The organism is Pseudoalteromonas tunicata (assembly GCF_002310815.1).
Lineage (GTDB): Bacteria > Pseudomonadota > Gammaproteobacteria > Enterobacterales > Alteromonadaceae > Pseudoalteromonas > Pseudoalteromonas tunicata.
The window spans coordinates 386,030-501,372 of record NZ_CP011032.1 but is presented as its reverse complement, the minus strand read 5'-3'; the positions used below and the strand labels follow the sequence as shown (position 1 = coordinate 501,372).

Here is a 115,343-nt window from a genome sequence, read left to right as displayed (position 1 = left end):
TTTAGGTGCATCTGGCGGTAATGTTGGTATTGGTTTCTCAATTCCATCTAACATGATGAAAAATTTAGTTGATCAAATTATTGAGCACGGCGAAGTACGCCGCGGATCGCTGGGGATCGAAGGTCGAACTTTAGATGCAGGTATTGCCAAAGCGCAAGATATAGATTTAAAACAAGGCGCTTATGTCTTTAAAGTTGTTGATGATTCAGCAGCTGCAGAGGCTGGCATTCAAGCGGGTGATGTCATTGTAAGCATTGACAAAGCCGACGTTCACAGCTTCCCTGAACTACGCAGTAAAGTAGCAACCTTAGGTGAGGGTAAAACCGTTAAGCTTGGAATTTACCGCGATGGCAAAGTTAAAAGCGTAAAAGTAACTCTACGAGGTAATACTGTTGCGTCAGCTGCTGCAGACAAAATGCACCCACGTTTACAAGGTGCATTACTTGAAGCAACTAAAGATAACACCGGCATTGTGGTTAAAGAGATCCAAGATCGCTCACCCGCTGCGCGTGTTGGTCTTGAAGAAGGCGACATTATTATGCAAGTAAATCGCAAACGCGTTACGACTATCAATGAACTTGCTCGTGCAATCGATGATATAAACGGCAATATTGTGTTAGGTGTTAAACGCGGTGACAATTCAATTTTTGTCTTAATTCAGTAAATTAATTCTAAAATATCAGCTTAAAACAACAGCGGCACTTGCCGCTGTTGTTTTATCTATGCCATCATAACCAAACTTATCTATTAACAATTAATCAACCACAGTGCTAACAAAAATAAAATTTCTTTTAGTGCCTATCTTTGTCGGATTGGCTTTAGCATTTATTGTTTTGCTATTTATGCCAAGTTTGCGTCCATTACAATGGCAAAATGCAACTGTTTCTGATGCGATTACCAGTAGCCATTTAAGTTTTGCCAACGCTGTTAAACGTGCCTCGCCAGCTGTGGTAACCATATATTCAGAAACATTCACTAATCAGCCTCGCTATATGCGCGGTCAAAATAGTATTCAAGAATTAGGATCAGGCGTGATTATGTCTGATAAAGGATATATTTTAACTAATTACCATGTGATCAATAATGCCGATCAAGTGATGATCACTTTGACTGATGGCCGCCAATTTAATGATGTCCAACTAATTGGTTTTGATACAGTCACCGATTTAGCTTTATTAAAAATTGAAGCTCAACACCTCCCGGTTATTCCAATTGACGATAAATTTGTGCCTCAAGTAGGTGATGTTGTATTGGCGATTGGCAACCCACTTAATTTAGGTCAAACCATTACGCAAGGAATTATTAGCGCTACGGGTAAACAAAACTTACCGCAAAAAAGTTCACACAGTAATTTGCTGCAAATGGATGCCGCTATCAATGTTGGTAATTCTGGCGGCGCCTTAGTGAATTCAAATGGTATTTTAGTCGGTATAAACTCTGCACAATTTAAAGCACAGCGCAACATTGATATCCAAGGAATTTTCTTTGCAGTTCCGTATTTTTTAGCCAAAGAAGTGATGAATAAATTAATCAAACATGGCCAAGTTGTACGTGGTTATCTAGGTTTTAATGCCGACCCTGTTGATAACACAGGAAAACAGCTCACCAATCCACTCACTCCAATCTTTGGCATGCAGTTAAACTCTATCGACCCACTCGGCCCGGCTTGGCAAGCAGGCTTAAAAGAAGGTGATATTGTAGTAAAAATCGACAATAAAAAAATCGTTAATTTACAGCTTACTTTGGAGCAAATTGCCGATACTTTACCCGAAAGCATCATCATGTTTGAAGTTTATCGAGACGGGCAGCCACTGCAGATTAATGTTAAGGTTGGCAAACTTGAGCCTGTTTTATAAAACAAAATTAACCATGGTTGCTGCATGAATTTACAACATACAAAGCAATCTAGGTGATAAATAATGGCTAGATTTTCACTCTACTTGGCTAACAGCATGCTAATCATCCTAGTATTAGGTGCTTGGTTTAATCTTTTGCCCAAATTTATTGCCATACTGTATCTAGTTTTAAGCACAGTAACGTTTATTATTTATTGGTTCGATAAACGTCAGGCAAAAAAAGCAGAACAACGCATATCTGAACGTACTTTGCACATTTTTGCGCTTATCGGCGGCTGGCCAGGAGCCGCTTTAGCGCAACAGTTACTTCGTCATAAATCCCATAAGCGCCCATTTAGAATCATATTTTGGTTTACTTTAATGGCGAATCTAGCGCTATTCATCACTTTACTATCACCTGCTGGTAAAGCTTTACTTATCTGGCTTAACCAATTTAGCTAGCTTGTAATGATTGATTTTTTACCGACTGAGTGCGCATTTTGATCGTATTAATGAAGGTTTTTTTTTGAATATTCGAAACTTGTCCATAACGCTACTAATCTTGCAAAGGCGTCAGCAAGATTAGCGCTTAATTATAATTAAAAAGAAATATCAAACCCTAAGCCAATTAAAAGGGTACCAGCATTAAAGTCTGTTTCATCTATCTCAAATTTAACTGCAATATTATTGGTTAAGCTGTAGCTGATACCGACCCCATAAATAGCATCAGTACCATTATCTTTTGCAGGCACTTTCCTTTTAGGTAGCTCAGTTTCCCACCAAATATTATAAAACCCCTCTTCTTTCCATTTCAACGCACCTAACTTTGCATACAGTGCAAAATCATTAATTGGGTATTTATAAATACCCATGATAGCAATGCCTTTGGCATCAAACTCCTCGTTACCATCACCATCACTGTTAGTACCTAATTTAATGTAACTTGCCTCTACCGAGAAATTATCATCAAACAAATAAGCAACATTGATTTTATAAGATCCCTCATATTCAGCATCGTAATCTGACAGTATAGTGCTGGCACCGAATTGAAAGTCATTACTGTGAGCGTTAACACTAAAAAGAACCAGTATTGAGAAGATTATTGCACGCATATTATTGTATTTCCTTATAAAATAAAGCAGATAAGCTACATGATTTACCTATAAAAGGAAATATTTAATATTACGGTATCAACAGTCATGGCTTAACTTAAATACCGCGTAATAAACCTAATTCAAGCAGTTATCTTTAATTGAGTTAACTTGTAATAGACCAGATGGGGATATTGACTGCTTTATTTCGATTATTTTAACGCGCTAATTAGCCTAGCTATAACCTTTGATAAAACGAGTAACGCAATCTTGCAAATACGCAGCCGATGGGCGCTCATCCAATTTTGCTTGCCCTAAAGCATGGCGCATTTTCCAATCACCTTGGGCCATGCCAAGTAACTGTAAAGTCGCAAATTGTGGGTTATCAACAACTAATAATCCCTGCTCACTCATGCAACGAATACATTCTTCGACTTGCTGTAAAACCACTTTTGGCGCTGCATCAAAAAACAGTAAACCGAGCTCTGGATAATCCTCTTTATGTGCTACACAAGTGTCGTAAACTCTCAACGCTTCGGGTGAAAAAACTAACTCTATAAAGCTGCTAATCAACCTCAGTAAGTTTTCTTCAATACTTTGTTCAGCTTTAAATTGTTCTTTTCGCAAGCTTGAAGAAGAGCAATGGGCGGTAATCGTTTCAACAAATAAATTATTTTTATCTTTAAAATGGCTATACACCGTTTGTTTTGAAACACCCGCTTGTTTGGCAATTTGATCCATACTGGTATTTGGAAACCCTTGAATCATAAACAATTGTGTTGCCGCCGCAATAATCTGTAGTCGTTTTTGCTCAGAACGACTCAGTGTTGATAATGCCATACTTACCCCAAATCAAACTAGACAGTCTAGTTTGATTGTTTTATATTTAGCCAAAATTAGACTCTGAAGTCCAATATTACTTAAATATGATTACATAGTCAGTTTTAATCGCCAACCATTGTTTTGAAACTCAAAGTGCGCAAGGTAGCCAAATGAACAAATTAGTGATCTGTAGTTTCTGTGCCCTATTTTTTCCCCTGTTTAGCCAAGCCGACACCTTTTTACATGTTGCCGCTTATCCATTAAATGCTGAGCAAGGCTATTTTGAACAGCGCACATTAAGCGGCCAAGTCACAAAAGAATTTGATGCTCAACTGAGCTTTGAGTTTGCAGGCAAAGTAACTCAGTTTTATGCCGACCAGGGTGATTTAGTAACTAAAGGGCATGTCATCGCAGAGCAAGATACCCAATTATTAGCCATTGAATTAACCAAAATTGCCGCTACCAATAAAAAATTAAACGCCCAGCTACAACTCGCGCAACTTGAACAGCAGCGCCTAAAAAAATTAAGCAAACAAGACTACTCCGCTGTACAACAACTTGACCAAGTAAATACTCAAATAGCTGTACTTGATGCCGAGCAAGCTCTGCTCACAGCAAATCAAACCGAAATAAAATTAAGAATGGATAAAGCGCGCTTACTTGCCCCATTTGATGGGCGACTAGGGCAGCGCTTTATTTCTGCAGGTGAAAATGTGGCAGCAGGCACTGCGGTTGTGCGTTTACTGGAGCAACAACAAAGCCAAGTAAGTATTGGTATTCCAACAGCGTTACAAAGTGCAATTAAAGAAACCATGCAAATAACAATTGCAGGGCAAGAGTTTCAAGCCCACGCGCTCAGTAAAGGGGCAAATTTAGATAAGCAAACTCAAACCTTAACTATGCGCTTCGCTTTGCCTCTTAATGCCAAAGTCTATGCAGGCCAACTTGCAAAACTAAAAATTAACCAATATCAAGACAAAGCAGGATTCTGGGTACCCCTTGATGCCCTTGCTGATGGATTACGCGGCACGTGGCAAGTTTATAAAATTGTTGAAAATAATCTCAAGCCAGTCATTGTGCAGCTTATTTACAGTGATGGCCAATTTGCCTTCATCAATGGACCTCTCAATACTGGTGAACAGATTGTTGCCAACGGGACTCATAAAGTCTCAGCCAATATTGCAGTTAATGTTGTAGAACAACTAGCACCAAGGACACTGTAATGATCAGTTATTTATTTCACCACGGTCGCTTTCAAGCCTTAGTGGTTGCTTTACTCATTGTTAGTGGCTTAGCCGCAATTTCTGGTCTTCCTCGCAGTGAAGATCCTAGGATCACCAACCGGATCGCGATAGTAACAACTGCATTACCGGGCGCCAGTGCTGAACGTGTTGAAGTACAAGTCAGTGAAAAACTAGAGCAAAAACTAAAGTCACAAGCCGAAATAAAACATCTTTCGTCGGTTTCTCGCCCTGGCTTATCCGTACTCACTATAGAATTACAAGATGAAGTCACTAATGCACCACCAGTCTGGTCCAGAATGCGTGATTTACTGAGCGATGTGCAACCCGAATTACCCGCCAACGCCAGTACGCCATTACTTGATGATGAACGAGGCTACGCATATACCCGCATTGTCTCTTTGCACGGCAGCCATAACCAGACTGACGCCTCAACCTTAAATCGCTATGCAAAAGAGCTGCAAAATCAGCTACGTAATGTATCTGGTGTTGAATTAGTGCATTTATTTGGCGTAAATAAAGAAGAAATTCAAGTTGAAGTTGATATGCAAAAAGCAGCTCAAGCCCAACTTTCTATTTATGATATAGCGCAAGCGATTGAGGGAGCCGATGCTAAAGTTGCCGCAGGTACATTAATCAACAGCCACTCGCAAATTCAAATAGAGCTCACTGGTGCATTCGATTCTATTAATCGCATTGGTGCAATTGTAGTTAAAAACTCAGATCAAACGGGGCAATATCAACTGTCTGATATTGCCACCATTACCCGCACCATCAAAACTCCTTACCAAGAAATTGCATTAATTGATGGTAAACCAGGTGTTTATTTAGCCATACGCATGCTACCTAAATTGCGAATTGATACCTTCTCAGACCGTATCGACCTGAAAATAAAACAATTTGAGGAAGATTTACCAGAGCAAATCACCTTACAAACCATTTTTGATCAACGAGGCTACACCGACTTACGTTTGGGCGACTTAATGAATAATATCGCTGTTGGTTTTGTGCTGATTCTAGCAGTACTCTTGCTCACTTTAGGCTTTAAAGCCGCACTTATTGTCGGCACAGCACTACCTCTAACAGTGCTTTTTACTTTAGTTAGTATGCAAATGTACGGTTTGCCGATACATCAAATGTCAGTGACAGGTTTGGTTGTTGCACTTGGCATCATGGTGGATAACGCCATAGTGATCACCGATGCAGTGCAACGTTATCGCCAACAAGGCAAATCAGCCATTGCAGCTGTACAAGCTGCTGTAGCACATTTTTGGCTGCCACTACTTGGCTCAACATTAACCACTATTTTGGCATTCGCCCCTATTGTTTTAATGCCAGGCCCTGCGGGTGAATTTGTCGGCGGAATAGCGCTCAGTGTTATCTTTGCACTAATTGGCTCGTATTTGATATCTCATAGTTTAGTGGTCGTTTTTGCTGGGAGGTTTTTACACAGCAGTTCAAAGCAGGGCTTTTGGCACCAAGGGATCCGCTTACCTGCCTTAAGTAAACAATTTCAACTCAGCCTACAAAAAAGTCTTATTTATCCTAAAACAACACTGATTTTAGTGTTCATTTTACCCATTGCAGGCTTTATTGGCGCAGGAAAACTCACCGAGCAGTTTTTCCCGCCCTCAGATAGAGATATGTTTCAAATTGAAGTTCACTTTGCACCGCACTTAAGTATTGAGGCAAGCCAACAGCACATTCTGGCAATGGATCAGGCAATTCGAACGTTTGAAGGCATAGAAAAGCTCGATTGGATGATAGGCACCAACTTCCCAAGCTTTTATTACAATATGCTGCAGCGTAACCGCGGAGCTAATAATTATGCTCAAGCATTAGTTAAAGTACGCGATTTTGAACGGGCAAACCAGCTCATTACCGAATTACAAAACGAGTTAGATCAAGCATTTCCTGCGGCACAAACCTTAGTTCGAAAACTTGAACAGGGCCCTCCTTTTAATGCCCCGATTGAGCTTAGAATTTACGGGCCTAACCTGGATACTTTAGCCGAACTTGGCCAGCAATTAAGAACACTGTTAATTGCACATCCATCGATTACTCATACCCGGCCGACTTTAGTTTCAGGGTCACCCAAACTCTGGCTCGCAGCCGATGAAGCCGCACTAAACCATGCAGGATTAACACTCACCGCCGTGGCGACTCAGCTACAGGCGCAATTTCATGGTATTTTAGCGGGCAGTATTATCGATCAAACCGAAACTGTTGCTGTGCGAGTAAAAGTTGCCGATAAAAACAAAGAAAACAGTGACGATCTTTTTGCCAGCCAAATACAGGCGCAACAAGCATTATTGGTTGAAGCCTTTGCCAGTGGACAATTAAAACCCTCTCAAGGAATTATCTCTCGCCGCGATGGAGAACGACTCAATGCTATTGAAGCATATTTAATTACCGGTGTTTTACCACAAACTGTACTTAATGATATTTCCAAATCATTAGCCGATGCGAAATTTACTCTGCCTCATGGCTACCGCTTAGAGATAGGTGGCGAAGCACAAAAACGCAATGAAGCCGTTGGTAAATTATTAGCCCAAGTAGGTATTATATTAGTGCTGTTAATCACAGTATTAGTTTTATCATTTAACTCATTTACCACCACGGCATTAATATTAATCAATGCATTACAAGCGGTTATGCTGGGATTATTGAGTGTATTTATCGGTGGTTATCCATTTGGTTTTACCGTCATCATTGGCCTGTTAGGCTTAATGGGATTAGCCATAAATGCGGCCATCGTTATCTTATCTGAGCTCAATGCAATGCAAGCAAAGAGCGATAAAACGAAGATTACGGATGCGGTCATGACTTGCTCGCGCCATATAAGCTCTACCACAATTACCACTGTGGGTGGATTTTTACCCTTAATTTTAGCCGGTGGCGGATTTTGGCCTCCTTTTGCTGTCGCCATTGCAGGTGGCACAGTATTAACCACATTGCTCTCTTTTTACTTTGTGCCAGTTGCATACTTTTTACTGGCCAAACGCCAAAACAACCTCCGTTTAACATCAAGCAACAGCTAATAACCAATAATACAAAAAGGGCAAAGTACTTAAAATACTCTGCCCTTTTCATTTTTAGGCCGGTAAATCTAATAATAAATACTGTTTTTTTTAAACTTAACTTGAATAATTACTCTAATTGTTGTTTTCTACATAAGGTACAAAAAACAAACAAACACTAGGCTACAACAGGAATCATTATGACAACAACGATAACTAAATTAGCGGCATTGATTGCCCTTACCTGCAGTGCTGCAACCGCTTTAGCCATTGAAGCTGCACCTTTGACTGCAATGAACAATGACCCTACAACTGAGATTGCTCAGCAGCAATCTGTTTTTGCCGTCAAACGTAGCTTAGCGAAAAAAATTGCGCTTAATTACGCAACCTTTGCTCCGCAAATGAAACAACAGTTAAGCCAATACAATCTCACTATGGATGCCCAGCAACTTTCATCTTTAGCTATACCAAAATCACTAAATTTAGCCCAGGCAAACCACGTGATACAACAATTAAAGGGGTTGCCAAATAACACCGATAACTTGTTGCAATTACGTTTAGCCCACAGCGATATGCTGGTTGATTGGCAGCAAGGCAAAGCCCCTCTTTTTGCATTTGCGCCACAAGGAAATGATAAATACTGGACAGAGATCGAAGCCTTCGATCAGTTTGGTCAAATCCACATTCTTGCAGTCGATGAACTCCCGCAGCAGCCAACTTTTATTATTGAACTCGATGGTAAAAAAACCCATCAAGCAGGTTTGGCTGTAATGAAGCAAATATTGACGGCAAATCAACCACAGATCCAAGCACCAATGATGCAAACTCAAGATACCGCAGAGCCATTATCGACCAGTGTATTAAACAAAATCCGCTTAAATGATGACGAAGAGCCATGGATTTCAGGTGCGGCTGAAGTGTACGGTATTGTCACAGGCATCGACCCTAGCCGCGATAAGCCAATACTTGATGTGGTTGACTTACCTTATTTAGATCATGATAAAACAGACTACTACCCTAACCAAGTCTTGATCCACTGGCAGCGTTATCGCTGGCAGGCGGTTGATTTACTCTTAATGGAGCAAGATGACAATACCAACTATAAAACGTTAGCGTCAAAATTACTTGAAATAGCGGAGCAAATCATGCGCACTATCCCAGATCCTCAAGTGCAAGGTTATGCCATTATTCCAAAGCTCACTAACGAATTAATTAAAGCAATGCCTGATGGTTGGTTTACCAACGATGATGATTATTTAGATGTTTTTTATACTTTATTTGAAAACCAAAACTATCATGATCACCGCGGTGCCAGCAGCAATGCCACAATAACCCTCACTCCTTTAACCATTAATCCTCGCTAATACCAAGGTCAGAGCGAGTTATACCAACCCGCTTTGACCTTAACCTCAAATAAAACTAGCTTAATTTTTAACTTCGTCACTATAATTGTATTTTTAGCAACAACATATAAGTCACCATTTTGTTTGTACGCTTAAGTTATTTATTACTGTTGTTTTGCTGTACCAGCATTGCCAATGAAAACAATATAAAGCAGCATTACCAGTTTGCCTCTATCGAATATCTTTTTGAACAAGAAGTCGGTCGCGTTGTACTGCCACAAATTTACCTTCAGCTTGGAATTGATATCGACATCACTCCGTTGCCAGGAAATCGTGCTCAATATGTTGTAAACAGTGGATCATTTGATGGTGAAATCATGCGTATTTGGAGTTATGGTGATGAAAACTCAACTAGTTTAAGAGTACCTACACCCTACTACTACTTAGAAACAATGGCCTTTGTTCGCACAGATAGCGGGATCAAAATCACTCAAGCTGAAGATTTGAAACAGTTTCGCGTTGGTCGCGTTCGTGGCGTTAAGCACACCAATAATATCACTGTCGGGCTTAGCGATATTTATGATTTAAACAGCACTCAGTTAATGTTTGAACTGTTAATGCAAAAAAAGATTGATGTTGCACTGACCAATACACTCGATGGGCAAGTCATAATAAAACGTAATAAATTTGATCATATCGAACCGATGAAAAAGCCTTTAGCCAAACTGGCCCTTTACCATTATATTCATAAGAAAAATAAAGTGCTTATTCCTTTAGTTGATCAGCAAATTCGTGACTTAAGCGAAACAGATGAATTAAAAAGCTTGATCAATCAAGCTGAAAACTATGTAATCACTCAACACATGAGCGCATCACATAACTAACAAGGCCTTTAAATGAAGCCTCATATCCAAACCTTAATTCAGCTATTAACCCACAAAGACTTTAAAGCCCTACTGACACATTATCAGCAATGTAATGAACAAGATAAAATCGACATGCTGGCTTTTGTCTACCAGCAAAGTCAAAAATCCCTGAATGTATTTGAATTTTACCAACAAATTGCAACTAAATTTATCGAAGCCGCAGGCTTACCAGAAGCTTTAATTATGCAAATAAATAGTAGCGATGCGTTAAGCTTTTTTACACCAGCGCTACAACTGAACCAATATTTTACTCGCACCAATTACTTGCAGCGTAATGTGCTGCATTATTTATTAGCGGGTAAAAACCCACCTTTTAATTACTTACGTTCTATGTTGTTATTTGAATCAAATGAAGCTCTGAGCCATGCTTTAATTGCACGAGATTGCAAAGACCTTACTCCTGTTGAGGTATACCTGCGGGTTAACAATCAGTTTGAGACATTAGCACCTCATGAATTGAGTGCACTACTTGGGTTGATGGAAGCCGAACAAACACTACAAGCAATTAATCCCGCTAACCTAACCTATTCAATCAACCATGTTGTAAAAAACCTTCAGCAACAAGGTTTATCAGTTAACGAGCGAGTTCAACGCATCGGGTTAATGGCTGCTTATTACGGTAAAACAGCCAGCCAAATAGTGAGTTCGTTGCACTCATAACTGAGCTCACCTTAACTAACGTATAGCAATAAGCTGAAACTTATGGCGCAGAAGAAGCTCTGCCAGTACGACTTTTTCGCCACCAGCGCTTGAGCTGCAATTGCGAAGCATGGGCAGGATAAACCAATAATAATGTTACGCCTAAATACCAATGCACCGTCCCCATAGCAATAGCGTCTAACACCATAATTGGATAATAAAGCAGTAAACCCGTTATGCTCAATAATAGCCACAATATTAAATGCATCACACCATCAAGGTGACGACGCCAATAACGCCATTTTTTTGCGATATGATCGCCAAGCATATAACCGAGCCCAATCAGCGCTAGATATGCAGCAGCACCATGAAATTGGCGAAATGTACCATTAAAAGGGTGCGGAAACTCATCTTCACTCGGTGGTAAACACAAGTATAAACCGATGCCACTGATAATCAGCAATACGACTATTGCGCTCATCAACCAATATTGTTTTTTCACATTTAAACCTTTTATTTAATGCGTAAGTCATTAACTCTGGCCATCCGCTGGCGTTAAAAGCAACCCACCCCAAGGCGTCAAATCAACCACCTCCCCTTGTAGTGCAACCACTTTAGTCAGGGCATCAGCACGCCATGCTTTTTTCGCTAATACCGACCAACAGCCAGCGCTAATTATTTCACCGTTAGGGTCAACAATCGCCGCAGGGTGTGAGGTAGTTGCCAACCCACATGAGGTTGCAACCGCAGCATTGGCAATACGGCCTAAATACTGACGCTCATTGTGTTGATTTTGCTGAAAAACTGCAATTTGTAACTCACCAAATACACTTAAATCACCGCCCGCATTAATAGAGCCGGCCTTAATACCGTAAGATTTTAGCACTGCTTGCGCACAATCAACCGCATAACCTTTGGCGATGCCATCAACGCATAATTGATGACCTTGAGTAATTTTAACTCTATGATTATTTATCAAAAAAGGAGGTGTATTACACTTGGAAAAAATCTCATCTTCAAAATGTTGCGGTAACAAACCAATTGTTTGTAATGGCTTAGTGCAGCTAATATTAAACAAGCCCGAACTTGAGCGATAAAGCACCTGAGCTAATCTCAAAACACGATAAATGTCGCGATCGCAGGGCTGCCAAACACCAGAATGACGATTGAGCACCGACAGAGCACTATCAGGTTGATGAAAACTCATTAAAGTTTGAATGTTTTCAATTTTGCTAAACGCAGCTGCAAAAGCCTGATTTAAATGACTTTGCGAGAAATCACCTTGCTCAATAGCAACCTCAACAAAAGTGCCAAGCAAAGGCCGCATGCGTTTTTGTAACACTCTTTAACTCACTTTTATCGCTTGCAGTGCCACATCATGCAATGCTAATAAACGCTTCACACCATCGGTAATATTGCGACACGATAACGTCGCCCCACTAATGTTTGGGATGTCTTTATTGAGTTTAAACTTATCGCCTAATTGTTTACCCATAAAATGAATGCGCCAATCAGGATTACGCACTTGGCCACCATGAGTTTCACGATAAGACATGATTTCAAGCCCTATTACTTTACCCGCAGGACTAATGGCAACGGCGTAACTAATAAATTCATGTTTACCAATTACTTGATCAGTTAAAAACCAACCAGCAAATTCGCCGCCTTCTTTTACCATCCATACATCTGGTTCAGCCGATCGTTGTTTTACCCCAGCTTTATCTTTAATCGCATCAAGTTGATCATCATTTAAATGCACCGCTTGCACAATAAATTCATCTGCCGTTGCAAACATCACTTGCTGGGCTTGCGCTACAGTTAAATAATCTGCCGCAAAAACATTCATCGATAATGCAGCTGCTGGTAACCAGACTAGGTTGGGCAATTTGGTCATTTTCGCCTCAAATTAAAAGTAAAAATAACCGCTCCATTGTTTGAGCGGTACTTAGTATTAACAACACGCCCTAAAAATTGAAACCCACTTTAAAACGCACTTCTTGTTTAGTTTTTTCAATTAAGTGCAATGAAAAATCATCTTGTTGATCAAACTTTTCAGCGCCGCCTTCTAACTGTTTAAAGTAAGTTAACGTCGCCCACCATTTTTGGTCACCATAATGAATCGAAGGACCGGCAAATAAAGACCAACGCTCAAGGTTCACTTCTGTTTCGTGTTCTTCTTCATAGCTAGTTTCAAAACCGACAGACCAATTTTCAACAAAACGATAACTCACACCTGTCGCCGCTTTAAGTTCAATTTCCATTTCAGCTTCTGTTGGCCATTCAAATCCTTCAGGTAAGCCACTTAATTCATCACGGGTCGCCGATGTTGCTTCAAGGCCTAAATCCATCATCCATACCAATTGGCCTTCCATGAAGTATTTTTGCATCAATACATCACTTTCAAAACTAATGGTTTTTTTGTCTTGGCCTGAATGTGGATCAACCGTTAAATAATCCAGTGACCAACCGAGTGTTAAACCAAAATCATCAAGTGCAGGGCTTAAAATATTATATTTCGACTTTAATTCAATACCAGCAAACTTCATTGAAAATTCATTATCAAAAGGCATGTAGCCATCAATCACAATACCCGATGTATTTAGCGACATCCCTTTAATTGACGCTGCCACAGTAAACTTATCTGTTACGCCATATTCAAACTCAGTTTCGCTGTCTATCGCACGGTATTTTCCCGCCCCTTTATCATTACGCTGAGTTAATTTTTGATATAACTCCATTGCACCTTCAGGCAAGGTTTCAGATCCTTGTACATAACCCAATAAATTTTCACCCGCAAACGATGATGTGCTAATAAATAAACCTGTTGAGAGTAATGATAACGCTATTTTTTTCATATTCTTAAAATGGTAATGAGAAGTAGACGTATTTTCTTAATCACAACTATCATTGCCAACAAAATAAAAATAATCTAAAAAATTATTAAATTAAAAACAAGCTAACTCACTGATTTACAAAATAACTACATTTTTACATTTTTTTAAAACAGTTTAATAATCGCAACTAATTAAGTTCCACTGGCCATTTTAATTAAACAAATGTAACGTTTGCAGCAATCAAACTGACTGAAAATTTAAAGAAGAAGAGTTATGTCGTATCTGATTGCCAAACTAAATCAGTATGGAGGAATTGAAATTTCTGGGCGCGATCTACCCAGCGATGCCAGCATGTTTGCCAACCAGCTGAATCAATCACAAGCTTACTGGCAACAAAATGGCTGCAAGGTAATTTGGCTGACCATTTTTAATAACGACGCCCATTTATTACCCGAAGTCTACAAAGCTGGCTTTACCAACCACCACTGCGCTAACGATCACATTACATTGACCAAACGCTTGGAAGTAGGCGCTCTTATTCCCAATTATGCTAGTCACACAATTGGCGTAGGCGGTTTAGTCATAAACGATAAAAATCAACTCCTTACCATACGAGAGCGCGACCATATAATTAGCCACCCTCATAACTGGAAATTTCCAGGTGGCATGCTCGACCCCAAAGAGCACATAGCTCAAGGTGCGGTGCGTGAAGTATTCGAAGAAACCGGAATTAGTACTACCTTTGAGTCTGTTTTAGGTTTTCGCCACTATCACAAAGGCCAATTTAATACTTCAAACATCTACGTAGTATGTCGTTTAACACCGTTAAGTCACGACATTGTGATGCAAACCAGTGAAATTGCCGATGCCCGTTGGATGGATATAAATGAGTATTTGAACGATGAAAAAATAGGCGCATACAACAAAGCGATTTTAAACAGTGCCCTCACAGAAAAAGGATTCAATTCAGTACAGCTTGCAACACTGTCCGGTAATCCAGACGAAGTAGAGATTTTTATCGGTTAATATTTCGCTAATAACAAAAAAGCCACTGACGTTATTACATCAGTGGCTTTTTGCTGATAAGAATTATCAGTGTCGATTATTCATCATCGCCGAAGTCGATGTTTTTAAAACCCGGCTTTGCTAAAATTTCTAAATAAAACGAACCATGATTTTGGCTTACAATATCATCAATACATTTGTTGATTGCAGATAAGCGAATTTCTTCAGCCACTTCTTCTGTTTGACCAAAACGGCAATCAAAATCCCAAAAGTCAGCACCTTCAGGCAATTTTTTATTGCGCTCGCGTTTAATGTATTTTTTTGCTTCAAATTTAAATGAATCAACCAAACGCTCTAATTTAATTTTTGGATGAGACAATACAAAAGTCTTTTTCATGATGTTCCTAGCGGCAATAAATGGATTGAAGGTCGTTTCGACCCGATCAGATAACACATTATACCTGTAACTAAATTAATTAACGTCATAATTGCTCGTAAAATCATAAGATATCTGTCATTTTCAGCTAAATTATTCATTCATATCAGTTAATTTATCAATTAGAGACTGCTATAACTGCTCTTGATAAAAGTAGGCAAAGATCTGAATTTTTTATAGTACGCAAAGCCGTCATCTATAAAAAAGCATGCTTAACAACCCACCACCACAATACAGCTATCTACTTAATTAACCTCAGTTCTAGATTAGAGATTTACCAACGTATTGAATTAAAATTAAATATTTAAGTTATTCATCTTTACCTAGAGATTTTTAAAGCTAACAAGGCGGAGTCTATTGCAAGCTAACCCAACAAACACTGTTAGCCTTGAAAATAGCAACCCCAGAGTGACTTATTATCTAGGATTGAGGTTAATTATAATGCTTGTGAGCGCTGCACTTTGTCTGTGGCCAAATAGCTCGCAAAACGTCGTACATGGGGAATAATTAAAGCATTTAAAATAATGGCGCAAAACCACGCAACTGGAAATCCCTGCGCCCAAACCATTACCCATTGTTTAGTAAAGCCAAATTGAAACAAGGTCATTAAGCCCGACATTAAAAATGCCATCACAAAAGTACATAATACAATCGTTAAGATCAGCTCTTTTTTACTCATTTTAGTTACCCCATTTGCTTGCGATGCTTTATTATAAAAGCCCATTTATGAATAAAAAACCGAGAAAAAAGGGATGAACAATACCATTTATGGGATGATTGATGACTTGTACTTGTTGTGTGTGGTCATTGATCTAGGTTCGATTACGGCAGCATCAACACAATTGGCCGTGCCGACTTCGACTGTCTCACGGCGCATTTGCGAGCTCGAAGCAAAACTCAATGCACGGCTTTTAACCAAGCAAGGGCGCAATGTTATCGCCACTGACTTTGGTTTAACGCTATATCAAGATTTTCAGGGTTTATTTAATCATTTAAGTGATGATTTATTAACGAAAAAAGCCTTGCATGATGATGTGCAAGGCCGAGTTAAATTAGTAGTCCCTGCTTTATTTTATCGGCGTATTATTCGAGAGCCCTTACTGCATTTTTTAACCCGTTACCCTAAAGTGGAGCTTGAGTTAGTACTGTCGGAAGAGCGTATTCAGCCGACTCTCGATACCGATTTAATCATTACATTTAACCAAAATATCGACCCTAATCTCATTGCCCGCCCATTAATTGCTGCGCAATATGCTACTTTTGCCAGCCCGAGTTTTATTAATGAAAATCCTGATATCAATGACATAAAACAACTAGCAAAGTGCAAGTGGATTGCCACCTCGCGCGATAAAATTGAGTTTTACCAACAGCATAAAAAAGTGGCAGAACTAACCAATCTTAACCTCACAGTGGTCAACAGCATTGAAGCCGTGATTGATTTTGTCAGTTCAGGCTTAGGAGTGGCGTCTTTACCACTGCATTTAACTAAAAATAATCCGCAATTAGTACGCATTATGCCCCACTATCATCAGCCCGAAAAAAGCGGTTATTTAGTGTATAAAGAGCGAAAGTATCAATCTAAAGCCACCCGTATTTTAATTGAGTTACTGATTGCAGAAGGCTCTAAACTCGACGTTTCTATTACCTAATACAGAGTTTTAAGAGCGATTCCGTTTATGCTATACCTCAGTCCGCCCATCACATAATTAAACTAGCCTATTGATAAATTTGATTTTTTAATCAATGATGCATTCATTTACCTAACAAGGACTGCTTGAATGTATCGAATATTTTTACTCAGCTTATTACTGCTTAGCCAATGGGTGCTGGCCAATACTGGCTACCAAACGCCAAATAAAATGATGGCGGATTTGGTCGATGCGCCTCAACGTCCGGGTTTTAGCATCTCGCCAAATAAACAATGGGTTGCTGTATTAAACCGCCCAGGGCTTGCCAGCATCGAAGAACTCGCCCAGCCAGAAGCCAAATTAGCTGGCTTGCGTATTAATCCGAATATCTTTTCGACCAGCCGTGCTACAGGCTACAACGGCATTGAGCTACGCTCACTAATCAACGACACGACCATTACCATCAAAAATTTACCTAAGGGTAAAATTCTTGATGTGCAGTTTGCCCCTAACAATGCACACATTGCGTTTATTGTTGAAACCAATAACGGCTTAACACTGTGGCGCTTTGATTTAAAAAGCCAAAAGTTACATCAAGTGAGCAAAAACACCATAAATGCCGCATTAGGTGGGGCTAAATATCGCTGGAAAGAGGATTCATCGGGCTTTTACACCCGTTTAACCGTGGCACCCGCAAGCGATATTCCAAAACAAACAACCAGCAATATTGAGCCAATTATTCAAACCTCTGATGGTAAAAAAGCAGCGGTTCGTACCTATTCAAATTTATTAACGTCACCCCATGATGAAGCGGTATTTAGCTTTTTAACGACTTCCCAATTGGCAGAAATAAGCCTCAAAGGAAAAATTAAGAAACTAGGTCAGCCGGGTATTATTAATCAGTACCGTCCATCGCCCGATGGCCAGTATTTATTAGTGTCGCAATATAAAAAGCCGTTTTCGTATTTAGTGCCTGCTAGTCGTTTTCCACTGCTAAGCCAAATTTGGGATAAAGCAGGTAAAAATGTGATTACTGTGGCCGATTTACCTTCAGGCGAAAGCATGCCAAAAGGATTTGATTCGGTACGTGAAGGCCGCCGCAGCATTGAATGGCGCGACGACCACCCAGCGACACTTGCATGGGCGCAAGCGCTTGATGGCGGCGATATGAGCCAACAACATGATTTTCATGACTCTGTTTATACTTGGGCTGCACCATTTAAAAACGAACCAAATTTACTGATGAAGATTGAGCGCCGCTTTAGTGGTATTCAATGGGGTAACGGCCAATTTGCCATTATTAGTGATTGGCGCTTTAGCGATCGCCAAGTGCGCTCATGGAAATTCACACCTGATAACCCAAGCGAAAAAACCGTGTTATTTGAACAACGTTCTTACAATGATAATTACAAAGATCCGGGTAATTTTGTGTATGAGCGCAATCAATATAACCAAAATGTGATTAAAGTAGTTGATAACAGTAAAGTATTGCTAACAGGCATTGGCGCGTCACCGCAAGGTAATATTCCATTTATGGATAGCTTTGATTTTGCAACGGGCGAAATACAACGCTTGTGGCAATCAGCTGCACCGTATTACGAGCGCATTTTAGTCACGCTAAATAATGAAGCGACAAAAGTGCTTACCTTGCGTGAATCAACCAACGAACAACCTAACTTTTTTATTCGTGATTTAGCCAATAATTCCGTTAACCAATTTACCTTTTTTCCACATCCTGCCCCACAATTTAATGGCGTGAAAAAAGAGCAAATTAGCTATACCCGTAAAGATGGCGTAGAGCTTACAGGTACTTTATATTTACCGCCAAATTACGATGCCAGCCAAGGCCGTTTGCCGGTATTAATGTGGGCCTATCCGCAAGAATTTAAAGATAAAAAAGTAGCCAGCCAAGTCACAGACTCACCGTATGAATTTGTTAATGTCAGCTATTGGGGTCCAATGCCGCATTTAGCGCAAGGTTTTGCGGTATTTGACGACCCTAAAATGCCAATTATTGGCACTGGCAATGAACTTCCAAACGACAGCTTTCGAGAGCAGTTAGTCGACAGTGCAGCTGCTGCGGTAAAAGTATTGGTTGATAAAGGCATTGCCGACCCTGATCGCATTGCTATTGCAGGCCACTCATACGGCGCATTTATGGTGGCGAATTTATTAGCACATTCTGATTTATTTAAAGCCGGTATTGCACGAAGCGGGGCTTATAATCGCACGTTAACGCCATTTGGTTTTCAAGGTGAAGAACGAAGTTTTTGGGAAGGGCAACAAGTGTATGGCGATATGTCACCATTTTTTCATGCTGAAAAAATTGATGAGCCAATGTTGATGATCCACGGTAAAGAAGATCCCAACTCAGGCACATTTCCAATGCAGTCTGAGCGCATGTTTGCCGCAATGAAAGGCTTAGGTGGCAATGCACGTTTGGTGATGTTACCACATGAACAACATGGTTATCGCGCACGTGAATCATTGCTTCATGTATTGTGGGAACAAGAGCAATGGCTTGAAAAATATGTAAAAAACGCTAAACCAGCAGCAAAATAGTTACTCTATCGTAGCGACCATTGCAAATGTAATGGTCGCAATCACCTTCTCATCCTTGTGCTCAAAACGTTAAAATTCGCATTAAATTGATCGCACCTGCAAACACTCATCGTATTACAACCATAAATCTCAACAACTGATAGCAATATGACCCACTTTAACCAAGCCGAAACTTCAAGGATCATCGAAATGGCCTGGGAAGATCGCACCCCATTTGAAGCAATTGAACAACTCTACGGCTTAACTGAACCCGAGCTGGTACGCTTTATGCGCAGCAATATAGCCAAAGGATCGTTTAAAACCTGGCGTGAGCGCCACAGCGGTCGCAAAACCAAGCACCTGAAGTTGCGCTCACCCGATATTATGCGTAGCCATTGTAAAACCCAGTACAAACAGCGCTAATTATCAACCATAAAAAAGCCTGCAATTGCAGGCTTAATTCAAAGAGTTACGCTAAAACTTAACGCTTAAAAGTGAAAGCTTATAACAAGCCTCGGCGTTTTAATAACGCATCGGTACTTGGCTGCTTACCAGTAAATTTAATATAGTTTTGCATTAAATCTTGGCTATTACCTTTAGATAAAATCGCTTCACGGTATTTATCGCCATTTTCACGATTTAAACCACCTTGGGTTGCCATGAACGAAAATGAATCAGCAGCAAATACTTCGGTCCATAAATAAGCGTAATAACCCGCCGAATAACCACCACCAAAGCTGTGGCTGAAATACGTGCTTTTATAACGGGCTGCAATTGGCGCATAATCTAAACCATGCTTTGCCAACGCTTGTTTTTCAAATGCTGCGCCATCAGTAATCTCTGTATCGGCAGAAATTGAATGCCATTCCATATCAAGCAGTGCTGCGGCTAAATATTCTGTTGTACCAAAACCTTGGTTAAACGCTTGAGATTTTAATACTTTAGCTAATAACTCAGCAGGGATAGCCTCACCCGTTTGATAATGCTTAGCATAATTGGCGATAATGTGTGGATCGATACTCCAATCTTCATTTGCTTGTGATGGAAACTCAACAAAATCGCGCGCTGTGGCCGTACCCGCAAGGCTTGGATAAGTCACGTTTGAAAATAAGCCATGAATGGCATGACCAAACTCATGAAATAACGTACTTACTTCATCAAAAGTCATTAAGGTTGGTTGACCTTCTGAAGGCTTAGGAATATTTAACGCATTATAAACAACCGGTTTAGTGCCTTTTAATTCTGATTGACTGACAAGTTCATCCATCCAAGCACCACCTTGTTTACCTTCTCGAGCATACGGGTCAAGGTAAAATAATCCTACTGGGCTGCCGTCTTGGTTGAATATTTCAAATGCCGATACATCTTTATGCCACACAGGTAAGTCATCACGGCGCTTAAAACTAATACCGAATAGTTTATTCATCGCATAGAATAAACCATCGTTTAATACCGTATTATATTCAAAATATGGCTTCACTAAGCTTGGGTCTAAATCGAAACGCGCTTGGCGTACTTTTTCAGCATAAAAAGCCCAATCCCACGCTTCAAGAGTAAAGTCTTTGCTATCTTTAATAATTTCAGCTTGAATTGCTTGTGCTTCAATTTTTGCCTTAGCTAATGCCTTTGGTGCTAAGTCATCTAAAATGCCATATACCGCTTCTGGGGTTTTTGCCATTTGGTCGGTCAAGGTGTACGCAGCCCAATTTGGGTAACCTAATAACTGAGCTTTTTGCGCACGCAATTTAGCAATTTGCAGGTTAAGTGGTCCATTGGTATCAACTGCACGATAAGCAGACGCTTGCCAAATTTTTTGTCTTAACTCACGGTTTTCAAGGCTCGCTAATAAAGGTTGGGTCGTGGTATTGACCAAGGTGATCATATACCCTTCTTTGCCTGCACCTTGCGCAGCAGCGGCTAATGATGCGATATCATCATCTGATAAACCCGCCAGTTGCGCTTTGTCTTGCACTACAATGACATCTTCTTTAAATGACTTAAGAATGTTTTGCGAAAAGCTACTTTCTAATTTCGCAAGCTCACCATTTAATGTACGCATCTTAGCTTTATCCGCTTCAGATAACGTCGCACCTGCACGTTCAAATTGGCTAAAATACACCTCAGTTAAACGTAACGCCTCACCACTTAACGCCGCTTTATTTTTATAAACCGTTTCAATGCGAGCAAATAAAGCCGCATCAAGAAACATATTATCTGAATGAGCTGTCAGTTTAGGTACGATTTCTTCTTCGATTTTGATGAAATTATCATCCGAAATCAGCCCAGACAAATTGTTAAAAGCACGTCTAACACGGTCCAGAAGTTCACCTGATTTTTCAAGCGCAACAATGGTATTTTCATATGTTGCTGGTGCAGAGTTTTGCGTTATTAAGCTAATTTCGGCCTGTTGCTCAGCCATACCTTGAGTAAAAGCAGGGATAAAATCACTGGCTTTAATTTTATCAAATTGTGGCGCTTGGAATTGTAAAGTACTTGGCTGTAGCAATATATTGTCGCTCATGTTTGCTTGGCTACTTTGTGTTGTTGAAGATAAGGCTGAAGCAGTGGCCGAAGTTGAATCTGTCGGTTCTTTTGAACAACCGCTCAGCAGCAAGGCTGCCGTCACTGCTGTGGTGATTAAAGATTTACGCATTAATGTGTTCCTGGGCATTCGCCATGTTATCGTTTTATGAAGGATTAAAAGTCAGCTTACCGTTTTGCACTCAAATGCAAAAAATACCAACGGCATCACCAAACTTTAGCCCATTACCATAACAAGACCCATGCCCGCAAACAATGGTTAAATCTCTATTTTCGTCACTATTACGCCGCGCCACCGCATGCTACGCCTGAGCTCCAGGCGAATTGAAAATTGTAGCCACCGAGCCAGCCGGTGACGTCGATGACTTCACCAATAAAAAATAAACCGGGAGCTTTTTTGGCCTCGAAGGTTTTTGAGCTAAGTTCGTCGGTATCGACTCCACCTAAAGTCACTTCAGCTGTGCGGTAACCTTCGGTGCCATTTGGTTTAATTTGCCACTGATGAATATAGGCCGCAAGGGCGTCAATTTCACCGTGGGTCAGTTGGTTCAGTGCTTTATCGGGAATATCGTTGTGTTTGATCATGATGTCGATTAAGCGTTTTGGTAATAATAACCCTAAGGTATTTTTGAGTGATTTTAAGCCTTGCTGCTCACGTAAAGTATGAATGTGCGCGGCTAAATCTAGCTCTGGCAATAGGTTTATGGTAACGGCTTGCCCTGCTCGCCAAAATGATGATATTTGTAAAATTGCGGGGCCTGATAAACCACGATGGGTAAAGAGGATATTTTCACGAAACTGCGTGCCATCTTCACTGCTAACTAAACAATCTACACTCACTCCCGATAAACCATCAAAGCGTTCTTTATCATGGTCATGCAATGTAAAAGGTACGAGCGCAGCACAGGTTGGCAGTACATTTAAGCCAAATTGTTCCGCAATTTTATAGCCAATCGGACTTGCGCCTAGTTTTGGCATCGTTAACCCACCCGACGCCACCACTAATGATTGGCATTGATAGCGGCCATCTGAGGTTATAACCTGATAACCCGCATCCGTTTTACTAACACTCACCACTTCGCTGCGTAGGATCACTTGCACACCTGCCCATTCGCATTCGGTCATTAAAATATCAACAATATCTTGGGCGCTGTTATCACAAAATAGCTGACCAAGGGTTTTATGGTGATAAGCTAAACCATGGCGGTCGACTAGCTCAATAAAATCGTGCTGGGTATAGCGGCTTAAGGCCGATTTCACAAAATGTGGATTTTGGCAAAGGTAGTTTTCGGGGGTGGCATTTTCGTTGGTAAAATTACAACGACCACCACCGCTGATGAGGATTTTACGGCCAGGCTTTTTGCCCATATCAAGCACAGCGACTGAACGACCACGATACCCAGCGGTAGCCGCAGCCATTAGCCCTGCGGCGCCTGCACCAATAATCACTACATCAAACTCTTGCATACCAATACCTTTTCAACTGTGCGCCCAAGGGTGCTTTTTACGCTAATTTAATCAAGCTGGGCCGATAAAAAAAGGATGCATAGCATCCTTTTCTCTGAGGGGGCGATTTTACTCTATTACGCGCTCGGATCCATAATAGAACTTGAGCCCGTTTTAGCCAGTTGGGCTAAGTCTTTGTCTATCCAGAATAATGCTTTTCCGTCTTCACCAACTAATTCGATTTTATCGATAATGCCTTTGAACAGTTTTTCTTCTTCGTGTTGCTCGGCTACATACCACTGCAAAAAGTTGAACGTTGAATAATCGTGCGTAGTAAATGCGGTATGAGTAAGCTCGTTGATTTCACGTGTAATTAAACATTCGTGCTCGTAGGTAGCTTTAAAAATGTCGCCAAGTGATGCAAATTGGTGTGGTGGGGCCGAAATAGTGCCTAAAATTGGCAACGCCCCGGTTTCGCTCACGTAGGTAAATAAACGATTCATATGAGTCATTTCTTCACGGGCGTGTTTACGCAGTAACTCAGCTGCACCTTCAAAACCTTTATCTTCGCACCATGCGCTCATTTGCAGGTATAAATTTGATGAATAAAATTCTAGGTTAATTTGCTCGTTTAGTTTTTCGACCATAGCGGCAGCTAGCATGAGGTTCTCCTTTGTTTTAAGAGGCCGCATTGTTGGTGATTTGGCAAAAAAAATCAAGTTAACAGATTGCTCTATTAACTTGATTTATAATATTTTTTAGCTGATTTTGTTTGATTGTAATTCGTATTAACAACCAAACTCTTATTCAGCTAATACAGTTATTTAAATCTGGGCTAGAATGTGCTCAGCTTTCGATACTTCAAATTCTTTGCCCTCTTCAACCGCTAAATAACTCACTACGCCATCGTCAACGATCATGGCATAACGCAGGGCGCGAGTACCGCCAAAAGCACCTGTTTCTTGTGCTAAACCAAGTGCTTGGCTAAAACTTGCATCACCATCAGCCAGCATAATTAACTGCTCAGCATTTTGGCTTTGGCCCCACGCTTTCATTACAAACGCATCGTTAACTGATAAACAAATAATGCTATCAACACCTTTGGCTTTTAACTCATCGGCTAGAACTACATACCCAGGCAAATGTGCTGCAGAACACGTTGGCGTAAATGCGCCTGGTAATGCAAACATCACTACTTTTTTACCCGCAAATAAGTCAGCAGTGGTTGGGTTGCTCATACCATCGGCTGTTAAGACATTAAATACATGAGTCGGTAAAGATTGGCCTACTGTAATCATTTGAGTTCCTTATATTAATTTGTTAAGTACAACCCTTTACTTGTAACCTATCAATCCATTAAATGCTAGTTTAATCCAAGGCTTTGACGGACATTTTGCATTTGTTGCTGCAAACTATGCTGCACATGGCTCACTAATTCGTTCGCTTGGGTTACTTGGTTTTTCATTTGACCCATCGCATTTGAAAAATTCTCAAGTAAATGATGCTGATTAGCCGCAACTTGGCTGGCATCTTTGGCCACTTGGCTGGCCGACTGGGCATTTTGTGCCACTTGTTCTGAATTGAGTTTAAGTTGTTCAGCATTGCTAGTTTGGCTTTGAGAATCTTGTGCTAAGGCGTTAATTTGGGTTGATACTTGTTTGGAGCTATTGGTCAGTAAATCGAGTTGAGTTTTAATATCGCCCAACGATAACTGCGTTTGCTGCGCAAGTTTTCGCACTTCGTCAGCGACCACCGAAAAGCCTCGACCATGCTCACCGGCTCGGGCAGATTCGATTGCAGCATTAAGCGCTAACAAATTAGTTTGCTCTGCAATTGATTGAATAACATCAACCACATTGTGCACATCTGACACGCCTTTTAGCAGCTCATCTAGGCTATTCATTCCTTGCTGAACCTTGCTGTGGGTTGAAGAGCTGGCCGCAAGCATCGATTGGGCATAACCCAAACTGTGATCCATCGCACTAAAGGTATTTTGAGCGTTATCTTCTACTTGTGCATTTACCTGATTAAGTTGCTCTGCCATCTGCTTGATATCAATCAGTAAACCTTCGTTACGCTCTACTTGATCAAACGTATGGTGCGAGTGACCGCTGATATTATTGAGGTTTTCACTCATATCTTGCATAAATTCGTTAATTAGCCCGAGCATTTGCTCTCGTTCGGTCATTTGCACGCGTTGCTGTTCAATCAGTTGATTAAAATAGGCCGTGATTTCGCCCGTTTCGGTATCTGCTCGGCTATTTTCAAGCGCTTTGAGTTCATTGGTTTCAAGTAAGTTTTTAAAAGCATTACGTAAATTGCGCAGCGGATTAAGCACTTGCTGGCGCTGAGTAAAATACACTGCAATGGCTAAAATAAATAACCCACTAATATTGGCCGTAAAAATCATTAATACTTGGCTTTGAGTGGCCTGTTGCTCACTCAGTAAATCTTGCTCTGCTTCAAGCACCGTATTGGCTAACGCAGCAATTTCGGTTCGCAGTGCAGCAATGCCTGCAACGCGCTCTTTGGCCTGCTCAATTGTGCTACTAAAATCACGTAAAAAGCGATTTGGCCAGCTGCTTAATTCTGCTTTTATTTCATCTGATAATTCTTCTTTGTCATCATCAACAAACAACTCATCTTCATCCGATTCTGCATACAAGCCAAAGGTCGGTAGCTGATCAATGGTTTTGGCTAAGGTTTGTAATGCACGGGTGGTATTTTTAACGTTGTTTTCGCCCTCAGTTGAATACGATTGGCTCAAAGCCTGACTATAAAGTGCCAAGTTGAGGGTTTGCGCGGCGTAATCAGCCGCTAATAGTGAGTATTTTTTGGCAAGTTCGTGTTTATCTTCGGTCGCTTTTTGTGCGTAATTAGTGAGTGAGGTAGCACTGCCAGACATCTGTCTGATTGCGTTGTCAATTAGAGCGTTTTCATTGCCTGATAGCTTGCCAAGTGCACGATATTTAGTCTCAATTCCTTGTAATAAGGTTTCAAATTGCGCCAGCAGTTTTTGCTGCAGATCATGGGGCAAATGTGCCAATTGCTGGTTTTCAATTTGAGCAATAAGCTCTTGGGCTTTAGTGAGTGCTTGGCTATCACCTGATGCAAGGTAGTCTTCAATTTGACGTGAAAGCGTAACAACTAATGCTTGTTTAACCGTGTTGTAAGAATGGGTTTGGTCACTTAGAGCAATTTGCACTTTTGCAGCCCAAAACAAAGTAGCAGCCAAAGTTATACTCGCACCCAGCAAGAGTACGGCTAATAATCGAGTAAAAGATGAAACACGCATTAACAAAAGCTCCTGTTGGCTAGCTAAACGCGCCGACAGTACCTCTTTTATGTGACATTTTTATTTAAGAATTATGACAAGCCAATTAGTCGTGATGCGAGTTAAAATAAGCATTTGTATTTTAAAATAAAAAACGAACTTGTTATTTATTCATTCCGGCTTTTACATAAACATCAAAACGGTTTTTTTTCGTTGCGATGACCATAGATGGTTTTTGCAAATTAAGGTCTGGTGCATAATCTGGGCGTTTTACCACTACACGCTTATTAGCAAGCGCTAAGGCATCGGGTAGTAAAGCATCGGCATCCAGATCTTGGCCCACTAAATCTTGAAATACCCGCATTTCTTTTTTCACTAAGGCTGATTTATCGCGATGTGGATACATAGGATCTAGATAAACCACATCAATCGCATGACCTGAACTGGGTAAAAGTTGATGGCTACTACCAAACTCCATTTGCATATTTTCTTGCATCCAAGTGCCTATTTCAGCATCTTGATAAGCGCGTTGTAAACCATCAAATAGTAACGCAGCGACAACAGGATGGCGCTCGTGCAAAATCACTTTACAGCCTAATGCGGCAAGCACAAACGCATCACGACCAAGCCCAGCTGTACCATCGAGCACTGTTGGTATTGCGCCTTTATTCAGCCCAACCGCTTTTGCAATTGCTTGACCTTTACCGCCACCAAATTTACGCCGATGTGCTGCGGCACCTGTGACAAAATCGACTCGAATGGCGCCAAGCTTCTTTTCGTCGGTTTTAAATAACGACAAGCCACTTTCATCGTAATAAAGTTGAAATAGATTGCCAGGATTTGACCAAGCAGCAAGATTAAACTGCTGTTCGATGCGGGCTAAATAAGGACGAACTTCTGAAAATGGGCTTTGAATTATCAAGACGAATACTCTCACTAATGAACCGCGCCATTATACGCAAAGCAGTGCAGGCAAAGCGATTTAAAACTGAGCCGTTAAGCTAAAATAACCTCATTTCTAGATAGTAAATTTATTTTAGGCAACTATTTTCAGCTTTAACAGCGTTGGATTAACGTGTAATAGTCCGGCTTTTGAAAAGACAATCTACCTGATTAGGGTAGAAAATTTCAGACTAGAGCTCTGAATGATCTAAATATTTAATTTTGATTCAATATGTTGCTAAATCGCAATTCAGAACTCAAGTTAAAATAATTCAATATCGATTTGTGAGGTGACTTCGTTAATGGTTTCTTCTTGATGCAGTTGAGAGAATCGCTCCAACATTTGCGTACGCTGCATCATAATATGTTCCATATAAACAATCACATCATTAAAAGAGCTACGCATCTGTTGCGTTAGCTGTAAATGTTGTTGCAACTCTTTTACCGTATGCTCAACCGAGTTTAAAACAAACTCTTCTTGCTCGTCTTCTAAATCAAGGGTAGGAATAACATTAATAAAATTATTGTATAGGCTTTCAACCATTTCGACTGAGGTTTGACCATGAGCGTAAATATCTTCAATCTGGTTGCGCAATGTTGTATCAACTAAATTAAAAGTATCCGTAATTTCATTGGCTTGATCAAAAATCATTTCGTTGATTTCCATCGACATCACTTTGGCATTTGTTGCCTCAAGTAAATGCGGAAATAAATCTTTAAAACGGCCGTAGGTAGCTGCATCGGCAAGTGGCATGTTCTTAATTAATAAAGAGACTTTAGGGTAATTAATTATGGTGCGGGCACCAAAATCAATAAAGCGTTCACCATCACGGCATTTATTTAATAGCTCTTCTTCAAGTGGGCATACAGCATCATGATTACTAAAAAATTCAGTACCTTCTTTATACCAAAATACCAGTACAACATTTAATTCAAGCGGAGCAAAAAACTCAAAAAAATAATCACCTAACCGTGCTAAGCTGTGAGCATTATAGGTTTGGCCCACATAACGCATTACCCGCCCCATATCACTAAAGTCGGTCAAAGCCATTTCAGCAGTCGATTCTGCATGCGCAATATGCTCTTTGAGCGATATTGAACGTTGACGGTATTGATAAAGTACCTCGATACGCGCTAGTAGCTCATCTTTCTCAAATGGCTTAACAATATAATCATCTGCGCCTGAGTTATAACCACGGATCCTGTCACTGAGCGCCCCACGTCCTGAAATAAACATCACTGGTATATCATTGGTTGATGAGTCGCGTTTGAGCATTTGGCATACTTCGTACCCAGTCATGCCCGGCATTTCAACATCGAGTAAAATAATATCTGGGCTTTTTTTAATGGCGGCACGGATCCCTTGTTCACCATTTTCAGCTACGGTCACTTCGCAATAATCATGTAAAGTTTGTTGAATTAACGAACGAATGAATTTGTCGTCATCTATGGCTAAAACCAGTTTTGACATTTGGCTGCTTCCTTTTGCAATGATTACTGGGCGAAGATGAGGTTTAAAAAGCATAGTACGCAGGTCGGGTTTTGAAAATTTTTTTTCAATAAATCAGCAGCTAAAATAAAAAAAGCACCCGAAGGTGCTTTCACAAAATAAAACAAACTAAGCCAAGTTAGGCACCAATTCCACTGTGGCGGAGCAAAGCATCAATTTGCGGTGCTCGTCCTCTAAATGCAGTAAATAACTCCATTGGTTCTAACGAACCACCCATTTCAAGAATATTGTTCATAAATGAGCGCCCTGTTTGGGTATTAAATACGCCCTCTTCTTCAAAACGAGAAAACGCATCTGCCGAAAGCACTTCTGCCCATTTGTATGAGTAATAACCAGCGCTATAACCACCAGCAAAAATATGGCTAAAACCATGCTGAAAACGATTAAAATGCGGCGCTTTAATTACAGCAACACGCTCTCTGACGGCATCGATGGTTGCTTGGATATGCTCTTTGGCATCCACTTTAAAATCAGCATGAATATGAAAATCAAATAGTGAAAATTCAATTTGACGCACCATCATCATCGCAGATTGATAATTTTTAGCAGCTAGCAGTTTATCGAGTAATTCTTTTGGTAAAGGCTCATGCGTTTCGTAGTGGCCTGAAATAAACGCCAATGCTTCTTCTTCATAACACCAGTTTTCAAGGAACTGACTTGGCAGCTCAACCGCATCCCATGCTACGCCATTTATACCCGATACCGCACCGGCTTCAATTTTGGTCAGCATATGATGTAAACCATGGCCAAATTCATGGAATAACGTCGTTACTTCGTTGTGGGTAAATAACGCAGGTTTATTGCCAACAGCTTTATTAAAGTTACACACCAAATAGGCAACGGGTAATTGTAGCTCACCATTTTGGCGCACTTTGCGGCCAATACAGTCATCCATCCATGCTCCGCCACGCTTATTATCACGGGCATAAAGGTCTAAATAGAATGAGCCTCGTTTATTGTTGTACTCATCGATAATGTCGAAAAAACGCACATCAGGATGCCAAGTATCAATACCATTTACTTCAACCACTGTGATGCCAAATAAGCGCTTAACCGTTTCAAACAAGCCACTTAATACGCGGTTTGCCGGAAAATAAGGGCGCAGCACTTCATCTGAAATCGCATATTTTTGCTGTTTTAATTTTTCGCTGTAATAACCAATATCCCAAGCTTCGAGCTTATCAACACCATGGGTTTGTTTTGCAAACTCAACCACTTCAGCGAGCTCTTGTTGTGCTTGTGGTTTTGAGCGTGCCGCCAAGTCATTTAAAAAATCAAAAACTTGCGCTGTATTTTCGGCCATTTTGGTTGCTAAAGAATGCTCCGCATAGTTTTCAAAATCAAGTAATTGAGCTAATTCATGACGCAGTGCCAGTTGCTCATTCATAATGGCACTGTTATCGAATTCACCGGCATTTGGGCCTTGCTCTGAAGCGCGAGTGGCAAAGGCGACATAGGTTTCATGACGAAGTTCTTGACTGTCGGCATAGGTCATTACAGGTAAATACGAGGGGAAATCTAAGGTAAACAACCAACCTTCTAAGTTTTTGCTTTGCGCTGTTTGTGCCGCTAATGCTTTGGCTGATTCAGGCAAACCACTTAATTGCGCTTCATCGGTAATGTGTTTTTGCCACGCTTGAGTTGCATCCATCACATTGTTGCCATATTTAGCTGCAAGCTCTGATAAACGAGCACTAATTTCACCATAACGCTGTTGTTTTTCTGGCGATAACGAAATGCCCGATAATTTAAAATCACGTAGCGCGTTGGTAATTACTTTTTGCTGCGCTACCGACAAAGAGGCAAACTCTGGCGAATCAAAAATAGCTTGATAGCCTTGATACAAACCTTGATGTTGACCAACAAAGGTTGAATATTCAGAAATTAACGGTAAACACACATCGTACTGTTCACGAAGTTCAGGGCTATTGACCACCGAATGCATGTGCGACACTGGCGACCAAAGACGAGAGAGTTCATCATCGACTTCTTCAAGTGGTGCTATAAAGTTTTGCCATGTTGGCGTTGGGTGAGTCAGCACTTCATCAATAGTTTTACGGCACTTTTCAATGCCTTGCTTGAGCGCAGGGACAATATGTTCTGGCTTGATTTGAGAAAATGGTGGTAAACCTTCAAGGTTAATCAATGGATTAGTCATAATGTGTCTCTTGCGTTAATTGCATATAAAAACAGAAATTGGGGCAAACTCAGCAATTACAAGCCTAAAACGGCTGCTCAAGCGCAAAACATAAATAGGCCATGAGTGGCACAGCTAAGTTAAAACGCTCAGCCACCAACTCAGGCAAATGTTCACTACACACTTGCTGCTTAGTTAACGGGCTGATTGCGATAAAATCTTTTCGTTTCAGTTCAGCTAATAATGGGTGCTCTTTTTCAAACCCTCTCGGAGGGCGCTGCAGACTCTCGCCCGACATAGCAAACACGTCACTAAAGGATGAGTTAAAAATCGCTTTTTTATAACTATTTGGGTTTTCATCGATGCAATGGCGAATTTTGTTTAGCGGCTTTGAGTCAGGGCGCCAAATCCCAGCACCAACAAAACACTCCCGATTAGAAAGATGGAAATAAAATCCCGGCGCATGCACATCTTTACCCAAAAAATGGCGAAACTGAATACCGATATTCATTTTGTATGGACTTTTATCTTTACTAAAACGCGCATCGCGCTGAATACGCATTAAACTGCCACCCACTTTTTTATCGGAGGCAACAAAATGACTCGATATAGCAGAAATTGGTGCTTGCATCTGACGAATAAAGGCTAAAGCGGGCTCTCGCACCGTATCTTCATACCGGGCTTTATGCTGATTAAACCAATCGCGCTGATTGTTTTGTTCAAGCTCGGCCAAAAATGTGAATGTTTTTTCACTAAACATAGGTCAACCTTATTTATTCTTGCTTTTATTTACTTAATGTTATGCTATTGGGCATTACATTCAAAACGGTTAAGGAAACAAAATGGCTCAACATTTTGATTATATTGCAATTGGCGGCGGTAGTGGTGGTATTGCATCTGCAAACCGAGCGGCCATGCGTGGTGCTAAAGTGGCACTAATTGAAGCTAAACACATGGGTGGAACTTGCGTCAACGTCGGTTGTGTACCAAAAAAAGTCATGTGGCATGGTGCTCAAGTTGCTGAAGCAATAAAACTATACGCCCCTGATTACGGTTTTGACGTAGAAATTAAAAACTTTAATTGGTCTAAATTACTTGAAAGCCGCGAGGCCTACATCGGCCGTATTCATCAAGGATACGACAAATACTTAGCGAGCAACGGTGTAACTGTTATTAAAGGCTTTGCTAAATTTGTTGACGAAAAAACCATTGAAGTAAACGGTGAACACTACACTGCGGATCACTTTTTAATTGCAGTAGGTGGCCGCCCAAGCATTCCAAATATTCCAGGCGCTGAGCATGGCATTGATTCAAATGGCTTTTTTGAATTAAAAACCCAACCGAAACGCGTTGCCGTAGTCGGTGCTGGCTATATTGCCGTTGAACTTGCAGGGGTATTAAATGGTTTAGGTACTCAAACGCAACTATTTGTGCGCCAACACGCGCCACTTCGTAGTTTCGACCCTTTAATTGTCGATACGTTAAAAGAAGTCATGGCGGCTGAAGGCCCGCAATTACACACCCATGCCACACCATCAAAAGTAGTTAAAGAAGCTGATGGCAGCGTTACCCTGCATTTAGAAAATGGCGAAAGTCACAATGTTGACCAACTGATTTGGGCTATTGGTCGCCACCCTGCAACTGATGCGATTAACATTCAAGCAGCGGGAGTTGCCCTAAACGATCGTGGTTATGTGATTGTTGATGAATACCAACAAACATCTACCGCCAACATTTATGCTGTAGGCGATATTGTGGAAGGCGGCGTAGAACTGACACCTGTCGCAGTAAAAGCTGGCCGTATGTTAGCTGAACGCTTATTTAACCAAGCGATGCCTAATGCAAAAATGGATTACAATTTAGTCCCAACAGTGGTATTTAGTCATCCTCCGATTGGCACCATTGGCCTTACCGAGCCTGAGGCAATTGAACAATTTGGTAAAGACGATATTAAAGTTTATACCTCAAGCTTTACCGCGATGTACACCGCAGTAACGCAGCACCGTCAACCGTGCAAAATGAAACTAGTTTGCCAAGGCCCTAACGAAAAAATTGTCGGTTTACATGGAATTGGCTTTGCGGTTGATGAAATGATCCAAGGCTTTGCGGTTGCGATGAAAATGGGCGCGACCAAAGCAGATTTTGATTCAGTTGTGGCCATTCACCCAACAGGCTCTGAAGAATTTGTTACTATGAGGGGTTAATGTAGAAAAGATACATATACACCTCTTTAAATTCTGTTAAATTTTAAAAGCCAACGATACTCTTCAATACAGTTGGCTTTTATTTTGGTTAGATAATACAGCTCAGCTGATATTTACATAGAATGGGATCAAGTTGTAGAGCAAGATCCCAAACTTTACCTTGACTTAAAAGTATGAGCTTATACTCCTTTTTTAAGGATCACCTCATCCCTGATATTCAGCTATTTAAATATTTCGAGTCAATCGATGACCCTCGCCAACAAGGTTAAATTGTTCATAAACTATTTGATATCATACTCTTAATTGTTAGCGCTGTTGTATCAGATTATCAGGCTGGGAGGATATTGAGGATTATTGCCATGATAGATTAGATTGGCTGAGAAAATATGTTTCTCTTGAACAAGGGATCCCTCGCCATAACACAATTGCCGGTTTAGTGAATCGTATTGACATGATGCACTGGGAGGGCGCAAAAACAGTGGGGGGTCATTATTTACTACAGAAAAGAACAAGGCAAAGTAAGCAATGATTTGTATTATAGATACTATCTTGGTTCAGAACACTTAACGGCGAAAGAACTCGCGAGCTCAGCAAGGCAACATTGGCAAATAGGAAATGGGTTACATTGGCGTTTAGATGCAGGATTTAAAGAAGATGAATGTCGAATTAGGCGCTAATCGTTTAGGCAAAACTTACAGCGCCTATACCAAATTAAAGTGCTTTCCCGCCGTCCACATTGAGCACCTGACCCGTCACATAATCCGCATCAAAGGCAAGAAAATATGCTGCTTTAGCAATATCCTGAGGATGACCTTGCCGTTGTAATGGGATTTGGGCGAGCCTCCACTGCTTTTCAGGCTGACTCAGCGTACAATCCGATGGCCATATAATATTACCCGGAGCTATCGCATTACTTCTCACATCTGGTGCGAGTTCTTTGGCTACAGATTTGGTTACACTGGCTAGGCCTGCCTTCGCCGCGCAATACAACATATGGTCGCGAAGCGGTGACTGCGCATAAATATCCAAAATATTAATGACACAACCTCCACTGGTTTGGAGTGCTTTGGCAAATGCCTGAATTAGTAAAGTGGGCATGATCAAATTACTATGCAGTAGTGCTTGCGCATCATCGACCGTGGCATTGCCAATTGGCGTTGGGAAAAAGCTTGATGCGTTATTTATTAACACATCGACTCGTCCCCAATAAGACTCAACTTCGCGTTGAAACAGCCTGTATTCCTCATGACAGGCAAACTGTCCACACAACGCTTTGGCGCTATTAATACGTCGACGGTTCAACTCACCTTCAAGTTGCAATGCTTCTACTTTAGAGCTGTGATAGTGAATAACGACGTTACAGCCCTTGTGATGGAAATATTTACATAAGTAGGCACCCACTCTTTTCGCTGCACCTGTTATTAGAACAACCTTATGTTCAGCTGCCACCATTATCCCCTCCAACTAAAAGGTCGTTTCGACTTGATTCGTAACCGCATTAGTCGAGTCAGTAATACGAGCTTTTCTATACTTTTGCTGTAGCTCCAAAATTAAGATCAACAACGCAGGCATAAAAAATAAAGTAATGAATGCCGAAAATAAAATGCCACTCAGGACTATTACGCCAAGACCACGGTACAACTCAGTACCTTCACCAGGGATAAAGACTAAAGGTACCAACCCGAAAATAGTAGTCAGTGTTGAGATCAGAATAGGTCGATATCTTGAAAATACTGCGTTTTTCACAGCTAAGATAGGATCCACATTATCACCAACTAAGTTGCCACGCACCTTATCAACAATGAGAATTGGGTTGTTAATAACTACACCGAGTAAAATCAAAAAGCCGAGCATGGTGATCATATCAAAGGGTTGCGCGCTAACGGAAATACCCAAAGTCTCTGCAAGCGATGCAATAGTATTGAGCAACGCTAAACCAAAAATACCGCCAGCTATTCCTAATGGCACAGTCGATAAGATCAGCACAGGAAAACCCCAATGCTTAAAAATCACCACTAATAATAAAAAAGTAATCAAGGCCGCTACTAGGAAGTTTTTCGACAACGACGCTTGTGTTTTGCTCAGTTGGTCCGCTGCCCCCGTAATTGATACTTTCAGATCTCCTGGTACGCCTTGCTGCCCCTTCAAAGTAGGAATAAGCTCATCTCTAACCTTAATTATGGCACTCTCAAGCGCTACGTTTTGAGGTGGTACAATACGAACAGTAGCGGTCCTAAAACCGTCAATTCTGCGGATACTCGTAGTACCCATATGCTTATCAAAATCAACTAAAGCCCCAAAGGGGACGGATATACCCTCTTTAGCAAGATATGGCACAGCTTCTAAATTTTCTAAGACCGTTGGCTGTGATAAGTTGCCGTACAAGTAAATATCCACTTTTTTATCGTTAAGAAATATCTCATCGGCAAAAACACCGTCTACCATTGCAGCGCTAAAGTAGTTTAGGTCTTGGCTATGAATATCGAGTTCGGCAAGCTTTTGCCAATTAGGCTTTATTTCCACCAGCGGCTGATCAAGTGTCAACGCCGATGGCTCGGAGCGGATCTGTGCAGACTCAAACATCTCCTCAGCAAGCGATTTAGCTATGGAAGCACTCTCGTATAAACCCTTTAAATCTGCTGTTGAAATATCAATATTGACCGCCCTAGATCCCCCATCATTACTGCTGATGATCGAACCTCTTGATGAGAATGCAGTCATTTTTTCATATGATTTAAAATAACTGGCTAAGCTTGTCATCATCGCTTCTAAATCTTGAGCACGTGTTGGTTCGGTGAGCACCCACATCCTCTCTGCAGAGACACTCATCAGTACATACTTCAATGAAGGTATAGACACGTCTCCTTTGTCAAACAATTGCGGGTTTTGTCCCTGATGACCTTTAAGTTTTATTCTAACTTCATTAGAGATCTCTTGCATACGAGTAAAACTGAATCCTGGCGGAGCAAACATAAATGTAAAAGCTTTCGGCTCTTCACCTGCGGGTAAATACTCGGACGGCGGAGTTTTAAAGGTGATAAACCATACAGTGAACACAAGGATGGCCGCAACACTTAAGTTTCGATACAACGGGCGATGAAAATAACGATTCAGTACCCTGAATATTTTAGGCACTTTTGTCATTTTCACTTTTGACACTTTTACCTCAAAACGTACATACAACACGGGCAAAACCAGCAATGCCACTACCATTGACGCTATAATCGCGCTACAAATAGCAATAGCAATGTCAGAATATAGCTGCCCAGCTTCTTGCTTAACAAACGTAACAGGTAAAAATGCCAAAACAGTAGTGAGTGTTGAGGCTACCACCGCCGCCGTAACGTCTTTAACGCCATTAAGCGCTGCATTTATTTTATCCATGCCATTTTGACGACAACGTTCAATACTCTCCAGCACAACAATACTATTATCGACTACCATTCCAATTGCAAATGCTACACCAGCTAATGAAATAACATTGATTGTACGACCAAATAGGTGCAATCCCAAGAAGGCCGCCAAGGTACAGATCGGAATACCTACAAAGCCAATGACAAACGACAAACGAGTACGCAAAAATGCATATAAAATAGCAATAGCCAGAATTGCGCCTATCGTCAGGTTCACCCATACATTTTTTAAACTGCTTTGCACATACTTTACATCATCGCCGATGATTTCCACGCGTAAACCAGCGCTCTCAAGTTGCTTATTCAATGATACAACCGTCTCTAAAACACGATGCTTGATGTCGATTACATTAGTGCCAAGATTACGATACATAGACAACGTGATGTTGCTCTCAGCATCAAAATAGGCAAGCTTTCGATGTTCAAAATTGCCAAGACGAACGCTGGCTACATCTTCTAAACGAACAATAGAGCCATCGACGCTTTTCACTACCAGTGCTTTGAGTTCCTCTATGCTCGTGAAACGGCCTGTAGTTCGAATAAAAAACCGCCCTTGATGGTTTTCGGTATCACCAACTGACATATCACGGTTTCTTTGACGTATTTTTTCTCTGATATCGGTCACAGTTAGGCCTCGTTGGGCCAATCGATAAGGGTCGAGTTCGATTTGAATTTGCTTTTCTTCACCACCACTGACGCCAACTTGTGAAATACCCTCAACCCGCTCTAATTGCGGCCTAACAACATCTTGCGCAAAGTCTTTCATATTGAGCATATCAATATTTAGTGGGTTACCCGCTAAAGGGATCAAACTGAAATACATGAAGGGTTCATTGGCAAACGTATTGCCAATGACTTTTGGTGCATCCACGTTTTCGGGGTAATCTGGCACTTGGCCAAGCGCGTTACTGATATTAATCATTTGGTGCTTAATATCAGTACCAAAAGGGAACTCTAATATAATCTCCCCCTGCCCAACTTGTGCATTACTGGTCATTTTTAGCAGATTTGGCAATGAACTTAAGTACTTTTCTTGTTCCATTAAAATAGATTTTTCTATGTCTTGGGGCGTTGCACCAGACCAATAGGTGGTGACCGTTACGTTTCTCTGCTCAAGACTTGGCACCATTTGTACCGTCGTATTACTTACTATTGAGATCCCGACAACAAGGTAGAGTACTAACCCTGCAAAGAGCACAATTTGATGTTTAAATAATTGTTTTAGCATAGTTTTTATTACTTATAATTCGCTTCTCAAAAGATGCAGCTAGCTTACAGTGATACCGGATTTGTGAGTTGTACTTCTTGTTTATCTGCAAGTGTTTGTACCATTGACGCAATAACCAGGTCAGTTGAATTCAACCCACTTAACACACGAACTTGGTTATCCTGCTCTTTGCCAAGTTTGACAAGTTTGCGCTGTGCGTAGGACTTCTCCCCTTCTTTTTTCATAATAAATACACTGGCCCCTCCATCTGGGTGGTGGACTATTGCGTTATCGGGTATGAATAATCCTAAATTTTGGCTATTGGGATCATTGATCAATACAGAAACAGATGCGCCAGGGATAAGCGAAGGGTGAAGCTCTGCGGCTTTGATACGTACTAAAAAGGTTCTTGCTTGCTTATCGAGGATAGGGACCAACTTATCAATTTTCGCATCTAAAGTAATCACTTTGTTACTTTCTAGTCCAACGCGTAACGCTTTTTTATTGTGTAGCAGCTCATACTGACGCTGTGGGATGTAAGCATCTATTCTTAGCTCACTCATAGAAGTCAAAGTAAGCGCATGATCTCCAGAATCTAGCCATTGCCCTACTTCCGTCGATTTGACTTCAACAATACCAGAAAATGGCGCCCGAACATCGTAGCGTTTTAGTAATGCTTGTTGTTTTTCATAATGCGCTTTTGCAGATGACAACAAAGCTTTATGACTCGATACAGCCAACTCTCGCTGCGCAAACTCTACCGCCGGAAAGTGACCATTTTCATGCATTTTTTTGCTTTCTGTATACAACAAAACAGCCTCTTCGAGCAAAATCTTTTGATTATCCCAAAGCGCCTTGAGCCCTCGAAGTGTTTCTATTTCCACTTCCTTGTCTAAAGTTATCAACAAGTCACCTTTTTCCACGCTATCACCTGGCTCAACATGCACAGTTTCCACTAAGCCCGACACAGAAGAAGAAAGCTCAGCCCGCTTCAAACTGCTGACAGTTCCAGGATATCGCAGCTGATTAATTACCATTTTTTCAGCGACAGGCACTACCGAAACAGAGCTTCCTTGCGCGCTTGCCATAAAACCAATTCCCAAAATTAGGTAAAATGAACATAACAATTTAAACTTTATCAACTCTTTACTCCTTGACAGATACTAATCTTGTAAATCAACTAAGTTTGCACTCATCACCCGAGAGCGTGCTGCAAAGTAGTACAATCCTCCAGCTAATAAACTAACTGTGCCTGCAACCTCTAAAGCGACAACTCCCGAAAAATACTCTAAAGTAATACCGCCCACTATAGGACCAATAAACCGTCCCAAAAAAGACAACTGGAACGCACCAAAATACATCCCTTTCATTTGTGGCCCCGCTAATTGATCAGTGAGAGAGGACTGGTTTGGTGCTATTAGCACTTCACCAAATGTGAGCATCAACACTCCAAACAACATTAGCGCAATATGAATATCAACAAACGCCAGTAAGATATAACCACTACCAAATAATCCGCAGCCCAAAGCAAGGGACAATTCTGTACTTAAGTTTTCTTTTGATTTATATATTGCCTGCAGCACAATCGCCAAAACAGTGTTCATGGTCAGCGCCCATGTATACAAACTCACCCCATCACTACCACGCTGTGACATAAAAATAGCAAAGGTCGACATCAGTTGACTGCCGGCAAAAGCCACGAGCATGCCGCAACTCATATGCAATAACATAGCGCGATCTTTCAAGGTAACCGAAATTGACTCAAACAAACTAGGAGTTGAGGATAACGCCGGTGGAGTATTCGTTTCAGCATTAACTTTAGTACTCAGTACTTTTAATAACACCAATGCAAACAGGAGATAAATAGATGCAGTACTTAAAAAACAAATATTTGCATCAACAATAAAAAAAGTTCCACCTAACAGAGGTCCAAAAGCATAACCCAAATTGTTAAAAATATGGCGCATCTTGAACACATCCATTTTGTGTTCTTGCTTGGTGTGTTGTGACAACAAACTCATGGCTGCTGGTAAATATAAGGACCGAAAAAGCCCTCCAACCACAATAAAAAATGCAAATCCTATTAAGCTATTAACCAGAGCATAGCCCGCAAAACTCAAAGCTGTGCCAAATATGGAAAGCAAGCAAATTTTGCCCGGACCTATCTTATCAGCCAACCAACCGGCAAGAGGACTAATAAAGGCGGTAATTAAATGCGGCAAAGATAATAAGATACCTACTTCAATTGCGCTAACACCGTCGATCTGCAGCAGGTGCATCGACAAAAACGGCAAAGTGAGAAACAAAGCAAGGGCGGCATTTGCGCCACCCACAAGCAGCAACTTAGACAATAAGTCTAAGTTGCTAAAAGTGCCCAACCATTTATTTCTTAACAAGATAACTCCGCTAAAGCAGCTTTCCAGCTGCCCTTAGAGGCATTAATTTGTTGCTCGTCTATCGTAGTACTGATGCGAAAATACGCTGGCGCACCATATAAGCTACCTGGCACAACAGCCACACCATGCTTGAGCAAAGTCGATATCCACAACCCGCTATCGTCAATAGGAGATTTAGCAAGTAAGAAAAGTCCACCTTTTGGTGCACAGTAACTAATGTTAAGCTCATCTAAAATAGCCACTATTTGGTCTTTTTGTGCTTGATAATATTCAATTGACACGGTTTCATTTAAACCCTTTAACAACGCTTTTTGTGCCAAAGTCGAGGTATTCACAAACCCCAAGTTACGGATCATTGCGCCCAGTTTATCTTGCAATTTAAGCATGCGATAATTAGGTGTGGTTTCAATATAGCCGATACGGATCCCTGCAAGCCCCAAATCTTTTGAAAAAGAGACTACTCGGATACTGTGTTCATAAAAATCAATAATAGAAGGCACTGATGCGCTATCGTAAGTCACTCGGGCATATGCTTCATCAGAGATAACATCAATTTTTTGTCCATGCTGTGCTAACTCAGTAAGCTTTTGTGCCAATTGTGCCAACTGCTCTGCAGAATAAATAACCCCGCTAGGATTATTCGGCGAATTAAGTAAAATGACCTTCGTTTTTTCATTAATCGCTGCAATAACATTATCAATGTTCAGGGCAAAATCTTCATGCGCATCAACAGGCACATAATGTGCTCCCGCATTTTCAATGTAATGTGTATATGATGGAAAATACGGTTTTACTCCTATTACCTCATCATCTTGCTGTAACAACGCTTTAAACAGTGCGCATAATCCACCAGCAGCACCGGGCACAATGGTTATATCTTGTGCAGTCACGGACCAGTTTCTCTGTGCTTGCAGGTTTAGATCATCGGCAATTGTTTGGCGTGTACTCAACAACCCTTGACTTGGCGCATAACCAAAATCTTCATTGCGAGCACTATCTACTACAGAAATCAAAATCGACTTCATAGCATTACTCACTCCCAAATTGGGGTTGCTCAATGTAAAGTCGAACATTTTTTCGCCGTTATTTCTGGCTTCTTGAAGCTTATTTAAAATTGCTTCCATTGGATTAGAAGTTTGCATTTATTTATCCTTGCTTTACTTTGTCCTTCTTTGAGAAGCTCAGCCATTCCTCATTCCCAGTTGCAATGGCATCAAAGTCCTCTTTAGATAACAACATCTACTATCACCATAGTCGTTGCGGCTGGTTAGCCTCACTTCTCTCAATGAACAAATTCACAGTATTTTAGGTACGTACAACCGCACTTAGAAATGGGGCCATCTTATTATCAGTTTCCATCCATTCATGGAATGGATCGGCCCCTTCAATAATACCGCTGCCCGAGTATACGATCACAGTCTGCTCATGCAGCTTTGCAATCCGTATTGCCAACGCAAAATTAGCCGAATCCTGTAAATTAAAGAACCCAAATGCGCCAGCAAAAAACTCTCTTTTGAAAGGCTCAGCTCGTTCAATGCGTGAAGTGCTTTCTTTAATTGGTACACCCCAAATGGTTGCTGGTGGATAGATGCTACATAAAATATCAAATATGGATATCCCCTCATTGACACGCCCTCTGATGATACTTTTCAGATGTTGAACATAACCTAGGTCAATAATATTTTTAGACTTTTCTAACTTCACTGAATTGGGCTGACAATACTGAGACACCGACTTCAAAAACAAATCCACCGCCACACGGTGCTCTTCATTTTCTTTTACACTCTCAACCAATTCTTGGCGAAACTTAGCTGCAGTACCTGAAAACTCAGACCCTTTACGTGTGCCAGCCAAAGGCTCCACGATTACAGTTTCTAAATGCTTTTTAATCAAGGTTTCGGGCGACACACAGACCCAGCTTGGCTCATCGGCCCACTCAACAATAATGTCATATGTATTAAAACGTTCATTGTGTACATGATTCAATAACTGAGTACTCGTCACTGGCGCGTAGCTAAATAAATGACGTTTTCGACCTAACACCACTTTATCTTTTGATCCACTCACATCGTTAAGCAACTCAACCAAATTACCTATGTATTCTCTACACTCTGGCACTTTCTGATCGTTAATAATTCCAATCGGTTTGGCCAATTTCATGGATGTTTCAAATTCATCTAATGATAAAACGTCTTGTAAAGAGCTTAATAATAAGTCGTCCCCATAAGCGAGGCATGATTGGCCTTGCACATGAACAATGAGCTCCGCCAAAGTCGCACGAAAAATCATGTCCCCTTCATAAGCTTGATTTGAAGTAATACACTTCCACCCCCCCAAAAATGGTAAAGCAGAAATATCACCTTCAAAATAGTCTCCAAGATAAGGTTGTGACGCTTGAATTAAGGCCTTTAAATGGCAAAATAATGATTCATAAATGCTGCTTGCTGAGTCACACAGCCCGACCTTTTGCTCAAGAACGACTTTTTCAGCAACCTTAAATGTAAATACAGCGTGACCATCATATAAACGACATTGATACTCTGCATTTTGACCTAATGCTAAATAACTTTGATACTCTCCTTGCTCATACCATCCAAAAAGACACGAGAATTGAGCATGTTGTTTGCTGTAATGACCATTGAGCTTATCGAGTAAGTACAATGCGTGTTTACGTAATGGCACAGAGCTTTTAATATTAAAGCGGCCTTCCTTATATTGTTTTTTCATTACTATCCCTGTTATGACATGTATAAGCCGCCGTTCACATCACTGATGGAACCGCTCATATAATTATTCTGATCACTACCTAAAAAACACACCATTTGTGCAACATCTTGAGGCGTACCAAGGCGTTTGCATGGGAACTTTTGCAAGTCAACTTGAACTTGTTGAGGAGATTTTTTATCCCAACCTGCTAGGATCCGATCTGTTGCAATAACCCCAGGGCACACGGTATTTGTCAAAATGCCGTATTCACTAAACTCATCCGCTAACTTGCGAGTTAAACCCAGCAATGCTGATTTAGCTGCACAATACTGTGCGCCCACCGCGGGTAACGGCTTTCGTGCCGCAACAGAAGAGATCATTACGATGCGCCCCCAATTAGCCGATTTCATTACAGGGATCATGAGTTTGCTTAATGTAAAAGCAGGCTTTACATTAAACTCATAAGACGAAATAAAATCTGACCAATCATGTGCTAGAAACTGATTAGTCGTCATATCTGAACCACCTATATTATTCACCAACGCAACCTTTGCATCTGCTTCAAACGCAATACCTAACTCACCCAGTGAGCTAGGCTGTTCATTCACCAGATCACACACCACAGGCGTAAATGCGCCAGTTGAACCTTTTAGCTGGTGTTTCAGCGTCAACAGCTTATCTTCATCTTTATCAATACCATAAACATGTACACCCATAGCCAGATATTGTTTTACACATTCAGCGCCAATGCCACTTGCTGCACCGGAAACTAGTGCAATAAAAGGTTGTTCCTTCATGTTAAAATCCTTCTCGCGTGACTAAAACTCAATAGCCACTGCACGAACTGGAGACGCTTCAACATTCTTAATGCTGATTGGCAATGCAAAGAACCATGCTTTATCTGAAATAGACCCCAAATTAAACAGGTATTCACACAATAGGTTACAACTAGAAAGTAGCGTTTTATGTACTACAAAATTCTTTTCACCTGGTTTTTCTGTTTGAAAATCAATGCCTACAAATTGTGGTTTTAAGTTTGCAATTTCCTGCGCGGCTTCTTGTGTCATGTAGGGTGAATTCCCCCAAAAACCCTCTTCTCCCCAATGTCTGTCGTTATAGCCCGTATTCACTAACACAATGCTATATACATTCGGATCATAACCAGCTAATGCTTCAGACATCTGCTCACCTGTGATTGCATGACTATCAGGAACATGTTGCAAATCAACAATAAATGGTTTGCCAAAAAACTGCTCTAGTTCATAACTATCAATTGTTTTTCCATCACTAAAAACGTGATCTGATGTTTCAACGTGAGTGCCGTTGTGGGCGAATAATTTTAGTGATGTAAAGCGTCTTTTCCATTGTGCCTCAGGCATCGACGCTGGTTTAACTTCTTCGAAGTCAAATTCGGGGAACCAAGGCGCTTCGTATTTGGGCATGCCTTTATGAAATGGTACTGATAAATCAACAATGTGCTTAGTCATAATATTTAAGTCCTGTTCTAATATTTTTTTAATTTGATCTTGCGATTCCCACTTTTTCAAACAACTGTTCGTAAAGCGCGCCATCATGTGGCAGATTGGATGTGCTATATGTAGTTGGCAAACACCACAAGAGTTTGCGTATGTTATTGAGTTGAGCCAATCGCTCAAACATATCATTATCGTTTGACAACACTGACAATGATAAGGAGTTTCGGAGCTCAGATTCACATTGCGCTGATTGCAACAAAGCTATCGGTGCTGGCACTTCAAAATCAACAATACTACCTGGCGTGACCTTGAACACCCACGGCCTAATTGTTGCCGTACCATCCTCAAAATCATGTAGCAGTATCAGTGGGTTAATATTAAGTTGACCACTATCAGCAAGCTTTGTGGCAATATAGTTGAGGATCCGCTTTGCTCTGTCTATCTCATAGACACACAACTGACTATTACTGCTTTGTAACTGGACATCAAACCAAGCACCCAAAGACGCATTCACGCTCGCATGAAGAGAATTGACAAATCCATCCTCAGTGGTGTTCACTAAAATTTGGCTCAAGTTTGTGCACTTGATGCCTCCATCAGCTACAATCGAACGACATATGCTATCTATGCTGTCATTGGGTTTTTTAGCATAATAGGCGGGCTCTAACCAAAGCTTCGAATACCCAGGTCCACGCACAATCACACCTGATTTTGATCCAAACGTATCAACGATATCCTGTCCACCAAAGAACATAAGTCGGTGTTCTTTACTGAGTTCGACAAGTTGCGCGTTAATCTCGCGTTTGCCTGGAATAAATGACACTTGCCCATCCAACATACCCGCTTTTTGTAGCGACAAGATCAAACGGTACGACGTAATTGGGTCAGAACTGGATGGCTTTAACAACACCTTATAACCTAGCGCCATAGCGTTAAGCCATACGGTATTCACACCTGGGTGGTTACCCGGCAAAATACAAGTAAATATAGTGCCAAATTTACGATGGAAAGTACCATTTAGAGCATGAGTTGATTGCACTGAATACTCAAAGCCGGCACTGTGTTTTTGCTCTGCTATCACATTTGAAATATTTTTCATGAAACTGCTAATATCATGAAGCGATTCAAGAATGACACTTTCGGCCAACCCATTTATCGCATGTAGCTGCTTAACATATCCCTTTGGGCTTTGACCTGCCAAAATATCATTGACAAATATATCTCCTGCTTTGTAAATACATGCCAATAAAGCCTCTAATGACATATTGGATGCTTTTTCTAGGGTATTAAAGGCATGATGAAGCATCAACGATGGTGCCATACTTAAACTAAGGCACGCTTCGCCTTGAAGGGTACACACCTCCATCCGCTCAGCGGAGGTGTATGTACCCTGGGGCAAAATAAGGTCAATCAGTTCCACTAATACACACCTTCTGTGATCGTTAGTTGCGTATTCGGCATAGGCCCGACATTGGTTATACCGTGCTCTTTAAACTTGCCCGCAGGCTTCACACGTTTCGCGTAATCACGCTCCAAAGTAAATGGAATGAGCATTTCAGGCGTCAACAACGAGACTGCTATTTGTCCATACTCACCGTAAGGAACGTCGACAACGCCATGCTCATTAAAGAACTGCACATGGCAATAAGGCGAATAGGTTTGATAAACATACAAGTCTTCATCTTCAGGCTCAGCTGGGCGTTGAGGTGCAATTCCCATCATGGTGTTGCCGTACAGTCCCATGAAGATGCAGTCAGGAAAATAAAGCTCTGTGATCAGCCGGTAGGTTTCCGGACTAATTGAAGTGCCGGCCCAAATAATAAACTTTATTTTTTTCTTGAATGCGTCATGTAGCACTGGATCTTTGCAGATAGATTCTAAAATAGGCGGCGTCACAAACATCACCGAGATATTCTGTGTTTTAATCAAATCGAACGCTTGTTCCAATAAATGTGCTTTGTATTGCTCGACTTGTTCGATTTGCTTATTTAATATAAGCTTTTTAACCCAGCGAGGATCAAAGTCGACTTGAAAGCATAGACGTTGGTTTTGTTGAGCTAAAGCTTTCATGGTGCGACCAACAATATGTGGACCTGTAGGTCCGATATGCAACCAGTGCCCTTCAAAACTTTGATTATATCCATGCATTTCTAAACATGACTGCACAAAGTTCAACGCATGCTTACGTGAACGGTGCTCAACGATTCGCTTTGGATTGCCAGTTGTCCCACCACTTTCAAAGATATGAAAATCATTTAACTGATCAAACATGGCTTTTGGGATCAAGTCTTCCATTGGCAATGTTTTCCAATCGCTAGAAACATCGTCAAATAATTGTAAGTCAGAAAAGCGCTTTACATCACTAAGCGGATCGAAAGCCAGATCAAAGCGCTTGTTTAGCCAATAGCGAGAACCTGTTTGCTCATTAAAGTGCCATCGCATCGCCGCCTCAACAACTTCTTCTTCTGTCGGGGTGAGTGTTAAAGATTCATACATAGACAACACAGCTTAACTTCCTTTTTTTGAATGATTAATAAAACAACTCACCACATTAATGGCTTGTTCAAAATTGAGTCGAGGGTCGCATTGCGTTTGATACGCTTTACCCAAGTCCACTTTTGCCATTAGGTCACAGCTATCCGCACACTCATAAATATTATCGGGTGACGCTTCTAAGTGCAGACCAGCAAAATAACAATGATTCTCTCGCAAAATTTGACTAACTTGTTTCACTTCGGCTTTGATTTTGTCGAGGCTTCTTGTCTTCACACCCTGAGCATTTTTTACCGTGTTCGCATGCATAGGATCAGATACCCAGATGACCTTATGCCCTTTGCTTTTAACTTGCTTGATTAAGTTGGGTAATACTTCACTAACTTTATCTCCCAAACGTAATATCAACGTTACCTTACCAGGTACATTGCGAGGATTGAGCACAGTGCATACTTGATCTAAAAGCGCAGGGGTCGCACTTGGACCAACTTTGATACCAATCGGGTTTTCTATGCCACGATAAAACTCTATGTGTGCACTGTCTTCAAACAAGCTTCTCATACCCACCCATTGAAAATGTGAGCTCAAGTTGTAATACCCGTTGCTATCTTGACATTGTTGAGTTAAAGAAGATTCATAAGGTAAGTGCAACCCTTCATGTGAGGTAAACAGTGTACGATTTGCGTGTTTTTCTTGCGTGTAATCGACTAGATGTTCATGCACCATTTGCGACGCTTTGTACGCCCACAAAATACGCTGAAGCTGAGGCTGTCTTGCCCAAATATTAGGAGCATAATCGTTAAATATTTGCCCCATAAATGAGTACATTGTGACACCTTTTACTTCCTCTGTGAGGCTCGTTCTGGGCTTAGCAAATTGCCCCCCCATGCGGCCTAATGTGACAACGGGCTTGTTTGATAGAACCTGCATGTAATCTGAGATAGTATTTAAAAAATCAAACTTATCTTTAAGCGCAATTTCGTTCATATCTTCAAATAGCTCGACGCAATCACCGGCTTGAAAATACAGTTTTTTGCCTTCGTAAACGTCTACGAGCTCTTCCTGTAAACGCTGTACATCAGCAACAGTAACCAAAGGTAACATGACTGCTTCTTCATTTAAAAAGCGCTTATAATCTTGTTGGTCGTATATTTCATCATACCAGTCTGTTTTATCTTCCCAGGTGTACGGCGACCAAATAGATTTTGATGTAATTTGGCAATCCTGATAATCAAAGTTTTTAAGCTTTTCCATATGATAATCCTTATTTATATTAATCTAACTACTGCGAAACAGTTTTCAACGCATAGTTATATTTAGAAACCAACCATATAAACCATGACAACACACTTAGAGACACTAAAGAGAACGCCAATATTAAGTGCGGAGGAAAGTCCAAAAAAGTAACCAATACACTTGCAGAACCAGCAAACACAAATCGAATAAAACCATTAAGCGCTGAGGCACTTGCAGCCTTATCACCAAAAGGCTCCAACATCAGTGAGGTAGCGTTCGGTAAAACGATTGATATACCTACTGAAGCTAAAGCCATTGGGAGCAATACAAGCTCCATTTTAGGCTTCATGTACATGCCCAACAGAGCCATTACAACACCACCAGAAATTAAGAGTGTTAATCCCAGAGTAATAGAAAATGAATGTGTTTTAGTTTTTGATAATTTGATAGATAGCTTCGAACCGGCGAAAAACACCAGCGCATTAAATGCGAATATAAAACCAAAATCATTAGAGTTATAACCCAACTGATTTATGAAAATATGTGGTGACATTGAAATAAAGCAAAATAAAGATGTAAATGCACACATACCAATTGCAGTAAATACCACAAAATCTCTATGGCATAGCATCTCTTTATAATTTAATAGTAATGACTTTATTTTATAGCTATTTTTTTGCGCGAGTGTTTCTGGTAACTTTACTGTCACTAATAACAATATAATAAATGACAGCACTGCCAGCAGTAAGAATATATAACGCCACCCCATGGACTCACTTAGCAAGCCACCTATTACTGGGGCAATAATGGGTGCTAAGGCAACGTACATGCCTATCGTTGCCAATACTGTTGCCCGCTCATCCAAAGAAAACCCATCTCTGGCGATCGCAAAAGCGCTGACCACGCCAGTACAAGCACCTGCACCTTGCAAGACTCGGGCAAACATAAGCGTATTAATATCAGCGCTAAAGATGGCCACCAAACTGCCTAAAATAAATAAGAGTAAGCCAACATACAGGACTTTTTTCCTACCATAATTGTCGGATAAAGGACCAATAACCAATTGAATGAAAGCAAATGAAATCACAAATAATGAAATGGTCATTTGCGCTGAGGTCACCGATGTTGCTAACTGTTCACGTATTTGCTCTAACAAAGGCAAATAAATATCCAGCGAAAAAGCGGGAATGGCAGCCATCAATATCAGCAAGTAAATGGGTATTTTCTTGTCAGTCATGATCAAGCTTCCAATAGATACATTGTGGCTTCCAGTTCACGAATTTTGGCAAAGTCCGCTTCCAAAACTGCTTTATCTTCATGCACTAAAAACATAAGGCCAGGCTGGCTAAACAGGTCGACGGTTTTTGGTAGCACTTCACCTACATTTACGTGAAAAGATACACTTTCGAACGCAGGCAGTGCTTCGATTTCTTCTTGATGTGCCAAACCGAGCAATTTCCCTTCTTTTCGTGATATTAGTGGGCAAATGGCCGCATGTTTGTGGAGCACATAATGACCGTTACTCGACGTATTAGTTAATTCCTGTTGCAGCATTAGCTGGCTTAGAAGCTGGACTTGTCCCCTACCTAGAGATTTTTGTGCCAACTCAGAAATACCAGCCCCACAAATGCGCGGATTAAGTTCGACCAATTTCGGGCCACTATTTGTCAGCATGATCTCACAGTGAGATGCTCCAAAAACTACACCAAACTCAATTAATACATCTTTCGCATACTCAATTAGAGACGAAAATTCAGCAGTGCTTGAATCAACCAATTCACACTTTTCGTAAACGATTGACCCTTCAATTTCTTCTTTGTTATATCTCCAAACATCGCTGATGATGTGAGCGCCATTTTTTGATACTGTGTTTACGATATATTCTGTACCGTCGAGATACTCTTGTAGCAAAACAAGGTCAATATTGTGGCCAAGCTGATCTTTATGACCAATGATCTCATCGTAAAACTTACAAATATCAGCTTCACTGTTACACACTCGAACACCTTCACTCCCTAAGCTTTCAAGCGGCTTGATAACAACTTTCGAGAAGTTTTTTCCCCTAAACCAAGAGATCAAATCACTCAACGAATCTGAAGCTATAAATTGGGCACATGCCAACCCTGTCTCTTGTAACCTCAAATTCATTTGATACTTATTTAAGCGCTGTGAGGCTAGTGCAACCACATTTTGTTCAAGACCAAGTGCAGCTGCAAGTCTGTCGCATAACTCAACCCCTGATTGGATACCAGGCACCACCGCAATCGGATCATACTCTTTTAGCGCCTCGACGAGATTGTTAAAGTTGCCATCAAATGAATATTGAGCAACATAGTCATCCGCCTTAAATTTACTGACACCAATCTTTAGTTCATCACTCGTTGAAACGTGGATGCACTGAATGCCTGCTTGGGTAAATTCATTTAAAAATGACGTACCACTCAAATAGCCGTTAACAATAACGCAGGTTAAATTCTTCATAAAAACCTCTGTATCAAAACTCTGACAATTGCATACTTACCGCTTCAACATTAAGCTCTTTACGAACATCCGCCAAAGGAACATCAAGCATATTTTCCCATTTCTGGGCCAAAAAAAGCTTTGCTTTACGGCCCTGTAAGTAACCACCAATGAGAGGGTCTAGGTATTCATACATCGAATCTTCAAACTCCAAGGTTCGTAAAAATGCCAAGCTACAGAATAGTTTTGAGATCGGAGTTTTAGTTTGTGCAGCCTGAAAACCTTGAATAGCTAATTCTCCAGGCATATTTGGTGGCACCCCCAACGCTACATGAAAGAAATCATGCGTCGCTCTAGCACGGTGGGCAAAATAAGTTTTATCATCTTCGATCACCACCTTTTCTAGTCCATCAATAGATAAACCATTGTTTTTCATAAATGTACCGAACTCGTACCCAAGTGTGTCTTGTGGCATTTCACATAACACCTCTAAGGGAGGAAGAATTGGTAGATATCGTTCTTCAATTAATGCTTTAACTCCGGGATCTTGTGACACCGATTCGTAGTAATCGACTAGGTATTGAGTTTTGTTGATGTAGTTAGAGATTTGAATTGAACATTCAACACCCGGTGCTTCAATGTATTGTTTGATGTGAGGCGCTGCGCCAAAAATTAACGAATATAACTTTGTATCCATGATACCCTCTTTGGTTTACCCAATTTAGGCACACAAATTATCAGCGTTACTTTTAAAGGTCAACAATTAAAAATTTACAAAATGTAAGAATATGTGAAACACAAGTGCAACACACGAGAAACATAAAAACCACCTTATTAACAAACCTAAAAGCTAGACGACTTAAACAAAAAAAACCTTTACTTATAAGTACATAATTTAAAAAACCAAGTTAATTAGATAAAAAATTCAAATGTGTATATTTACACATTCAAAATTGGTTAAAAATGAGGTAGCGTATAAAGCAGTTACGTATAATTCGTAATAATATGATTTATATAAAAATATCGTAAACACCAGCGAACCGCTCCTAGTATCGACAATCCAACAACTTGAAAATACCTGCTCTATGATAAATTTGGAGCCGGTGATGAAAACATACAGAACAAAAGCACAGTGGCAACAACTCCTTCAGCAACGCTGCAACTTCAATGGCACTAATATTGAATTCTGCCAATACCAAGCCCCCACATCATCACGCTTTATTCAAACGATGACTGAAGTCTGCGTATAAACTCAGCAAAATACACTGCAGTTTGATATCCGCACAGGCAAACTCACGTTACCTGCTTATTTAGCAACGACCGATATCGTTGGGGCTAATGGCATGAAGCTGTCATTCCGCTCCTAGATAATGAATTTAATTTTTTTGGTATTCGAGCATTCTCTGCATTTGTTAAAAACACCTTGACGCGGATCACCAATTTTGATCTATTACTCTCTTTTGAGCGCTAAGATTTATGTTTACCCTTATACCAAAACACTCGAACATCACGGCTTGGTCGCTGGCTTCGGTCATACTCTAGGTTTTGCAGACATCATTGATAATGCATTAGGTGGCATATCTTGTGAGCGTAAGGTGAGTTGTGGCCAATTGGTCACTGCCATGACTCTCAATGGTATGGGTTTTACCGGCAGCACATGTATAGTGAATATTTTAAAGACAAGCCGTTAGACCGCTTAATTGACGAAGGTGTGCTGGCCGAGCATATTATTGACGATGCCCTCCGACGGAGTTTGGACACGTTGTATGAGTATGACATATCCAAGTTGTATCAGCAGTTAGGTGAACCATTTATTATTTCGGAAACTAGCGAATCCTGATTTAAGTTGGTGATCATTTTTATTTGCCTGACCCATTTACATACGAATATATATATATAAACTATTTCATATGTATTTTTAAACTGTGTTGCGTCTCACTATGAATGCAAAAAAAACCGTATTATTTTTATGTACCGAGAACTCTGCTCGCTCACAAATAGCCGAAGCATTATTGAGAACTAGAGCGGGTGATTTGTTTGATGTTTTTAGTGCAGGCACTCATCCAACCGAAGTTGATTCTCGTACGCTTGATGCACTGACACAATTTGGTATTAAGAATACACACCTATTAGCAGCAAAAAATGTTCAGCAATTTAGCAATAAAAAATTTGATTATGTGATCACCCTTTGCAATTTAGCCAGCGCTGAATGCAATCACTTTCAAGGTGCTGACCACCAGCTTGCTTGGGACTGTACCGACCCAAAAACACGCATCGATTTACAGCCGTTTTACACCACGCTGCTTGAAATTAATAACCGTATAGCGATGTTTTTACACGGCGAGGGATATTTACCTAAAACTAATCCAACGACTTGCTCAGCACCTGCTAGTATAGCTGTTGACCCCTTGCAGTTTTATAAAGCATTAAGTGATGAGATACGTCTAAAAACCTTAATGCTTACGCACTATCATGGCGAATTATGTGTATGTGAGTTAATGATTGCACTGGGGCAAGATTGCCAACCAAAAGTCTCTCGCAATTTGGCTATATTAAAAAAAGCGCACATTATTTCTGACCGAAAACAAGGTCAATGGGTGTTTTATCGCATTCATCCTAATTTACCTCTCTGGGCTAAAGCCGTCCTGGCTGAAACCACCCAGCACAATATCAACCAACTTTTACCTGATTTAACCCGTTTATCACAGATGGCTAATCGACCAGATAAACAAAATTTATGTAACGTTTAACTACTCACTCAATGTAATTAACTTACTAGGAATGAAGACATGACTATAAAAATTGGCATTAATGGTTTTGGCCGCATGGGGCGATTATCAATGCGCGCCGCGTTTGATTGGCAAGATATTGAAATTATCCAAATTAACGACCCTGCTGGCGATGCCGAAACACTGGCGCATTTAATGAATTTTGATTCGGTTCACGGTCGCTGGCACCATGAAGCAACCCATCAAGACTCATCTATCGTAATCAACGGCAAACCCATTTTATGTAGTAAAAATAAATCCATTAACGATACCGATTGGTCACAATGTGATGTGGTAATTGAAGCTTCAGGCAAAATGAAAACCAAGACTTTACTCGATGCTTATTTAGCCCAAGGTGTAAAGCGCGTTGTGGTTACGGCCCCAGTGAAAGAAGAAGGAATTTTGAATGTTGTAATGGGTGTCAATGAGCATTTATTTGATAAAGAACACCACCCAATTGTTACCGCAGCATCTTGCACTACCAATTGCTTAGCCCCCGTCGTAAAAGTCATTCATGAAAAAATTGGTATTAAACATGGTTCAATGACCACCATTCATGACATCACCAATACCCAAACCATTTTAGATGCGCCGCACAAGGACTTACGTCGCGCCAGAGCGTGCGGCATGAGCCTAATTCCAACCACCACAGGCTCGGCAACCGCAATAACTCATATTTTTCCTGAGCTCGCGGGTAAATTAAACGGCCACGCTATTCGTGTGCCGCTTGCCAATGCATCGCTAACTGATTGTGTTTTCGAAGTCGCTAGCCCGACAAACGCGCTAGAAGTTAATTCATTATTACAAGAAGCTGCAAACAATGAACTTAAAGGAATTATGGGCTTCGAAACCAGACCCTTGGTTTCGATAGATTACAAAACCGATCCTCGTTCAAGCATCATAGATGCACTTTCAACCATGGTCATTAATGAAACCCAAGTAAAACTGTATGTGTGGTACGACAATGAGTGGGGCTATGCAAACCGTACCGCTGAACTTGCACGTATGGTTGGTTTGGCTGATAAGGTGTAACCATGTTAGGGCTGTTTTCCTTTAACAAATCCATAGCAAGCCTGTCGGTTGCCATGCGCCAATACTTGCTGATAACCGCCAATTACTGGGCCTTTACTTTAACAGATGGCGCACTACGGATGTTGATGGTGTTGTATTTCCACCAGTTGGGTTACAGCCCGCTTAATATCGCCATGTTATTTTTGTTTTATGAAATTTTTGGTGTAGTGACTAATTTAGTCGGTGGTTGGCTTGGCGCTAAACTCGGCCTTAATAAAACAATGAATATTGGCTTAGCATTACAAATTATTGCTCTGGTTATGCTGTGCGTGCCAATTGAAATGCTCAGTATTATCTATGTCATGGCCGCACAAGCATTAAGCGGTATTGCAAAAGATCTCAATAAAATGAGCGCTAAAAGTGCCATTAAAGTACTACTCCCCGAAAATAGTGAAGGTAAATTATATCAATGGGTTGCCACACTAACCGGATCTAAGAATGCGCTAAAAGGTATCGGTTTCTTTTTAGGAGGGGTATTACTTTCAAATCTGGGTTTTCAAGGTGCACTATGGGTAATGGCAACTGCACTGACTTGCGTATGGCTCTTGAGTTTACTGTTACTTAAAAGCGATTTAGGTAAATCAAAAAATAAGCCTAAATTCAGTGAGTTATTTTCAAAAAGCCCGGCAATAAATGCGCTCTCTGCGGCTCGCTTATTTTTATTTGCTGCGCGAGATGTCTGGTTTGTGGTTGCACTACCGGTTTATTTAGCGATGCAATTTAAGTGGGATCATTGGTGGGTCGGTGGGTTTATGGCGTGCTGGATTATTGGTTATGGCATTGTGCAAACCTTAGCTCCCCGCTTTACAGGTAAAACACAAGGGCTGTTACCGACAGGTAAAACTGCTTTTAAGTGGGCGGTTTATTTAAGTGTGCTTCCTACATGTATTGCCGTTGCGCTCATAACCGATTTCTATCCCGAGCAAAGCTTAATTATTGGTTTATTAGTATTTGGTGCTATTTTTGCGGTTAATTCGTCACTGCATAGCTACTTAATTGTCAGCTATGCAGACCAACAAAACGTCTCGTTAGATGTCGGGTTTTATTATATGGCGAATGCGATGGGTCGGTTGCTTGGTACTGTTTTATCCGGTTGGGTATTCCAATACGCAGGCTTGCAAGCATGTTTATTGATTTCAACATCATTTATTGTACTTGCAGCCATAATATCGACCCAGCTTCCCAATAAAAACGCTAATTTAATCCTATAGAAAAAAGGCACTTAACATTAAGTGCCTTTAAGTAACTTAAAATCGTAATTATGAAATAAACTCTAGTGTTTCATCTGCATAAAACAAAGCCTCAACATATGCTTGGCCAATTTGTCGAAAACTGATGTTATTTGGTCGAATCGCCTGAAGGAGTGCTTCGGTATCATCACGCTCAATCGCCATGCACAACTGTAAAGTGGCCCCTATTTCACCTTCGTGAAATAACAAAGCATCACGACATTCAAAACTTAATAAAAATTCATCACAAATTTCACTCATTGACTTATCTAATATCGCATCTAATACCGACACTAAACCCACTAGGTATGCAGTATTCACTAAGTTTTGGTCTTTACCATCGAGCATATTGCTCATAAATTTAGCCCGCGTAAGGCCAAGCTTAGTTAACTCTGATGGTTTATCTTTTCCAAGCTCACTTAAGGCAAGCACAGTGATAAATTGACGCACTAGTTCTTCGCCCAAATAAATAATGGCTTGCGACAATGAGCTAATGGTACTTTTAGAGCTTTTGCAAGCCGAGTTTGCCATCTTTAATACGCGAGCTGTTAGGCTTAAATCACGGGCAACCTTACTTTGTACTGCGTCAAAATCTAAATATTCTTGTAATACTAATCTTAATAAATCAATCACTACTAACTTAATCGGTGAAATGTTTTTTAAGTTCATCATTTCAGGTTTAGCAAAAAAATATCCCTGAAATAAATCCACCCCAGCCTGTTCTAACTCAACAAAGGTAGCGTGATCTTCAATTCTCTCAACTATGATTTTAACTTTAGGATCGAGTCGCTTTAACTTTTTAACTTGCAGCAAAGTACGCATTAACGGTGTTTCGACTTCAAGTTTTATATATTGCACCTTCTCAAGTAACGGCTGCCATTTTGCATTACCATCGTAATCATCAAGGGCAAACATATAGCCCTTTTTCCGCATTTGGGTGACAAATTCGGCAACCTCTAAGATATCTTCAGTACGTTCAACAATTTCGATTACCACATGAAGTGGCGATATTAAATGCGGTAACTCTAAAATTAACCCAGAAGTAGATACATTAATAAACGCTTTTTTGTGGGCAGCTAATTTCTCTACCCCGTGTAATAGCAGCGCATCAAAAAACATCCGTCCGGTAGCTTGTTCATCCGTTAAATGAGCAGGAAAAAAATTATCAGCTGAATCTCGATATAATAATTCATAGGCATAAATTTTTTTATGACTATCAAAAATAGCCTGGCGAGCAACAAACTGCTGTTCGTTATTGTGGTCTTGAATATTCATAAGTGACAGGCCCAACTTCGCTTTACCATACAATCGACAATACCATTTTTAACAAAATGAAAAACCCCTAGCTTAAATTTATTCAGTTCAATTTAAAAAAACAACGTAATTAGATAGCTGTATTATTGATTTCATTCAAGATTTGCGATGTGAAAACGATAATAATTGTCGCTAAAATGTTTAGTGCTATATTTTTAATAAGTTAACTAAGATTAATCATAGGCTACTCTCAATAAAAATTATGAGTTTTATAATTAAAACTTTTTGTTTTTTATAGATAAGATTAAGTTTAACAATACCTTAGAGAATAAATTCTTTAAATTTAAACGTTATCAAGGCGTATGTGTAATGAGAACGGTAATTGCCATTGTTACATTTTTTAGTTGTTTTTTATCCGCTGAGGGAGTCACTTCAGCGAGCTTAAAATATGACTTAAGCGCTTCAAATGGCTTGATTCCTTATTACAACAATAATCCTGATTATCCTGGTATTTACCCTGAATTTATTCATCTGGTATTACAAGAAGCAAATATTAAAGGGATTGAAGTAATATTACCCTCAAAAAGAACACAAGTTGCTTTAGCTCGAGGCGAACTCGATTTTGATATTATTAGCCCAAGCTGGTTCACTAATCATAAAATTCCCAATGGATATGTATTATCAGTACCACTGTTGACCGTCACAGAGCATCTGATTTTTTTACCTGGACAAGCAAAATCATGGTTAACACTTGATGCCATTAAAGATCGCCCAGTAGGAACTGTTAGAGGTTATTTTTATCATGATGATTACTTATTTGAACGAGTTGATTTAGCTTCTGAAAAAGAATTGATAATGGCGCTTGATAAACGACGAATAAATGTTGCTATCTCTGGCGACCTTCCAGCTTTGTATTGGTCGCAACAACTGAATATTCCCATTCAATTAGGCCCAATTCACTCCACAGGATTCACACATATTCGCTTAAGAGAAGAACATGTCAACTTATTGCCTGCACTTAATAAAGCGATTGAAAAATTACAACAGCAAGGTGTGCTTGACGTAATTGTGCAACGATATATGCAAATTGTATCAAAACAGCAACCTTTAGATTCTATCATGACACAGTAATCATTATCTTTAACCCTACTTTTTATACAGTTATTTTTACCTTGCACCTCGCACTTTCACGGTACTTGAGTATAATACCGCGTTTGCAATAGACAGGAACGCCTCCCATGAGCATTGAACAAACACTAATCGAACGTAGTGGCCATAAATGTGAACTTTGTGGTTCAACCGAATCATTATCTGTGTATGAAGTCCCACCTGTGGCTGAAGCACATTCAGACAAGTGCGTTTACATGTGCCAAGTCTGTAAAGACCAAATTGAAAACAAAACTGACCTCGTAGTAAATCACTGGCATTGTTTGAACGACAGCATGTGGAGCCAAACGCCAGCGGTGCAAGTTATGGCGTGGCGTATGCTAAACCGTATTAATACCGAAGGTTGGGCGAAAGATTTATTAGATATGCTTTATCTTGAAGAAGAAACACAAGCATGGGCACAAACTGCTATTGCTGAAATCGAAGATATCAAACATATCGATAGCAACGGTGTACAATTACAAGCGGGTGACACTGTTACACTCATCAAAGATTTAGACGTTAAAGGCAGCAGCTTAGTTGCCAAACGTGGCACTGCGGTGCGCAACATTGGCTTAACAAGCAATCCAGAACATATTGAAGGCCGTGTTGATGGTCAGCGTATTGTTATTTTAACAAAATACGTTAAAAAATAATTCGAAAAAGATGATTCTTAATTCCAAGCAGCCCAACTTTTGTTGGGCTTTTTTATAACTAATCTGAGCGATTCATCTCTAGCCAGAATTTTTAAGGGTATCAAGGCAGACTAGCAGGTCAATTGCGGGTCTATCGTAAGTTAATCCAACACTACTAGCGTTAAAATAATGGCCTAAGATAGATTTATTATCCCATATTCAGGTTAGCTATTAATCGCTTTACCAGCGAAGTAATTAAGCTTAGATTAAGGCTGCATTCAATATTATCCTTCACTGTTTTGACCTTATTACTTTTATTAGGATTTTGCTTCATGTCGCTCAACCGTCTTTCTAACAATCTGGTTTTTGTATTTTTTCTTACATTAGGCTGTATTGTATTAACAGCTTGCCAAATGCAAAGTTCAGAGCACTTAAATAACCAAGGTGAACACGAAATTTCAGTATCTTACCGCGATCGTAGTATGTTACCGCCAGATTCTGTACTGACTATCACTCTTGAAGATGTATCGATTATGGATATTGCAGCGCCCGTGATAAGCACAGCTAAAACCGCGCTACATACTGCTCAACCTTTTAAAGTAACATTGCCTTACTCAGTTGATATGATTAAACCCGGCTTAAGCTACAATGTACGCGCACAAATTCACGCACAAGATAAATTAATTTACACCTCAAGCACCCTACTTGATCCATTTAAACAAAATGACGCTGCGGTATTAAATATTGAAGTCGAACGCGTCAAAGAGCTTAAATTAAATACACCACTGACCAATACTTATTGGAAAGTCATGTTAATTGGTAAAGAAGCCGTTATAAATGATGAGAATAGCCAAGAGTTGTTTTTACAATTACGCAGTGAAAACCGCGTCAAAGGTTTTAGCGGCTGCAATAGTTTTATGGGGAGTTATCAAAACAGTGAGCATGCACTTACTTTTTCTCAGCTCGCCAGCACCCGTAAAATGTGCCAAAACACCATGGCACAAGAAAATGCTTTTTTAAACGTTCTGAGTCAAACAACAAGTTACAGTATTATCGGTGACGATTTACAGTTACTTAATCAACAACAGCAACCTCTAGCGTCATTCAAGGCAGTGTATTTTAATTAACCTAGACTTTAGGTAAGAGACTCACTAACACATTGAATTTAATTGAATAAAAAATTTTAATTTCATTAGACAGCAAAAAGGGAGCTAAGAAGCTCCCTTTTTAGTGAACAGCAATCAAACGTGACTTATTCTTCGACCAGTTGCTCAGCACGATAAAAGCCATCAGCCTCGCTCAATAACGACACTAACTCTGGTAATACTTCACTCATCGTTTTAGCTAGCGTCCACGGTGGATTAATTACTATCATGCCCGATGCTGTCATACCAAATTCATCGGTATCTGCCTGTGTCGCCAATTCATATAAACAAATATTTTTAATGCCCGAATCTTTAAAGCGTTGCTCCATTCTATCAATCCGCTCACGGTTAACAACCGGATACCAAACCATATAAGTCCCAGTAGCAAAACGCTTATATGCTTTGACTAACGTATCGACGACTAAATCATAGTCAGATTTAATTTCGTAAGGCGGATCGATTAATACACAAGCACGGCGTGATTGTGGTGGCACTAAACCAATCAACCCCTTGAAACCATCTTCGAACTTTACCTTCACATTACGATGAGAACGAAAGTTATCATCTAAATGCTTAATATCTTGCGGATGCAATTCAAAGAACCAGCCTTTGTCGTATGCCCGCAATTGTGAACAAGCAACTGATGGCGAACCCGGATAAAAGGCCAATTCACCATCAAGATTATAATTTTTAATCAATTCAACATAGTTTTGAATTGCCTGATTATTGCCCTGATACTGCCAAAGCTTGGCAATCCCCGTTTGATACTCTTGTGTTTTTTGAGATTCATCAGAGGCAAGTGTGTACATGCCTGCACCAGAGTGGGTATCAATATAATCAAACGGCTTATCTTTTTGCGTTAAGTATTGTAATACTTCACGCAAAACTAAATGTTTAATCACATCGGCAGGGTTTCCTGCATGAAAAGAATGGCGATAGCTCAGCACAATATTATCCAACTGAAAGTCAATTTTGCGCAGTGAAACACAAGCTAAAAACAATAGCAAATAATTGTCTAAAATCAGCCAACAAAGCCTAAGCAGGCTCATATGTTGCCAATTAAATCGTTAAATAGGCTCTTAATATGCTTGGTTACAAAAAAAAGGCCAAAATTCCTCTATTTACGCATGTTTAAGGTAGTAATAAACGAGTAATTAGATTAAATTGCAAGTCTATTTAAACCAGTTAAAAGAGCGCATTATGTCAGACAACACTCTTCTTCAACTCGAACAACTGATCAATCAACTAATCGAGCAAAAAAACAAATTGCAGCAAGAAGTTAGCGATTTAAAAGAAAAAAATAGTCAGCTAATAGACGAAAATGAAACTTTACAGCTTGAAGCTATCGAAAGCGATGAAAAACAAAAGCATGCTGCAAGTACGTTAGAAAACCTCCTGTTGAAATTACAAAACGCGCAACAGGTTAACTAATGTCAGAGCACGATCCGAAAGGTATCGTTGTTGAGATCTTAGGGCAGCAGCATCAGTTTGCATGCCCTCAAGGTCAAGAAGACGCTTTACGTCAAGCGGCTCAATTACTCAATAATAAACTTGAGGACATTAGACAACGCAGTGGCATCAGAAATAATGAACGCCTCTTACTGATGGTCGCACTGAACTTGAGCCATGAAATGATGGTTGCAGATGAAAAATTACAGTTGCAACAAAAAAGCCTCAGCTTGTTACTCAACAAAGTTACTCACTCGCTTTAAATTCACACAATCTAAAGTTTCGCTAGTAATCGTCCCTAAAATAATTTAAAAAGAGTATTCTTTTTAACCAACCAGCAATTTTTATGGTCTCTGCGAATCGCATTTTAGGGATAAAATTTATATTGGTCAGTATGATTTTGCTGACCATTTTTATTAACGATGCCTCTGTTTTTGCAACATTACTGAACATCGAAAACCCGTCAAACTTAAGAAGACTACAATTAATGGGCTTACTGCTCATAATGGGTTGTATCATTTATGGTTTTGCGTTAATAAATTTTAAAAATCAAGATAACAAACGCCTAGTACTGTATTTTTTTATGGCTGGTTTATTTATTTTAATCCCCTTTATTTTAGCTACATCTCCTTACTCTATTTTGACTCTTTTTGAATGAAGCCTTTAAATGAAATCTACTAAAACACTTACTCTGTTATTGGGCTTTTTCAGCCTCACTTTTACTTTGCGAGCTGCCGCCGAGGTCACTTGGCAAGCCGTTGACGCCAATATTACCTTTATTAAACAAGCTGAAAGATTAATATACTTCGATTCAAATCAAGTCATTTTAGCCGGCAAGGAATGCCTTGCCATTTTTGATGCCAGCGGTGATTTTAGTCAAGTCGAACTAATGGCGAGCCAAATAAAAACTCAATTTACACAACCTGTTTGTTATTTAATTGCCAGTCATCCTCACGATGATCACCTCCTTGGAATGGCCGTTTTACAACATGCATTTCCTGATGCAAAACTTATCACCCACAGTAAGGTGAGCCACCTATTTACTCAGTATCAACAAGCCTTAAGCGACAAATTAACAACCTTTTCTAAAAGCGTTGCATTAAATGAAAAACGTATGGAGCAACTTGAGCCTGAACAACAAGTAATCTGGCATGACAAAATTACCAAAGCGAAAGAACGCGTCAAACGTTGGCAACAATTAACTTTGCAGCGACCTACCGTTGAGGTTGAACAACAAACTACACTCAATTTAGGGGATTACCCTATTGAATTAATTCCTGTTACTGCTCATAGCGCGGGAGATTTAATCGTTTATCTACCAAATAGTAAACTCTTACTCAGTGGCGATGTGGGTGATGTCCTCCCCTATGCGGGCGAAGGCATATTAATCACTTGGCTACAGACCCTTAAAACTCTACAGACTTTACCTGCAACGAAACTGATCCCAGGTCACGGCGATATCACCACAGTCAACAGTTTAACCACAACACACGATTTTTTAAGTGCCTTACAAGCTCATGCTAATAAAGCGGCATCAGAAAATTGGCCACCTGAAAAGTTAATTCAAAGCTTTGATTTTAATGAAAAAGCTACATTAGTGAAAACAGAGCTTGATGAAAAAGCCTATCGCATGTTTGTTGAAACGGGCCTAAAACAAGCAGCCAAGCAAGTACTGCTACCAACAAATTAATCGCTAAAGCAGCAAAAAACTCAACTTGCACTAAGCTTAGGGTTAGCAATTGGCCATGGAGTATTATTTATGACAACATTGCTAACTCTTAGAAATGCGATTGTAATTAGCACTAGCCTTACAACACTGGCAGCTTGCCAAACACTCACACAAGCCAAAAAAGAAGAATCACCTGTTGTAAGTACCGCTTATTTAGACGTGCAACCAATGCCAATTATTCAGCAATCAGAAGCGCATGCACCAGTTCAGGATATGCCCTTGAGCTCAAATATCGAGCCACAAAAAAAACAAGTGCTTGCAAAAAAACCTCTCAAACCGACAAAAAAAACCGTTTTACCCTATCAAGTCGACAACTTATGGCAACGCATTACCATGCAATTTGTTTTACCTATCCCAAAACAAAAGCAAATAAATGAACGAAAAAATTGGTACTTAAGTCACCCGAACTATATGGATACCGTGAGCAAACGCGCCGAGCCATTTCTCTATCATATAGTGCAAGAAATAGAGCGCCGAAAATTACCTTTAGAGCTCGCCTTACTACCTATTGTTGAAAGTGACTTTGATGCGAAAGCATTCTCATCCCAAGGAGCCGCTGGAATTTGGCAGCTGATGCCCACTACCGCAAAACATTTTGAACTCAATATAGAACCTTGGTATGACGCAAGGCTCGACCCCCATCAAGCGACCTTAGCGGCACTTGATTACTTACAGTATTTGAACAAAAAGTATCGTGGCGATTGGCTGCTGAGTATTGCTGCGTATAACAGCGGTGAAGGCCGTGTTGATAAAGCGATAAATAAAAATAAAAAACTACGCAAAAAAAACGACTTTTGGTCATTAAGCTTACCCACCGAAACCACCAATTACGTACCAAAATTACTCGCCTTAGCCGCACTTGCAAAACAAAATGCACATAAAAAATGGCCCGTAATTGCTAATAAACCAACGACTGTAACCGTTGATTTTGGCCAGCAATTTGATGTCCTTATCGCTGCTAAATTAACAAAAACCGATATGCGCACTTTGTATCACTTAAATCCTGCCTATTTAGGTGATAAAAGTGCTTTAAATGGGCCTCACACTCTACAAATTCCAATTGAAAAAGCTCCTTATTTTGATAAACGCCAGCACATCAAAGCTGACATGCTTGGTATGGATCATTACCAAGTAAAAAAGCATGACTCGCTTTACCAACTAGCCAAACAATTTAATAGCAGCATTAAAGAGCTCAAGCAGTTAAACCAATTAAGTTCAGACACCATAAAAATTGGTCAAGTATTACAACTGCCAATACAAAAACCGATTCAACTAATGGTCGATTATCAAATTAGTCCTTTTATCGTTCGCGCAGAAGCTCCGGAAAAAATCAAAGTAAGCATCAATTACAAAGTTAAGCCTGGTGATACCTTATGGGAAATTAGTCGCTTATATGACGTTAATTATCAAGAGCTGGCTAAATGGAACAACTTAAAAGCCAAAAGCATCTTAAAACAAGGAAAAATCCTTACCATTTGGCTTGAGCAAAATCGTCCCACCGATACTATTAACATCACTGAGCAAAATAGCGTATTAAATACTCCAACATGGCTAATTCGCGGGCAAAATAGCATTAATCCACGCTAGATACTTCGTTATTAAATCGCTTTCTAGTACACTTATTGCCTGTCTAACGAAGAGAATACACATGTCTATTACTAAAAATTCTGTAGTTGAATTTCACTACACCCTAAGCGAAGCTGGTGAACAAATCGAAACTAGCACTAAAACTGAGCCATTAGTTTACTTACACGGCCAAGGTAGCATGTTACCTGGCCTTGAAAATGCCATAGAAGGTAAAAACGTCGGCGACAAATTCGAAGTGACATTAACTCCTGAAGAGTCATACGGTGAGCGTCGTGACGATGCGATGCAACGCATTCCATTAAAACATCTTCAAGGTGCTAAAGTATGGAAACCAGGCATGACTGCCATCGTTGAATCTAACCAAGGCCGCCATCAAGTAACGATTGTTAAAGTGGGTCGTTTTAATGCAGATTGTGATTTAAACCATCCTTTTGCGGGTAAAACACTGACATTTGCCGTTGAAATCGTATCAGTTCGTGAAGCCACTGAAGAAGAACTAAGCCATGGCCACGTGCATGGTACTGGCGGTTGTGGCCACTAGTATTGTTAAGCCAAAGTGTTCACTTTGGCTTACTTTTTTAAACGTAAGCAAGATTTAAATTATGAATAAAGTAGCTGTGGTAACAGGTGGTTCTAAAGGTATAGGGTTAGCGATTGTGCAAACTCTTTTAGCACAAGACTATCAAGTATATAACTTAGACATCACCCCAAGTGATGTTGGTTTTTTTGTCCCTTGTGATGTTAGCCAGGTTGCTGAGGTCACTCACGCTATCGAAGCTATTGCCATCAAAACAAGTCGCATTGATTGTTTGGTTTCAAATGCTGGTGTGCACTTTAGTGCAACCATTGAAAATACCTCTGAGCACGAGCTCGATAGAATCTTTAGCCTCAATGTTAAAGGTGCTTATGCTGCAATCAAAGCCACACTACCGAGTATGAAAGCGCAAAAAAATGGCTCAATTATCCTAATTTCATCCGATCAAGCATTAATCGCAAAACGAAATTCATTTGCATATAACTTATCAAAGGCAGCTCTGGCATCAATCGCTAAAACCACAGCGTTAGATTATGCCCAGTTTAATATTCGTGCCAATGCAGTTTGCCCAGGTACCATAGAAACACCACTTTATCATGCAGCTATTGATAATTACTGCGCCAAATCTGGGGCAAATAAACAGCAAATTCATCAAGAAGAAGCCGCTTTGCAACCTCTTGGACGATTAGGCCAACCACAAGAAGTAGCTAATTTAGTAGCCTTTTTAGCAAGCGATGCCGCAAGTTTTATTACCGGTAGTTTGCAAGTGATTGATGGTGGTTACACCGCACAATAACAAGGATTGTCACTGTGACTGAAAGAGTAATTATTGATCCTCATTTACATTTTTTTGCACTCAATGAGGGTAATTACCACTGGTTAAAAAGCGAAAATCCACCTTTTTGGAACGATAAAAGCCTCATTCAACGTGACTTTTCATCTGATGACTTGTATTTAGACGCTCGTTTTAAACTCAAAGGCTTTGTTCATATTGAAGCTGGATTCGATAATCATTACCCTTGCCGTGAACTCGAGTATTTATCTCAAAGTATTAAACATATCGCTTATCGAGCTATTGCCTACCTTGATATTACTCAACCGACTGGGGACTTTAAAAAAGCACTTGCAAACCTGACTCACTATACTACGTTGGCGGGGATCCGTGATATTACCGAAGGTGAAGATGCAACTCGTTTACTCGCACCCAATGTGGCGAGTAATTTAACCCTATTAGCTAGCCACAATTTGATTTTTGAAGCGCAATTTGAATTAGCACAGACCCCAATCTGCCACCAGCTAGTGCAATACTGTAAAACGATACCCAACTTAAAATGTGTGATTAATCATGCTGGTTTAGTTACTCAAGAGACCTTTGATGCATGGCAAGCAAACTTGGCGATTATCACAACAGTGCCAAATATTTGGCTTAAAGTATCTGGTTTTGAAATGGCTGATCGAGGTTATCAAGCAGTTTGGCTACAAAATATTGTTGATACGCTATTACTACACTTTTCAGCAAATCGGTTGATGTTTGCTAGTAACTTTCCACTTTGCTTATTCAGTAAATCTTACTTAAAGGTGTGGCAAGACTACCAAGCACTCAGTTTATTGGCCGACACTTGGCAAGCAATGAGCCACGATACTGCATTACATTTATATCAACTAATCTAAAGTAAAAAGCCAAACAATAAGTTTGGCTTTTAAATGTTACTCAATGCATTAGCAGGTTATTTAATTTCAACACGCTGCGAGCGCATCACCACTTCATCATTCAATTCAATACCAATACCTGGCGCTTCTGATACTTCAAAAAAACCATTTTTTGGCTGAGGATCTTGCAAACATAGTTCACGGTTCCACTTTTTAATCGCATAAGTATGGTGCTCATGAATTAAAAAGTTTGGAATAGCAGTTTCTAAATGTAATGAGGCTGCGGTTGCAACAGGGCCGCCACAAACGTGCGCTTGAACACGAATATCAAAAATATCAGCGTAGTCACATACTTTTTTAGTTTCAGTAAAACCACCACATAAACCAATATCAGGCTGTAAGACATCAATACTTTGATCTTCAAAGTAAGGACGCACACCCCAACGATTATATAAACGCTCACCACCAGCAATCGGTACCTTAACCTTATCAGCAACTTTGGCATGTAACGAGTGGTTTAAATAGTTCACAGGTTCTTCGTAAAACATACAATCAAATTCTTCGGCTATTTCACCGATTTGGATTGCTGAAGTCGCACCTGGCAAACTGTGGCATTCAAAAATAATATCTACTTCATCACCAACAGCTTCACGAATAGCTTGCATTCGAGCACGATAAAGCTTCATTTCACTACGTGAAATAATGTTTGTGCGGTCATAATAAGTTTGGCCATCTTTGTTATACATTATTGGGTCAACTTTAACTGCATCGTACCCTTCGGCTATCGCTTTTAACGCCGCTTCTGCATACTCTTGCGGTTGCACTAGGGCCTTAAATTCACTGTCCCAATCAAATTGAATTTGAGATGCGTAAGTTCTTAATTTATCGTTAACTTTACCGCCCAGTAATTGATATACCGGCAAGCCTAACGCTTTACCTTTAATATCCCAAAGCGCGGTATCAATAGCACTCATTGCGGCATAAATTACCGGACCACCGCCTAAACCCCAAAAACTTTCACGTAACATACGTGACCATAGTTTTTCGGTTTGAAATGGGTCATAACCAATCAAAAATGCTTCGGCCATTTCTTTAATCATGGCTGCAGCAGCACTATGACCTAAATCATAAGCAAGGCCTGCCTCGCCAACACCAGATATACCTTCGTCGGTGTGGATACGCACAAATACCGGAGTCCAAGCCGGTCTATCTGGACAATGAATATCAAATACTTCGACGCGAATAATTTTCATAAAAACTCCGTAACTAAGCTTTGTTTAAGCGACAAAGCTAGGATCTAAACGATAGGCTTTGCGCAGCATGGCAGGCCAAGCTTTTTGACCACCTGTGATTCCGCTATGCACTACATTTGCTTGCTGATAAATATTATCTAAAATCGGTTGCGGTACTAATGTAGCGGCTTGCCCTGTTGATTGTAATAACAATTGAACTTCACAGGCTTTTTGTAAATCATAGAAACGCATAAATGCATCACCTATAGTTAAGCCAACCGTTAAACCACCATGATTAACCAAAAGCATGTGATTATTTAGACCAAGGTCATCTTGTAAACGCTTTTTCTCATCTGCATTAACCGCTAAACCTTCATAACCGTGATAGGCCAATGAAGACAACGAAAACATTGAATATTGACTGTACGGCAACAAACCTGCTTCGAGTGTCGCGACTGCTATGGTTTCTTTAGTATGTAAGTGAATGACACAATGAGCATCTTCACGGACTTCATGAATGGCACTGTGAATAGTGAAACCCGCGGGATTTATCGTAAAAGGTGTGTCATCAATAACATTACCCGCTAAATCGACTTTAACTAAATTAGACGCAGTAATTTCATCAAAACTAAGGCCAAACGCATTAACCAAATAATGATCAGTGCCAGGCAATCGAGCTGATAAATGAGTATAAATTAAATCGCCCCAACCAAAATGCTCAACTAAGCGATAACACGCCGCTAAGTCTACACGTAAGTTCCACTCTTGTTCTGATACTTTATCTTTTAAACTAAACGTAGGTAAATCAAACATACATTCCTCGTAGCGCAACATTAATTGGAAATTGTGGACGATTATATAACTAAAGCTGATTGCAAAAATAGAAGTGTAGAAGTCTAAAATAAGAAAAGAAATCATTCAATGATCTGACGCAATAAAAAAGCCACGTAAATGTGGCTTTTATACTATAAAGGCAAAATTCACAGCTGTTATTTTACACTTGCTAAATAAGCAGCTATCGCATCGAGCTCTTGATCAGAAACACTGGCAACCATAGGCTTCATCACCATAGACATACCATTAGCACGAGCACCCGATTTAATATCTTTCATTTGCGCTACTAAGTATTCTTTATTTTGACCCGCTAGTTTTGGATATTGCGGCATAATTGGTGCTTTACCATCTGCACCATGACAAGCCATACAACCTTTGGCTGTGTATAACGCAGCACCATCTTCAGCCATAGCTGAATTAGCCATAAAACCAGCCATTGCAATGGCTGTACCTGCTAAGATCTTTGTCATTTTTTTCATTGCTTTTACTCTTCTGTTTGACGGATGTAGATGCATTAGAGTGTAGTCTAATACTTGAAACAAAGTTAAGCTCTGATAATAAAACTATACAAAAAATATCAACTTAACTGAATTAATCGCAAGGCCGAGCTTAGCTACTTGGCCTGCTTAATCCATTTATACTGCACATTTACCAAATAAGATCGTCAGGGATCTCAAACTCTGCATAAGGATCGTCTTGATCTTTTTCTTCTTGACTGGTGACATGAAAGACAATGTATTTTTCATCTACTTCAGCTATTTTTCGTGCCGGTCCATCTTCTAAGACATAAAATTTATCTTCAAATACACAAATCGCTAGGCGGCCACCAGCTAATGCTTTTTGAGTAACAGGGCTTACATCTAATTCTTTAATTTTATTCAAATAAGTGAAATTAAATGTCACGTTACCGCGTATTCCATCTTGATTATTATGCTCAAGAATTTGTTTAACACGAGCAACTTGCTCTTTGTCTTTTTGTTCAGCTAATTTTGCTTTATTAAGGTCTTCAGCCTTTTTCAGCTGTTCTTGGCGCGTTTTTTCAATGTGTTTTGCAAGTTCTGACGGGTTGCTGGTTGCACCCTTTTTCTGTTTTTGCTGTTGTTTGCGTTTTTCGGTTTTCGCAACTTTCATTTTATGCTGAGTTGTTAAACCAGATTTAAGCAATTGATCTTGTAATGATCCCATGGCTATCTCTCATTGAAATCTTAATTACCGCATTTTAATAACGCGCCGACTGAATTAACAGCTTTAAAATGATTAATCTTCATTTTTGCTGATCTAAATCCTACGAAATTAACCTCAAAGTGGCATAATGGCCACCGCCTTATTAAAAAGTGATTGTGTTTTAATGCACCTACTTCGATTGTTAATCAGTTCTGTGGTGATTTTTTTTGTGCTCTACGCACCGCAGCCGATACTGCCTTTATTAAGTACACAATTTTCAGTTAGTCCAGCGACCGCTGGGAGTCTAATGACTGCAACTATGCTGCCTTTAGCAATTGCACCTTTATTTTACGGCTTATTTTTAACCAGGCAAAATCCGCTTAAAATTCTTAAAATCACGATGATTTTACTCGCCATTAGCTGTGCTTTTGTACCTTATATCAATTCTTTTGAGTATTTATTCTCTATCAGATTAATTCAAGGCTTTTTATTACCAGCAGCATTAACAGCCATGACCACTTATATAGGTAAAACCTATAAGAATAAGCAATTACAACGTAATATGACGCTGTATATTGCCAGTACAATTGTCGGCGGTTTTTTTGGCCGCGTTCTCTCAGCCAGCTTTGCAGAATTATTACAATGGCAAGATTTTTACTTTGTGATGGCGATTACTTTGTGCATTTTTGCACTTTTTATTAAAATCAATAAAGATTTTAAAGCGGGTATTGCCGTTTCAATATTGAGTCATTTAAAAGATGTTAAACATCCCCGTTTAATAAAAACCTATTGCGCTGTTTTTTGCATGTTTTTTTGCTTTGCCGCGATTCTTAATTATTTACCATTCATTCTTAGAGATAATTTTGCGATCAAAAGCACACAAAATATCGGCTTGGTTTATATCGCCTATTTGATTGGTGCATTAGCTTCAATTTTAAGCCCATGGCTGGTTAAAAAAAGACCTAATACCTTTAGTTTATTGTCTGGCATTTTTGTTATTTATTGTTGCTCGATTGTGATGATGCTGCCGCAGAACTTTATTAGCTTTTTTATCGCTTTTGCGGTTTTTTGTGGTGCAATGTTTATTATTCATTCAATTGCAGCGCCGCTCGTTAATCGAATTAGTAACGCCACTGCCAGTGTTACTAATGGGTTGTATGTATCATTTTATTATAGTGGTGGTGCACTTGGCTCTTATTTACCGGGTTTAGTTTATCAAGGTCTTGGGCAACAGGTTTTTTTACTTTTGATTTTAAGTGTGTGTTTAATTGGTTTGGGGTTAGTTTATTCCGCCAGAGCAGGTACCGAAATAACCTGATATTGATGGCCTGTTATTGTCATAATGTGTACTAAATCTTCCTTTGCTAGCAACCAAGTCTGATCATTTCGCATCGGGTGGCATTGTAAGACTTGATTGGGTAACCAAATATCTTGATCGAGTAAAACCTGTACATGCGCAGTTCTATCATTCACTAACGCTAACAAAGAAACACAACCAGGTTTGACTGCAAGATACTTTGCCAATCGTTCATCAGAAGCAAAACCTAACCGCGCTTTGTTTAATTGACGTGAAAGCGCCTTGGTATCAACTAATTTAGTGGGCTGAGTAATTAATAAAAAATGCTCTCGACCGTAATTATCACGCAAAAACAAATTTTTAAGTCGCACGCCTGGGCGCATTAATCCAAGCTCATCTGCTCTTGAACAATTAGCGAGGGGTTCATGGCTGAGCTTTTGGCACTTGATTTGATGCAAAGTTAAAAATTCAGCTAAATCATTTTGTTTCATCAAAGATATAACTCGATTAACCCTGTGATAAGTTCAGTATCCCGTATTGAGGTTAATTTAAGCAACGACCACTTAATCGGACGCTATATTCACGCCATTTAACTTCTTCAATACTATGTTTATCAGCACAGTAATTGCGTTGTTTAAGCTCTTGCTCAAGTAATAATACCGCGTGATCTTCTAATTCCATTCTTAACAAACTAGAGTTATCAAATGTGTCGGTATTAAGCATTTTTTTATAGTCACTGCGACTCATCTGCTCACCAATTTTAACATACTGACTTGCACTTGGTTTTACCGCAGCAATAAATGAAAATAGCCTATCGCCCGCAGCATCAGTTTGACTCGCAAACTCTTGATGTTGAATTTCAAAAGGTTCTAACTCTACCTGGTTACTGCAACCTGCGACAAACAAGATCAATAAGACTGATAAAAATTTGATAATTTTATTCCTCAAAAGTATATAGCTCAATAAATCAGCCAAGCTGACGCAAAAGTTAATCAGTATTAGCCTAACATAACTTTGTTTTTAAGGCTGTTAGAAATCGATTAAACAAATTTAAGTAATCCGCAAGACTATTTTTGTTCATAAAAAGAGCTGTTCGTTTATTTAAAAAGCAATTAAATAACTATTTTTATTTTTTTAATTATTTAATAGAAAAACGGCTTGACGATATTCCTAAAGCTCTTTATTATTCACCCCGATTTCGAGCAACGCTCGAAAGAAGGAAATGTGGGGCTATAGCTCAGCTGGGAGAGCGCCTGCCTTGCACGCAGGAGGTCAGCAGTTCGATCCTGCTTAGCTCCACCACTTTCTTTCTTATTCAATCAGTTTTAATCCAAGCTTAAAACATTTCTAATTTAAATACTCCACAATAAAGCAACACACCTTAATGATAAGTTCTAATTCTTTTTTAAGAACAGAATCGATATCAGCTGCAACATACTCAGTACCATAGTTTAATTCCCTCTATTCAGTTAAGTTTTTTACTCCTGTAAAACCAATAATCTCACACAATTTTTATAAATTTAATCCTTTCATCCGGCCTAATACCCTCACTTAGTTTTTTATTAACAACAAAAGCAACAAGCTCAGTTTGGTTTTAATGTAACTGAATAACCACAGACAAAAATTATAAAAACAACTTGGGTTCATAAAGCAAAATGCTAAGATGAGATTAATTAAAACAATCAATTGGTTGCTATGCACTCTCACCAGCAAAGTTTGCTATTTTTACATAGTGCTGTTTTTTTATTTGGTGGCACTGCATTATTTGCCAAACTCATTGGTCTGCCCGCTATCGATATCACAGTGTATCGTACAGCTGTGGCTGCGATAGCGTTACTAACATTAATGCTTATCAGTAAAAAGCAAATCCGCCTAAGTAATAAAAAAGACTATGCCATTGCGGTTTTTCTTGGAATAATCATTGGTTTACATTGGATCACTTACTTTGGTGGCATGCAATTGGCTGGCGTTACTATTGGAGTCATTGCTTTTTTTTGTTACCCCGTTATTACTGTCTTTCTAGAACCTTTTATTACCAAAACAACCCCTAAACTGAGCGACTTTATTTGTGCCTGCATTGTTTGTTTGGGTATCTATTTATTAGTACCTCAAGCAAATTTAGGTAATGATGTTACTTTAGGTATTGCGCTTGGGGTAATTTCGGCTTTTTTCTTTGCATTGCGTAATGTTACTCACCGCCATTACTTTTCACGTTATGGTGGGCCACACACTATGCTCTACCAAACGTTAGTCGCATGTATTATGTTGAGTTTATTTGTTGAAGTCCCTCCGTCAGAAGTAACAGATACCGACTGGCTATTAATTTTATTAGTGGGTGTTGTATTTACAGCACTGCCACATTCACTTTTTGCCTCAAGCTTGCAGCACCTTTCGGCCAAAACCGCAGGACTTATCTCCTGCTTACAACCTCTTTATGGCAGCATATTAGCGTGGCTAATTTTGCATGAAGAAGCTAATTTAAGCACTATTCTTGGTGGGTTATTAGTGGTTAGCGCTGCATTTTATGAAACTTGGGCAGTAACGAGGAAAAAATAATATGATGAAGATATTTGCCCATCGCGGGGCTAGTGGTAATCACCCTGAAAACACCTTAAAAGCAATTCAGGCCGCTTTAGAGATTGGGGTTGATGGTATTGAGGTTGACGTCCAAAGTTGCCTTGATGATTATGTTATTATTCATGACTCGTGGTTAGACCGCACCACTAATGGGGTCGGCAAGGTTCATCATACTAACCTTGCTAGCATTAAAACCCTTGATGCTGGATTAGGGCAATCAGTTCCGACCCTGCAAGAGCTATTGCAACTTAACAACAATCAAACCTTACTCAATTTAGAATTAAAACATACTTTTGAATTAAATAAACTCGTTAAAATCTTAGATTTAAACATCGCCAATAAAATAATTTCACCTGATAATTTATTAATTTCATCATTTGATCACCATCAGCTCAAATGGATGAAACAACAATTACCTTGGCTTAAAATTGGTGCATTAACAAGCTCTATTCCTTTGCATTACGCAGCGTTCGCACAAGAGTTAAATGCGTTTAGCGTTCATGTTGACAAGGATTTTGTAAATGCTGATTTTGTGAAAGATGCTCATGCAAGAGGGCTCGAAATTTATGCTTATACAGTTGATAAATATGAGGATGTAAAAAAACTGCACCAATTAGATATCGATGGTATTTTTAGCAACTTTCCAAGTAATACAAAGTCCTTTGTTCAATTCACAAAACTTGAATAATAAACAACTTAGCTAATAATTAAGTACATCTGCCAACAAAAAGATTCTCTTTTGGCAATAATTACTCGTAGGTTCACTTATGAATGAAATTGACAGCTTTTGTTTTCGTCAAGAAAGTGAACGATTAATGAAACTATGTATGGCACAAATGCAGTTAAGCTTACAACAAAGCGATAAGGAAGTTGAAAAGTTAACGTCAAGCTTTCAAGAGCTTGCGAATATTTGCCCTCAACTCGAAACGACCATCAAACAATTAAATTTAACGGAACATATTGAAATTGATGCCTTACATGAAAAAATGCGCCAACAAGTAAACCAAAGTATTGTCGCTTTTCAGTTTTATGATCGCCTTTCACAACAGCTAAATCATGTAATTAATAATTTAGAGCTTTTAAGTCAATTAACTCAAGATAATACTAATTTGGCCGATGAATCCAAATGGTTAGAATTAAGAACGCATGTATTAAAAAGTTATTCTATGGAGTCAGAGCATCTAATTTTCCAGGCTATTATGGCAGGTAAAGATGTACCCGAAGCCATTCAATTGCAACAAACGTCATCACAACCTAATGATGATATTGAACTGTTTTAACTAATTTATATACCACAGAAAGGATCGGTAATGAGTTCAACAATTGTGGGGATCTATCAAAAAATTGAACAAACATTTTTTTTTACTTTATCCCGAAAAATTATTGGTAATTTGAGTTTTGTTTATTTTTTTCAGTTTATTACCTTATATTGGCTTTACACTACCCTAACTGAGCAGCAAGCAAATATGGCTGGCTTTTGGTTACTTTGCCTGCTCATTAGTGGTGCCTTCTTTTTTACTTTATTCTATCTTCGTTATTTAATTGTGCGCCCAGTATGCGCTTTACGTGATGCACTGAGTAAAATCAATCAGCAAAAAGCTGATTTATCGAGCCACTTACCTCAATTTACCTTTGATGAATTTAGAGAGCTAAGTGAGCAGTACAATACATTTGTCAGCCGCTTGTCTGCGATATTAAAACATACCTACTCAAAAGCTGAGCTTGCTGCACAAACAAATATCAGCGTGAGCGAATCGATGAGTGCAACCGTCGCTTTAGGAGAGCAACAAACCGAAGTAAGCGAAGCCATTTTTGCTACATCTGAAAATGTGACTCGAAGCCTTGAGCAAATTGCAATTAATACCGATCATGTGTTTACCGCTAACAATGAAAATCTAAGTCATGTGCAACACTCAAGTAAGGCGCTTCACCAAATAGTTGAACAGGTTGGTAATATTACGGTATTGCTAAATCGCTTTTCACAAACCATTGCTGGACTTAAAGAAAATTCAGAGAACATTCGTAGTATTTTAAAAATGGTCGAAGAGTTTTCAGACCAAACCAACCTTCTTGCATTAAATGCTGCGATTGAAGCAGCAAGAGCTGGCGAAGCTGGTCGTGGTTTTGCCGTTGTTGCCGATGAAGTGAGAAGTTTATCGGTAAAGGTTAATAATGCGACCCGTCAAATTAGTGAATTTATCAATAAAATGAATCATCTAGTAGGTGAAACCAATCAAGAGTCAGATAAACTAATTAAACAGTCAAGTGATGTCGAACAAGCTATAGCGGAAACTTCAACAGTCTTCGCAGACATGGTAATTGAGTTTGAAAACAACCAGCAACAATTACAAGCCATTGTTAGTGCAGTACATTTACTAGAACAAACCCAGCAAACAACTCACGCATCTGTAGAGCAGATCCTCGCTTTAAGACAGCTTGCCAATCAACAAATTGCAGCTGCTGTGGCTGACAATAAAACATTATTGAATCAAACAGCAGAAACCAAAAAAGAGCTTAATCAATTTATCTAACCTAAGTTGAGGATAAAAGATTTACCATTACATAGAATGAAAGGTAAATATCTAAGTTTTTCATCTCTAGCAAGAGATTTTCAAGGGTAACAAGCCGGATTGGCGCGTCAATAACGAACCTATTGCAAGTCAAGCCAATGCCGTTAGCGCTGACATAGCTATCTGGGATATGTTTATTATCCAGTATTGAGGTTATCTAATAACGATTAAATTACCTAAGTTCTAAATTATCGGTTTTTAGTTAAACCCAAATATCAACATTAGAACCTAATGAAGATGAAACCGAAGGAGATGGCATACTTGCTAAAGTTTGCGCTGAAGCAGCAAGTAATGCTAACGCAGCCTCACCTTCAAGCTTTTGCTGAGATTTAGCTAACGCTGCAGTGTAAACTTGCGCGCCTTCTGAGCCATTTACAGGGGCAAGAGAATGTGAATTTATGTTCATAGCAACTGACTTTTAGTTAAACAACCTTTATTATAACGACCGATTTTGAATAAACTTTAGGGTTACAATGAACGCCGTCATTGAGCAATTAAACAACAATTTAAAAATTGTTTATCGTCAGGCACTTGATGCCGATTTGCAATTGGATGAACTCGCAAAACAAGGTAAAGGGAAGTTTGTTGCTTTGTTTAATAAAGAGTCTGCTTTTGAACTAGAAGCAAAGCGATTTAAACCATATGTACTTGATCTTGCTGCTGATGTTGATTCTTTAGCACAACAAGACCCAATTGATACCGAACTACTTAAAGTTGCCGTCTTAAAATTACAGCAATTACATCAATTGCTCAGCACTTTTAAAGCCGCTTAAGTCAAAAGATGGCAGCATCGTAATTTGCTGCCTATAATCACACAGTATCCTACTTTAACGAACATTTATGGGAGGAAACGTGATTAATCTTGCCCAACTTACACCTATCATCATCGAGTCTTCTTCTCCCTCAACCAGTGCGGAGCAAAAAAAAGCACCTAGCGCCCAAGTGACAGACTCCAAAAAGGGTGAATTAAAACCCGATACAGTCACGATATCAGACACCGCAAGACAACAGCTCGATATCTCTTCGACGACTTACGACCAAACTAATCTCTCAATTGATAAAATTGCCAATGAGGTTGTCCGCGTTAGCTCTTCAATAGGTCAGGCACATTCACAAGGAAGTTTAAATGCAGAAGAAGCTAATAAGCTTTATCATGAAATTGCAGCGCTACTGTGAGCGCTACAATTAACTTAAAGGCAGTATCAATTTACTTTTTTGACTAGTTCATCACTAAACCAATCACTGATAATACGTTTTTCATAATAAAACTCTTCGTCACGACCAAGTTTCATTTTATCCATAAAACCCATGTCTTTGAGTGATACATCTGCTTTATCTATCAGTTTTCCACTATTATCAGTAAGCACATAATTGAATTCTACTTTAGGGAAAAAAATTGGTTTAACTATTCTCAGCTCTCTCGTACCTGAAAAATTTACATCTCCAGCTAAATCAATGTTAGTAATTTTAATTCCTAACTTATAGCCTTGCGGCAACTGTTCGGCTAAAGAGGCAAAATGTTGCTCGAATTGATTTTGGATGCGTTTGTGATAGCCACCACGGGTTTCATTACTAGGTCGAACATCACGGAAGTCTTTCAAATTACCCCAAGCAACATTCGCTTCACCTGCCCATGTAATTAAAGGGGTCGTTAAAGCTAACGCACAGATTATCTTTTTAAATCCTGTCATTTTATTCTCCTATAACTAATGGCGGTATTGCTATCAATGACTATTACACCGACTAACTTAACCTGTTATGAATAAATACTAACCACATTTCTATGCATATAAAAAACGGACCAATTTGGTCCGTTTTTTATATCGCTAAATTAACATTAATTTAATGCTAATGGGAACAGCTCTGCGATAGATTCTTTTAATTCACCTGTCATATCACCAATAAAGCATACTTTTGCTCTTGCCGGAACTTTCATTAGCACCTCTTCAACCTGTGCTTTGATTGAGCCATTAGAGATTTTAAGCTCTTCGGCAAAATAATCTGCTTGCTCAGGATTGATTCGAGTCAGCGCTTCAAACGCTCCAAGGCCAATTGGCGTAAACGTAATTTCATTGTTTTCGACAATCCCACCAGATAAACAACAATATACTTCTTTGTCATCAACCATAGTGTGATAAACATGATACTGCACTGCACCTTTATGCTCTTGCATACCCAGTAACGCTAGTATCTCTTGATTCGTTTCCTGACTGGCGCTGATATCAGTCATTAATTCACTATTAATTTGCATGGTGCCTCCATATAGGCCAATTTTTTGTCAGACAAAATACATCTTCAATAATTATGCCAATGTTTAAATAATAGTCTGTTAATCAGAAATATCTCGTATTTTTTAGCTAAAAAGAAGATAACATTCCAATACCAATCTGTTTTTTAAATTACTTCAATCAGTTTAACCCATTTTACGGAATGCTCTATTTCTCATATTCTGTGTTCACAGCAGCAAAACAGCTGCAATACATTTCCAACCAAGCCAAAGGATATAAAAAATGAACACAACTTTAATCAATACTAAATTAAAAACATTTAAAGCAACCGCATACCACAATGGTGATTTTAAAGCGCTAACAGAGCAAGACCTTCTAGGTAAATGGTCTGTGGTATTTTTCTACCCAGCTGATTTTACGTTTGTTTGCCCAACCGAATTAGGTGATTTAGCTGACAACTACGCAAAATTCCAAGAACTCGGTGTTGAAATTTACTCAGTATCAACTGATACCCACTTTGCACACAAAGCATGGCACGACAGCTCAGATACCATTGGTAAAGTTCAATTCCCAATGATTGGTGACCCAACAGGTACTATCACTCGTAACTTCGGCGTGATGATTGAAGAAGATGGTTTAGCGCTTCGCGGTACATTTGTAATGAACCCTGAAGGAGAAATTAAAATTGTTGAAACGCACGATTTAGGAATTGGCCGCTCTGCAACTGAATTACTTCGCAAAATTCAAGCTGCACAATACGTTGCAAGCCACGATGGTGAAGTATGTCCTGCAGCATGGCAGCCAGGTGAAGAAACATTAGCACCTTCATTAGACTTAGTCGGCAAAATCTAAGTCGTAATACAAAACAATCGGCAGTTAAGTTTGCTCAACTGCCCACTCTCTGAAGAAGGTAATCACCATGTTAGACGCAAAAATCAAAACGCAGTTACAAGCCCATTTAAACAACATCACAAAACCTATTCAATTGGTTATCAATCTTGACGAGAGTAAAAAATCAATTGAATTACAATCACTTGCAAATGAATTATCTGAGCTAAACTCACTTGTAAGTGTAAGTACCACTCAAAACACAGCAATTCGCGCACCGCAGTTGAGCGTGCTTGGTGAACAAAGCGAGATTAATTTTGCTGGTGTCCCGATGGGCCATGAATTTACCAGTTTAATACTGGCGTTATTACATACCGGCGGCCATGCAACAAAAGCATCTGCCGAAGAAATTGAGCAAATTAGTACTTTAACAGCGCCTCTTAATTTCGAAATTTATATTTCTTTGAGTTGCCAAACCTGTCCAGCGGTTGTGCAAGCACTCAATTTAATGGCGGCAATAAACCCGGCAATTAAAACCACTATGATTGATGGCGCTTTATTTCAAAACGAAGTGCAACAACGTAATATTTTGTCTGTACCAGCTGTTTATTTAAATGGGCAACCCTTTAGTCATGGCGCAATTAGTCTTGCCGATATTTTAGCTAAACTCGATAAAAATCATGCGGGTAAAGTAGCCAAGCAGCTCAATGAAAAAGAACAATACGATGTACTCATTGTGGGTGGTGGCCCAGCAGGTGCAGCGGCGGCTGTTTATGCGGCGCGAAAAGGTTTACGAACTGGCTTAGTTGCCGAACGCTTTGGCGGGCAAGTGAGTGATACTCTTGGTATTGAGAACTTTTTATCGGTTAAATCAACTCAGGGCCCACAATTAGTTGCCCAGCTTGAGGAACACGTCAAAGAATATGATGTGGATTTAATCACTGCACAAAAAGCCAAACAGTTGAATACTGAAAATGGCTTTGCGATTGAATTAGAAAGCGGTGCACAATTACAAGCAAAATCGGTGATTTTAGCGACAGGTGCTAGATGGCGTGAAATGAACGTGCCAGGTGAGCAACAATATCGTGGTAAAGGTGTTGCGTATTGCCCGCATTGTGATGGTCCATTATTCAAAAACAAAAAAGTAGCGGTTATCGGTGGTGGTAACTCTGGAATAGAAGCTGCAATCGACTTAGCCAATATTGTTGAGCACGTTACAGTATTAGAATTTGCACAAAGCTTACGTGCTGATGCCGTATTAATTAAAAAAGCGCGCAGCATGGGCAATATTACTATTATTACCCAAGCACAGACCACTGAAGTGGTCGGTGATGGCAATAAAGTGATTGGACTCAACTACCGTGATCATGCCAACAATGAGGAACATCATTTGGCGCTAGCAGGTATTTTTGTGCAAATTGGCTTATTACCCAATACAGATTGGCTCAAAGGTACAGTCGAGCTTTCACAGCGAGGTGAGATTATCACCAACAGCCATGGCGCAACATCAATTGCCGGTGTATTTGCCGCAGGTGATGTCACCAATACACCTTATAAGCAAATCATTATTGCTATTGGAAGTGGCGCGACCGCAAGTTTAGGCGCGTTTGATTATTTAATACGCCACGATCAAGCACAAACCGAATTCGCAGCGTGATACTTAATACACCCAGTCACGTTGAGTTTACCAAGCCGCATTAGCGGCTTTTTTACTATCACACCAAAAGTTACCGCATTAAAGTTGTTTCACAATACTGGCACTAAACGCAATTGCCTCACAGCGATACATTTGAGCACAGTCAGATTGTATTGTTTTATGGCAGTAATCAACCACCAAGGCATTGGCGCCCAAATCAAAAGCTTTCTTTTTTAAATCAAATAATACTTTTTTTTCGATCCAACTGAGCTGATGTGAAGTACTAATACACCGTTTACTTGTGATAAATCCTAACTTAATTGCACCTAATTCTTGGGCCGATTGCACACTTTTGATCACCACTAAATTACTCGGTTTTATTTGATAAATTTGCTTATCAGCTGTTTGAGTCTTAGCTAAATTCGATTTTTGTTTTTTCGATGCGTTAGCTTGTTTTATTTCGGCTTTTTGATTCGGTACCGCGGTGCAGCCAACAAAAATCAACAAACTGAAAAGCAAAAAAATATTGCGACTACTTGATAACATTACTATTACGCTTAAAGAAAAAAACAAATGTTACCAAATAAGACACAAACAGTAATGTTTTTTTAACAAAAATGGCCACCAAAGGTAGCCATTTAGCAGTGAAACGAGTGAATTCTTCGGCTAGATTAAGCTGTACCACCGACGGTTAATTCGTCAATTCTTAAACTTGGTTGACCAACACCAACAGGTACACTTTGACCATCTTTACCGCAAACACCCACACCTTTATCGAGTGATAAGTCATTACCGACCATAGATATTTTTTGCATCACTTCAGGGCCATTACCAATTAAAGTCGCGCCCTTAATTGGGCGCGTTACTTTGCCATTTTCAATTAAATAAGCTTCAGACGCCGAAAATACAAACTTACCAGAAGTGATATCAACTTGCCCACCACCAAAGTTCGCTGCAAAAATGCCTTTTTTGACACTGGCGATAATATCTTCTTGGCTGCTTTCACCCGCTAACATGTAGGTATTTGTCATGCGAGGCATTGGTAAATGAGCATACGATTCGCGGCGGCCATTACCCGTTGGCGCAACCCCCATTAAACGAGCATTAAGTTTATCTTGAATATAGCCTTTTAAAATCCCATTTTCGATCAGTACATTATATCCTGCAGGTGTACCTTCATCATCAATATTGAGTGAACCACGGCGATTAGCGAGTGTACCATCATCAACCACAGTACAGAGGCTTGAAGCAACTTGCTCACCAATACGACCACTAAATGCCGATGCCCCTTTACGGTTAAAATCACCTTCTAAACCATGACCAACCGCTTCGTGTAATAATACACCAGGCCAACCACCGCCTAATACCACTGGCATTGCGCCTGCTGGCGCATCAATAGCTTCTAAATTAATTTGAGCTTGATGAATTGCATCTTCGGCATAACCCATCCAACGTGGTTTACCATCCACTAATTCATAAAAATAGCCATAATCTAAACGTGCACCACCACCGGCTCCACCGCGCTCACGACGACCATTTTTTTCTAATAATACCGAACAATTTAAACGAATTAATGGGCGACGATCGGTGGCAAACGTACCATCACTGGCAGCGACTAAAATCTCTTCATACACCGCAGATAATGAGGTAACAACTTGATTTGCTTCTGGCGCTAACTGTCTGATGTAGTTTTCGATTTCACGTAATAATTCAACTTTTTTATCGTCACTCATGCTTGAAATCGGTTGAGCTGCGGCAAACTGAATTGGATGGGCAATTTCTGAAAAAATTTGCACTGTTTTGTTTTCGCCAGCTTTTGCAATACTACGCGCTGCGCTTGCGGCCTGATTTAATGCTTCTAAAGTGATGGCGTCAGAATACGAAAAGCCCGTTTTATCACCACTCACCGCACGTACACCTACGCCACGCTCAATATTATAAGAGCCTTCTTTAACTAAACCATCTTCTAACATCCAAGATTCATGGTAGCTAGATTGAAAATACAAATCAGCATAATCAATATTGTGTTGATGAATAAACGCTAAAGTCTTTTCCAGATCTTCACGGCATAACGAACTATTTTTTAACAAGTTACTTTCGACTTCAGAATTCATTTTTTAACTCACATGTAAACTTAGTGTGTGAAATTATAGGCATTTTTGCTCTAATTTGCGCAACCAATGCCAAGTCAGCTTGATAGGAAATCAAACCGCATTGTGTTTTTTGTTCTGCTAATACTTCTCCCCAAGGAGATACAATTAGACTATGCCCATAAGTATGACGATTATTACCATGATCGCCCACCTGAGCTGCAGCAACCACATAACATTGCTGCTCAATTGCACGCGCTTTTAATAAAGCATGCCAATGTGCCGCGCCAGTTACTTGGGTAAAAGCACTAGGCACCAATATTATCTCAGCACCTAACTGGCGCATTTTACTATATAAAGCAGCAAAACGAATGTCATAACACACAGATAAACCAAGCTTGCCAAAAGGCGAATCCACCACACAAACCTGCTCACCCGCTTGGGTATAAGTGGATTCTTGATAGCAGCCTGTTTGATCTGCAACCAGTACATCAAATAAATGCATTTTATTGTACTGCGCAACAATTTCACCCTGAGCATTAAAGAGTAACGACGCAGCGTAATGTTTATTATCATTCGCTTTAAGCGGTAATGTCCCCGCAGCGAGCCAAATATCATACTTTATAGACAATGCCGCAAGTTCATCTAATACCGCATCGATTTGCTCACTGTGCGCCAACTTTAAATTGGCATCGGGCGCACCTGCAAAACAGACAAAACTTTCAGGTAAACATAATAATAAAGGGCGCGTTGCTGGCAAATCTTCACAGGCTTTTTTTAAGTTCTGAAGATTTTGAACAACATCAGGGCCAGAACACATTTGTAAACAAACTATCATTTTATTTCGCTATTTGGTTCAGGTGTTGGAATTTTTAACTCTTGGGGTAATTCAACTTCACGACTTTTACGACCAAGCTCAGTCACCACAGGCTTGTCCATCGTGCCATCAATTCTAAAATTAATTTCCGAAATAACCCGTGCAGAATGAATCACCTTATCAATCGCAAGCGCTGCAAGGCCAGGGACAGGGCCAGCTAGCCACCCTAACAAAACCGGCAAACTTGAGGTTACCTCAGGCGCAACAGCAAGATTGTAGTTAATTTCTTTAGTGGTTAAATTAGCATAACCGGCAATACTGATATCGGCAGGCACACCATCTATTTTGGTATTTTTAGTGGTCGCAATGCCATTTTCAATTTGCATTGAGCCTTTTAAGCTATTGTAAAAAAAGCCTTTAGCAAATACATCTCTAAAGTCGAGCTTGAGCTTACGCACCAAGGAATCAAGACTTAATAACGAAAATACTCGCGCTCCGCCATCACTTACCTCAGTTAAATGCCCTTCCCCTAAATCAAGTTGCAATTGCCCTGTTAAACTTTTGGCATCGAACTCATACGGGGTGCCAACCCATGCAAGATTAAACGTGGTTTGGGCTTTAGAATCTTTAATGCTAGAGGTTAAGTCATACTCGTCGAACAACTCACCAATATCACTACTTGAAAACTGACCAGCCAACTTGGTTTGCCCTGCTTGCCAAGCGCCTTTAGCAACTAAATTATGCTTACCTTTATCAATAATTAAATCACTGATCATAATGCCATCGGTTGCAGGATCTAAATTAAGTTGCACTTTATCTAACTGATATTGATCAATCCGACAATCGCCACATTGAAAGCGAATAGCGGGTAAATTTTTTAACCATTCACTGTTTTCATTGGCAATGGCAGGCTCTGATGCAGCGCTTGGTAAATTAATCCGTAAATAATCAGTATCAATATTAATAGGTCGTTGCGCCAGTACTTTAGGAATACTGACCTGTGAGCGCAGCTCTTTACCCATTAATTTAATTTCGACGGCCTGATCTAAATTATCGAGTTTAAAATCAAGCTCATTAAATAAAACGCCAGATAAATCGGCTTGATCGATTGTGCCTTGCACTTTGACTAAAGGAGGAAGTAAACCTGAGTCTATTGAAGCATCCCCAACATGGAGCAAATGATCAATAAATGGGATCCACTGATTTAAATTCGCTTGCTTAAGATCAACACTGACATCAAAATCTTTTTGGTTTAAACCTAAATCATGCTCACCAACAATGATATGCGCATGAGTCAGAGTGCCAGTATCGTTTGCTAAAATACCATTAAAATACAGTTTATTATCAATACCAATGGTGATCAAATTAGAAATATCATCACCACGTACTTGCCCTTTTAATTGCCATTTCTGTTGCGCAGTTTTATTAAATGGCTCAGGCAACGAGCTAACTAACCCACTAAGATCAGAATAAACATCAGCTTGATAACTAAATCCTTTAGCAGGAAAATTTAACGCCACATCAGCCTTTAATGGTAATTGCTCAGTTAAATAACCACTTAGCAAACCATTACCCAAACCAATAAACTGCTCTACGGGCCAATTAGCATTTAAGTCAACTTTTACTTGGTATCCTGCTTTTTGTTGTTTGCCCACAATGTCAAATTCAACAGGTAAACCTAGCCAAGACGCTTTTGCACTTTTAAGACTGATTGACTCATTTTCAAACTTTAATATTCCTTGCAAACGCTCAAGCGGCAAACCGGGTTGGGTTAAATATATATTCGCTTTATTTAAATCAATTGCGCCTGAGGCAATCACATTAGGCTCATCTAAACCTACGGTTAAATTGACCTGCCCTTTTACCTCACCTTTGCCTTGTACTATCTGCAAAATACTTTCGAGCGGATCAGCAAGGGGAGTCGCAGCAAAAAATGGGGCTAATCTTTGCGCCTCAACTTGGGTATCAATTGCAACTGTTAAAAAGGCTGCATGAGTCAAATCATCAATGCTAACCGATACATTATCTTTTATCGGCAGATTAACCAGTTGACCTTGTTGGCTATAAATATCCATCCGATTACCACTAAAAACCAGTTCGGCAGCTAAATCAGTGATCGTTGGCCAACTTGGTTCAAATTGAAATTCACCTTGTTGAATTTGAGCTCGCACTTCAAATTTGCCACTTTGATCTTGATAAGGAAAACCATTTAATGCGCCATACCAAAGCAATTGTGCTTGAGTAATTTCACCGCCTTTAATTGCACCATTAAGATAATCAATGGTCGCTTGTGGTAAATAACCTCGCGGGTAATACTGCCTTGCTGATAATGCAGGCGGGCCAATGACCTCTAAATAAAGACTCATCGCGTTTTTTTTACCAAGCGTTAACATCCCTTCGGCGCCGAGGCTTAGCTCTTGATTATGCATCCAAAAATTATTAGTTTTTAATTGCCATTGTTCATTTTTCTTAATGATGTCTAAATCAAAGTTCAGTTGCTGATAAGAAATCGCTTGCGAAAAAAGGTTACCCGTTAAAATATAATTATCGGAGCCCGATACCGATAAACGTCCTTTTTGTGGCTGCATCACAAAGTTAAGATCGAGGTCCTGCATACCGGGTAGATCATCAATATTATTCCAGCCGACTTTTTGAGCATTAATAACCGTCAGCCAATTTTCATTATCAGAAAATTTAAAGTAGCCCTCTTCAATCATGCCTGTGGGCTGGCGCGCAATCAGTTCTTGTAGGGTATCACCCGGTTCAAACTGGGCAAATTGGCGTAATATCGCGAGATTTAAATGAGCAAACTGCCCAACTAATTGGCCATTATTTTTACTCACTTCAAGACCTAAATCAGGCCATTCTTTTTGATTTGCACTGAGCTTTAATGAAGAGGTTGCCAATTGCCAGCCATTGTCTTTGGGTTGCCAACGCAAACTACCAGATTCCACTGAAAAACGCTGCGCAGCATCATTGTATTGCCATTGCAAACTACTTGGTAACCACTCTACTTGTAATGACTTAACGGACTTATCATCAATACGCGCCCACAGCTCAAAATTAACATCTGACTTAAGTTCTTTAATGTGCGAAGGCGTCACTTCAGCCAATAAAGGCGCTAAACTGAGCTTATTGCCAGCAACGTATAATTCGCCAAACGCACTTGAGAACGCTTCGCCGTATAAATTAAAAATGACATTGAGTGAGTTTTCCGCAATGCCCGGTAAACTGATACGGCCTTGGCCTTGATGTTTTTGATCTAAATTTTGCCAACTGACTTTTTCAAGTACAATTGTTCGACGCTGACCATTAGCCAAATAAAGCTCTAAGGTACTATTTTCTAAAGCAAAGTGACCGATATTTCCCAAGAAAAGACTTTCGATAAGCTCAATTTGCCCAGTACTGCTTGCCGTGTCTTGTTCTTGGCTTTTAAAGAGTTCCGCGGTTTTGATGGTCGCAGTAACACCATCGAGCACAAAATAACTTGAACGAATTTGTCGGTCGAGCATCGATTGCCAAATATTAATCTGCAATCGAGTTTGCGCAATCAGTAAATCAACAGGAGCTAAATCATTAGGCTGAAAAGAAATATTGTTAAGTACTAATGCAGGCCCATTGTTTTGCCAAGTGGCACTAATACTTCCAATATATAAATCGACACCAAACTGCTCAGCGATCAGCGCTTCAAAATCAGCTTTATATTGATTGGCATAGGGCAAACTGTATTTTAAGACAGAAATAATGACTGCCAGTAACACTAGGGTGACTGCAGTAAATTGCCAAACTTTGCGCAAACAAAAAAAACACCATTTCGAAACGTGTTGCACTACATCATTACCACATCAAATTGTTCTTGATTATACAAACTTTCGATTTGTATTTTGATAGGTTTACCGATGAATAACTCCAACTCTGCTAAGTTATGGTATTCATCATTAAGTAAGGCTTCACTCACCGCCTGTGAAGCATAAACCACAAATTTATCGGCGGCATAAGCACGATTAACACGAACAATTTCACGTAATATTTCGTAGCAAACCGTTTCAACTGTTTTAAGTGCGCCGCGCCCATCACATACAGGACAAATACCACATAAAATATGACCTAAACTTTCACGGGTGCGTTTACGAGTCATTTCAACCAAACCAAGGGCTGAAAAACCATTAATATTTGCTTTAGCGCGATCTTTTTGTAGCGCAACTTCAAGCGAGTGTAGCACTCTGCGCTTATGATCTGCGGTCGTCATATCGATAAAATCGATAATAATAATACCACCTAAATTGCGTAACCTAAGCTGGCGAGCAATTGCCTGTGTTGCTTCAATATTGGTATTAAAAATAGTTTCTTCGAGATTACGATGGCCAACAAAAGCGCCAGTATTGATATCAATTGTGGTCATTGCTTCGGTTTGATCAATAATTAAATACCCACCAGATTTAAGCTCGACCTTACGATGCAACGCTTTTTGCACCTCATTTTCAACATCAAATAAATCGAAAATCGGACGTTCACCAGGATAATACTCAAGTGTTGCTGTAAGCTCTGGCACAAACTCTTCAGTGAAAGCTTTTAACTCTTGAAATGCGAGTTTTGAATCAACCCGAATGCGCTCCATATCTTCACCAACATAATCACGCAACGTACGAAATGCCAGCGTGAGATCATCATGCAATAAGGTTTCTTTACGCGCTGCTTTACGTTTTGCGATAACTTTTTTCCAAAGTTTTTTCAAAAACTTAGCATCATGAGCTAATTCTACTTCACACGCACCTTCAGCGGCTGTACGAACAATAAAGCCACCTTCTTCATCGTTGTATTCTGCAACAATCTTTTTAAGACGGCTGCGCTCTTCATCAGTTTCAATACGCTGACTTACACCGACATGAGTCGCATCTGGCATAAACACTAAGTAACGCGAAGGAATAGTGATTTCAGTCGTCAATCTTGCGCCTTTAGTACCTAAAGGGTCTTTGACCACTTGCACCATAATTTGTTGACCTTGACGCACCAACTCTCTGATATCTTGTACTTTTTTTATAGGTTGTTCATCAACCCCTTCAACAATTGAAGCGCTGTTGACTATATCTGATGCGTGTAAAAACGCAGCTTTATCAAGCCCAATATCAACAAAAGCTGCCTGCATGCCAGGTAATACTCGGCTTACTTTGCCAAGATAAATATTACCAACAATACCCAGATTGCCAGCTCGCTCGTGTTCAACCTCTTGTAAAACACCGTTTTCTATTAACGCCACGCGCGTTTCATTTGGGGTTACGTTAATTAACAACTCACTACTCATGGCCAATCCTTGTCTTTATAGGGCTGCCTGTTGAAAACGACGCAATAAACGTTCCGTCTCAAATAATGGCAAGCCAACAACAGCAAAATAGCTGCCTGATAAATGCGAGACAAAACGCCCACCTAACCCTTGAATACCATAACTACCGGCTTTGTCTTCTGGCTCACCAGAATGCCAATACGCTTCAATCTCTGCTGCATTCAACACCTTAAAAGTGACATCGGTCACCACCACCTCACTGAGCACATTTTTTTCATCTGCTACAGCAATTGCAGTCATCACTTGATGAGTCTGTCCTGAAAGTTTAGTCAGCATCACAAGCGCATCTTGTTTATTTTTTGGTTTACCCAAAATTTCGCCATTAATCACAACTATCGTATCTGAACCCAGCACAGGTCTATCGTGATAACCCAAAGCAACGCCACTTTGCGCTTTTAAACGTGCAAGGCGTTCAACATGGTTAATGGCCACTTCATTTTCAAGTATTGATTCATCGGCATCGACGCTAAATTGCAAAAACTCAACATTAAGTTGAGTTAGTAATTCGCGCCTGCGAGGCGAAGCTGAAGCGAGGTAAATAGGTTGCAGCATTAACGGATCCTAAAGTTACGGCGGTATTTTCGCAGTAATAAAAATATCCACGGCCAACATAAAGCGCCTGTTAGCACTGGCCATAAATATTGAGGTAAAAAGTAAATATCAATTAAAAAGTGGCTGAGCCAAAATTGCACTAAATGATAAAGAGCTAAAAACAACGCAATTAAAAAGGCTTGCTGCCAAACAGAGAAATTACGAATTTTTTGATAATTACTGGCAGTAATGTAAATTGAAATCGAATAAGCTAAAGAATGCACGCCTAAAGGAGAGCCCAAGGCTAAATCCATCAGTAAACCCGTTAACCAAGCAATGCCAATATTAACACGATGCGGCAATGCTAATGACCAATACATTAATACCAGCAAAACCCAATCTGGGCGAAAGGCTTCAATGCCTATCGGTAAAGGCACTAACGCCATCACCAAAGATACAAAAATCGAAAAACTAATTAACCAAAAGTGACGACTAATCATTATTGCCGTCCTTTGGTGTTTGCCATAATAAAATTAATAACCGAATGCGATCTAATTGTGCAACAGGCTCGGCGTAAACTTGAGCAAAAGGCTGGCCTTCATCTCGCTTAATACTAGTCACCGTAGCCACTGGGTATCCTTCTGGAAAAACGCCACCTAAACCTGAGCTGTAAAGAATATCACCGATGCGAATATCCATACTATGCGGCACATGAGAAAGCTTTACTTGATTAATTTTGCCAATACCTTCAACCACAGTGCGCACATTGTTTCTCAAAATTCGTACTGGAGTCGCATGCATGGTATCAGTCATCAGCAATACACGACTGGTGGTTGAGCCAACCTGTGTAACTTGTCCAACAATGCCCATTTCATCAATGACAGCCACGCCCTCCACCACTTGGTCAAGTGTGCCTTTATTAATCACAACTTGATGACTATATGGATTTGAATGAACGGATAAAACTTGCGCCACCAATTTTTGCTTACTTTCAGATTTTGCAGAGCCGAGCAAAGCGCGTAACTTACTATTTTCTTGCTCTAAAAATGCGAGGCGTTGGAGTTTTTCATTTTGTAGTAGTTGTTCGGTTTTAAGCTGTTCGTTTTCTTGACTTAAAAAGCGACGGCTATGGAGATTATTCGAACTCCAATTGAATAACTCATGCGGAAGATTAGCCAAATAAAATAATGGGCTAACAATAGTATTTAAGCTAGTTCGAATAGTAGATGCGCCATCGGTGTAGCGATCGCCAAACATTAAAATTGCGCTAAATACAACTGCGATTACTAATCGCAGTTGTAAAGGTGCACTTCGTCCAAAAAGATGATTCATCAGTCGTAACTAAAAACATCACCACCGTGCATATCAATCATTTCTAATGCTTTACCGCCCCCACGTGCTACACACGTTAATGGATCATCGGCAACAACAACTGGAATGCCGGTCTCTTCCATTAATAAACGGTCGAGATCTTGCAATAACGCACCACCGCCGGTTAATACCATACCATGCGCTGAGATATCAGATGCCAATTCTGGAGGTGATTGCTCAAGCGCAACCATGACTGCACTTACAATGCCTTGCAGCGGCTCTTGCAGTGCTTCTAGAATTTCATGTGAGTTCAAAGTAAATGAACGAGGCACACCTTCGGCAAGGTTACGACCGCGCACTTCAATCTCTTTAATCGTATCTGTTTTAAACGCAGAGCCAATCTCATGCTTAATACGCTCAGCAGTTGCTTCACCAATTAAACTGCCGAAATTACGGCGTACATAGTTGATAATTGCTTCATCAAACTTATCACCACCGATGCGAACCGAAGATGAATAAACAATGCCGTTTAATGAGATAATAGCAACTTCGGTAGTACCACCACCAATATCAACAACCATAGAGCCTGTTGCCTCAGAAACAGGTAAGCCTGCACCAATTGCAGCAGCCATCGGCTCTTCAATTAAATACACTTCACGTGCACCCGCTCCCATTGCTGATTCACGAATTGCACGCTTTTCAACTTGGGTTGCACCACATGGCACACAGATTAATACCCTAGGGCTAGGGCGAAGGAAATTATTGTTATGAACTTGCTTGATAAAATGCTGTAGCATTTTTTCGGTGACATAAAAGTCAGCAATTACACCATCTTTCATTGGTCTAATTGCTTTGATATTACCAGGCGTTCGGCCTAACATACGTTTTGCTTCGTGGCCAACCGATGCCACACTTTTTGGGCCGCCAGGCTTGTCATGGCGAATTGCAACAACTGAAGGTTCATTCAGCACAATTCCCTGCTCTTTGACATAAATAAGCGTATTGGCTGTCCCCAGATCAATGGATAAATCATTTGAAAATAAACCGCGTAATTTTTTAAACATGGAACTGGCTGATCCTTGTATTTTTTGTTCTTAGTTTCTGCGCTAACTCTACCAATGACTATCTGAATCAGCAAGAATTACCACGGCTTAAAGTACTTTTTTTTAACATTGATTAAATATAATGCAAAACAAAAACGGGAAGCTGTGCTTCCCGTTTATTTAACGCTCTCTAACTACTCTAAAACCAATATAGTTGGCCCTAAAATCAGTTGTTAAGATTAAACGCGTTGAGGAACGCGCCAAGCTTGGAGCAAAATTCCATGCACCACCTCGAACAGCTACATCAGACTGCCCAGCAGTTTTTTGCGTCCACTCCCAAACATTGCCTACCATATCGTAAAGGCCATATTTATTCGGCTGAAATGACCCAACTGGCGCTGCACTTTGGTTTGACCAAGCACTACCACACCAACCACAGTTAGCTAAGTTATTACCAATATCATTGCCCCATGCATAATCGGTTTTAGAGCCTGCACGTGCTGCATATTCCCATTCAACCTCAGTTGGTAAACGATATTGTTGGCCTGTTTTGCTCACTAACCAATCTGCATATGCTTTTGCATCATTATAAGTTAAACAAACAACTGGAAAATCATCACCTTGTTCATAACCTGGGCTTTTCCAGTTAAGGCTTTGTTCCCAAACAGGTTCACCATTTAAATAATATGCGCAACCTTTGCCGGCTTCAGCTTCGGTAATGTAGTTTGATTCATTAATAAACGCATGATATTGACCAACAGTGACTTCTTTTTCATGCATAACAAAAGAGTCACTAAGAATCTTTTTTACAACAGGCAGCTCATTGGCCAGGCCATTACCAGTCAAATCACCCATCTCAAACTCGCCTGCGGGCACCACAATCATGCCTTGCGACAGAGTACTATCAGCACTGCTTGCCGTCATTGATTGTGCAAGTTCTGCAATCGGTGTATTAATTTTAGTTAATTTAGCGCGTATTGTGCGATTACTGCGCAGGTCAACACTTTGACGGTAAGATTCATAACCCGTTTTGCGAATTTCAACATCATGTAAACCTTGAGGTAAAGCAACTGAGAGACGGGTTGAACCATAGCTCACCCCGTCAATAAATACTTCATCGTCACGTACGTTAGAGCGTAAAATCAATTCATAGTTTAACGCTTGATCTTGGCGTTTTAAAACAGATACTTGAGGTGCTGAAGGCGCTGTCACTACAGATGCCGTCGCGATATCACTCACAGGTAAGTCTTTAAAACTAACAACAGGAATTGAGATATCAGGCTCTACGGTTGGTTGATAAACATTGGTTAGCTCATTACTGTAATTACTACAGAAACGATTATCAAGATTAAGTAATTGGCATAAACGTGCCGCATTAACTGAACCACGCATTGCCACATTTAGATTAACGCTGTAGTTACCTTGTCCGCTAAATTCACTACTGACCACGTGACTGTTTAACACCTGAACCTGCGCACCCGCCATATTACGTTTAGATTCAACAGTACGTATTTCAGTTAAGTTAGCAAAAATTTGATCTAAGAAACGTTTAGTCGCTTTTTGTAGTCCTAAATGTTGCCCTCGTTGCTCACAAGCGGCAAGTGTCTCAGTACGCTTACAATTAATCGTATTACTTACCTCAACAGTACCTTCACGGGAAAACTCATTTCTTAAGCGCTCAACACGTGCACTATTACGCTGTTCTTTTAAGCCTTCTAAAGTATTCAGTAAGGTATGTTTGGCAACACGAATTTGCTCTATTTCTTGTCGATGCGATGCAATAGCGGCCAGCTGCATCGCAATATCATCTTTATTTTGTTTATGAGACGAAACAGCAGCTTGGTAACGGTTCTTAGTCTCAGTGATATCGACACTAGGGTCTTCAATCATTCTGCGATACATTTCGTTCATTGCATCGAGCGCTTGGTTTTTCTCTTTTTCTAACTTTGCTGAACGTGCGCGTAACAAGTCCAATTGTTGTTGTAATTGGCTTTCTTCTTTTAAATGTTTTTCAAGTACATCGGTAAAGTTGTCAAACTCAGATTGTTTGAGTGTGATTTCTGATTCAATGCTAGTAACAGTGTTTACATCTTGTGCTTGCGCACTTAACGCTAATAAACTGATTGATATTAAAATAGATAAAGGAGCTAATCGCATACATTCCATTCCCAAAACGGCCGATTTTTGGTTATTATTGTTTTTATTGCCTTTAATGCTATTTAGTTGCAAGGCAAAACACAAGCTTTGTTCAATTTTTATATAACTTTTAGAATTATAACTTATTTATATCATTTTACTTAGTTAGATTCACGCCAATATATCACGCGATCATTACCACGAAAACGACCAAATTGAATATTCGCCCTCGGATTAAGCTGAGAACCATCGCCAAGCCAGTCAAATTGCAACCAAGTTGGGGTTGCAGAATATTCTATATTAAACATTCCTGTTTGTTCTTGTGATAATGGTTCAACCACAAGACCCTGACCTAACTCGTAATTATATTTACCACTAACAAGGCTATAAGGTGCTGCGCCACTACCTTGCATTGAGAAAGATAACGTTGGGCTCAATGGAGTAATTTGCGTTAAGCTTTGTTGATACTGACTACAGCTATCATCTGCACTTAACAACCATTGTGTTTGCGCCCAATATTGCGCTTTAAGCGGCACTTGAATTGAATTAAACGCTGAACCATAGGTATCTTCTAATTCATAGCGACCATAGCGAAACACTTTAGCATCAAGATTTAGCCTAACACCTGTACAAATGCTTGATGCCGCGGGACCACAGGGCTCAGTTAAATTATTTTGTTCGGGATTTTCATTTAAATTTGCCAGCGCAGTAATACCGTCAACGGCAGACAAGACAAAGTCAACATCAGTAAACGGGCCATCAGGTGCATCATTTCGCTTAAGCATAAAATCATCTCGGCTGAAATCATAGATACCGTTAACCCAAGTCCCCATCATTGCCTTATCTACTAATCTATGTTGGTTAGCTGCATTTTTAAAAGTACTATGAGCTTGATAATTAGGAACTCCTGCGGCATTCAAACCGACTTGATTATTTTCAATTTGAGTCTCTATTTGCGCCTTAGCAAAGCCTGCAAAATAATTTTGTGTAACTGCATTAATATCAGTTGCATCGTTTACTGCATGTAAAACAAAAGATGAATTAAATGGCTGCTCTAAATAACTAAAGCTCGCACTGCAAGCTGATGCAACATTACTTTCTTTAAGCAAAAATGCTGCGGGTACAAATCGACCAATATTATTAAGCGACCCAGAAAATGACTCTTGGTGACCTTGATAGGAACCTGCTGGAGCTTCAATGCTTAAACCTATGATCCCAACTTCATCCCAACTGCCATTAAATTGGCTCTGACCTTGGTTAAATACTAAAGCGCTGGCTGCAGGTGAAAACTGCCCAGACACTCCTCCTTGGGCGGCACTTGGAGCTTGTAGCTGATGTGTAAACAATAACGTATTGGCTGCTAAATCAGACGAACGGAAATTCGTTGTAATCAACCCTGAGCGATTAACGGCGTTGATAGTAATTGGGAAGCCTTGTTTGGTTTTTTTAAACACAGAGCCATTTTCATCAACCGCATAAGATGGGTCTGTCGGGCTGTGATTGTCTTCATCTAATATAATTTCAAATCGATCTGGCCTTACGGTAAAAGGATCGGATGCCCCTTGTAATAATGCACCATTTGTGACCGATTTTTGCGCTTGAAGATTGATTAAACCTGCATCAGGATAAATATTATTTAATGCGGCCAAGTTATTATTACTGGGATCAAAATTTAACGATACATTACTAAAACTATTACTCAAGATTGGCTGACTATTAACTGAAAATTGCATCGCAGCATCACTACTACATGCATTTGGTGTCTGACAAGTGTATTTTAGCTCAACCGTTTGAGGGCCAGTCAAAGCTGTTTGGCAAGCGCCTGTAGTGGTGTTTTTTTCAACCGCTTTTAGATAACTTGTAAATGGCACTGCTGCAACTTGGTTGGCAATCGCATTTCCTAGTGCATCGGTAAATACAAACCCCGAATCTTTAAACGTTGTTTTGCAAGCCGACAACGCCACCTCACTGCCGCCGATAAAACAACGTAATGGCACATTGGGCGAGGCATTACTTAAACTGTACTGCACCGTATCAGGTTGAATATAGTTTAAACTCAGCGACTGACTACCCGTAAAATTTAAATTATTACTCGGCGACCAAGTAGCAGCCGTATTGGGTGTCACATTGAGTGTTCCCGTAACCCCTTGAGAATAAAATGACGAACAACTAGCATCGGCACAAGCCTTAATTTGCATGCTTTCAGCCTGACAGGTTAAGCCCAAATTGTCGGCTAATTCTAAGCGATAATGATCAATCGGCGGCGGCAAAGTACAATAATGCACTCGTGTCATATCCGCTTGAACTTCTGCCAAGTCTAATGCACTGGCATAAATTTTTACTTCATCAATTTTACCCGTAAATCGTCTGCCATTTATCACCCCACCACATGTATTGGCTGATGATGTCGCGGTATCAATTCCGATGTAAAAATCACATGGAGTATCAAACAAACCATTATTAAAACTACTAGAATTATCAAGCACACCATTGATATACATGCGCTGCGCACCCGCTTTGTAAGTCACTGCAACGTGGGTCCACTGATTTAAAGGTATTTGTTGATTACTGGTGAGGGTTTCAGGGTTGCGACTGCTATTGGTCCACCACCAATATAATCGACGCTGGTTATTCAAGTGAAACTCAAAATGCTCATCTTTTGAGACAATCGCTTGCAACTCAGTTTGAGTTCGAGTTGGATAAATCCATGCACTGACCGTTATTTTTTCTTGATTGTAATCACCAGTATCATTCACTTTGGCGTAGCTTTGGCCATCTAAATCTAGATATCGGCAGGTACTATTTGGCGTCACGCCATAAGCAGGATCGGGGTTAAAATAATTAAATGCGACATTGCCAGTTCCTGTTAGGTTATTCACCAACTCAGTTGATGAGTCATCGAGGTTATTCTCAAAACGATACCAACCAATTAAACAATCAGGAGCGGTATGAGCTGGCCCGCCATTGTAGCTTTTACCTGAATTTTGATTGTTATAAACAGTATTGGCCTCGGCTAATGACAAAGAACTATCAAAAAATACCACTTCATCAACCAAGCCAAGATAATCTTGATTTGCGGTAAAACCACTGCCTTGGATTTTTTGCCCAAGCACCATTTTATTTAAACTTAATGTGCCTGTACCGCTACCAAAATCAACACACTCACTGCTGCCACCATTAATGTAGACACAGACATTGCGCTGCTCAACTGACACTGTTAAATGCTGCCAACCCGATGAGCTAATTGGGTAATTAAACCAGAATTGGTAACCTTTAAAAGAGATTTGAGGATAAAACAGATTGTTGTTATTCCACTTGCGTAATTCAACAGTAAATTCAGCAGCCCCAGATGACGATGTTGCCGAAAAAACGGTTTGTAATGCCCGGGCGGGATCAAAATCAAGCCACATCGAAAGCGCAAAACTACTTTTGCCCTGCCACATACTAAAATCGGTAAATTCTAAATAGTCTGAGATAGAATTAGCAGAAAAGTCAGCACTGTAATTGATTTTTCCATTACTATTTTCAGCCGTATTATGAGCAATACCCAAATAGTTATTAATCAGGTCATAGACATTAGAACTAATCACATCAAAGCAAAAATCAAGCGGATAATGCGCATTGGCAATACCACCACCATGACCGCTCCCGCATACTCCAGGTGCAGAACTTGGCACAGCCAGTTGATTTGCTACAAAACCATCACCAACGGTGATGTTTCCCCCAGCAGTGACTCCACCATCTATGGTTGATACTGAGCCCAGTTGAACTTCCTCAGTCGCATAAATAAAACCTTTAAAATAAGTTGAGGTACCCGTTAATACGGTGCCATCAACATACACCACCAAATAAGCCCCTGCTGAATAACTAATATTTGAGGTTAAAACGCGTAACTGCGCCTTTGTAGAACTGTTAAATGACCAGCGTAAAAAAATTCGTGTCGGGCCAGTTACTTGATATGAAGTAGTCGAGGAGAAATCTAAAATCTGCTGATCAAAATAATACTCGCCATTTAGTACCGCTGGAATAGTGGTGCCCGTCACGGTTTTAAAATTGCTAGGAATGCCTGCAGCCTCAGACGATGAAATAGCATTGGTGCCACTGGCATAACAATTGTAAGGTGAGGGGCATTTTGGTCGTTGAGAGGTTTTACTAACTACGCTGGTAATTAGTCGCCCTGCAGATGGGTAATTAAGATCTGCACCATCATCAAACTTAATTTGACTGTTATTAAAGGTGGCTAAGTTGCCCGGAAAAAGTGCAGCGCACTGCGGAAGTGCCTCGACCACATAACAAATAAAAAATGTACTAATAATGAGTATATTTTTAATTAAGTGTTTTAGCTTCAACGCTAAGCGTCCTCTGGGTTTGCCAAAAATCTTTGCGACAGTCTTCACCAAGCGCACAATCATTTACTTTGCACGTTGCACTACTTGATAAACGAAATACCGTCACGTTTTTACTTACTAAGCTTTTATCTTCTAGCGGTCCTATTTTTACGCAATCTACTTGCACTTGGCAATTGGCCAAATACCCAGAATTAAAGACTAAACTAGGTAAAACAGGGCAATTTGCAGGCACAGCGTTAAGTGGAAATAACGTAGTGAGCCCCTTTTCTAAACCACTTTGCGCGGCTAAAAATGCCCGTGCGCCATAATATTCCACCGCATTATTATGCGCTGAGCCCGACAATACTTTGACCAACGTTAAACCCAACGCCAACATTAAAATCGCTATAAATAACGCAGTTAACAGCATGCTGCCCTGCTGTTTAAACAATGAATGAATAGCTTTGTGCTTCATATGATTACTCATCCACTATGGCACATTAGGTAAATGTATTTCATGATTAAACGCCACCGATTCAGTATTATTAAAGCCCATTTCTAACTGAATATTGACAACCGAATTGCGAGTTAAACTCGCACTTTGATAACGAAATACTTCGGTAATATTTAAAGCGTTTTGTACAAATTGCCCTATGGCTACACCCGATACCCCATTAATTTGGTTCAAAAGAGTCGGGGTCGGTTGTGAGTCAAAAAAGCCATAACCTTCAAAACGATATAAGGTATTTTCTTTAACACAAAAACTCACCGGCCCGGCTGAATTTAAAACATAAATCCGTTTACTTGGTGAATCAACGCTAAAGCCCTTATCAACTTGCCAAACATCAGGCTCAGTCGTATTAATCCCTTGCGTCACACTCATTATTTGGCGCCGCTTATTATTAGTAAGTTGATAAACATCCGCGGCAGAGAGCGCATAAATGCTCACCCAATCATTTATTACAGGATCCACCAGCGCATCAACCACAGTGACATCGCCACTCGCTGCAAGGTCACTGGGTAAGTTGTTAGTATAAACAGTGCTACTTTTAAAAGGAGTAAACTCTAAGCACTGCACTACACTACAAGGATTTGAAGTTGAGTTATCGCAACTGAGCCGCACTGAATTTGGCGCAGCGTGCCGCAGTTCTTTACTTAAGCGAGTTTGTAAAAAACGTGCTTGTGATACGACTTCATCACGTTCAGTGGCTTGTGCATAAATTTGCGCACCAAAGCTTAGATATTGCACAGTACCAACCGACACTATACCTAAAATAACAATCACTAAAATCAGTTCAACTAACGTAAAACCAGAACGCTTCATTAGTAATTCCCTCGATAAGCAGAAAAACCATACTCTTCATTATTACTCGCGGTGATTTTTATGGTAATAAATTTGGCTGTTTTGCTTGTTTGTTGCCCAGTACCATCATAATTATCATCGTACTGCACAGTTATAATAAGGCTAAACCCACGGTAATAATCGGCGGGTAAATCAAAAAATGCAGCAAAATCGGCATCGCTATTGAGCGCTAAATTATGGTAGTCATCAACATCATTAAAGGTACTTCGGGTTTCTAAACTTGAACCCGTGCATGCTGGTGCGGTTTTACTGTCATCTAAGCAGTCTTTGCCAAAACTTGCTTGCGCTGTACACACTAAGCTGTTTTCTCCACAGCGCAACCAAGGCGCGCCGCGTTGTGACTGTTGATCAAATGATTTGGCTAATATTTCATTCATTAAGGCCTGGCCAAGCGCTGTTGCCCGAATTTGTACCAAAGGATCGGCACTTTGCCTTGCTTGTGGTGCTAACAAATTGGTGATAATTGTCATGGTAATGGCAAGCACTACCATGCCAATTATTAATTCGACCAAGGTAAAACCTTGCGCAAGCTTAAGCTTAGCTGTAAAAAACGAGCGCCTGAAGTGGTTACTGGCAGCCATAAATCAACCCTTCACTGTTGATACAAATATCAGCTTCACCTAAATCAATCCGACACATTGTACTGCAATTTGGTGTGTTATTGGTGCGACCTAAACTATCAAATTCAATGGTTGTGAATGTGGCATTATTGGCATCTTTGGCGCTAAAACGAATGTCGGTACTCGCGCTATCTAATGCGACCACTAAATAATCAGCATTATTGTTGTCGGCGGTATTACCGCAAGTGTCGACTGTCGGCGGTGCAAGTAAGGTGGGAGAAATAACTATTTTATGGCAAGGCGCACCTGTATTTTGCATAGCGCGCAACTGCATTGTCCGCAGGACGCTTAATGCTTGATCACGTGCAGTATAAGAATCAAAAATACTGGGACCAAAAAATTTGGGCACAACCGTCACCGACAGCGTGCCCAAAATAACTATGGTAATGATCAGCTCAACTAAAGAAAAACCGCGAGCTAAAAGCATTGATTAACAAGCTGTTACTTTAATATCAAGCACACCATCTAAATTACTGTAACTCGCAAAACATTTTATTACATCAGCAGTAACTGTTGAAGGAATTCCAGTGGTAGCATCAAGAGTTATAGTGTTAGTAGGCACCACTTTTAATATTGCGGTTCCAGCAGCAGAACTATCTCCTTCATAAACTACAAAGTCAGCATTTCTAGCATCAGCATCACTCGCAACAGCTTTTAAATCAAGTAAGTGAATCCAAGTAGTATCCCAATCCTCATCTGGATAGCCCTTATCCGTAATAACTGAATTTGCGCCTTGTACATTTGGTAATGTGAAATCTGCAGTATTTTGAGCACCAGCAATAATCGCTTTACCATAAACAATATTCTTTGAGGTTTCCATTGACGCTTTAATACCATCTAACGTTGCGGTATTGGCATCATCTTGTAAATTCAAAAACTTTGGCGCTGCGGTTACCGCTAAAATACCAAGAATAACAATAACAATGATCAATTCGATCAAAGTAAAACCCTGTTGCTTTTTCATTATGAGTACCTCTTTGTAAAATTATAAAAAGTGTGTGATTCGTTGTTGTTACTGATTAAATACTAATACTTGCCCTGTTTGTGGGTAATAAGAAAAACCATGCTCATTACCTGTTGAAGGCACTTCAACACCATTAGCTGGAATCGCAGCAGTATCAATAGAATTTGTTAAATAATAAATGCATTTATCGTTGCCACCATTTTCAAAAAAGCGCACTAAAAAACGATTCGCTTCAATGTCTGCGGCAGTTGCATTAATTGTATTTGACGGCGGACTTTGTAAAATAGAATCAAAAACTTGCTTACATTTAGCTGCTGTCATTGTTGTCGCTAACGTATTGGTTCTTTCTGTATTGTCGGTCGTTGGATAACCATTGGTATTATCAACGCCCACATCAATTGTATCGTATGTGATAAATGTGACATTTGCAGTGCCTTTTGGTCGCCCATTTAATTCCCATTGCGCACGAACAAGCCCAACAGCAGCGGCAAATCCACCCGCCATGCCTTCAACAGAGGCATCTTCAGCTTGATCAGTCACATCTAAAAAACGCGGCAGAGCAGTCGCTGCAAGTAAGCCTAAAATAATAACTACTATTACCAACTCTATTAAGGTAAAACCTGCTTGTTTTGTTTTAATTTGTTGTTTCATCGCCAACTCAATAATGCTTATTTATAAATAAGTTATCTTTCATTTAACTGAATTTATCACAAAGATACAATTCATTTTATCCATTTAATCAGTATTTTTTTACATTTAGGAACTAAAACCAATTTCAAAGTACTTTTTGCTCATCATTTAGCGCTTTAATTCACTAAATTTACTTTCCCACTCGAACTATCATAGCTAAACATTTCACGTTCAATACCATAGTATCGACAGCTTGTAGGCTCACCTTGAGAGTTGAGCTCAACTTTTACTTTATGAACTTTTTGCCAAGGTTGCGATTGCATATTTATCCACAGTGCTTTGCAATTTAGCTGCTCTTTGTTTAATCCTAACGGGTAACCTTGTTGATTAACAAAAAAACGTAAAATCCCTTTTGCTTTTAAATCTGGGGTATCAGAAAGCGACAATTCAACTAACTCTCTTTTTTCGGTTAACCACTTACTTCGGATAGCGTTAATACTTTGTTTAAATTCAGCGACCGACTTTTCGTTATTCACTGTTGCAACCGACTCTAATAAATTAAAAACTTTAGTGCCAAATAATGCAAAAAAAATGGCAATAATAATCAATACCAGCACTCGATAAAAAAGCGCCGAGCTGCCTTCTTTATACTGCTGAGCTGAAGATTGCCCCACCTAACGCCCCTTAATTGCCGACATCATGTCCCACATTGGCGTAAATATACCCAGCGCTAATACTAATACCATAACCGCTACCGCAGAGATAAGAATAGGTTCTATTTTTGCGGTCAAACTCTTAAGATCAAAATCCACTTCGCGCTCGTAAAACTCAGCAGACTCTTGCAATAATTCATCAACTTGCCCAGTTTCTTCGCCTACCGCTACCATTTGTAGTACTAGCTGAGTAAACAAACCACTTTGTTTTGAAACTCGCAATAAGCTCTCACCTTTTTCAATCCCACGACGCATTTCAAGTACTTTTTGTTCCATAAACGTATTATCGACCGCTTCAGCAACTAACGATAACCCTGTGGTCATAGGAACACCTGAGCGCAATATCATCGCAAAACTTCGGCTATAGCGGGCAAGCAATGAACGTTCAATAATAGTGCCAACCAAGGGAATTTTGAGTTTGATCCGATCCCACTTCAAGCGCCCTGAAACGGAATGGAGATAATTGCGCACTAATGCCACAGTCGCCACCATGCCGATGATCAGTAACAACCAATAATTAACAAAAAATCCCGACGTACCAATTAAGATGCGTGTCATCAGGGGTAACTCGGCATTAAACTTACTAAACATATTTGCAAAAGTAGGGATCACAAAAATATTTAAAATAAACATAGCCGCTACAAGCGCTAATATGACAAAGGTTGGATAACGCATAGCGGATTTTATCCGTTTACGAGTCTCTTGCTCACGTTCAAAATAGGTCGCTAACTGTAAAAATGCATCCTCTAAGCGACCAGTACTTTCACCTACCACGACAATAGAAACCATAAGTCGATTAAAGATTTTTTTATGACTGGCCATCGCACTTGATAAGTTGCGCCCTTGCTCAAGCTGTTTGGTTAAATCAGTTAAGGCTTCAGCGAAGCGTTTATGGGTTGTTGTTTCAGCAAGCCCTACAATCGCTCGAATAATTGGGATCCCCGCCTTTAATAATGAGTACATTTGTCGGCAAAAAATAATCAACTCATCAAGCTCAACTTTAGGCTCAAAGTAACGCATAAAATTACCGTCACTTAGTTGCTCTTTAGTTGGTGTAATGCTCATTGGAATGCAATCGCGTTTAAATAACGCATCGGCAGCTGCATTCTGATTAGCAGCCTCAATCACACCTTGCACTAGCTTGCCTTGACTGTCTTTGGCTTGATATTTAAACATGGCCATGAGCGAGTTAATCACCCATCACTTCAGGTAAACCTTCAGAAACCCGAAACACCTCATCCAATGTGGTGATCCCTTGGCTGGCATACTGTAATGTCATGATGGCTAATGGCTCAAAGTCAGGATTATTTTTAGCTGCAACAGCAAATGCTTGAGTATCAGCAAGACGTAGCGCATCCATCATCGGCTCATTCATTTCAAGTAATTCAAATACACCGATACGGCCTTTATAACCCGTATGATTACACGATGAACAACCTCGACCAATGCTAAAACTATGTGAAATATCATGACCTTTTTGCAGATATTTTATCCAAGCTAGCTCTTGTGCATCGGGCGTGTATTCACCTCGGCAATTGTCACAAATACGACGCACCAACCGCTGCGCTATAATTGAGCGTAATGAGCTGGCCACTAAATAAGAGGGCGCGCCCATATCAATTAAGCGCATTGCACTGGTGATGGCATCATTCGTATGCAGCGTCGATAAAACTAAATGACCTGTTAATGCACCTCGTAGCCCTATTTCTACCGTTTCTTGATCTCGCATTTCTCCGACCATGATCACATCAGGATCTTGTCTTAAGGTGGTACGCAGTACATTGGCAAACGTTAAACCAATTTTAGTATTAACCTGTACCTGATTGATCCGCTTTAAACGGTATTCAACCGGGTCTTCTACTGTAATTATTTTTGTGCTTGGTAAGTTCAGCTCACTCAGAGCACCGTACAAAGTAGTGGTTTTACCCGAACCCGTTGGCCCCGTTACCAATATCATGCCATGCGGACGCTTTAAGGTTTCACGCATTCTTTTGAGCATTTTTGCCGGCATACCAGTTTGGTCTAAAGTCAGTAAACCTGCCGACTGATCGAGTAAACGCATTACAACTGATTCACCATTTTGCACTGGCATAGTTGAAACACGCACATCAATACTATGTTTTTTAACCTTAATATTGAAACGGCCATCTTGCGGTAAACGCTTTTCGGAAATATCAAGCCCAGACATAAGCTTTAAGCGCAGTACCAACGCTGCGGCGATCGCCACTTGATCTAAGGTATTTTCGTGTAAAATGCCATCTATGCGCTGGCGAATTCGCAGTAACCCTTCATCAGGTTCAATATGAATATCCGATGCGCGCATTTGCACCGCATCCTCAAAAATTGACTGTAATAGTTTTACAACGGTGGCATCGGATGCATCATTATCAATTGCGTTAAGATCGAACTCCTCACCTTCTTGATATTCTTCTTCTAACTGAGAAGCGAAGTTTTCAATATCTTGGGTGCGTCGATATAGGTTATCAAACGCTTCCATAATTTGGCTTTCTTGTACAACCGCAAGTTCAATTTGTTTTGGTTCTACAATCGGTGCTATTTGATCTAAACCACTTAAATCAGCCGGATCACTCATGCCAAGCAAAATAGTATCGCCACGGTCTTCAATGACTAAAGCGCGGTAACGTCTTGCATAAACTTCAGGTAAAATCTTGGCAACTTCAGGTGCTATACGCTGCTGCGAAATATCTAAAAAAGGCACATTTAATTGCTGAGCTAAAAAACGTAATAACTGTGGTTCGCTCAGCATATTAAGCTCAATTAGGGTCGAGCCAAGTTTTCGACCCGATGCTTTTTGCGCTTGTAAGGCCTGTAATAATTGATATTCTTCAATGATCCCTTCATGTACTAAGAGATCACCTAGGCGCATTTTTAATCTTGGGCGGATCATTAATTTGCTCCAAGATATAAAAGACGTTGCTCAGCATGATCTTGAGAACCTGGAGATAAGCCCCCCAGTTGCAAAGCGGTCATATAATAACGGCGTGCATTATACTTATCGGCAGCAATTTCACTGGCACTCGCTAAGGCTAACCACCATTTAGCTTGCTCGGGTTGTAATTGAGTTAACTGACGAAAGCAATTTAAGGCAATATCATTTTCACCCAATTGCTGCGCAGCTGTACCTTTTAAGATCCAAAAATCGATATTGGCATATCTTTCAAATTGCTGACTTAAAACTGGCAATACAGATTGATAACTTTGTTGTTCAGTTAATATCTTGGCCAACAGAACCCGCCAACGCATCACATCGGGATTAAAACGTAAACCTTGGCGTAAAATCGCATCGGCTTGAGCGAGTTGTCCGCGACCATAATAGGCTGCAGCGAGTAAGCTTCTGGCATCAATATGCAGTGGCATTAACGTTAATGCTTTATCTAAGTCAATAATTGCATCTTCAATTAAACCAAATTTAAATGCTTCTTTGCCTTTATTAAACCAGTTATCGGCACGCTCTTGTGTTGAAATTTGGCGAACATTAATTTTTGCTTGGGCGGGGGTAACTTTATTTTTCACTGCGCGAGCTTCATTATCAGCCTGTGCAGCTTGATCTTTTTTATTGGCTTTGCCTACCGGCTCATCGGTTACTTTAACTGCAAGTGCGCTTGAAGATTGAGTCTTAATATTTGGATCAATTTTTTGATCGTCAATACCAGCTTGGCTATTAGCGGAATTAACTACGCTATTATTCTGTATATTCTGATTTTCTATCGATGATGTTGCGCTAGCATTTTGCGCTGCCCCGCTGCCCTGTATAGCCAATTCATCACCTTGCACTGGCTGAGCAAGTTCGGCATTCAATTTTTGGGTTTTTGATAGATCAGAAGCTTTTTTCTGAGGAATAAATACATAAGCCAGAATCACTACGCTACACAGTAAAACCCCAATACCGGCTCGTTTTCCTAAAGTGGCATAATCATAAATAGGTTCAACTTCAACAGTTTTTTCAAGCTCAAGATCTGGTTGAGGCTTTCTCTTTTCAATATCTTTGAGCATTTTATTGATAATACTCATAGCACTTGCCTCCACAGCCATAAAGAAAATACAGATAAAAGCACCACAGCAGTTCCCACTGCCCACCACAAGATGTCGTTATTTTTTGCACAGTCTTCAGTATCGGCAATTGCGACAGCAACATGTTTTGCTGTCAATTGCGTTTCTCCAGCCCCAAAAGCTTGCAACAATACTTTATGACACAAAAGATTAACTAAACGTGGTATGCCACGACTCGCCTTTGCTACTTTCAGTGAGATATTTTTATCAAACAGTTTGGGGTTATTACTCCCAGCAATACTTAAGCGGTGCTCAATGTAATAAACAACTTCGGCGGTTGTCATTGCTCGTAATTTATAAGAAAAACTGATCCGTTGACGCAATTGCCGTACACGTTCATGTGCTAATTTTTGATCTAATTCTGGCTGACCAAAAAGAACAACTTGCAGTAACTTTCTATTTTCAGTTTCTAAATTTGTAAATAAGCGAAGGGCTTCGAGTGCGTCCCAGCTTAAGCTTTGTGCTTCATCAATAATCAATACCACAGATTTATGTTCGGTCTGTAATTGCAATAATTGGTGCTCAATTTTCTGACTTAACGTTTGTTGATCAATTGCCGGATCGAGCTGCAAACCGAGTTCAGTCGCAAACGCCCAGCGCAATTCATCAGGATTTAAATAAGGATTAGGTAAATACGCCACCACCACATCACCCGCTAAACTATTAAGCAGCTTGCGGCATAACAAGGTTTTGCCTGTACCAACCTCACCTGTAACCTTAATAAAACCTTCCCCCATTTTTAATGCAGTTAACAGCACTTGCATCGCTTCATTATGCGGCTGTAGAGCGCAAAAAAATTGCGTATTCGGCGTCAGCGAAAAAGGCATTTCCTGTAGTGAAAAAAAGCTTAAATACATAATTAGTTTGAATACCAACTTTTTAACAGCTGCATTGAGCGCTGTTGCTGTTGTTGCCAAGTATCAGCCATCACGACTGTTGGTTTGATTAAAATAATGAGCTCTTTTTTATCCTGACGCTTTCGCACACTTTTAAATAAATGCCCAAGTACCGGCATATCACCTAAGAGTGGGGTTTTTGATTCCTCATCGGTAGTCACGGTTTGCATTAAACCACCTATCACTACGATTTCACCGCTGCCAGCTCGAATAACAGTATCAGACTCTCGAATGTTACTTTGCGCCAAAGGCAGTACAAACTCTTCATTATTAAGGGTAATCACTTTGCGTTGCTCTGCTGTTTCAGTGACAGATGGGTGCACATGTAAAATCACCGAGCCATATTTATCAATTTGTGGTGTGACATCCAGTGCAATACCTGAGAAAAAAGGCGTTAGTGATATTTCAGGTGTCGTGGTTGTCGCATTACCTGTCACTGTGGTGCTAGAAACCTCAGTCACAAAGTACTCATCTTGTCCTACTTTTATGACCGCTTTTTGGTTGTTTGTTGCGGTAACTCGAGGATTTGACAGCATTTGCACATCACCTTGAGTCGACAGCAAGCTGACAACTCCAGAAAAATCAGCATTTTTAAAGACCAAACTAGAGACACCACCAATACCTGCGGTAATAGTATTGCCGATTTGCCCCGAAGCTGTGGTGGCAAACGTTAAATCTGTACTACCAATATGACCAAGCACCTCTTTCCAATTAACACCTTGCTGATAATCGTCCTTCAAGGTTACTTCAATAATTTTGGCTTCTAAAATAACTTGGCGCTGCAGACTTTCTTCACTTAAACGTAAAAACTCTTTCATTGCCGCAATTTCACTTGGTAAGGCATGTACAGTAACCAAGCTTGCTTGTGGGCTAACAATGATGTAGCGGCCTTTATCTACGCCAACTAATGATTCAAGCGCTTTTTTTAAATCAGTCCAAAAATCAAATTCTGATGATGTCTGAATACTGGCACCATTCATTTGTGAACCGTTACTCATGCCATTTCCATTACCTGAACTCTGATTACCGTTTGCACCAGAATTTTGGTTATTACCTCGTGCGCCAGAATTTGCTGAGCCTCCGCTGCCACTTTGACCAAACTGACTCACGCCACCAGCAACCACACTGACGGTAGAAATTCCGGTGCGCTTCATCATTAAATAATTAACTGCGATAGACTCTGTTCGCATTCTCGCGGGCAATACTTGCACCACTTTACCATCACGAAATACATCTAGCGGATACATGCGGGTAACGATTTTAATCACTTCATCAAGAGTAACATCTTTCAGATTGAGGCTTATTTTTCCTTCTACTTCAGGATGAAGCGCAACACTGTAAGGTGTGCCATCAACTAAGCTAGCAAAAAAGCTTCTAACGTCGACTTCATTGGCAGCAATTTCAAAACGCTTCATATCAAGTTCATTAGGCGCGAATAAATTAGACTTTACAGATGAGAGTAATTCTTCGGTTAATTCAGCTGGCATCTTAGCTGAGTTTTTTTGTTGGGCATTTTGCGCCACAGAAGATGTCAGCTCATCTGCAATATGAGGGCGGATATCTGGGTCTTTTTGCGTAATTTCACAGCCCACTAAACCCAATGCGATATAAGGAAATATAGCTAATTTAAATGCTTTTTTAACGTTTAATTTCATGATGATATAATTCTAATTTTAGTTGTTCGCTACCACGAGTTAAATAAACAGTATCTGCGTTAATTTTACTAAGAACGTATTCGCCCACTTGCTCACCTTTAGCATATATTTTGCCTGAGATGACCACTTTGACTTTTCCCTGCTTTCGGATCACTGACTCTAAACGCAATGTACCTAAAGACCCGGCAACGGATACATTTTTCTGATGCTTAATATTAGGTTTGGTCGGATCTTGATAGCTTTTCCCAAACGATAAAGCAGGTAAAATCAACAACAGCCAAATACTAAATAGATAAAAACTCTTCATCTGCACTCACCGTTGTTATAACCAAACTTAATTGCGCTATCGGATATTGAATCACCTGATAGCTATACTCTTTAATAAACAGTTTTTCTTCTAAATTTTGCACCGCATTTAAATACTTTAATAAATCAAAATACTCGCCTTCGAGCGTAATAGCCATGCCGTGCTCATAAAATGCAACTTTCTGCTGTTGTTCTAAACCGATAATGATTGGTTCTACGCCGACTAATTTGAACGCTTTTAAAGTCAACTTGCGATTATCAAGCAATACTTTTTTAAGCACAGCAGCCATTTTGTAAGGCGGCACAAAGCCTTGACTAAACTGATTTAATTTCTCATCAACTTGCTTTAAAGCTAGCTCAGCTGTCGCAATTTCACTTCTAAGTTCTTGGGTATAATCTCGAGTTAATGCGTCACTAAATAAGGTTATTTGAGCTGTATTCGCAACAAGTTTTTTTTCTATCGCGATTAAGGATTGAGCATTTTTTTGCCATTTTAAATAAAGCGGATTAAGCAAATAAAAGCCAAAAAGATAACAAATTAAAAACAAACCAACACCAAAAATGAGGTATTTTTCTCTCATTTGTAAGGCTGCAAACTTCTCTCTATAAACTTGCCATTGCTGCTTCATTTTGCCTCCATAACTGGCTCGCTAGCAACTCGAAAATAGGTAACGCCATCACGTTGTTCAAACTTCATTTCGGATAGAAGCTTACCTGAAAAATAACTTGATGCTTTTAACCCATCTAACCAATGGGGAATTTGTGCTGGCTCGTCTGTTTGCCCTTCTAAAATAATATGCTGATTATTAAATTTAAATCCAGTTAACCAAATAAGAGGATCGTGAAGCCGCGCTAAATCTTCCATTACCTCAGCATATAAAATAGTTTGCTCATGGGTTGAAATAAACTCCATAACTAATTGCTTGTGCTGAATTTCAGCTTTTATCTGAGCGAGTTGTTGCGACAGTACATTCTTATCTTGTTTTCTCGCTAAGGCTGTTTGCAATTCAGTTAACGTCGCTTGCTGTTCTGCTACTAATTGCTGCTGGTTTTGTAGCATTTTTTGCTGCGCCACCACTTTAGTTTTAAGCACACTTGAAAGCAAAACCATAACCAACAAAAGAGTAAGTAAAAATACCGTTACTCGATTTAAACTCAACGGATCTTTTTTTGGACGAAGTTCAGCTAAATATAAGTTAATCCTAGTTTTCATCGTCAACTCCAATTAACTCCATCGCGGCAGCAATCGCTAAATGATAATTAGGATCCTGCCCTTCACAAGCAGCTAGTGCAGTAGTGAATTTTTCAACTTTTACAGGAAAATGTTGCCCTAGCTCTGTGGCGAGCTCCACCAAATAAGGGCTTGGTAAACTCAATAAAATAGCTCGTAATGGCGGCTGTTTTAGTTGGCTTTCAAAAAAATCGATTGAACGTTGAATTTCTAAGCTTAACGAGTCTAATAAACCATGTTGGAGATCTTCTAAAGTCATAGAAGAAATTCGACTAAAACCACGTAAACGCCTTGCAAACAGTACTGCACCGTCGCGCACAATTAATAAGCTAGGCTCTTGGCCGAGCTCTTGTGAAATAATCAAATTTGCAGCGCTGTGTTTGCCAACTAATGTAGTGAGCATTATTTCTTCGCAACTTAATAGCTCTAATTTAGCTGAAGCTTTTTTTATGGCGTCAATAATAGGGGTAATGAACGAGCGATTGGTCACAAAAACACTTATTTTATCTTGATTCCCTTGCTTAACAGGGTGATCGATATAATCGGCAATAATATCTGCTGAATTAATTGTTACTAAGTCTTTTACTGTCCATGGTAATGACTGCTGAATTTCTTCTGGAGATAAATTAGGCTTATCAATTTGTACCAACTGGTAACTTTGGCTAGGTAATATTAAGGATACTAAAGCAGAAGGGGCTGCTATTTTTTTTAGACAAGTCACTATTGCCGATGTTAGCACTAAATCTGATGTGAGTTGCGCTGAATAGTGCTCCACTATCAACCAGTTTTTTTGCTTTTTCTCCATACAAACAGCTGTGATCTGATGTTGCTGTACGACAACACCAATAACCATAGTTTGGTTTTGGTTAAAGTTTAAAAAAGGCAAACGTGAAAGCAGAGTTTTGATCATATAATTATTATAAAATTCAGCTGATATCTTAAATTATCAGGTATTTAGCTAACTAAGCAAGTTAATTGCCCGCTTAATTCAGTTAGCCGTCTATTAAGGCCTAAAAATGAACATTGTACTGCCAGAATCCCCACTACAAAAAATCACTCACCCGCTGCTATCACATCACAATATCAGCCTAACGGTGAAAAGAGATGATTTATTGCATCCAATTATTAGCGGCAATAAATGGCGAAAACTTAAATATAATTTAATTCACGCACAACAAAATAAAATAAATCACTTAATTAGTTTTGGCGGGCCTTTTTCGAATCATATTCATGCACTTGCGGCTGCTGGTCGAATTTTTGGCTTTAAAACTAGCGCCTATATTCGCGGCCCTGAACTTGACAACCAGAATCCAACGCTCCGATTTGCCAAATCATGCGACATGCAGCTCATTGCCGTTGATAGAATAACTTATCGTCAAAAAGATGACCTTGGGTATTTAGCAAGCCTTAGCGCTAAGCACCCAAATTGCCTGATTATTCCAGAAGGAGGAACAAACTCAGCAGCAATACTTGGGGTTATTGAACTTGCCCAAACACTGCACCAAGCCGATGTATTAGTAACACCAGTTGGCAGTGCGGGAACCTTAGCTGGTTTAATTGAGGGAGCACACACAGAACAAAAAATTATTGGCATTGCAGTACTAAAACAAGCCGAATATTTAATTGAAAAAATGAATCAATTAAGTCCAAAATCGAATCAATATAACAATTGGCAGTTAATGACTCAGTTTCATGGTGGCGGTTACGGTAAGTTTAACCGCGAACTTTGGCACTTTTGCCAATCAATGCAAGCTTATCACTTACCTTTAGAGCCCATTTACAGCGGCAAAATGTTTTTTGCCTTATTTGAACTCATTAAACAGGGGTACTTTCAATCAGGAACCAAAATCAGCGCAATTCATACTGGTGGATTACAAGGTATTGCCGGATTAAAATACTGCGGCAGAATTTAAGCAAACTCTTAAATTTAAACCGAGCTAAACTTGGCTAAATGATGCTAGCTGCTGTAAAGGTTCAGCAAAGAAATGCCCTTGTGCGCCTTTGACTCCTAGTTTTTTTAATAAATCGAGTTCCATCTTTGATTCAACACCTGTTGCATATACATCTACACCTTGAGCTTTGGCTACTCGTATAATTTTTTTAATAACAAGCTGTTTGTTCAAACTCTGCTCTAATTGATGTATCAAATTAATATCTAACTTAATTGCACGAACATTTAATTGAGTTAACTGGGTTTTATATACAAACTCTCGTTCAATATTATCTAAAACGATAGCAATTTTTGCTTGCGCCAATAATTGTAAAGCACGAAGCAAAGCGAGTGACTGACCCGATAAATCTTTTAAACTAATTTCAAGCGCAACTCGATTTCCAACTTTAGCTTCTTGAATCAAAGAAATGAGAGCAACTAAATGCTCAAAATCGAGTAGTGAAGCGCGATTAATATTAACGGTCACATTTGAAAAATGAGTTTCATTGGCCATAATTTTAAGAATATGTGCCAACACCTCATAATCGAGCGTTTTTTGCTCATTATCCGTTTCGATAAAAGCCATAAATTGTTTAGCACAAAGCAAACCGAGCTCTTTATGACGAATTCGCATTAACGCTTCATGTTGTAAAATATCACCGCTTTCAAGGGAAAACACAGGCTGAAACAAAAATAAATAGCGCCTATTTTGCACAATACTTAATATATCTTGCGCACTAAAAGCGAGTAATTGAGTTTGAGATTGGTTATAAAGCAAGCGACAATAATGCTGCCAAGTATTTGATTTACTAATCGCTAAAGCAGCCTCAGCTAACTGATAAACCAAAGCCTGATCGATTGATTCATAATCGTTTACTCGATAATTACACACACCCAACTTTATATCTCGCGGCTCAATTAAATTTTGATAGTGCAAGCTACTTGTAACCAACAATTGGTGTAGGTTTTTCTCAAAGTCATTTAAGGTTATTGAACATACTTCACCTAGCGTTATCGTCATTCTCCCTGAGCGCAAACACTTCAAAGAGCAATTGGTTAGTTCACTAAACTGGCCCAAAATAGAATGTTCTAATTGCAAACAGATAGCGCTTAACTGCACCTTATTAATCTGTTTAGCATTTTGCCATTCAACAATAATAAATAAGTGATATTTAGTAGCGCTTAAACCCAATAAAGAATTATTTAATAAAGGTTCTAAAGGCGATTCAACATTTTTTTTTGCTGCTTTTTTTGCGGTTATCTTTTCAAAACTTAGTGGTTTAGCTGTTAACTTAAGCTGCCTAAGTAAAATTCTTTTACCACCAAAATTAGTCAGCACTGCGTATTGAACTAAACCAAAAAGAGCAAATATAAATACATTTAAAAGACTAAAAATATGCCAATAATCCGAAAAAATAGATGGCGATTTAAAGTCTTGCCCAGCAACAGTAAATACGGTTGCTGCTTGAGGTGCTGAATTTATAATGTATGACGAAGTTGAGGTGATTTTTTGGTAATGCCGCGCAGTGAATAGCTCCACTTGTGCAGATTCAGGTAATCCCTCAGCCTGATTTAATAACGTATTTGTTTGTATTTGTTGGTGCAGCAGCAAATAACTATGCAATTGTTGGTTAGCAAAAAATAGCATCAATAAACAAAATATATTCAAACTATAAAACAACATAGATTGATAACGATTTAAGCAGAGTTTCATTAACAACCTTATCAGCAAAGTAGAGGCCTAGGACTGCATTAAGTGTTGTTCAAAAATGAGGGAATACAAGCTATGCAGCAAATAATCTGCATAGCTTGTAGGGTTATTTGATAGGTGCCTGCTTAATTAGCTCTGTTAACTGGCCAATTTGTTTTTGTACTTCATTGAGTTGAGATTGTGTTGCAGGTTTGTCACCCTCTGGCGTTTGCTCATCTATAAATGCTTGATGTTCGTTGTTCATCACTTCCAGAATGACACCCACCATCATATTTAAAAAAATAAATGCCG

Annotated in this window: 109 protein-coding genes, 1 tRNA gene and 1 pseudogene (2 of these 111 running past the window's edge); 40 read left to right on the top strand and 71 right to left on the bottom strand. The window is 39.9% G+C overall.

Annotation, left to right across the window (positions count from 1 at the left end; genetic code table 11):
• From PTUN_RS02285 to PTUN_RS02275, 3 genes are all read left to right on the top strand, one after another.
• A protein-coding gene (locus PTUN_RS02285; protein WP_009838071.1) for a Do family serine endopeptidase crosses the window boundary here: on the top strand, positions 1-664 show its final stretch. 692 nt of this gene lie to the left of the window's left edge; 664 of the gene's 1,356 nt are visible here — the last part of the coding sequence; the start codon falls outside the window, past its left edge; the stop codon is at positions 662-664.
• 103 nt (positions 665-767) lie between these two features.
• A complete protein-coding gene (locus tag PTUN_RS02280) occupies positions 768-1,856 on the top strand; it encodes a trypsin-like peptidase domain-containing protein (RefSeq protein WP_040643797.1) in 1,089 nt (362 codons plus the stop codon).
• Between the two features lie 63 nt (positions 1,857-1,919).
• Entirely contained in the window at positions 1,920-2,297 is a 378-nt protein-coding gene (locus tag PTUN_RS02275; protein WP_040643796.1) for a DUF1294 domain-containing protein, read from the top strand.
• Positions 2,298-2,434: 137 nt separating this feature from the next.
• Here the strand turns inward: PTUN_RS02275 and PTUN_RS02270 are convergent, their stop codons facing one another.
• Together PTUN_RS02270 and PTUN_RS02265 are read right to left on the bottom strand one after the other, a co-directional pair.
• Positions 2,435-2,947: an outer membrane beta-barrel protein gene (locus PTUN_RS02270; protein ID WP_009838068.1), complete on the bottom strand. Its 513-nt coding sequence runs from the start codon at positions 2,945-2,947 to the stop codon at positions 2,435-2,437.
• Positions 2,948-3,160: 213 nt separating this feature from the next.
• Positions 3,161-3,766 (bottom strand): TetR/AcrR family transcriptional regulator, encoded by a 606-nt coding sequence (locus PTUN_RS02265; protein WP_009838067.1) that lies wholly within the window; start codon positions 3,764-3,766, stop codon positions 3,161-3,163.
• Positions 3,767-3,918: 152 nt separating this feature from the next.
• Here PTUN_RS02265 and PTUN_RS02260 point away from each other — a divergent pair, with 152 nt between their 5' ends.
• From PTUN_RS02260 to PTUN_RS22090, 5 genes are all read left to right on the top strand, one after another.
• A complete protein-coding gene (locus PTUN_RS02260) occupies positions 3,919-4,971 on the top strand; it encodes an efflux RND transporter periplasmic adaptor subunit (protein ID WP_009838066.1) in 1,053 nt (350 codons plus the stop codon).
• Positions 4,971-8,030: an efflux RND transporter permease subunit gene (locus PTUN_RS02255; protein WP_009838065.1), complete on the top strand. Its 3,060-nt coding sequence runs from the start codon at positions 4,971-4,973 to the stop codon at positions 8,028-8,030. The genes PTUN_RS02260 and PTUN_RS02255 overlap by 1 nt, the downstream gene beginning before the upstream one ends.
• 179 nt (positions 8,031-8,209) lie before the next feature.
• Positions 8,210-9,373, top strand: coding sequence for a DUF3103 family protein (locus PTUN_RS02250; protein WP_009838064.1), 1,164 nt, complete (start codon positions 8,210-8,212; stop codon positions 9,371-9,373).
• Positions 9,374-9,492: 119 nt separating this feature from the next.
• A complete protein-coding gene (locus tag PTUN_RS02245; RefSeq protein WP_009838063.1) occupies positions 9,493-10,236 on the top strand; it encodes a substrate-binding periplasmic protein in 744 nt (247 codons plus the stop codon).
• Between the two features lie 12 nt (positions 10,237-10,248).
• Entirely contained in the window at positions 10,249-10,938 is a 690-nt protein-coding gene (locus PTUN_RS22090) for a hypothetical protein (RefSeq protein WP_009838062.1), read from the top strand.
• Positions 10,939-10,978: 40 nt separating this feature from the next.
• Here PTUN_RS22090 and PTUN_RS02235 read toward each other — a convergent pair whose 3' ends face one another.
• From PTUN_RS02235 to PTUN_RS02220, 4 genes are all read right to left on the bottom strand, one after another.
• A complete protein-coding gene (locus PTUN_RS02235) occupies positions 10,979-11,419 on the bottom strand; it encodes a hypothetical protein (protein WP_040643795.1) in 441 nt (146 codons plus the stop codon).
• 30 nt (positions 11,420-11,449) lie between these two features.
• Positions 11,450-12,259: an FAD:protein FMN transferase gene (locus PTUN_RS02230; protein ID WP_009838060.1), complete on the bottom strand. Its 810-nt coding sequence runs from the start codon at positions 12,257-12,259 to the stop codon at positions 11,450-11,452.
• Between the two features lie 3 nt (positions 12,260-12,262).
• Entirely contained in the window at positions 12,263-12,811 is a 549-nt protein-coding gene (locus tag PTUN_RS02225) for an FMN-binding protein (RefSeq protein ID WP_009838059.1), read from the bottom strand.
• A 70-nt stretch (positions 12,812-12,881) separates the two neighbouring features.
• Positions 12,882-13,772, bottom strand: coding sequence for a DUF6662 family protein (locus PTUN_RS02220; RefSeq protein WP_009838058.1), 891 nt, complete (start codon positions 13,770-13,772; stop codon positions 12,882-12,884).
• Between the two features lie 252 nt (positions 13,773-14,024).
• Between PTUN_RS02220 and PTUN_RS02215 the strand changes: the two genes are divergently transcribed.
• The gene (locus PTUN_RS02215; protein WP_009838057.1) at positions 14,025-14,777 is read left to right on the top strand and encodes an NUDIX hydrolase; all 753 of its coding nucleotides are present in this window, start codon (positions 14,025-14,027) and stop codon (positions 14,775-14,777) included.
• A gap of 76 nt (positions 14,778-14,853) precedes the next feature.
• On the opposite strand, the gene PTUN_RS02210 is transcribed toward PTUN_RS02215, so the two are convergent.
• Both PTUN_RS02210 and PTUN_RS02205 read right to left on the bottom strand, forming a co-directional pair.
• Complete coding sequence (locus tag PTUN_RS02210) at positions 14,854-15,153, bottom strand: DUF6172 family protein (RefSeq protein ID WP_009838056.1); 300 nt, start codon at positions 15,151-15,153, stop codon at positions 14,854-14,856.
• 475 nt (positions 15,154-15,628) lie between these two features.
• Positions 15,629-15,871 (bottom strand): DUF2798 domain-containing protein, encoded by a 243-nt coding sequence (locus PTUN_RS02205; RefSeq protein WP_040643869.1) that lies wholly within the window; start codon positions 15,869-15,871, stop codon positions 15,629-15,631.
• 73 nt (positions 15,872-15,944) lie between these two features.
• On the opposite strand from PTUN_RS02205, the gene PTUN_RS02200 reads away from it, so the two are divergent.
• The 3 genes from PTUN_RS02200 to PTUN_RS02190 all read left to right on the top strand — a co-directional run bounded on the left by PTUN_RS02200 (position 15,945) and on the right by PTUN_RS02190 (position 19,784).
• Positions 15,945-16,841: a LysR family transcriptional regulator gene (locus PTUN_RS02200; protein ID WP_009838054.1), complete on the top strand. Its 897-nt coding sequence runs from the start codon at positions 15,945-15,947 to the stop codon at positions 16,839-16,841.
• A gap of 129 nt (positions 16,842-16,970) precedes the next feature.
• Positions 16,971-19,382, top strand: a complete 2,412-nt coding sequence (locus tag PTUN_RS02195; protein WP_009838053.1) for an alpha/beta hydrolase family protein — start codon at positions 16,971-16,973, stop codon at positions 19,380-19,382.
• 147 nt (positions 19,383-19,529) lie between these two features.
• Positions 19,530-19,784, top strand: a complete 255-nt coding sequence (locus PTUN_RS02190) for a TIGR03643 family protein (protein WP_009838052.1) — start codon at positions 19,530-19,532, stop codon at positions 19,782-19,784.
• A 79-nt stretch (positions 19,785-19,863) separates the two neighbouring features.
• Here PTUN_RS02190 and PTUN_RS02185 read toward each other — a convergent pair whose 3' ends face one another.
• From PTUN_RS02185 to PTUN_RS02145, 9 genes are all read right to left on the bottom strand, one after another.
• The gene (locus PTUN_RS02185; protein WP_040643794.1) at positions 19,864-22,014 is read right to left on the bottom strand and encodes a M3 family metallopeptidase; all 2,151 of its coding nucleotides are present in this window, start codon (positions 22,012-22,014) and stop codon (positions 19,864-19,866) included.
• 170 nt (positions 22,015-22,184) lie between these two features.
• Entirely contained in the window at positions 22,185-23,369 is a 1,185-nt protein-coding gene (locus PTUN_RS02180; RefSeq protein WP_009838048.1) for a BaiN/RdsA family NAD(P)/FAD-dependent oxidoreductase, read from the bottom strand.
• Between the two features lie 116 nt (positions 23,370-23,485).
• Complete coding sequence (gene ftnA / locus PTUN_RS02175) at positions 23,486-24,010, bottom strand: non-heme ferritin (RefSeq protein ID WP_009838047.1); 525 nt, start codon at positions 24,008-24,010, stop codon at positions 23,486-23,488.
• Positions 24,011-24,172: 162 nt separating this feature from the next.
• A complete protein-coding gene (locus tag PTUN_RS02170) occupies positions 24,173-24,646 on the bottom strand; it encodes a peroxiredoxin (RefSeq protein WP_009838046.1) in 474 nt (157 codons plus the stop codon).
• Positions 24,647-24,711: 65 nt separating this feature from the next.
• Positions 24,712-26,643 (bottom strand): methyl-accepting chemotaxis protein, encoded by a 1,932-nt coding sequence (locus PTUN_RS02165; RefSeq protein WP_009838045.1) that lies wholly within the window; start codon positions 26,641-26,643, stop codon positions 24,712-24,714.
• 142 nt (positions 26,644-26,785) lie between these two features.
• Positions 26,786-27,544, bottom strand: a complete 759-nt coding sequence (locus PTUN_RS02160) for a class I SAM-dependent methyltransferase (RefSeq protein WP_009838044.1) — start codon at positions 27,542-27,544, stop codon at positions 26,786-26,788.
• 282 nt (positions 27,545-27,826) lie between these two features.
• The gene (locus tag PTUN_RS02155) at positions 27,827-29,035 is read right to left on the bottom strand and encodes a response regulator (RefSeq protein WP_040643868.1); all 1,209 of its coding nucleotides are present in this window, start codon (positions 29,033-29,035) and stop codon (positions 27,827-27,829) included.
• A gap of 157 nt (positions 29,036-29,192) precedes the next feature.
• On the bottom strand, positions 29,193-31,232 hold the full coding sequence (prlC, locus tag PTUN_RS02150) for an oligopeptidase A (protein WP_009838042.1): 2,040 nt from the start codon (positions 31,230-31,232) through the stop codon (positions 29,193-29,195).
• A gap of 64 nt (positions 31,233-31,296) precedes the next feature.
• Positions 31,297-31,971: a DUF2461 domain-containing protein gene (locus PTUN_RS02145; protein WP_009838041.1), complete on the bottom strand. Its 675-nt coding sequence runs from the start codon at positions 31,969-31,971 to the stop codon at positions 31,297-31,299.
• Between the two features lie 82 nt (positions 31,972-32,053).
• On the opposite strand from PTUN_RS02145, the gene gorA reads away from it, so the two are divergent.
• Together gorA and PTUN_RS22550 are read left to right on the top strand one after the other, a co-directional pair.
• Complete coding sequence (gene gorA, locus PTUN_RS02140; RefSeq protein WP_009838040.1) at positions 32,054-33,415, top strand: glutathione-disulfide reductase; 1,362 nt, start codon at positions 32,054-32,056, stop codon at positions 33,413-33,415.
• Positions 33,416-33,734: 319 nt separating this feature from the next.
• On the top strand, positions 33,735-33,944 hold the full coding sequence (locus PTUN_RS22550; RefSeq protein ID WP_083781270.1) for a transposase family protein: 210 nt from the start codon (positions 33,735-33,737) through the stop codon (positions 33,942-33,944).
• Positions 33,945-34,126: 182 nt separating this feature from the next.
• Here PTUN_RS22550 and PTUN_RS02130 read toward each other — a convergent pair whose 3' ends face one another.
• The 14 genes from PTUN_RS02130 to PTUN_RS02065 form a co-directional block, all read right to left on the bottom strand.
• A complete protein-coding gene (locus PTUN_RS02130; RefSeq protein WP_009838039.1) occupies positions 34,127-34,867 on the bottom strand; it encodes a pteridine reductase in 741 nt (246 codons plus the stop codon).
• 12 nt (positions 34,868-34,879) lie between these two features.
• Positions 34,880-38,056 carry an efflux RND transporter permease subunit gene (locus PTUN_RS02125; RefSeq protein WP_009838038.1) on the bottom strand — a complete coding sequence of 1,059 codons (3,177 nt, stop codon included), beginning with the start codon at positions 38,054-38,056 and terminating at the stop codon, positions 34,880-34,882.
• Between the two features lie 44 nt (positions 38,057-38,100).
• A complete protein-coding gene (locus PTUN_RS02120) occupies positions 38,101-39,177 on the bottom strand; it encodes an efflux RND transporter periplasmic adaptor subunit (RefSeq protein WP_157579377.1) in 1,077 nt (358 codons plus the stop codon).
• A 21-nt stretch (positions 39,178-39,198) separates the two neighbouring features.
• Entirely contained in the window at positions 39,199-40,431 is a 1,233-nt protein-coding gene (locus PTUN_RS02115) for an MFS transporter (protein ID WP_009838036.1), read from the bottom strand.
• On the bottom strand, positions 40,425-41,573 hold the full coding sequence (locus PTUN_RS02110; RefSeq protein ID WP_009838035.1) for an aminotransferase class I/II-fold pyridoxal phosphate-dependent enzyme: 1,149 nt from the start codon (positions 41,571-41,573) through the stop codon (positions 40,425-40,427). The genes PTUN_RS02115 and PTUN_RS02110 overlap by 7 nt, the downstream gene beginning before the upstream one ends.
• 163 nt (positions 41,574-41,736) lie before the next feature.
• Positions 41,737-43,158, bottom strand: coding sequence for a chorismate-binding protein (locus tag PTUN_RS02105; RefSeq protein ID WP_009838033.1), 1,422 nt, complete (start codon positions 43,156-43,158; stop codon positions 41,737-41,739).
• Between the two features lie 11 nt (positions 43,159-43,169).
• Positions 43,170-43,934, bottom strand: a complete 765-nt coding sequence (locus tag PTUN_RS02100; RefSeq protein WP_009838032.1) for an SDR family NAD(P)-dependent oxidoreductase — start codon at positions 43,932-43,934, stop codon at positions 43,170-43,172.
• 21 nt (positions 43,935-43,955) lie between these two features.
• The gene (locus PTUN_RS02095) at positions 43,956-44,624 is read right to left on the bottom strand and encodes a cyclase family protein (RefSeq protein WP_050760026.1); all 669 of its coding nucleotides are present in this window, start codon (positions 44,622-44,624) and stop codon (positions 43,956-43,958) included.
• A 28-nt stretch (positions 44,625-44,652) separates the two neighbouring features.
• Positions 44,653-46,032, bottom strand: a complete 1,380-nt coding sequence (locus PTUN_RS02090) for an aldehyde dehydrogenase family protein (protein WP_096035232.1) — start codon at positions 46,030-46,032, stop codon at positions 44,653-44,655.
• Positions 46,032-47,108: a class I adenylate-forming enzyme family protein gene (locus tag PTUN_RS02085; protein WP_009838029.1), complete on the bottom strand. Its 1,077-nt coding sequence runs from the start codon at positions 47,106-47,108 to the stop codon at positions 46,032-46,034. Before PTUN_RS02085 ends, PTUN_RS02090 begins: the two co-directional genes overlap by 1 nt.
• A gap of 12 nt (positions 47,109-47,120) precedes the next feature.
• The gene (locus tag PTUN_RS02080) at positions 47,121-48,359 is read right to left on the bottom strand and encodes a 3-deoxy-7-phosphoheptulonate synthase (RefSeq protein ID WP_009838028.1); all 1,239 of its coding nucleotides are present in this window, start codon (positions 48,357-48,359) and stop codon (positions 47,121-47,123) included.
• Positions 48,360-48,387: 28 nt separating this feature from the next.
• Positions 48,388-49,578: a multidrug effflux MFS transporter gene (locus PTUN_RS02075; protein ID WP_040643791.1), complete on the bottom strand. Its 1,191-nt coding sequence runs from the start codon at positions 49,576-49,578 to the stop codon at positions 48,388-48,390.
• Between the two features lie 2 nt (positions 49,579-49,580).
• On the bottom strand, positions 49,581-50,822 hold the full coding sequence (locus tag PTUN_RS02070; protein ID WP_009838026.1) for an ATP-grasp domain-containing protein: 1,242 nt from the start codon (positions 50,820-50,822) through the stop codon (positions 49,581-49,583).
• A gap of 13 nt (positions 50,823-50,835) precedes the next feature.
• Complete coding sequence (locus tag PTUN_RS02065) at positions 50,836-51,498, bottom strand: Coq4 family protein (RefSeq protein WP_009838025.1); 663 nt, start codon at positions 51,496-51,498, stop codon at positions 50,836-50,838.
• A 409-nt stretch (positions 51,499-51,907) separates the two neighbouring features.
• Between PTUN_RS02065 and PTUN_RS22085 the strand changes: the two genes are divergently transcribed.
• The 5 genes and pseudogenes from PTUN_RS22085 to arsJ all read left to right on the top strand — a co-directional run bounded on the left by PTUN_RS22085 (position 51,908) and on the right by arsJ (position 55,851).
• Entirely contained in the window at positions 51,908-52,051 is a 144-nt protein-coding gene (locus PTUN_RS22085) for a hypothetical protein (protein WP_232284993.1), read from the top strand.
• Positions 52,052-52,273: 222 nt separating this feature from the next.
• Positions 52,274-52,617, top strand: a pseudogene (locus PTUN_RS22545) (DUF4277 domain-containing protein); the annotation flags it as partial.
• A 124-nt stretch (positions 52,618-52,741) separates the two neighbouring features.
• The gene (locus tag PTUN_RS02045) at positions 52,742-53,551 is read left to right on the top strand and encodes a metalloregulator ArsR/SmtB family transcription factor (protein ID WP_009838021.1); all 810 of its coding nucleotides are present in this window, start codon (positions 52,742-52,744) and stop codon (positions 53,549-53,551) included.
• A gap of 39 nt (positions 53,552-53,590) precedes the next feature.
• Entirely contained in the window at positions 53,591-54,601 is a 1,011-nt protein-coding gene (locus PTUN_RS02040) for an ArsJ-associated glyceraldehyde-3-phosphate dehydrogenase (protein ID WP_009838020.1), read from the top strand.
• A gap of 2 nt (positions 54,602-54,603) precedes the next feature.
• On the top strand, positions 54,604-55,851 hold the full coding sequence (arsJ, locus tag PTUN_RS02035) for an organoarsenical effux MFS transporter ArsJ (RefSeq protein ID WP_040643790.1): 1,248 nt from the start codon (positions 54,604-54,606) through the stop codon (positions 55,849-55,851).
• 48 nt (positions 55,852-55,899) lie between these two features.
• Here the strand turns inward: arsJ and PTUN_RS02030 are convergent, their stop codons facing one another.
• Positions 55,900-57,144 (bottom strand): EAL and HDOD domain-containing protein, encoded by a 1,245-nt coding sequence (locus tag PTUN_RS02030; protein ID WP_009838018.1) that lies wholly within the window; start codon positions 57,142-57,144, stop codon positions 55,900-55,902.
• Between the two features lie 348 nt (positions 57,145-57,492).
• On the opposite strand from PTUN_RS02030, the gene PTUN_RS02025 reads away from it, so the two are divergent.
• The 3 genes from PTUN_RS02025 to PTUN_RS02015 all read left to right on the top strand — a co-directional run bounded on the left by PTUN_RS02025 (position 57,493) and on the right by PTUN_RS02015 (position 60,031).
• The gene (locus PTUN_RS02025) at positions 57,493-58,254 is read left to right on the top strand and encodes a substrate-binding periplasmic protein (protein ID WP_009838017.1); all 762 of its coding nucleotides are present in this window, start codon (positions 57,493-57,495) and stop codon (positions 58,252-58,254) included.
• A 107-nt stretch (positions 58,255-58,361) separates the two neighbouring features.
• Positions 58,362-58,925 (top strand): PhnA domain-containing protein, encoded by a 564-nt coding sequence (locus PTUN_RS02020; protein WP_009838016.1) that lies wholly within the window; start codon positions 58,362-58,364, stop codon positions 58,923-58,925.
• 311 nt (positions 58,926-59,236) lie between these two features.
• A complete protein-coding gene (locus tag PTUN_RS02015) occupies positions 59,237-60,031 on the top strand; it encodes an META domain-containing protein (RefSeq protein ID WP_009838015.1) in 795 nt (264 codons plus the stop codon).
• Between the two features lie 125 nt (positions 60,032-60,156).
• Here the strand turns inward: PTUN_RS02015 and PTUN_RS02010 are convergent, their stop codons facing one another.
• On the bottom strand, positions 60,157-60,996 hold the full coding sequence (locus tag PTUN_RS02010) for a 23S rRNA (adenine(2030)-N(6))-methyltransferase RlmJ (RefSeq protein WP_040643866.1): 840 nt from the start codon (positions 60,994-60,996) through the stop codon (positions 60,157-60,159).
• A 253-nt stretch (positions 60,997-61,249) separates the two neighbouring features.
• On the opposite strand from PTUN_RS02010, the gene PTUN_RS02005 reads away from it, so the two are divergent.
• The 7 genes from PTUN_RS02005 to PTUN_RS01970 all read left to right on the top strand — a co-directional run bounded on the left by PTUN_RS02005 (position 61,250) and on the right by PTUN_RS01970 (position 67,020).
• A complete protein-coding gene (locus PTUN_RS02005) occupies positions 61,250-61,480 on the top strand; it encodes a cell division protein ZapB (RefSeq protein ID WP_040643865.1) in 231 nt (76 codons plus the stop codon).
• Complete coding sequence (locus PTUN_RS02000; RefSeq protein WP_009838012.1) at positions 61,480-61,761, top strand: cell division protein ZapA; 282 nt, start codon at positions 61,480-61,482, stop codon at positions 61,759-61,761. Before PTUN_RS02005 ends, PTUN_RS02000 begins: the two co-directional genes overlap by 1 nt.
• Positions 61,762-62,165: 404 nt before the next feature.
• A complete protein-coding gene (locus PTUN_RS01990) occupies positions 62,166-63,188 on the top strand; it encodes an MBL fold metallo-hydrolase (protein WP_009838010.1) in 1,023 nt (340 codons plus the stop codon).
• 69 nt (positions 63,189-63,257) lie between these two features.
• Positions 63,258-64,814, top strand: a complete 1,557-nt coding sequence (locus tag PTUN_RS01985) for a transglycosylase SLT domain-containing protein (protein WP_009838009.1) — start codon at positions 63,258-63,260, stop codon at positions 64,812-64,814.
• Between the two features lie 61 nt (positions 64,815-64,875).
• Positions 64,876-65,355: an FKBP-type peptidyl-prolyl cis-trans isomerase gene (locus PTUN_RS01980; protein ID WP_009838008.1), complete on the top strand. Its 480-nt coding sequence runs from the start codon at positions 64,876-64,878 to the stop codon at positions 65,353-65,355.
• Between the two features lie 61 nt (positions 65,356-65,416).
• Complete coding sequence (locus PTUN_RS01975) at positions 65,417-66,145, top strand: SDR family NAD(P)-dependent oxidoreductase (RefSeq protein ID WP_009838007.1); 729 nt, start codon at positions 65,417-65,419, stop codon at positions 66,143-66,145.
• Positions 66,146-66,159: 14 nt separating this feature from the next.
• Positions 66,160-67,020, top strand: coding sequence for an amidohydrolase family protein (locus PTUN_RS01970; protein ID WP_009838006.1), 861 nt, complete (start codon positions 66,160-66,162; stop codon positions 67,018-67,020).
• A 56-nt stretch (positions 67,021-67,076) separates the two neighbouring features.
• On the opposite strand, the gene PTUN_RS01965 is transcribed toward PTUN_RS01970, so the two are convergent.
• From PTUN_RS01965 to PTUN_RS01950, 4 genes are all read right to left on the bottom strand, one after another.
• The gene (locus PTUN_RS01965) at positions 67,077-68,252 is read right to left on the bottom strand and encodes a mandelate racemase/muconate lactonizing enzyme family protein (RefSeq protein WP_009838005.1); all 1,176 of its coding nucleotides are present in this window, start codon (positions 68,250-68,252) and stop codon (positions 67,077-67,079) included.
• 24 nt (positions 68,253-68,276) lie between these two features.
• Complete coding sequence (locus tag PTUN_RS01960; protein ID WP_009838004.1) at positions 68,277-69,044, bottom strand: class II aldolase/adducin family protein; 768 nt, start codon at positions 69,042-69,044, stop codon at positions 68,277-68,279.
• 176 nt (positions 69,045-69,220) lie between these two features.
• On the bottom strand, positions 69,221-69,535 hold the full coding sequence (locus tag PTUN_RS01955) for a c-type cytochrome (protein ID WP_370301812.1): 315 nt from the start codon (positions 69,533-69,535) through the stop codon (positions 69,221-69,223).
• Between the two features lie 178 nt (positions 69,536-69,713).
• Positions 69,714-70,250: a DUF2058 domain-containing protein gene (locus PTUN_RS01950; RefSeq protein WP_009838002.1), complete on the bottom strand. Its 537-nt coding sequence runs from the start codon at positions 70,248-70,250 to the stop codon at positions 69,714-69,716.
• A 163-nt stretch (positions 70,251-70,413) separates the two neighbouring features.
• On the opposite strand from PTUN_RS01950, the gene PTUN_RS01945 reads away from it, so the two are divergent.
• Complete coding sequence (locus PTUN_RS01945; RefSeq protein WP_040643862.1) at positions 70,414-71,547, top strand: MFS transporter; 1,134 nt, start codon at positions 70,414-70,416, stop codon at positions 71,545-71,547.
• Here PTUN_RS01945 and PTUN_RS01940 read toward each other — a convergent pair.
• A complete protein-coding gene (locus PTUN_RS01940; protein ID WP_009838000.1) occupies positions 71,514-72,017 on the bottom strand; it encodes a prolyl-tRNA synthetase associated domain-containing protein in 504 nt (167 codons plus the stop codon). The two genes, PTUN_RS01945 and PTUN_RS01940, sit on opposite strands and share 34 nt — an antisense overlap.
• Before the next feature lie 52 nt (positions 72,018-72,069).
• Positions 72,070-72,474 carry a hypothetical protein gene (locus PTUN_RS01935; protein WP_157742130.1) on the bottom strand — a complete coding sequence of 135 codons (405 nt, stop codon included), beginning with the start codon at positions 72,472-72,474 and terminating at the stop codon, positions 72,070-72,072.
• A gap of 278 nt (positions 72,475-72,752) precedes the next feature.
• Between PTUN_RS01935 and PTUN_RS01930 the strand changes: the two genes are divergently transcribed.
• The 5 genes from PTUN_RS01930 (at position 72,753) to PTUN_RS01910 (ending at position 76,634) form a co-directional block, all read left to right on the top strand.
• Positions 72,753-72,828, top strand: a tRNA-Ala gene (locus tag PTUN_RS01930).
• A 393-nt stretch (positions 72,829-73,221) separates the two neighbouring features.
• On the top strand, positions 73,222-74,082 hold the full coding sequence (locus PTUN_RS01925; RefSeq protein WP_009837998.1) for a DMT family transporter: 861 nt from the start codon (positions 73,222-73,224) through the stop codon (positions 74,080-74,082).
• A 4-nt stretch (positions 74,083-74,086) separates the two neighbouring features.
• On the top strand, positions 74,087-74,791 hold the full coding sequence (locus PTUN_RS01920; RefSeq protein ID WP_009837997.1) for a glycerophosphodiester phosphodiesterase: 705 nt from the start codon (positions 74,087-74,089) through the stop codon (positions 74,789-74,791).
• 79 nt (positions 74,792-74,870) lie between these two features.
• Entirely contained in the window at positions 74,871-75,383 is a 513-nt protein-coding gene (locus PTUN_RS01915; protein WP_009837996.1) for a hypothetical protein, read from the top strand.
• A gap of 30 nt (positions 75,384-75,413) precedes the next feature.
• On the top strand, positions 75,414-76,634 hold the full coding sequence (locus PTUN_RS01910) for a methyl-accepting chemotaxis protein (RefSeq protein WP_009837995.1): 1,221 nt from the start codon (positions 75,414-75,416) through the stop codon (positions 76,632-76,634).
• A gap of 241 nt (positions 76,635-76,875) precedes the next feature.
• Here PTUN_RS01910 and PTUN_RS01905 read toward each other — a convergent pair whose 3' ends face one another.
• The gene (locus PTUN_RS01905; protein ID WP_009837994.1) at positions 76,876-77,079 is read right to left on the bottom strand and encodes a hypothetical protein; all 204 of its coding nucleotides are present in this window, start codon (positions 77,077-77,079) and stop codon (positions 76,876-76,878) included.
• Between the two features lie 67 nt (positions 77,080-77,146).
• Here PTUN_RS01905 and PTUN_RS01900 point away from each other — a divergent pair, with 67 nt between their 5' ends.
• Positions 77,147-77,446 carry a hypothetical protein gene (locus PTUN_RS01900; protein WP_009837993.1) on the top strand — a complete coding sequence of 100 codons (300 nt, stop codon included), beginning with the start codon at positions 77,147-77,149 and terminating at the stop codon, positions 77,444-77,446.
• Between the two features lie 79 nt (positions 77,447-77,525).
• Positions 77,526-77,849 carry a hypothetical protein gene (locus PTUN_RS01895; RefSeq protein ID WP_040643789.1) on the top strand — a complete coding sequence of 108 codons (324 nt, stop codon included), beginning with the start codon at positions 77,526-77,528 and terminating at the stop codon, positions 77,847-77,849.
• 26 nt (positions 77,850-77,875) lie between these two features.
• Here PTUN_RS01895 and PTUN_RS01890 read toward each other — a convergent pair whose 3' ends face one another.
• Both PTUN_RS01890 and PTUN_RS01885 read right to left on the bottom strand, forming a co-directional pair.
• Positions 77,876-78,364: a DUF3016 domain-containing protein gene (locus PTUN_RS01890; protein WP_009837991.1), complete on the bottom strand. Its 489-nt coding sequence runs from the start codon at positions 78,362-78,364 to the stop codon at positions 77,876-77,878.
• A 146-nt stretch (positions 78,365-78,510) separates the two neighbouring features.
• The gene (locus tag PTUN_RS01885; protein WP_009837990.1) at positions 78,511-78,924 is read right to left on the bottom strand and encodes a hypothetical protein; all 414 of its coding nucleotides are present in this window, start codon (positions 78,922-78,924) and stop codon (positions 78,511-78,513) included.
• Positions 78,925-79,183: 259 nt separating this feature from the next.
• Here PTUN_RS01885 and ahpC point away from each other — a divergent pair, with 259 nt between their 5' ends.
• Together ahpC and ahpF are read left to right on the top strand one after the other, a co-directional pair.
• Positions 79,184-79,753, top strand: a complete 570-nt coding sequence (gene ahpC / locus PTUN_RS01880; RefSeq protein ID WP_009837989.1) for an alkyl hydroperoxide reductase subunit C — start codon at positions 79,184-79,186, stop codon at positions 79,751-79,753.
• Positions 79,754-79,820: 67 nt separating this feature from the next.
• On the top strand, positions 79,821-81,386 hold the full coding sequence (gene ahpF / locus PTUN_RS01875) for an alkyl hydroperoxide reductase subunit F (protein WP_009837988.1): 1,566 nt from the start codon (positions 79,821-79,823) through the stop codon (positions 81,384-81,386).
• Between the two features lie 78 nt (positions 81,387-81,464).
• Here the strand turns inward: ahpF and PTUN_RS01870 are convergent, their stop codons facing one another.
• From PTUN_RS01870 to PTUN_RS01740, 27 genes are all read right to left on the bottom strand, one after another.
• A complete protein-coding gene (locus tag PTUN_RS01870; RefSeq protein ID WP_009837987.1) occupies positions 81,465-81,911 on the bottom strand; it encodes a hypothetical protein in 447 nt (148 codons plus the stop codon).
• A gap of 125 nt (positions 81,912-82,036) precedes the next feature.
• Entirely contained in the window at positions 82,037-83,479 is a 1,443-nt protein-coding gene (tldD, locus tag PTUN_RS01865; protein ID WP_009837985.1) for a metalloprotease TldD, read from the bottom strand.
• Positions 83,469-84,293, bottom strand: a complete 825-nt coding sequence (locus PTUN_RS01860) for a carbon-nitrogen hydrolase family protein (RefSeq protein WP_009837984.1) — start codon at positions 84,291-84,293, stop codon at positions 83,469-83,471. The genes tldD and PTUN_RS01860 overlap by 11 nt, the downstream gene beginning before the upstream one ends.
• Positions 84,290-88,069: a YhdP family protein gene (locus PTUN_RS01855; RefSeq protein WP_157742129.1), complete on the bottom strand. Its 3,780-nt coding sequence runs from the start codon at positions 88,067-88,069 to the stop codon at positions 84,290-84,292. Before PTUN_RS01855 ends, PTUN_RS01860 begins: the two co-directional genes overlap by 4 nt.
• Positions 88,070-88,101: 32 nt before the next feature.
• On the bottom strand, positions 88,102-89,574 hold the full coding sequence (gene rng / locus PTUN_RS01850) for a ribonuclease G (RefSeq protein WP_009837982.1): 1,473 nt from the start codon (positions 89,572-89,574) through the stop codon (positions 88,102-88,104).
• Between the two features lie 15 nt (positions 89,575-89,589).
• The gene (locus PTUN_RS01845) at positions 89,590-90,165 is read right to left on the bottom strand and encodes a Maf family protein (RefSeq protein ID WP_009837981.1); all 576 of its coding nucleotides are present in this window, start codon (positions 90,163-90,165) and stop codon (positions 89,590-89,592) included.
• Positions 90,165-90,644: a rod shape-determining protein MreD gene (gene mreD / locus PTUN_RS01840; protein WP_009837980.1), complete on the bottom strand. Its 480-nt coding sequence runs from the start codon at positions 90,642-90,644 to the stop codon at positions 90,165-90,167. The genes PTUN_RS01845 and mreD overlap by 1 nt, the downstream gene beginning before the upstream one ends.
• Complete coding sequence (gene mreC / locus PTUN_RS01835; RefSeq protein ID WP_009837979.1) at positions 90,637-91,476, bottom strand: rod shape-determining protein MreC; 840 nt, start codon at positions 91,474-91,476, stop codon at positions 90,637-90,639. Before mreC ends, mreD begins: the two co-directional genes overlap by 8 nt.
• Positions 91,476-92,519 carry a rod shape-determining protein gene (locus tag PTUN_RS01830; protein ID WP_009837978.1) on the bottom strand — a complete coding sequence of 348 codons (1,044 nt, stop codon included), beginning with the start codon at positions 92,517-92,519 and terminating at the stop codon, positions 91,476-91,478. The genes mreC and PTUN_RS01830 overlap by 1 nt, the downstream gene beginning before the upstream one ends.
• Positions 92,520-92,678: 159 nt before the next feature.
• Complete coding sequence (locus PTUN_RS01825) at positions 92,679-94,655, bottom strand: SUMF1/EgtB/PvdO family nonheme iron enzyme (protein ID WP_040643859.1); 1,977 nt, start codon at positions 94,653-94,655, stop codon at positions 92,679-92,681.
• A gap of 140 nt (positions 94,656-94,795) precedes the next feature.
• On the bottom strand, positions 94,796-98,983 hold the full coding sequence (locus tag PTUN_RS01820) for a Mannose-sensitive agglutinin (MSHA) biogenesis protein MshQ (pilus type IV) (protein WP_009837976.1): 4,188 nt from the start codon (positions 98,981-98,983) through the stop codon (positions 94,796-94,798).
• Entirely contained in the window at positions 98,961-99,437 is a 477-nt protein-coding gene (locus tag PTUN_RS01815) for an agglutinin biogenesis protein MshP (protein WP_232284992.1), read from the bottom strand. Before PTUN_RS01815 ends, PTUN_RS01820 begins: the two co-directional genes overlap by 23 nt.
• Positions 99,438-99,452: 15 nt before the next feature.
• Entirely contained in the window at positions 99,453-100,286 is an 834-nt protein-coding gene (locus PTUN_RS01810; protein ID WP_009837974.1) for a type II secretion system protein, read from the bottom strand.
• Complete coding sequence (locus tag PTUN_RS01805) at positions 100,286-100,906, bottom strand: prepilin-type N-terminal cleavage/methylation domain-containing protein (protein WP_009837973.1); 621 nt, start codon at positions 100,904-100,906, stop codon at positions 100,286-100,288. The genes PTUN_RS01810 and PTUN_RS01805 overlap by 1 nt, the downstream gene beginning before the upstream one ends.
• Positions 100,893-101,372 (bottom strand): type II secretion system protein, encoded by a 480-nt coding sequence (locus tag PTUN_RS01800; protein WP_009837972.1) that lies wholly within the window; start codon positions 101,370-101,372, stop codon positions 100,893-100,895. The genes PTUN_RS01805 and PTUN_RS01800 overlap by 14 nt, the downstream gene beginning before the upstream one ends.
• A 3-nt stretch (positions 101,373-101,375) precedes the next feature.
• Complete coding sequence (locus PTUN_RS22375; protein ID WP_009837971.1) at positions 101,376-101,909, bottom strand: prepilin-type N-terminal cleavage/methylation domain-containing protein; 534 nt, start codon at positions 101,907-101,909, stop codon at positions 101,376-101,378.
• A gap of 48 nt (positions 101,910-101,957) precedes the next feature.
• A complete protein-coding gene (locus PTUN_RS01790; protein ID WP_009837970.1) occupies positions 101,958-102,560 on the bottom strand; it encodes a type II secretion system protein in 603 nt (200 codons plus the stop codon).
• Positions 102,561-102,715: 155 nt separating this feature from the next.
• Positions 102,716-103,213: a hypothetical protein gene (locus PTUN_RS01785; RefSeq protein WP_009837969.1), complete on the bottom strand. Its 498-nt coding sequence runs from the start codon at positions 103,211-103,213 to the stop codon at positions 102,716-102,718.
• Positions 103,214-104,434 (bottom strand): type II secretion system F family protein, encoded by a 1,221-nt coding sequence (locus PTUN_RS01780; RefSeq protein WP_040643856.1) that lies wholly within the window; start codon positions 104,432-104,434, stop codon positions 103,214-103,216.
• A 7-nt stretch (positions 104,435-104,441) separates the two neighbouring features.
• Positions 104,442-106,160, bottom strand: a complete 1,719-nt coding sequence (locus PTUN_RS01775) for a GspE/PulE family protein (protein WP_009837967.1) — start codon at positions 106,158-106,160, stop codon at positions 104,442-104,444.
• Positions 106,160-107,284 (bottom strand): tetratricopeptide repeat protein, encoded by a 1,125-nt coding sequence (locus PTUN_RS01770; RefSeq protein ID WP_009837966.1) that lies wholly within the window; start codon positions 107,282-107,284, stop codon positions 106,160-106,162. The genes PTUN_RS01775 and PTUN_RS01770 overlap by 1 nt, the downstream gene beginning before the upstream one ends.
• The gene (locus tag PTUN_RS01765) at positions 107,281-108,180 is read right to left on the bottom strand and encodes an ExeA family protein (protein WP_040643788.1); all 900 of its coding nucleotides are present in this window, start codon (positions 108,178-108,180) and stop codon (positions 107,281-107,283) included. Before PTUN_RS01765 ends, PTUN_RS01770 begins: the two co-directional genes overlap by 4 nt.
• Before the next feature lie 2 nt (positions 108,181-108,182).
• Positions 108,183-109,874: a pilus (MSHA type) biogenesis protein MshL gene (gene mshL / locus PTUN_RS01760; RefSeq protein ID WP_009837963.1), complete on the bottom strand. Its 1,692-nt coding sequence runs from the start codon at positions 109,872-109,874 to the stop codon at positions 108,183-108,185.
• Positions 109,858-110,181: a hypothetical protein gene (locus PTUN_RS01755; protein WP_009837962.1), complete on the bottom strand. Its 324-nt coding sequence runs from the start codon at positions 110,179-110,181 to the stop codon at positions 109,858-109,860. The genes mshL and PTUN_RS01755 overlap by 17 nt, the downstream gene beginning before the upstream one ends.
• Positions 110,159-110,809, bottom strand: a complete 651-nt coding sequence (locus PTUN_RS01750; RefSeq protein ID WP_009837961.1) for a hypothetical protein — start codon at positions 110,807-110,809, stop codon at positions 110,159-110,161. The genes PTUN_RS01755 and PTUN_RS01750 overlap by 23 nt, the downstream gene beginning before the upstream one ends.
• Entirely contained in the window at positions 110,806-111,393 is a 588-nt protein-coding gene (locus tag PTUN_RS01745; RefSeq protein WP_009837960.1) for a PilN domain-containing protein, read from the bottom strand. The genes PTUN_RS01750 and PTUN_RS01745 overlap by 4 nt, the downstream gene beginning before the upstream one ends.
• Entirely contained in the window at positions 111,383-112,321 is a 939-nt protein-coding gene (locus PTUN_RS01740; protein WP_009837959.1) for a type IV pilus biogenesis protein PilM, read from the bottom strand. Before PTUN_RS01740 ends, PTUN_RS01745 begins: the two co-directional genes overlap by 11 nt.
• 106 nt (positions 112,322-112,427) lie before the next feature.
• On the opposite strand from PTUN_RS01740, the gene PTUN_RS01735 reads away from it, so the two are divergent.
• The gene (locus PTUN_RS01735; RefSeq protein WP_009837958.1) at positions 112,428-113,324 is read left to right on the top strand and encodes a 1-aminocyclopropane-1-carboxylate deaminase/D-cysteine desulfhydrase; all 897 of its coding nucleotides are present in this window, start codon (positions 112,428-112,430) and stop codon (positions 113,322-113,324) included.
• Between the two features lie 24 nt (positions 113,325-113,348).
• On the opposite strand, the gene PTUN_RS01730 is transcribed toward PTUN_RS01735, so the two are convergent.
• Both PTUN_RS01730 and PTUN_RS01725 read right to left on the bottom strand, forming a co-directional pair.
• Positions 113,349-115,055 carry an EAL domain-containing protein gene (locus tag PTUN_RS01730; RefSeq protein ID WP_009837957.1) on the bottom strand — a complete coding sequence of 569 codons (1,707 nt, stop codon included), beginning with the start codon at positions 115,053-115,055 and terminating at the stop codon, positions 113,349-113,351.
• 103 nt (positions 115,056-115,158) lie between these two features.
• On the bottom strand, positions 115,159-115,343 hold the 3' end of the coding sequence (locus tag PTUN_RS01725; protein WP_009837956.1) for an ion transporter. The gene runs 628 nt beyond the window's last position; only the last 185 of its 813 coding nucleotides appear in the window; the start codon falls outside the window, past its right edge; the stop codon is at positions 115,159-115,161.

Excerpts from the sequence above, each read along its gene's own strand:
- PTUN_RS02275 (WP_040643796.1), top strand. The coding sequence starts at position 1,920 with ATGGCTAGATTTTCACTCTACTTGGCTAACAGCATGCTAATCATCCTA.
- PTUN_RS02270 (WP_009838068.1), bottom strand. The coding sequence starts at position 2,947 with ATGCGTGCAATAATCTTCTCAATACTGGTTCTTTTTAGTGTTAACGCT.
- PTUN_RS02265 (WP_009838067.1), bottom strand. The coding sequence starts at position 3,766 with ATGGCATTATCAACACTGAGTCGTTCTGAGCAAAAACGACTACAGATT.
- PTUN_RS02260 (WP_009838066.1), top strand. The coding sequence starts at position 3,919 with ATGAACAAATTAGTGATCTGTAGTTTCTGTGCCCTATTTTTTCCCCTG.
- PTUN_RS02255 (WP_009838065.1), top strand. The coding sequence starts at position 4,971 with ATGATCAGTTATTTATTTCACCACGGTCGCTTTCAAGCCTTAGTGGTT.
- PTUN_RS02250 (WP_009838064.1), top strand. The coding sequence starts at position 8,210 with ATGACAACAACGATAACTAAATTAGCGGCATTGATTGCCCTTACCTGC.
- PTUN_RS22090 (WP_009838062.1), top strand. The coding sequence starts at position 10,249 with ATGAAGCCTCATATCCAAACCTTAATTCAGCTATTAACCCACAAAGAC.
- PTUN_RS02225 (WP_009838059.1), bottom strand. The coding sequence starts at position 12,811 with ATGACCAAATTGCCCAACCTAGTCTGGTTACCAGCAGCTGCATTATCG.
- PTUN_RS02220 (WP_009838058.1), bottom strand. The coding sequence starts at position 13,772 with ATGAAAAAAATAGCGTTATCATTACTCTCAACAGGTTTATTTATTAGC.
- PTUN_RS02215 (WP_009838057.1), top strand. The coding sequence starts at position 14,025 with ATGTCGTATCTGATTGCCAAACTAAATCAGTATGGAGGAATTGAAATT.
- PTUN_RS02210 (WP_009838056.1), bottom strand. The coding sequence starts at position 15,153 with ATGAAAAAGACTTTTGTATTGTCTCATCCAAAAATTAAATTAGAGCGT.
- PTUN_RS02205 (WP_040643869.1), bottom strand. The coding sequence starts at position 15,871 with ATGAGTAAAAAAGAGCTGATCTTAACGATTGTATTATGTACTTTTGTG.
- PTUN_RS02200 (WP_009838054.1), top strand. The coding sequence starts at position 15,945 with ATGAACAATACCATTTATGGGATGATTGATGACTTGTACTTGTTGTGT.
- PTUN_RS02195 (WP_009838053.1), top strand. The coding sequence starts at position 16,971 with ATGTATCGAATATTTTTACTCAGCTTATTACTGCTTAGCCAATGGGTG.
- PTUN_RS02190 (WP_009838052.1), top strand. The coding sequence starts at position 19,530 with ATGACCCACTTTAACCAAGCCGAAACTTCAAGGATCATCGAAATGGCC.
- PTUN_RS02185 (WP_040643794.1), bottom strand. The coding sequence starts at position 22,014 with ATGCGTAAATCTTTAATCACCACAGCAGTGACGGCAGCCTTGCTGCTG.
- PTUN_RS02180 (WP_009838048.1), bottom strand. The coding sequence starts at position 23,369 with ATGCAAGAGTTTGATGTAGTGATTATTGGTGCAGGCGCCGCAGGGCTA.
- ftnA (WP_009838047.1), bottom strand. The coding sequence starts at position 24,010 with ATGCTAGCTGCCGCTATGGTCGAAAAACTAAACGAGCAAATTAACCTA.
- PTUN_RS02170 (WP_009838046.1), bottom strand. The coding sequence starts at position 24,646 with ATGATTACAGTAGGCCAATCTTTACCGACTCATGTATTTAATGTCTTA.
- PTUN_RS02165 (WP_009838045.1), bottom strand. The coding sequence starts at position 26,643 with ATGCGTGTTTCATCTTTTACTCGATTATTAGCCGTACTCTTGCTGGGT.
- PTUN_RS02155 (WP_040643868.1), bottom strand. The coding sequence starts at position 29,035 with ATGTCAAAACTGGTTTTAGCCATAGATGACGACAAATTCATTCGTTCG.
- prlC (WP_009838042.1), bottom strand. The coding sequence starts at position 31,232 with ATGACTAATCCATTGATTAACCTTGAAGGTTTACCACCATTTTCTCAA.
- PTUN_RS02145 (WP_009838041.1), bottom strand. The coding sequence starts at position 31,971 with ATGTTTAGTGAAAAAACATTCACATTTTTGGCCGAGCTTGAACAAAAC.
- gorA (WP_009838040.1), top strand. The coding sequence starts at position 32,054 with ATGGCTCAACATTTTGATTATATTGCAATTGGCGGCGGTAGTGGTGGT.
- PTUN_RS02130 (WP_009838039.1), bottom strand. The coding sequence starts at position 34,867 with ATGGTGGCAGCTGAACATAAGGTTGTTCTAATAACAGGTGCAGCGAAA.
- PTUN_RS02125 (WP_009838038.1), bottom strand. The coding sequence starts at position 38,056 with ATGCTAAAACAATTATTTAAACATCAAATTGTGCTCTTTGCAGGGTTA.
- PTUN_RS02110 (WP_009838035.1), bottom strand. The coding sequence starts at position 41,573 with ATGCAAACTTCTAATCCAATGGAAGCAATTTTAAATAAGCTTCAAGAA.
- PTUN_RS02105 (WP_009838033.1), bottom strand. The coding sequence starts at position 43,158 with ATGAAAAAACAATATAAGGAAGGCCGCTTTAATATTAAAAGCTCTGTG.
- PTUN_RS02100 (WP_009838032.1), bottom strand. The coding sequence starts at position 43,934 with ATGAAGGAACAACCTTTTATTGCACTAGTTTCCGGTGCAGCAAGTGGC.
- PTUN_RS02095 (WP_050760026.1), bottom strand. The coding sequence starts at position 44,624 with ATGACTAAGCACATTGTTGATTTATCAGTACCATTTCATAAAGGCATG.
- PTUN_RS02085 (WP_009838029.1), bottom strand. The coding sequence starts at position 47,108 with ATGTATGAATCTTTAACACTCACCCCGACAGAAGAAGAAGTTGTTGAG.
- PTUN_RS02080 (WP_009838028.1), bottom strand. The coding sequence starts at position 48,359 with ATGGAAAAGCTTAAAAACTTTGATTATCAGGATTGCCAAATTACATCA.
- PTUN_RS02075 (WP_040643791.1), bottom strand. The coding sequence starts at position 49,578 with ATGACTGACAAGAAAATACCCATTTACTTGCTGATATTGATGGCTGCC.
- PTUN_RS02070 (WP_009838026.1), bottom strand. The coding sequence starts at position 50,822 with ATGAAGAATTTAACCTGCGTTATTGTTAACGGCTATTTGAGTGGTACG.
- PTUN_RS02065 (WP_009838025.1), bottom strand. The coding sequence starts at position 51,498 with ATGGATACAAAGTTATATTCGTTAATTTTTGGCGCAGCGCCTCACATC.
- PTUN_RS22085 (WP_232284993.1), top strand. The coding sequence starts at position 51,908 with ATGAAAACATACAGAACAAAAGCACAGTGGCAACAACTCCTTCAGCAA.
- PTUN_RS02045 (WP_009838021.1), top strand. The coding sequence starts at position 52,742 with ATGAATGCAAAAAAAACCGTATTATTTTTATGTACCGAGAACTCTGCT.
- PTUN_RS02040 (WP_009838020.1), top strand. The coding sequence starts at position 53,591 with ATGACTATAAAAATTGGCATTAATGGTTTTGGCCGCATGGGGCGATTA.
- arsJ (WP_040643790.1), top strand. The coding sequence starts at position 54,604 with ATGTTAGGGCTGTTTTCCTTTAACAAATCCATAGCAAGCCTGTCGGTT.
- PTUN_RS02030 (WP_009838018.1), bottom strand. The coding sequence starts at position 57,144 with ATGAATATTCAAGACCACAATAACGAACAGCAGTTTGTTGCTCGCCAG.
- PTUN_RS02025 (WP_009838017.1), top strand. The coding sequence starts at position 57,493 with ATGAGAACGGTAATTGCCATTGTTACATTTTTTAGTTGTTTTTTATCC.
- PTUN_RS02020 (WP_009838016.1), top strand. The coding sequence starts at position 58,362 with ATGAGCATTGAACAAACACTAATCGAACGTAGTGGCCATAAATGTGAA.
- PTUN_RS02015 (WP_009838015.1), top strand. The coding sequence starts at position 59,237 with ATGTCGCTCAACCGTCTTTCTAACAATCTGGTTTTTGTATTTTTTCTT.
- PTUN_RS02005 (WP_040643865.1), top strand. The coding sequence starts at position 61,250 with ATGTCAGACAACACTCTTCTTCAACTCGAACAACTGATCAATCAACTA.
- PTUN_RS02000 (WP_009838012.1), top strand. The coding sequence starts at position 61,480 with ATGTCAGAGCACGATCCGAAAGGTATCGTTGTTGAGATCTTAGGGCAG.
- PTUN_RS01990 (WP_009838010.1), top strand. The coding sequence starts at position 62,166 with ATGAAATCTACTAAAACACTTACTCTGTTATTGGGCTTTTTCAGCCTC.
- PTUN_RS01985 (WP_009838009.1), top strand. The coding sequence starts at position 63,258 with ATGACAACATTGCTAACTCTTAGAAATGCGATTGTAATTAGCACTAGC.
- PTUN_RS01980 (WP_009838008.1), top strand. The coding sequence starts at position 64,876 with ATGTCTATTACTAAAAATTCTGTAGTTGAATTTCACTACACCCTAAGC.
- PTUN_RS01975 (WP_009838007.1), top strand. The coding sequence starts at position 65,417 with ATGAATAAAGTAGCTGTGGTAACAGGTGGTTCTAAAGGTATAGGGTTA.
- PTUN_RS01965 (WP_009838005.1), bottom strand. The coding sequence starts at position 68,252 with ATGAAAATTATTCGCGTCGAAGTATTTGATATTCATTGTCCAGATAGA.
- PTUN_RS01960 (WP_009838004.1), bottom strand. The coding sequence starts at position 69,044 with ATGTTTGATTTACCTACGTTTAGTTTAAAAGATAAAGTATCAGAACAA.
- PTUN_RS01955 (WP_370301812.1), bottom strand. The coding sequence starts at position 69,535 with ATGACAAAGATCTTAGCAGGTACAGCCATTGCAATGGCTGGTTTTATG.
- PTUN_RS01950 (WP_009838002.1), bottom strand. The coding sequence starts at position 70,250 with ATGGGATCATTACAAGATCAATTGCTTAAATCTGGTTTAACAACTCAG.
- PTUN_RS01945 (WP_040643862.1), top strand. The coding sequence starts at position 70,414 with ATGCACCTACTTCGATTGTTAATCAGTTCTGTGGTGATTTTTTTTGTG.
- PTUN_RS01940 (WP_009838000.1), bottom strand. The coding sequence starts at position 72,017 with ATGAAACAAAATGATTTAGCTGAATTTTTAACTTTGCATCAAATCAAG.
- PTUN_RS01925 (WP_009837998.1), top strand. The coding sequence starts at position 73,222 with ATGCACTCTCACCAGCAAAGTTTGCTATTTTTACATAGTGCTGTTTTT.
- PTUN_RS01920 (WP_009837997.1), top strand. The coding sequence starts at position 74,087 with ATGAAGATATTTGCCCATCGCGGGGCTAGTGGTAATCACCCTGAAAAC.
- PTUN_RS01915 (WP_009837996.1), top strand. The coding sequence starts at position 74,871 with ATGAATGAAATTGACAGCTTTTGTTTTCGTCAAGAAAGTGAACGATTA.
- PTUN_RS01910 (WP_009837995.1), top strand. The coding sequence starts at position 75,414 with ATGAGTTCAACAATTGTGGGGATCTATCAAAAAATTGAACAAACATTT.
- PTUN_RS01905 (WP_009837994.1), bottom strand. The coding sequence starts at position 77,079 with ATGAACATAAATTCACATTCTCTTGCCCCTGTAAATGGCTCAGAAGGC.
- PTUN_RS01900 (WP_009837993.1), top strand. The coding sequence starts at position 77,147 with ATGAACGCCGTCATTGAGCAATTAAACAACAATTTAAAAATTGTTTAT.
- PTUN_RS01890 (WP_009837991.1), bottom strand. The coding sequence starts at position 78,364 with ATGACAGGATTTAAAAAGATAATCTGTGCGTTAGCTTTAACGACCCCT.
- PTUN_RS01885 (WP_009837990.1), bottom strand. The coding sequence starts at position 78,924 with ATGCAAATTAATAGTGAATTAATGACTGATATCAGCGCCAGTCAGGAA.
- ahpC (WP_009837989.1), top strand. The coding sequence starts at position 79,184 with ATGAACACAACTTTAATCAATACTAAATTAAAAACATTTAAAGCAACC.
- ahpF (WP_009837988.1), top strand. The coding sequence starts at position 79,821 with ATGTTAGACGCAAAAATCAAAACGCAGTTACAAGCCCATTTAAACAAC.
- PTUN_RS01870 (WP_009837987.1), bottom strand. The coding sequence starts at position 81,911 with ATGTTATCAAGTAGTCGCAATATTTTTTTGCTTTTCAGTTTGTTGATT.
- tldD (WP_009837985.1), bottom strand. The coding sequence starts at position 83,479 with ATGAATTCTGAAGTCGAAAGTAACTTGTTAAAAAATAGTTCGTTATGC.
- PTUN_RS01860 (WP_009837984.1), bottom strand. The coding sequence starts at position 84,293 with ATGATAGTTTGTTTACAAATGTGTTCTGGCCCTGATGTTGTTCAAAAT.
- rng (WP_009837982.1), bottom strand. The coding sequence starts at position 89,574 with ATGAGTAGTGAGTTGTTAATTAACGTAACCCCAAATGAAACGCGCGTG.
- PTUN_RS01845 (WP_009837981.1), bottom strand. The coding sequence starts at position 90,165 with ATGCTGCAACCTATTTACCTCGCTTCAGCTTCGCCTCGCAGGCGCGAA.
- mreD (WP_009837980.1), bottom strand. The coding sequence starts at position 90,644 with ATGATTAGTCGTCACTTTTGGTTAATTAGTTTTTCGATTTTTGTATCT.
- mreC (WP_009837979.1), bottom strand. The coding sequence starts at position 91,476 with ATGAATCATCTTTTTGGACGAAGTGCACCTTTACAACTGCGATTAGTA.
- PTUN_RS01830 (WP_009837978.1), bottom strand. The coding sequence starts at position 92,519 with ATGTTTAAAAAATTACGCGGTTTATTTTCAAATGATTTATCCATTGAT.
- PTUN_RS01825 (WP_040643859.1), bottom strand. The coding sequence starts at position 94,655 with ATGCGATTAGCTCCTTTATCTATTTTAATATCAATCAGTTTATTAGCG.
- PTUN_RS01815 (WP_232284992.1), bottom strand. The coding sequence starts at position 99,437 with ATGAAGCACAAAGCTATTCATTCATTGTTTAAACAGCAGGGCAGCATG.
- PTUN_RS01810 (WP_009837974.1), bottom strand. The coding sequence starts at position 100,286 with ATGAAGCGTTCTGGTTTTACGTTAGTTGAACTGATTTTAGTGATTGTT.
- PTUN_RS01805 (WP_009837973.1), bottom strand. The coding sequence starts at position 100,906 with ATGGCTGCCAGTAACCACTTCAGGCGCTCGTTTTTTACAGCTAAGCTT.
- PTUN_RS01800 (WP_009837972.1), bottom strand. The coding sequence starts at position 101,372 with ATGCTTTTAGCTCGCGGTTTTTCTTTAGTTGAGCTGATCATTACCATA.
- PTUN_RS22375 (WP_009837971.1), bottom strand. The coding sequence starts at position 101,909 with ATGAAAAAGCAACAGGGTTTTACTTTGATCGAATTGATCATTGTTATT.
- PTUN_RS01790 (WP_009837970.1), bottom strand. The coding sequence starts at position 102,560 with ATGAAACAACAAATTAAAACAAAACAAGCAGGTTTTACCTTAATAGAG.
- PTUN_RS01780 (WP_040643856.1), bottom strand. The coding sequence starts at position 104,434 with ATGGCCATGTTTAAATATCAAGCCAAAGACAGTCAAGGCAAGCTAGTG.
- PTUN_RS01775 (WP_009837967.1), bottom strand. The coding sequence starts at position 106,160 with ATGATCCGCCCAAGATTAAAAATGCGCCTAGGTGATCTCTTAGTACAT.
- PTUN_RS01770 (WP_009837966.1), bottom strand. The coding sequence starts at position 107,284 with ATGAGTATTATCAATAAAATGCTCAAAGATATTGAAAAGAGAAAGCCT.
- PTUN_RS01765 (WP_040643788.1), bottom strand. The coding sequence starts at position 108,180 with ATGTATTTAAGCTTTTTTTCACTACAGGAAATGCCTTTTTCGCTGACG.
- mshL (WP_009837963.1), bottom strand. The coding sequence starts at position 109,874 with ATGAAATTAAACGTTAAAAAAGCATTTAAATTAGCTATATTTCCTTAT.
- PTUN_RS01755 (WP_009837962.1), bottom strand. The coding sequence starts at position 110,181 with ATGAAGAGTTTTTATCTATTTAGTATTTGGCTGTTGTTGATTTTACCT.
- PTUN_RS01750 (WP_009837961.1), bottom strand. The coding sequence starts at position 110,809 with ATGAAGCAGCAATGGCAAGTTTATAGAGAGAAGTTTGCAGCCTTACAA.
- PTUN_RS01745 (WP_009837960.1), bottom strand. The coding sequence starts at position 111,393 with ATGAAAACTAGGATTAACTTATATTTAGCTGAACTTCGTCCAAAAAAA.
- PTUN_RS01740 (WP_009837959.1), bottom strand. The coding sequence starts at position 112,321 with ATGATCAAAACTCTGCTTTCACGTTTGCCTTTTTTAAACTTTAACCAA.
- PTUN_RS01735 (WP_009837958.1), top strand. The coding sequence starts at position 112,428 with ATGAACATTGTACTGCCAGAATCCCCACTACAAAAAATCACTCACCCG.
- PTUN_RS01730 (WP_009837957.1), bottom strand. The coding sequence starts at position 115,055 with ATGAAACTCTGCTTAAATCGTTATCAATCTATGTTGTTTTATAGTTTG.